General features: G+C 70.0%; 100 protein-coding genes, 1 tRNA gene and 1 pseudogene (2 of these 102 running past the window's edge). 50 read left to right on the plus strand and 52 right to left on the minus strand.

What is annotated here, in order from left to right:
- Nucleotides 1-122, minus strand: partial view of a GMC family oxidoreductase gene (locus M3U25_RS07320; protein WP_242160453.1) — the 5' portion only. It extends 1,402 nt beyond the left edge of the window; the window shows 122 of its 1,524 coding nt (coding positions 1-122); the start codon lies at nt 120-122; its stop codon lies off the left edge, out of view.
- Nucleotides 119-1,477: an alpha/beta hydrolase gene (locus tag M3U25_RS07325; protein ID WP_242160454.1), complete on the minus strand. Its 1,359-nt coding sequence runs from the start codon at nt 1,475-1,477 to the stop codon at nt 119-121. Before M3U25_RS07325 ends, M3U25_RS07320 begins: the two co-directional genes overlap by 4 nt.
- Before the next feature lie 221 nt (nt 1,478-1,698).
- Between M3U25_RS07325 and M3U25_RS07330 the strand changes: the two genes are divergently transcribed.
- The 5 genes from M3U25_RS07330 (at nt 1,699) to M3U25_RS07350 (ending at nt 7,462) form a co-directional block, all read left to right on the plus strand.
- Nucleotides 1,699-3,552 carry a glycoside hydrolase family 15 protein gene (locus M3U25_RS07330; protein ID WP_355496824.1) on the plus strand — a complete coding sequence of 618 codons (1,854 nt, stop codon included), beginning with the start codon at nt 1,699-1,701 and terminating at the stop codon, nt 3,550-3,552.
- Complete coding sequence (locus M3U25_RS07335; RefSeq protein ID WP_355496821.1) at nt 3,549-4,442, plus strand: SDR family oxidoreductase; 894 nt, start codon at nt 3,549-3,551, stop codon at nt 4,440-4,442. The genes M3U25_RS07330 and M3U25_RS07335 overlap by 4 nt, the downstream gene beginning before the upstream one ends.
- A gap of 435 nt (nt 4,443-4,877) precedes the next feature.
- Nucleotides 4,878-5,261, plus strand: coding sequence for a VOC family protein (locus tag M3U25_RS07340; protein WP_355497722.1), 384 nt, complete (start codon nt 4,878-4,880; stop codon nt 5,259-5,261).
- A 522-nt stretch (nt 5,262-5,783) separates the two neighbouring features.
- Entirely contained in the window at nt 5,784-5,957 is a 174-nt protein-coding gene (locus tag M3U25_RS07345; RefSeq protein ID WP_355496818.1) for a hypothetical protein, read from the plus strand.
- A 512-nt stretch (nt 5,958-6,469) separates the two neighbouring features.
- Nucleotides 6,470-7,462, plus strand: a complete 993-nt coding sequence (locus M3U25_RS07350; protein WP_242160458.1) for a GGDEF domain-containing protein — start codon at nt 6,470-6,472, stop codon at nt 7,460-7,462.
- A 233-nt stretch (nt 7,463-7,695) separates the two neighbouring features.
- Here M3U25_RS07350 and M3U25_RS07355 read toward each other — a convergent pair whose 3' ends face one another.
- The 6 genes from M3U25_RS07355 to M3U25_RS07380 form a co-directional block, all read right to left on the minus strand.
- On the minus strand, nt 7,696-9,153 hold the full coding sequence (locus M3U25_RS07355) for an efflux transporter outer membrane subunit (protein WP_355496814.1): 1,458 nt from the start codon (nt 9,151-9,153) through the stop codon (nt 7,696-7,698).
- Nucleotides 9,147-9,881: an SDR family oxidoreductase gene (locus tag M3U25_RS07360; protein ID WP_355496811.1), complete on the minus strand. Its 735-nt coding sequence runs from the start codon at nt 9,879-9,881 to the stop codon at nt 9,147-9,149. Before M3U25_RS07360 ends, M3U25_RS07355 begins: the two co-directional genes overlap by 7 nt.
- 31 nt (nt 9,882-9,912) lie before the next feature.
- Complete coding sequence (locus tag M3U25_RS07365; RefSeq protein ID WP_242160461.1) at nt 9,913-13,083, minus strand: multidrug efflux RND transporter permease subunit; 3,171 nt, start codon at nt 13,081-13,083, stop codon at nt 9,913-9,915.
- Between the two features lie 135 nt (nt 13,084-13,218).
- The gene (locus M3U25_RS07370; protein WP_355496807.1) at nt 13,219-14,424 is read right to left on the minus strand and encodes an efflux RND transporter periplasmic adaptor subunit; all 1,206 of its coding nucleotides are present in this window, start codon (nt 14,422-14,424) and stop codon (nt 13,219-13,221) included.
- A complete protein-coding gene (locus tag M3U25_RS07375; protein ID WP_355496804.1) occupies nt 14,421-15,194 on the minus strand; it encodes an SDR family oxidoreductase in 774 nt (257 codons plus the stop codon). Before M3U25_RS07375 ends, M3U25_RS07370 begins: the two co-directional genes overlap by 4 nt.
- Nucleotides 15,191-15,415 (minus strand): hypothetical protein, encoded by a 225-nt coding sequence (locus tag M3U25_RS07380; RefSeq protein ID WP_355496801.1) that lies wholly within the window; start codon nt 15,413-15,415, stop codon nt 15,191-15,193. Before M3U25_RS07380 ends, M3U25_RS07375 begins: the two co-directional genes overlap by 4 nt.
- A gap of 126 nt (nt 15,416-15,541) precedes the next feature.
- On the opposite strand from M3U25_RS07380, the gene M3U25_RS07385 reads away from it, so the two are divergent.
- Nucleotides 15,542-16,645, plus strand: a complete 1,104-nt coding sequence (locus M3U25_RS07385; RefSeq protein ID WP_355496798.1) for a LysR substrate-binding domain-containing protein — start codon at nt 15,542-15,544, stop codon at nt 16,643-16,645.
- Nucleotides 16,646-16,735: 90 nt separating this feature from the next.
- On the opposite strand, the gene M3U25_RS07390 is transcribed toward M3U25_RS07385, so the two are convergent.
- The 3 genes from M3U25_RS07390 to M3U25_RS07400 all read right to left on the minus strand — a co-directional run bounded on the left by M3U25_RS07390 (nt 16,736) and on the right by M3U25_RS07400 (nt 20,509).
- The gene (locus tag M3U25_RS07390; protein ID WP_198526544.1) at nt 16,736-17,443 is read right to left on the minus strand and encodes an OmpA family protein; all 708 of its coding nucleotides are present in this window, start codon (nt 17,441-17,443) and stop codon (nt 16,736-16,738) included.
- A 91-nt stretch (nt 17,444-17,534) separates the two neighbouring features.
- Nucleotides 17,535-18,989, minus strand: a complete 1,455-nt coding sequence (locus M3U25_RS07395; RefSeq protein ID WP_355496795.1) for a wax ester/triacylglycerol synthase family O-acyltransferase — start codon at nt 18,987-18,989, stop codon at nt 17,535-17,537.
- Nucleotides 18,990-19,087: 98 nt separating this feature from the next.
- Complete coding sequence (locus M3U25_RS07400; protein ID WP_355496792.1) at nt 19,088-20,509, minus strand: deoxyribodipyrimidine photo-lyase; 1,422 nt, start codon at nt 20,507-20,509, stop codon at nt 19,088-19,090.
- Between the two features lie 499 nt (nt 20,510-21,008).
- On the opposite strand from M3U25_RS07400, the gene M3U25_RS07405 reads away from it, so the two are divergent.
- A complete protein-coding gene (locus M3U25_RS07405; RefSeq protein ID WP_355496789.1) occupies nt 21,009-21,521 on the plus strand; it encodes a hypothetical protein in 513 nt (170 codons plus the stop codon).
- 82 nt (nt 21,522-21,603) lie between these two features.
- Here the strand turns inward: M3U25_RS07405 and M3U25_RS07410 are convergent, their stop codons facing one another.
- The 6 genes from M3U25_RS07410 to M3U25_RS07435 form a co-directional block, all read right to left on the minus strand.
- Complete coding sequence (locus M3U25_RS07410; protein WP_019798147.1) at nt 21,604-23,022, minus strand: replicative DNA helicase; 1,419 nt, start codon at nt 23,020-23,022, stop codon at nt 21,604-21,606.
- A gap of 240 nt (nt 23,023-23,262) precedes the next feature.
- Nucleotides 23,263-23,817 (minus strand): NADPH-dependent FMN reductase, encoded by a 555-nt coding sequence (locus tag M3U25_RS07415; RefSeq protein WP_355496786.1) that lies wholly within the window; start codon nt 23,815-23,817, stop codon nt 23,263-23,265.
- Between the two features lie 52 nt (nt 23,818-23,869).
- Nucleotides 23,870-24,547, minus strand: coding sequence for a glutathione S-transferase family protein (locus tag M3U25_RS07420; RefSeq protein WP_242160469.1), 678 nt, complete (start codon nt 24,545-24,547; stop codon nt 23,870-23,872).
- A 103-nt stretch (nt 24,548-24,650) separates the two neighbouring features.
- On the minus strand, nt 24,651-25,190 hold the full coding sequence (locus M3U25_RS07425) for a GNAT family N-acetyltransferase (protein WP_242160470.1): 540 nt from the start codon (nt 25,188-25,190) through the stop codon (nt 24,651-24,653).
- 48 nt (nt 25,191-25,238) lie between these two features.
- A complete protein-coding gene (locus M3U25_RS07430) occupies nt 25,239-26,414 on the minus strand; it encodes an acyl-CoA dehydrogenase family protein (protein WP_355496781.1) in 1,176 nt (391 codons plus the stop codon).
- 100 nt (nt 26,415-26,514) lie between these two features.
- Nucleotides 26,515-27,330, minus strand: coding sequence for a glycine zipper 2TM domain-containing protein (locus M3U25_RS07435; RefSeq protein ID WP_355496778.1), 816 nt, complete (start codon nt 27,328-27,330; stop codon nt 26,515-26,517).
- A 173-nt stretch (nt 27,331-27,503) separates the two neighbouring features.
- Here M3U25_RS07435 and M3U25_RS07440 point away from each other — a divergent pair, with 173 nt between their 5' ends.
- From M3U25_RS07440 to M3U25_RS07450, 3 genes are all read left to right on the plus strand, one after another.
- Entirely contained in the window at nt 27,504-27,740 is a 237-nt protein-coding gene (locus M3U25_RS07440) for a DUF6116 family protein (protein WP_160946014.1), read from the plus strand.
- Nucleotides 27,741-27,746: 6 nt separating this feature from the next.
- Entirely contained in the window at nt 27,747-28,541 is a 795-nt protein-coding gene (locus M3U25_RS07445; protein WP_355496773.1) for a TatD family hydrolase, read from the plus strand.
- A 473-nt stretch (nt 28,542-29,014) separates the two neighbouring features.
- Nucleotides 29,015-30,430 (plus strand): EAL domain-containing protein, encoded by a 1,416-nt coding sequence (locus M3U25_RS07450; RefSeq protein WP_355496770.1) that lies wholly within the window; start codon nt 29,015-29,017, stop codon nt 30,428-30,430.
- Here the strand turns inward: M3U25_RS07450 and M3U25_RS07455 are convergent.
- Nucleotides 30,427-31,239, minus strand: coding sequence for a tRNA threonylcarbamoyladenosine dehydratase (locus M3U25_RS07455; protein WP_355496767.1), 813 nt, complete (start codon nt 31,237-31,239; stop codon nt 30,427-30,429). The two genes, M3U25_RS07450 and M3U25_RS07455, sit on opposite strands and share 4 nt — an antisense overlap.
- Before the next feature lie 138 nt (nt 31,240-31,377).
- Here M3U25_RS07455 and M3U25_RS07460 point away from each other — a divergent pair, with 138 nt between their 5' ends.
- Together M3U25_RS07460 and M3U25_RS07465 are read left to right on the plus strand one after the other, a co-directional pair.
- Complete coding sequence (locus M3U25_RS07460) at nt 31,378-31,806, plus strand: hypothetical protein (protein ID WP_355496764.1); 429 nt, start codon at nt 31,378-31,380, stop codon at nt 31,804-31,806.
- A gap of 299 nt (nt 31,807-32,105) precedes the next feature.
- Nucleotides 32,106-32,588 carry a glycine zipper 2TM domain-containing protein gene (locus tag M3U25_RS07465; protein WP_017912805.1) on the plus strand — a complete coding sequence of 161 codons (483 nt, stop codon included), beginning with the start codon at nt 32,106-32,108 and terminating at the stop codon, nt 32,586-32,588.
- Between the two features lie 90 nt (nt 32,589-32,678).
- Here M3U25_RS07465 and M3U25_RS07470 read toward each other — a convergent pair whose 3' ends face one another.
- A complete protein-coding gene (locus M3U25_RS07470) occupies nt 32,679-32,897 on the minus strand; it encodes a cold-shock protein (protein WP_242160477.1) in 219 nt (72 codons plus the stop codon).
- A gap of 238 nt (nt 32,898-33,135) precedes the next feature.
- Here M3U25_RS07470 and M3U25_RS07475 point away from each other — a divergent pair, with 238 nt between their 5' ends.
- Nucleotides 33,136-33,621 (plus strand): DUF456 domain-containing protein, encoded by a 486-nt coding sequence (locus M3U25_RS07475; protein WP_355496760.1) that lies wholly within the window; start codon nt 33,136-33,138, stop codon nt 33,619-33,621.
- 142 nt (nt 33,622-33,763) lie between these two features.
- Nucleotides 33,764-34,915, plus strand: a complete 1,152-nt coding sequence (locus tag M3U25_RS07480) for a phospholipase A (RefSeq protein ID WP_355496757.1) — start codon at nt 33,764-33,766, stop codon at nt 34,913-34,915.
- A 248-nt stretch (nt 34,916-35,163) separates the two neighbouring features.
- Here the strand turns inward: M3U25_RS07480 and M3U25_RS07485 are convergent.
- The 4 genes and pseudogenes from M3U25_RS07485 to M3U25_RS07500 all read right to left on the minus strand — a co-directional run bounded on the left by M3U25_RS07485 (nt 35,164) and on the right by M3U25_RS07500 (nt 40,287).
- Nucleotides 35,164-37,216: pseudogene (locus M3U25_RS07485) on the minus strand (TonB-dependent copper receptor).
- A gap of 35 nt (nt 37,217-37,251) precedes the next feature.
- A complete protein-coding gene (locus M3U25_RS07490; RefSeq protein WP_355496754.1) occupies nt 37,252-37,641 on the minus strand; it encodes a DUF2946 family protein in 390 nt (129 codons plus the stop codon).
- Nucleotides 37,642-38,021: 380 nt separating this feature from the next.
- Nucleotides 38,022-38,657, minus strand: coding sequence for a glutathione S-transferase family protein (locus tag M3U25_RS07495; RefSeq protein ID WP_242160482.1), 636 nt, complete (start codon nt 38,655-38,657; stop codon nt 38,022-38,024).
- A gap of 109 nt (nt 38,658-38,766) precedes the next feature.
- Nucleotides 38,767-40,287 (minus strand): fumarate hydratase, encoded by a 1,521-nt coding sequence (locus M3U25_RS07500; protein ID WP_019799126.1) that lies wholly within the window; start codon nt 40,285-40,287, stop codon nt 38,767-38,769.
- 101 nt (nt 40,288-40,388) lie between these two features.
- Between M3U25_RS07500 and M3U25_RS07505 the strand changes: the two genes are divergently transcribed.
- From M3U25_RS07505 to M3U25_RS07515, 3 genes are all read left to right on the plus strand, one after another.
- Nucleotides 40,389-41,267, plus strand: coding sequence for an RNA polymerase sigma-70 factor (locus M3U25_RS07505; protein ID WP_355496750.1), 879 nt, complete (start codon nt 40,389-40,391; stop codon nt 41,265-41,267).
- An 84-nt stretch (nt 41,268-41,351) separates the two neighbouring features.
- Nucleotides 41,352-41,792, plus strand: coding sequence for a carboxymuconolactone decarboxylase family protein (locus M3U25_RS07510; RefSeq protein ID WP_355496747.1), 441 nt, complete (start codon nt 41,352-41,354; stop codon nt 41,790-41,792).
- A gap of 361 nt (nt 41,793-42,153) precedes the next feature.
- Nucleotides 42,154-43,056: an arginine deiminase-related protein gene (locus tag M3U25_RS07515; protein WP_355496744.1), complete on the plus strand. Its 903-nt coding sequence runs from the start codon at nt 42,154-42,156 to the stop codon at nt 43,054-43,056.
- 128 nt (nt 43,057-43,184) lie between these two features.
- Here the strand turns inward: M3U25_RS07515 and M3U25_RS07520 are convergent, their stop codons facing one another.
- Complete coding sequence (locus M3U25_RS07520) at nt 43,185-43,445, minus strand: hypothetical protein (RefSeq protein WP_355496742.1); 261 nt, start codon at nt 43,443-43,445, stop codon at nt 43,185-43,187.
- A gap of 149 nt (nt 43,446-43,594) precedes the next feature.
- Here M3U25_RS07520 and M3U25_RS07525 point away from each other — a divergent pair, with 149 nt between their 5' ends.
- The 3 genes from M3U25_RS07525 (at nt 43,595) to M3U25_RS07535 (ending at nt 46,789) form a co-directional block, all read left to right on the plus strand.
- Nucleotides 43,595-45,478: an ABC transporter ATP-binding protein gene (locus M3U25_RS07525; RefSeq protein WP_355496739.1), complete on the plus strand. Its 1,884-nt coding sequence runs from the start codon at nt 43,595-43,597 to the stop codon at nt 45,476-45,478.
- Between the two features lie 28 nt (nt 45,479-45,506).
- Nucleotides 45,507-45,905, plus strand: a complete 399-nt coding sequence (locus M3U25_RS07530) for a hypothetical protein (RefSeq protein WP_355496736.1) — start codon at nt 45,507-45,509, stop codon at nt 45,903-45,905.
- A gap of 104 nt (nt 45,906-46,009) precedes the next feature.
- Complete coding sequence (locus tag M3U25_RS07535) at nt 46,010-46,789, plus strand: ferredoxin--NADP reductase (RefSeq protein WP_026143480.1); 780 nt, start codon at nt 46,010-46,012, stop codon at nt 46,787-46,789.
- Nucleotides 46,790-47,039: 250 nt separating this feature from the next.
- On the opposite strand, the gene M3U25_RS07540 is transcribed toward M3U25_RS07535, so the two are convergent.
- A complete protein-coding gene (locus M3U25_RS07540) occupies nt 47,040-47,531 on the minus strand; it encodes a glutathione peroxidase (protein WP_242160489.1) in 492 nt (163 codons plus the stop codon).
- Between the two features lie 326 nt (nt 47,532-47,857).
- On the opposite strand from M3U25_RS07540, the gene M3U25_RS07545 reads away from it, so the two are divergent.
- A complete protein-coding gene (locus M3U25_RS07545; protein WP_355496732.1) occupies nt 47,858-50,044 on the plus strand; it encodes a M3 family metallopeptidase in 2,187 nt (728 codons plus the stop codon).
- A 180-nt stretch (nt 50,045-50,224) separates the two neighbouring features.
- Here M3U25_RS07545 and M3U25_RS07550 read toward each other — a convergent pair whose 3' ends face one another.
- Nucleotides 50,225-51,010, minus strand: coding sequence for a hypothetical protein (locus tag M3U25_RS07550; RefSeq protein ID WP_355496729.1), 786 nt, complete (start codon nt 51,008-51,010; stop codon nt 50,225-50,227).
- A 104-nt stretch (nt 51,011-51,114) separates the two neighbouring features.
- A complete protein-coding gene (locus M3U25_RS07555; RefSeq protein WP_355496726.1) occupies nt 51,115-52,389 on the minus strand; it encodes a S8 family serine peptidase in 1,275 nt (424 codons plus the stop codon).
- 108 nt (nt 52,390-52,497) lie between these two features.
- On the opposite strand from M3U25_RS07555, the gene M3U25_RS07560 reads away from it, so the two are divergent.
- Both M3U25_RS07560 and M3U25_RS07565 read left to right on the plus strand, forming a co-directional pair.
- Nucleotides 52,498-53,031 (plus strand): RNA polymerase sigma factor, encoded by a 534-nt coding sequence (locus tag M3U25_RS07560; protein WP_355496722.1) that lies wholly within the window; start codon nt 52,498-52,500, stop codon nt 53,029-53,031.
- The gene (locus tag M3U25_RS07565; protein WP_355496719.1) at nt 53,028-53,810 is read left to right on the plus strand and encodes a hypothetical protein; all 783 of its coding nucleotides are present in this window, start codon (nt 53,028-53,030) and stop codon (nt 53,808-53,810) included. The genes M3U25_RS07560 and M3U25_RS07565 overlap by 4 nt, the downstream gene beginning before the upstream one ends.
- Before the next feature lie 152 nt (nt 53,811-53,962).
- Here M3U25_RS07565 and M3U25_RS07570 read toward each other — a convergent pair whose 3' ends face one another.
- The 3 genes from M3U25_RS07570 to M3U25_RS07580 form a co-directional block, all read right to left on the minus strand.
- On the minus strand, nt 53,963-54,493 hold the full coding sequence (locus M3U25_RS07570) for a MarR family transcriptional regulator (protein ID WP_355496716.1): 531 nt from the start codon (nt 54,491-54,493) through the stop codon (nt 53,963-53,965).
- A 142-nt stretch (nt 54,494-54,635) separates the two neighbouring features.
- The gene (locus tag M3U25_RS07575) at nt 54,636-55,469 is read right to left on the minus strand and encodes a DUF4163 domain-containing protein (RefSeq protein ID WP_355496713.1); all 834 of its coding nucleotides are present in this window, start codon (nt 55,467-55,469) and stop codon (nt 54,636-54,638) included.
- Nucleotides 55,470-55,572: 103 nt separating this feature from the next.
- Nucleotides 55,573-55,857, minus strand: coding sequence for a GNAT family N-acetyltransferase (locus M3U25_RS07580; RefSeq protein ID WP_355496710.1), 285 nt, complete (start codon nt 55,855-55,857; stop codon nt 55,573-55,575).
- Nucleotides 55,858-56,073: 216 nt separating this feature from the next.
- Between M3U25_RS07580 and M3U25_RS07585 the strand changes: the two genes are divergently transcribed.
- Nucleotides 56,074-56,280 carry a hypothetical protein gene (locus tag M3U25_RS07585; protein ID WP_242160497.1) on the plus strand — a complete coding sequence of 69 codons (207 nt, stop codon included), beginning with the start codon at nt 56,074-56,076 and terminating at the stop codon, nt 56,278-56,280.
- A gap of 145 nt (nt 56,281-56,425) precedes the next feature.
- Here the strand turns inward: M3U25_RS07585 and M3U25_RS07590 are convergent, their stop codons facing one another.
- Nucleotides 56,426-57,061, minus strand: coding sequence for a rhomboid family intramembrane serine protease (locus M3U25_RS07590; protein WP_017909504.1), 636 nt, complete (start codon nt 57,059-57,061; stop codon nt 56,426-56,428).
- An 8-nt stretch (nt 57,062-57,069) separates the two neighbouring features.
- The gene (locus tag M3U25_RS07595; protein ID WP_160945994.1) at nt 57,070-58,626 is read right to left on the minus strand and encodes an oligopeptide:H+ symporter; all 1,557 of its coding nucleotides are present in this window, start codon (nt 58,624-58,626) and stop codon (nt 57,070-57,072) included.
- Between the two features lie 422 nt (nt 58,627-59,048).
- On the opposite strand from M3U25_RS07595, the gene M3U25_RS07600 reads away from it, so the two are divergent.
- From M3U25_RS07600 to M3U25_RS07610, 3 genes are all read left to right on the plus strand, one after another.
- Nucleotides 59,049-60,821 (plus strand): M14 family metallopeptidase, encoded by a 1,773-nt coding sequence (locus M3U25_RS07600; RefSeq protein WP_355496705.1) that lies wholly within the window; start codon nt 59,049-59,051, stop codon nt 60,819-60,821.
- Between the two features lie 76 nt (nt 60,822-60,897).
- A complete protein-coding gene (locus M3U25_RS07605; RefSeq protein ID WP_355496702.1) occupies nt 60,898-63,150 on the plus strand; it encodes a glycoside hydrolase family 3 C-terminal domain-containing protein in 2,253 nt (750 codons plus the stop codon).
- Between the two features lie 157 nt (nt 63,151-63,307).
- Nucleotides 63,308-64,195, plus strand: a complete 888-nt coding sequence (locus M3U25_RS07610) for an endonuclease/exonuclease/phosphatase family protein (RefSeq protein ID WP_355496699.1) — start codon at nt 63,308-63,310, stop codon at nt 64,193-64,195.
- A 453-nt stretch (nt 64,196-64,648) separates the two neighbouring features.
- On the opposite strand, the gene M3U25_RS07615 is transcribed toward M3U25_RS07610, so the two are convergent.
- Entirely contained in the window at nt 64,649-65,260 is a 612-nt protein-coding gene (locus M3U25_RS07615) for a superoxide dismutase (protein ID WP_242160743.1), read from the minus strand.
- A 295-nt stretch (nt 65,261-65,555) separates the two neighbouring features.
- On the opposite strand from M3U25_RS07615, the gene M3U25_RS07620 reads away from it, so the two are divergent.
- Nucleotides 65,556-66,026, plus strand: coding sequence for a ribonuclease domain-containing protein (locus M3U25_RS07620; protein ID WP_355496695.1), 471 nt, complete (start codon nt 65,556-65,558; stop codon nt 66,024-66,026).
- Nucleotides 66,023-66,466, plus strand: coding sequence for a barstar family protein (locus M3U25_RS07625; protein ID WP_355496692.1), 444 nt, complete (start codon nt 66,023-66,025; stop codon nt 66,464-66,466). The genes M3U25_RS07620 and M3U25_RS07625 overlap by 4 nt, the downstream gene beginning before the upstream one ends.
- Before the next feature lie 185 nt (nt 66,467-66,651).
- On the opposite strand, the gene M3U25_RS07630 is transcribed toward M3U25_RS07625, so the two are convergent.
- Entirely contained in the window at nt 66,652-68,547 is a 1,896-nt protein-coding gene (locus tag M3U25_RS07630) for an ATP-binding cassette domain-containing protein (RefSeq protein WP_355496689.1), read from the minus strand.
- Between the two features lie 327 nt (nt 68,548-68,874).
- Here M3U25_RS07630 and dbpA point away from each other — a divergent pair, with 327 nt between their 5' ends.
- Together dbpA and M3U25_RS07640 are read left to right on the plus strand one after the other, a co-directional pair.
- Nucleotides 68,875-70,251, plus strand: a complete 1,377-nt coding sequence (dbpA, locus tag M3U25_RS07635) for an ATP-dependent RNA helicase DbpA (protein ID WP_355496686.1) — start codon at nt 68,875-68,877, stop codon at nt 70,249-70,251.
- On the plus strand, nt 70,248-70,766 hold the full coding sequence (locus tag M3U25_RS07640; protein WP_355496683.1) for a hypothetical protein: 519 nt from the start codon (nt 70,248-70,250) through the stop codon (nt 70,764-70,766). The genes dbpA and M3U25_RS07640 overlap by 4 nt, the downstream gene beginning before the upstream one ends.
- Nucleotides 70,767-70,829: 63 nt before the next feature.
- On the opposite strand, the gene M3U25_RS07645 is transcribed toward M3U25_RS07640, so the two are convergent.
- The 3 genes from M3U25_RS07645 to M3U25_RS07655 form a co-directional block, all read right to left on the minus strand.
- Nucleotides 70,830-71,387 (minus strand): adenine phosphoribosyltransferase, encoded by a 558-nt coding sequence (locus M3U25_RS07645; protein WP_010340234.1) that lies wholly within the window; start codon nt 71,385-71,387, stop codon nt 70,830-70,832.
- Between the two features lie 83 nt (nt 71,388-71,470).
- Complete coding sequence (locus M3U25_RS07650; protein WP_355496678.1) at nt 71,471-74,593, minus strand: efflux RND transporter permease subunit; 3,123 nt, start codon at nt 74,591-74,593, stop codon at nt 71,471-71,473.
- Between the two features lie 6 nt (nt 74,594-74,599).
- On the minus strand, nt 74,600-75,760 hold the full coding sequence (locus M3U25_RS07655) for an efflux RND transporter periplasmic adaptor subunit (RefSeq protein WP_355496675.1): 1,161 nt from the start codon (nt 75,758-75,760) through the stop codon (nt 74,600-74,602).
- A 62-nt stretch (nt 75,761-75,822) separates the two neighbouring features.
- Between M3U25_RS07655 and M3U25_RS07660 the strand changes: the two genes are divergently transcribed.
- Entirely contained in the window at nt 75,823-76,527 is a 705-nt protein-coding gene (locus M3U25_RS07660) for a TetR/AcrR family transcriptional regulator (RefSeq protein ID WP_355496672.1), read from the plus strand.
- A gap of 19 nt (nt 76,528-76,546) precedes the next feature.
- Here the strand turns inward: M3U25_RS07660 and M3U25_RS07665 are convergent, their stop codons facing one another.
- Complete coding sequence (locus M3U25_RS07665) at nt 76,547-78,118, minus strand: protein adenylyltransferase SelO (protein WP_355496669.1); 1,572 nt, start codon at nt 78,116-78,118, stop codon at nt 76,547-76,549.
- Nucleotides 78,119-78,408: 290 nt separating this feature from the next.
- Between M3U25_RS07665 and M3U25_RS07670 the strand changes: the two genes are divergently transcribed.
- Nucleotides 78,409-79,302 (plus strand): alpha/beta hydrolase, encoded by an 894-nt coding sequence (locus tag M3U25_RS07670; protein WP_355496666.1) that lies wholly within the window; start codon nt 78,409-78,411, stop codon nt 79,300-79,302.
- 38 nt (nt 79,303-79,340) lie between these two features.
- On the opposite strand, the gene M3U25_RS07675 is transcribed toward M3U25_RS07670, so the two are convergent.
- Together M3U25_RS07675 and M3U25_RS07680 are read right to left on the minus strand one after the other, a co-directional pair.
- Nucleotides 79,341-80,030 (minus strand): glutathione S-transferase, encoded by a 690-nt coding sequence (locus tag M3U25_RS07675; RefSeq protein ID WP_160945979.1) that lies wholly within the window; start codon nt 80,028-80,030, stop codon nt 79,341-79,343.
- Nucleotides 80,031-80,237: 207 nt separating this feature from the next.
- Nucleotides 80,238-80,447, minus strand: a complete 210-nt coding sequence (locus M3U25_RS07680; protein ID WP_242160754.1) for a cold-shock protein — start codon at nt 80,445-80,447, stop codon at nt 80,238-80,240.
- A 503-nt stretch (nt 80,448-80,950) separates the two neighbouring features.
- Between M3U25_RS07680 and M3U25_RS07685 the strand changes: the two genes are divergently transcribed.
- From M3U25_RS07685 to M3U25_RS07695, 3 genes are all read left to right on the plus strand, one after another.
- Nucleotides 80,951-81,496, plus strand: coding sequence for a YaeQ family protein (locus tag M3U25_RS07685; protein WP_242160755.1), 546 nt, complete (start codon nt 80,951-80,953; stop codon nt 81,494-81,496).
- Nucleotides 81,493-82,689, plus strand: a complete 1,197-nt coding sequence (locus M3U25_RS07690; RefSeq protein ID WP_355496660.1) for an NAD(P)/FAD-dependent oxidoreductase — start codon at nt 81,493-81,495, stop codon at nt 82,687-82,689. The genes M3U25_RS07685 and M3U25_RS07690 overlap by 4 nt, the downstream gene beginning before the upstream one ends.
- A gap of 187 nt (nt 82,690-82,876) precedes the next feature.
- Nucleotides 82,877-84,949, plus strand: coding sequence for a GGDEF domain-containing response regulator (locus tag M3U25_RS07695; protein ID WP_355496657.1), 2,073 nt, complete (start codon nt 82,877-82,879; stop codon nt 84,947-84,949).
- Nucleotides 84,950-85,032: 83 nt separating this feature from the next.
- Here the strand turns inward: M3U25_RS07695 and htpX are convergent, their stop codons facing one another.
- On the minus strand, nt 85,033-85,917 hold the full coding sequence (gene htpX, locus M3U25_RS07700; RefSeq protein ID WP_355496654.1) for a protease HtpX: 885 nt from the start codon (nt 85,915-85,917) through the stop codon (nt 85,033-85,035).
- 104 nt (nt 85,918-86,021) lie between these two features.
- Here htpX and gluQRS point away from each other — a divergent pair, with 104 nt between their 5' ends.
- The 3 genes from gluQRS to phaR all read left to right on the plus strand — a co-directional run bounded on the left by gluQRS (nt 86,022) and on the right by phaR (nt 88,470).
- Nucleotides 86,022-86,948, plus strand: coding sequence for a tRNA glutamyl-Q(34) synthetase GluQRS (gene gluQRS, locus M3U25_RS07705; RefSeq protein ID WP_355496651.1), 927 nt, complete (start codon nt 86,022-86,024; stop codon nt 86,946-86,948).
- 61 nt (nt 86,949-87,009) lie between these two features.
- Nucleotides 87,010-87,750, plus strand: coding sequence for a beta-ketoacyl-ACP reductase (locus tag M3U25_RS07710; protein ID WP_160945973.1), 741 nt, complete (start codon nt 87,010-87,012; stop codon nt 87,748-87,750).
- A 207-nt stretch (nt 87,751-87,957) separates the two neighbouring features.
- A complete protein-coding gene (gene phaR / locus M3U25_RS07715) occupies nt 87,958-88,470 on the plus strand; it encodes a polyhydroxyalkanoate synthesis repressor PhaR (RefSeq protein ID WP_355496647.1) in 513 nt (170 codons plus the stop codon).
- A 443-nt stretch (nt 88,471-88,913) separates the two neighbouring features.
- Here the strand turns inward: phaR and M3U25_RS07720 are convergent, their stop codons facing one another.
- From M3U25_RS07720 to M3U25_RS07745, 6 genes are all read right to left on the minus strand, one after another.
- Entirely contained in the window at nt 88,914-89,894 is a 981-nt protein-coding gene (locus M3U25_RS07720; RefSeq protein ID WP_355496644.1) for a TraB/GumN family protein, read from the minus strand.
- A gap of 13 nt (nt 89,895-89,907) precedes the next feature.
- Nucleotides 89,908-90,837 (minus strand): DUF1684 domain-containing protein, encoded by a 930-nt coding sequence (locus M3U25_RS07725; protein ID WP_355496641.1) that lies wholly within the window; start codon nt 90,835-90,837, stop codon nt 89,908-89,910.
- Nucleotides 90,837-92,717 carry a DNA mismatch repair endonuclease MutL gene (mutL, locus tag M3U25_RS07730; protein ID WP_355496638.1) on the minus strand — a complete coding sequence of 627 codons (1,881 nt, stop codon included), beginning with the start codon at nt 92,715-92,717 and terminating at the stop codon, nt 90,837-90,839. The genes M3U25_RS07725 and mutL overlap by 1 nt, the downstream gene beginning before the upstream one ends.
- Nucleotides 92,718-92,851: 134 nt before the next feature.
- A complete protein-coding gene (locus M3U25_RS07735) occupies nt 92,852-94,432 on the minus strand; it encodes an N-acetylmuramoyl-L-alanine amidase (protein ID WP_355496635.1) in 1,581 nt (526 codons plus the stop codon).
- Between the two features lie 80 nt (nt 94,433-94,512).
- On the minus strand, nt 94,513-94,995 hold the full coding sequence (tsaE, locus tag M3U25_RS07740; RefSeq protein ID WP_355496632.1) for a tRNA (adenosine(37)-N6)-threonylcarbamoyltransferase complex ATPase subunit type 1 TsaE: 483 nt from the start codon (nt 94,993-94,995) through the stop codon (nt 94,513-94,515).
- Complete coding sequence (locus tag M3U25_RS07745) at nt 94,992-96,479, minus strand: NAD(P)H-hydrate dehydratase (protein ID WP_355496629.1); 1,488 nt, start codon at nt 96,477-96,479, stop codon at nt 94,992-94,994. The genes tsaE and M3U25_RS07745 overlap by 4 nt, the downstream gene beginning before the upstream one ends.
- A gap of 23 nt (nt 96,480-96,502) precedes the next feature.
- On the opposite strand from M3U25_RS07745, the gene queG reads away from it, so the two are divergent.
- From queG to M3U25_RS07760, 3 genes are read left to right on the plus strand one after another with little or no spacing between them, the layout of a single operon-like run.
- Nucleotides 96,503-97,630 carry a tRNA epoxyqueuosine(34) reductase QueG gene (queG, locus tag M3U25_RS07750; protein ID WP_355496627.1) on the plus strand — a complete coding sequence of 376 codons (1,128 nt, stop codon included), beginning with the start codon at nt 96,503-96,505 and terminating at the stop codon, nt 97,628-97,630.
- A 26-nt stretch (nt 97,631-97,656) separates the two neighbouring features.
- The gene (xseA, locus tag M3U25_RS07755; RefSeq protein WP_355496625.1) at nt 97,657-98,997 is read left to right on the plus strand and encodes an exodeoxyribonuclease VII large subunit; all 1,341 of its coding nucleotides are present in this window, start codon (nt 97,657-97,659) and stop codon (nt 98,995-98,997) included.
- A gap of 28 nt (nt 98,998-99,025) precedes the next feature.
- Nucleotides 99,026-99,412 (plus strand): hypothetical protein, encoded by a 387-nt coding sequence (locus tag M3U25_RS07760; RefSeq protein WP_242160765.1) that lies wholly within the window; start codon nt 99,026-99,028, stop codon nt 99,410-99,412.
- Nucleotides 99,413-99,666: 254 nt separating this feature from the next.
- On the opposite strand, the gene M3U25_RS07765 is transcribed toward M3U25_RS07760, so the two are convergent.
- The 3 genes from M3U25_RS07765 to M3U25_RS07775 form a co-directional block, all read right to left on the minus strand.
- The gene (locus M3U25_RS07765) at nt 99,667-100,212 is read right to left on the minus strand and encodes a lipocalin family protein (RefSeq protein WP_160945964.1); all 546 of its coding nucleotides are present in this window, start codon (nt 100,210-100,212) and stop codon (nt 99,667-99,669) included.
- Between the two features lie 91 nt (nt 100,213-100,303).
- The gene (locus M3U25_RS07770) at nt 100,304-100,549 is read right to left on the minus strand and encodes a hypothetical protein (RefSeq protein WP_242160767.1); all 246 of its coding nucleotides are present in this window, start codon (nt 100,547-100,549) and stop codon (nt 100,304-100,306) included.
- A gap of 346 nt (nt 100,550-100,895) precedes the next feature.
- Nucleotides 100,896-100,971 (minus strand) — tRNA-Phe (locus M3U25_RS07775).
- Between the two features lie 614 nt (nt 100,972-101,585).
- Between M3U25_RS07775 and M3U25_RS07780 the strand changes: the two genes are divergently transcribed.
- The 5 genes from M3U25_RS07780 to M3U25_RS07800 all read left to right on the plus strand — a co-directional run bounded on the left by M3U25_RS07780 (nt 101,586) and on the right by M3U25_RS07800 (nt 106,200).
- Nucleotides 101,586-102,062: an LEA type 2 family protein gene (locus tag M3U25_RS07780; RefSeq protein ID WP_355496620.1), complete on the plus strand. Its 477-nt coding sequence runs from the start codon at nt 101,586-101,588 to the stop codon at nt 102,060-102,062.
- A gap of 272 nt (nt 102,063-102,334) precedes the next feature.
- Entirely contained in the window at nt 102,335-102,832 is a 498-nt protein-coding gene (locus M3U25_RS07785) for a MarR family transcriptional regulator (protein ID WP_019797268.1), read from the plus strand.
- Nucleotides 102,829-105,003, plus strand: a complete 2,175-nt coding sequence (locus tag M3U25_RS07790; RefSeq protein ID WP_355496616.1) for an FUSC family protein — start codon at nt 102,829-102,831, stop codon at nt 105,001-105,003. Before M3U25_RS07785 ends, M3U25_RS07790 begins: the two co-directional genes overlap by 4 nt.
- Nucleotides 104,987-105,193, plus strand: coding sequence for a DUF1656 domain-containing protein (locus M3U25_RS07795; RefSeq protein ID WP_017916033.1), 207 nt, complete (start codon nt 104,987-104,989; stop codon nt 105,191-105,193). Before M3U25_RS07790 ends, M3U25_RS07795 begins: the two co-directional genes overlap by 17 nt.
- Nucleotides 105,194-105,201: 8 nt before the next feature.
- Nucleotides 105,202-106,200 carry an HlyD family secretion protein gene (locus M3U25_RS07800; RefSeq protein ID WP_355496612.1) on the plus strand — a complete coding sequence of 333 codons (999 nt, stop codon included), beginning with the start codon at nt 105,202-105,204 and terminating at the stop codon, nt 106,198-106,200.
- A 214-nt stretch (nt 106,201-106,414) separates the two neighbouring features.
- Here the strand turns inward: M3U25_RS07800 and M3U25_RS07805 are convergent, their stop codons facing one another.
- Both M3U25_RS07805 and M3U25_RS07810 read right to left on the minus strand, forming a co-directional pair.
- A complete protein-coding gene (locus M3U25_RS07805) occupies nt 106,415-108,895 on the minus strand; it encodes a S8 family serine peptidase (protein WP_355496609.1) in 2,481 nt (826 codons plus the stop codon).
- Nucleotides 108,896-109,527: 632 nt separating this feature from the next.
- Nucleotides 109,528-110,931, minus strand: a complete 1,404-nt coding sequence (locus tag M3U25_RS07810; protein ID WP_355496606.1) for a S8 family serine peptidase — start codon at nt 110,929-110,931, stop codon at nt 109,528-109,530.
- Between the two features lie 246 nt (nt 110,932-111,177).
- Here M3U25_RS07810 and M3U25_RS07815 point away from each other — a divergent pair, with 246 nt between their 5' ends.
- The 3 genes in view from M3U25_RS07815 to M3U25_RS07825 are tightly spaced (at most 46 nt apart) and all read left to right on the plus strand, a layout consistent with a single transcriptional unit that may run on beyond the window.
- Nucleotides 111,178-112,005 carry a DUF6689 family protein gene (locus tag M3U25_RS07815; protein ID WP_355496603.1) on the plus strand — a complete coding sequence of 276 codons (828 nt, stop codon included), beginning with the start codon at nt 111,178-111,180 and terminating at the stop codon, nt 112,003-112,005.
- A 46-nt stretch (nt 112,006-112,051) separates the two neighbouring features.
- A complete protein-coding gene (locus M3U25_RS07820) occupies nt 112,052-112,897 on the plus strand; it encodes an FHA domain-containing protein (RefSeq protein ID WP_355496600.1) in 846 nt (281 codons plus the stop codon).
- On the plus strand, nt 112,894-113,237 hold the 5' end (the start) of the coding sequence (locus M3U25_RS07825) for a protein kinase (protein WP_355496597.1). Its footprint extends 2,893 nt past the window's final position; only the first 344 of its 3,237 coding nucleotides appear in the window; the start codon lies at nt 112,894-112,896; its stop codon lies off the right edge, out of view. The genes M3U25_RS07820 and M3U25_RS07825 overlap by 4 nt, the downstream gene beginning before the upstream one ends.

A 113,237-nucleotide genomic window follows, 5' to 3' on the forward strand; every position in this document is an offset into this window, starting at 1 on the left:
GCGCCGGCTTCCAGCACCACCACCGAGACGCCGGCCTGCGCCAGTCGCGCGGCCAGCGGACCGCCGCCGGCGCCGCTGCCGACCACGACCGCATCCACCGCCGCAGTCGATACGACGCTCATGGATGCGCCTTGGGCAGCAGCTGCCAGGCCTCGCGGCGATCGGCGACGGTTTCCTGGTAACCGGGGCTGCCCGCGCCCAAGCCGCCCACGGCGAACCCGTCGTAGCCCAAGGCGGCCATGGTGACCGGAAGGCTTGTCCAGATACGCACCGTCTCGGCACGCACGTCTTCGAACCAGGCGGCGAGTTGCGCCGCGCTCCATCCGCACGCGGGACAGTCGCCTGCCTCGCTCAGGAAGATGGCGCGCAGCCAGCCGTCCTGTTCCTGTGCAGGCAAGGCGGCGAAGCCGCCGGACAACGCGTCCAGCGCATCCAGCCCCATCGGCCAGGCGAGACGGTCGGGCGGCAGGTCGGCAAACCGCCACCCGTCCCCTACCTCCTTGGCGAGATCGACGTCGATGCGGCGCGCGATATCGCGGGCGTCGCCCGCACCATCCAGAACGCGCTCGACCACGGCGGCCAGCGTGCCTGACTGGCGCTCGCTCAATATGCCTTTTGCCGCACGCGACGGCCCGGCATGGCGATGCAGCAGCGCCTTGCGCATCGTCGGGGCGACGCGCTCGGCATTGAGCAACGCCACGAAGTCGTCGGGCAGCCGGCGTGCCGCGGTACCGTCGACGTGCGCGGCGATCAACGCCGCGAGCGCCTGCGGTCGTTCGTAGGGAATCAGGTGTGCTGCCTGCGCCACCACGGTGAGGTGCGCATCGCGGTAATGCGGCAGGTTCCAGCGCCGCTGCGCCGTCTCGTCGAGATCGCCGTCCTCGCTGCCCGCGACCACGAGCGCGGGCACGTCGATGCAGCCGGCCTGCGCCGCGCAGTCCTCGCGGCTGCCATGGGTGAGCCAGGCGTTCCATGCGCGCGCGCTGCTGCGCAGGACATCGTCGACAGCGCCGCCACGCGGCGATGTCGGCAACGGCGCCGCGCAGTTGTCGTCGATGAACTGTTCGGCCTGCTGCCGCGTGGGGCCGGCACCGTCGAACCAGGACAACATGGTCTGCCGCCGGGATTCGTCCATCGGCTCAGGCGCGGGCGGCGATGCGGCCACTAGGACGACCCCGGCCAGGCCAGCGAGCCCGGCCATGCCATCGCGCGCGCGCGCGGCGGCCAGGGTGGCGATCTTCCCACCCATGCTGTGGCCAACCACATACCAGCAATTCGGCCTGTCGCGCGCAACTGCGCCTGCGAACCAGTCCACCAGCGCGGTCACATCGGGGCGATCCAACGCCGGCGCAGTGCCGAAGCCTGGAACATCCAGTGCGATGCAGTCGAAGCGCGGTTGCAAAACATCGATCACCGAAGACCACTCGCGCCCGCTCGAGCCGAGGGCGTGCAGGAAATACAGGACCGGTTTTCCCATGGTGCACCTCGATGACGGTGACGCACGATGGACCAGCCTTCGTCCACGCCACGTGGAGGCCCACACAGGCAGATGCCGTCCTCACCGGGCCTCGGCAGAGAGGCCACTACCGTCGGGCTGCCCTCCCCTTCGCAGCATCTCCATGCTTCATCGACACGTCACGCTGGAATCGAAGACGCCCCAGCGCGGCCCTGACGCGCCCTGGCGTGGAGCCTGAGCACGTGCCCACGACAGCCCGGCCACGCCGCTCGACCTCAAGCGCCGGCCGCACCGAGGGTGCGCTACCGATCGAACAGTACGGCGCACTCGGCGAAGGACGCTCGGTCGCCCTGACCGGATCGGACGGATCGATCGATTGGTGGTGCGCGCCCAACATGGACAGCCCGCCGCTGTTCGACCGGCTCCTGGACGCCGAGCAAGGCGGCTACTTCGTGCTGGCCCCGGACGCGCCCTTCCGCACCGAGCGGCGCTATCGGAAAGACAGCAATGTCCTGGTCACCACGTTCACCACCGCATCCGGCCAGGCGACGCTGACCGAGTCGCTCAACAGCGGGCATGCGGGACGGCTGCCCTGGTGCGAACTCGCACGACGCATCGAGTGCCAGCGCGGAACCATGCGCTTCCGGCTGGAGCTGAAATTCAGCTTGCGGGCGCAGAACGCCAGCCCGTACTGCGCGGCGATCGGCCCGCACACCGTATTTCATGTCGACCGCCTGCTTGGCGTCATGATCCACGACGACAAGCTGAGCTGCGTGTGGTCGGATCACGGCGTTCGCGGCGAGATCACCGTGGCCAAGGGACAACGCGCGACGATCGCCCTGGTCGTCGGCGAGGACGAGCCACTGGTCGCGCCCACCATCGGGGAGATCGACAGCCGCATCGACCTGACCGACAAGGAATGGCGGGCATGGTCGAAGAACGTGACCTTCCCGCACGAGGGGCGGGATTTTTTCGTCCGCAGCGCGCTCGCGCTCAAATTGCTGCTCTATTCGCCCTCCGGCGCCATCGCCGCTGCCGCGACGACGTCGCTGCCCGAACGCATCGGCGGCGACAAGAACTTCGATTATCGCTATGCCTGGATCCGCGATGCCGGCTACACCATCCAGGCGTTTCTCGCCGCCGGCCTGGAAGCGGAATCGAAGGCTGCCTTCACCTGGCTGATCCGGCAACTGCGCCAGCACGGGCCGAAAGTCGTGTTCACCCTGGACGGCGGACTGGTTCCCGACGTCATCGAACTGGAGGCCGCCGGCTACCGCAACACGTTGCCGGTCGTGCGCGGCAATCTCGCCGGTGGGCAACACCAGCACGGCATCTACGGCGACATCTTCGAGACCGCCTATTGCTTCGTGAGCCGCGGCAACATCCTGGACGCATCCAGCGCCGAATTGCTGTCCCGGCTTGCCGACCAGTGCGCCGATCACTGGCGCAAGGCCGACTCGGGGATCTGGGAGTTGCCCGAACTGCAGCACTACACCATGTCCAAGGTCAGCTGCTGGCAGGCGCTGGCCAGGGCCGTCGAACTGGCCGACCAGGGCCAACTGCCGACGACGTGTCGCGATCGCTGGGAACGGGAGCGCGACAGGATCAAGGACTGGATCGAAGTCCACTGCTGGTCGGACGCGCAGCAGGCCTTCGTGATGTATCCGGGCAGCGACAAGCTGGATGCGTCGGTGGCGCTGGCCGCACGGTTCCGCTTCGACGGCAAGGATCGGCTGTTGGCGACGCTGGACGCGATCGACCGCGTGTTGGGCGCCGGCGCGTTCCATTACCGCTACTCCGGCATGGCGCAGGAAGAAGGCTGCTTCGTCGCGTGCTCCTACTGGATCGCCGAGGCCTATGCCCGCCTGGGACAGAAAGCCAAGGCCAGGAAACGGCTGGCCCGACTCAATGCCGCGCTCGATCGCTGCAACGGCCTGTTGAGCGAGATGGTCGATCCGCACACCGGCGCGTTCCTGGGAAATTTCCCCCAAGGACTCAGCCATCTCGCGCAGATCATGGCGATGTCGACCATCGAGAACACCACAACCAATCCGGTAAAACTCCGTCCACACGCCAAGAAGAGGAAGACACGATGAACGATCGACTGAAGATGCAGGACCCGCGCGAACAGTATCCCAAGCCGCCATTTCCGCGGCAGCCGCAGCCGGTTCCGGGGAAGGCCTCGGACATGGACCCGGTTCCCGATCACGGCGAGACGAGCTATCGCGGCGCGGGCAAGCTGACCGGCCGCCGCGCCCTGGTCACCGGCGGCGACAGCGGCATCGGCCGCGCCGCGGCCATCGCGTTCGCGCGCGAAGGCGCCGATGTGGCGATCTCCTTCCTGGAGGAGGAAGCGTCGGACGCGCAGGAGGTCATCGCCCTCATCGAGGCCGAAGGACGCAAGGCGATCAGCCTGCCGGGCGACATCACCGATCGGCAATGGTGCGCGGAGCTGGTCGAGAAAGCCGTTGCGGGCCTGGGCGGCCTGGACATCCTGGTGATCAACGCGGGCCGGCAGCAGTATCGGGAAGAGATCGGCGACGTCAGCGACGAGGATTTCGACAAGACGCTGAAGACCAACCTCTACGCGATGCACTGGATCTGCCGCGCCGCGGTGCCGCACCTTCCGCCGGGCGCCGCGGTGATCACCACCGCGTCGATCCAGGCGTACGACCCGTCGGCGATCCTGCTCGACTACGCGACCACCAAGGCCGGCATCGTCGCCTACACCAAGGCATTGGCGGCACAGTTGAGCGAAAAGGGCATCCGGGCAAACGTGGTGGCACCCGGTCCGTTCTGGACCGCGCTGCAGTCGTCTGGCGGCCAGCCGATGGAGGCGGTCACCCAGTTCGGCTCAAAGACGCACTTCAAGCGCCCTGGCCAGCCGGTCGAAATCGCACCGCTTTATGTGCTCCTCGCCAGCCAGGAAGGCAGCTACCTGACCGGCGAAGTGTTCGGCGCGACCGGTGGTGCCGGCGTCGCCTGACGCGTCGTGGGACAGGTGCACGCCCAGGCGTGCACCTGCCTGCATAGCCATCGCGTCATGTTTCCCATGTGTCGCCATGCGCGGGCGACCCCAGCGGTCCATGTCCATCTGCATGACGCCGCACAGTGCTGCTGCGCGGCCTCCCGACGCGCGGCCGCCGTGGCTGACCCAGCGTGCTCCCGGAGAGCGCGCAGCAAGCACTGCTTTGGGCATGCGGCGCAATCGGCGATACTGCCGACGAAGCCCACACTCGCCGTCCGGACGCTCAGGGAACATCGTCCACGCATCTGGACAACTGCCACCCGTCCAATCGCTACCTGCGAACGGCGCCGGCTGGACCGGCCGACAGCGAACCCGTCGGTCGCAGGCGTGTGCGACCTTCCATCGCGCTGCGCCAGCGTCCCGACCTTCGCCATTCTTCATGCAGGTAGCCTGATGCTCCACCATGTTTCGTTCGGCGTTCGCGACCTTGCCGTCGCAGGCGCGTTCTACGATGCGGCGCTGCGGGCGTTGGGCTACCTGCGCGTGTTCGCAGATGAGACCGCGATCGGGTATGGCATGGCCGAGGGCAGCGACGATCTGTTCTGCCTGAAACTGCATGACCGCGCCACGGCGCCGGGACCCGGTTTCCATCTGGCGTTCGCCGCGACAACGCAGTTGCAGGTGGACGCGTTCCACCGTGCCGCACTGCAGGCCGGCGGTCGCGACAATGGCGCGCCCGGCCTGCGTCCCGACTATGGGGACGCCTACTACGCCGCGTTCGTCATCGACCCGGATGGGCATCGCATCGAGGCCGTCTTCAATCCACTGGGCAGCTAGATCTGCAACACAGGTCCGGGTCCATTGTCGGGGAGCCATGGGTTCGTAGACGGCAGCATCCAAATCCGTTGCGGCAAAGTCGGCGGCAAATGGACCTCACCAGCGCGGGGACGCACATCAGATCGGCGATGCTGCCCGTACGCTGTCTGAGTTGGCGGCGAGCCGCGCATCGCTAAACGCTGCCCGGAAACGCAAAACGCACCGGCAGGTGGATGCCTGCCGGTGCGTGAAAAGTGGTCCAGCCGCGGATGCCTGCATCCTTGAAGCAGCCCCAGGCATCGCCCCGGCCGCACAGCTGGTACGCGCATCATGCGTGGGCACCCGTTACGCCAGCGTCCTCGAGGCGTTGCGAAATGATGTCGGCCGTGTCGTGGCCGTGCGACGAGAGGGCGTGGCGCCGCTCTTCCCCCGCGACGATCACGTGTACCGGCGTCGGCAATCGAAGAGCCTGGCAACGCGCCGACATCTCCGTCACCAGCGGCCTGTAGGGTGGAATGCTCTTTCCGATCGAGACTGCCCGCCATGCCCTTGACCCAGGAACAGCTGCGCATCCTGCAGGACATCCACGCCACCACGCCGGTCAGCGAGGCAGAGGCGGCCTGGGCGGTGCGCGAGAACTATGCGGCGCAAGGCGAGGATGGCGATCTCGCGCTGAGCCAGAAAGGGCTGCAGGCCATCGACGGTAACGACGCCTAGCCCGTCCCTGGCGGGCGCGCCACGCGGATCCTGCCCGCGCCGGTCACGCTGGCGGGCGAGCATGACGCGTCGGGGCGGCGGCTTCACTGAGCGCGATACGCGCAACGCCGGTTTGACGCCACCGCGGGGCCGCCAGGCGCAACGCGCCTGACCTCGCCCGCACCCTCAGCCGGCGCCGCGCGCCACCTTTTCCGGGAGGGAGGAGAACCAGCTGCGCGTGTCCTCCCGTGGCCCTCCCCTGCCGGCCGCGACCAGACACGGCCTGCCGCGTGGCGCAGGCGATCGGTGCGACGCCGGTCGCTGCGTCAATGCGACGCTGTCGCGGCGCGCACGGTGTCGGCAATTCCACTACGCCGCGTTCAGCATCGGGATACGCACCACAAAAGAATCTTGGGCATGGAACTTGCCTCTTCCACCGCAACACTCTTCCGCCATCCTGACGTCGCCATGTTCGTCGCCCGCCCCCGTTCAACCGCCCGCCATGACCATGCGCCGTGCCGGAGCGCCTCTCCGTGAGCGCGGGCTTGACCCTGCGCCGGCATTTCCGGCTTGGCATCATCAAGGTTCTCGGTCCCTCCACGGCCGGGGTGCTGCTGCTGTTCGCCCTCTACCAGATCGCGATCGGCGCGCCGTTGACCGCGCTGGCCGGCGCCGCCCTGGCCGGCTTGGCTGCGTTGGCGACCTGGCTGGCCCTGCATCGCGGCGACGGCCGCATGGATCCGTTGCTGTCGCTGAGTTGGCTGCTGGGCAGCGCCCTGGCCTGCCATGCGCTGCGCCATGCCGCGGTGCCGTGGCTGTACCTGGTGATGATGAGCAACTTCTTCGCGGTCACGCGCAATGTCGCCCTGGCCTGCAACGCGACCCTGATCGCGGTGCTGCTGGTGGTCACCCCGAGCACGCTGGGTGCCGAGCATTTCTTCTCCATGCTGGCGGTGTCGCTGCTGATCACCGGACTGGGCTACATGCTGGCGTTGCGGGTGGAAGGCGATCGCCTGCAACTGGAGCAACTGGCCTCGCACGACTCGCTGACCGGGCTGCCGAACCGCCGCATGCTCGAGCGCAGCCTGTCGCAACGAGTGGCCGATCCACGCCGGGCGACCCGCCGGCATGGCTTGATCGTGCTCGACATCGATCACTTCAAGGAGGTCAACGACCTCTACGGCCATGCCGAGGGCGATCGGGTGCTGGTCGAGCTGGCCACGTTGCTGCGTGCGCAGGTGCGCGCGCCGGACGAGGTGTTCCGGTTCGGTGGCGAGGAGTTCGTGGTGGTGGCACGGCTGCAGTCCGCGACCGAACTGTCCGCCTTCGCCAGGCGGCTGCACGACGCCGCGCGCACGGCGCTGCGCGGCCCCAACGGCACCATCACCGTGTCGCTGGGCGCGGCGATGCTGTGCGACGAGGTGCAGTGGCACGACTGGTTCTCGCGTGCCGACACCGCGCTGTACCAGGCCAAGAACAACGGACGCGACCGCTACGTGATCGCCGAGGACGTGGCGCAGGACTGAGCGGCCGGCACCGGCGGCAGACGCGGCGCCATCCGGTCCGGCAGCCGTCACCAGCCTCCGCAGGAGCGGCTTTCAGCCGCGACGGGCCTCACCGGGAACGCCCGTCGCGGCTGAAGCCGCTCCTACAGGAAACCCGCACCGGCCTGATGCTGACAAAAAGCAGATGAAGTGAGGCGCCGAGAAGGCCACGGTGCGTGCAGTCGGCCTGCACCGCGGCCTTCGCAGCACCCCGCTCAGCGCGCCTGCAGCGCGGACGCCGCCACCGCGGTGGTCGCGACGTCCCTGCCGGCCTCCGTGCCTGCATCCTGGCCCCAGCCGCCGAGCGCCTTGTACACCCGCACCACGCCGATGTTCACCGCCGCTTCGGCGTCGGCCAGGTCCGCCTCGGCGGTGAGTTGCGTGCGCTGCGCATCGAGCAGGGTCAGAAAATCCTCCGAGCCTTCGCGGTAACGGATCTGCGCCAGCGCCTCGGCGCGCTGCGCGGCCTGCGTCTGTTCGGCCACGATCGCCAGCCGCGCCTGCTCGTGGGCATAGGCAGTCAGGGCGTTCTCGGTGTCCTCCAGCGCGCCGAGCACGGCCTTCTCGTAGTCGGCGGCGGCACCGTCGGCCTGCGCCTCGCTCGCGCGCAGGCGCGCCCGCACGCTGCCCATGTCGAACGCCGCCCACTGGATCGACGGAGTCAGCGACCAGGCCTTGCTGCGTCCGTGCAACAGGGCGCCGGCATCGCCGGACAGGAAGCCGACGAAGCCGGACAGGCTGATCCGCGGGAACAGGTCGGCAGTGGCCACGCCGACCCGTGCGGTCGCTGCCGCCAGGCGGCTTTCGGCGCTGCGCACGTCGGGACGCCGACGCAGCAACTGCGTGGTGTCGCCCAGCGGCAAGGCCCGCGCATAGGCCGGGGTCGGCTGGGGCGCCAGCAGCGCATCGAGCGCGCCTGGCGGCTTGCCCAGCAGCACCGCCAACCGGTGCCGCGCCTGCGCGGCGTCGACTTCCAGCAACGGGATATCGGCCTCGATCGCCTTCAGCCGCGCGCGGCTGCTCTGCACGTCCAGCTCGCTGCCCGCGCCCAGCCGCCAGCGGGTCTCGGTCAGCCGCTGGGTATCGCGCAGGTTGTCCAGCGTGGTGCGCGCCAGGGCGATGCGCTTCTGCGTGCCGCGCAGGGCGAAGTAGTTGCGCGCCACCTCCGCGGCCACGGTGACCTGGGCGTCGGCCAGGCCGGCCTGTTCGGCCTCAAGATCTGCGCGCGCGGCCTCGCTGGCACGGCGCTGGCGCCCGAACAGGTCCAGCTCCCAGCCGGCATCGAAGCCGAGCCGGTAGCTCTCGGTGAGCACGCGCGCGCCGCCGGCATCGGCGTCCGGCGCCTTGCCGCGGGTGTAGTCGCCGCCGGCGGTCACGTGCGGCGCCTGGTCCAGGCGCTGCTCGGCGAAGACGGCGCGTGCCTCGTGCACGCGCGCCAGGGCGATGCGCAGGTCCAGGTTGGCGACCAGACCGTCGTGCACCAGTTGCTCCAGCACCGGATCGTCGAACTGCGCCCACCAGGACGCGACCGGCGAATCGGTCGCGAACACCGGCGACGCCGCGCCCTGCAGCGTCACCGTCGGCTGCACCGGTGCGTGGTAGTCGGGGCCGACGCTGGCGCAGGCGCTGAGCAGCGCCAGCGCCAGCGCGCCGAGTGCGGGACGGATCACCATGGCAGCACCTGTCCGACATGGGTGTAGCTGCCGGTGGGGCCGTCCGCGTCGAGCAGCGCCATCATCACGCTGCTGCGCGCGCCGTCGGCCACTTCCAGCTCGCCCTCGCCGGAATTCATGTCGGTCTTCACGTAGCCAGGGTGGATGGTGTTGACCTTGATCGGGGTGTCGCGCAGTTCGTAGGCCAACTGGATGGTCCAGGCATTCACCGCGCTCTTGGACACGTTGTAGGCCGGCACCTTGAAGTCGTAGATCGGCGAGCCCGGCTGGCTGTGCAGCGTCAGCGAGCCGAGCAGGCTGGAGACGTTGACGATGCGCGCGGCCGTCGCTTCCCGCAGCAGCGGCAGGAACGCCTGGGTGACCGCGATCAGGCCGAACAGGTTGGTGTCGAAGGTCTCGCGCCAGGTCTCCAGGGTCTGCTGCGAGACGCTCAGGCGCAGGTCGTCGCGCAGGATGCCGGCGTTGTTGACCAGGATGTCCAGCCGTCCGTGGCGTGCGCGCACCGTGTCCACCGCCGCGGCGATGCTGGCGGCGTCGGTGACGTCCAGGGTCAGCGGCTCCACCGGCAGGCCCTCGCCCTGCAGTTCCAGCGCCGCGGCGCTGGCGCGGGTGGCATCGCGCCCGGCCAGCAGGGTGCGCACGCCGGCCTCGGCCAGTTGCCGCACGGTATGCAGGCCGATGCCGCGGGTGGCGCCGGTGACCAGGGCGATCTTGTGTGCTACGTTCATTGCGAAACTCCTGAGAAGAATGGGAAAAGGATCAGCCGTGTGCCGGCGCGTCGGCGTGGGCCGGCGCATGCGAGACCAGCGGCCGCCCGGCCAGCTTGCGCAGGGCGACATAGAACACGGGGGTGAGGAACAGGCCGAACAGGGTCACGCCCAGCATGCCGGCGAACACGGTGATGCCGGTGGCCGAGCGCACTTCCGCGCCGGCGCCATGCGAAAACACCAGCGGCACCGTGCCGGCGATGAAGGCGATGGAGGTCATCACGATCGGGCGCAGGCGCAGGCGGCAGGCCTGCAGCGCCGATTCGACGATGCCCTTGCCCTGCAGCTCCAGTTCGCGGGCGAACTCGACGATCAGGATCGCGTTCTTGCACGCCAGGCCCATCAGCACCACCAGGCCCACCTGTACGAACACGTTGTTGTCGCCGCCGCTCAACCACACCCCGAACAACGCCGACAGCAGGGTCATCGGCACGATCAGGATCACCGCCAGCGGCAGCGTCCAGCTTTCGTACAGCGCGGCCAGCACCAGGAACGCCAGCAGCACCGCCAGCGGGAACACCACCAGCGCCGCATTGCCCTGGGTCGCCTGCTGGTAGCTCAGGTCGGTCCACTCGATCTCCATGCCGTTGGGCAGCACCTGCTTGGCGATCTGGGTGATCTTGGCCATCGCCTCGGCCGAGGACAGCGATCGCGCATCCGCCTCGCCGGCCAGGTCGGCGGCCGGATAGCCGTTGTAGCGCAGCACCGGGTCCGGACCGTAGGTCTGCTTGATCGTCACCATCGAGCCGATCGGCACCATCTCGCCCTGGGCGTTGCGGGTGCGCAGCCGGGCGATGTCCTCCACGCTCTCGCGGAACGGCGCATCGGCCTGGGCGATCACCTGCCAGGTGCGGCCGAACTGGTTGAAGTCGTTGACGTAGGTCGAGCCCAGGTAGGTCTGCAGGGTATCGAACAGATCGGTCAGGGCCACGCCCTGGGCCTTGGCCTTGACCCGGTCGACCTCGGCATCGAGCTGCGGCACGTTGGCCTGGTAAGTACCGATCGGGAAGCTCATGCCCGGGGTCTGCGCCACCGCGCCCTGCATGGCGCTGACCGCGTTCTGCAGCGCACCGTAGCCGAGGTTGGCGCGGTCCTCGATGAACAACTGATAGCCGTTGCCGTTGCCCAAGCCGAGGATCGGCGGCGGCATGAAGGCGAACGACATGCCCTCGCCCAGTTGCGCGATGCGCTGGTTGATCTCGGCATTGATCTCCAGCGCGCTGCGGTGGCGCTGCGCGAACGGCTTCAGCGGCAGGAACACCACGCCGGTATTGGGCGTGTTGGTGAACTGCAGCGCGTTGAGGCCCGGGAACGAGATCGCATGGGCCACGCCGTCGGTCTGCATGGCGATGGTGGCCACCTTGCGCAGCATCGCGTCGGTGCGCTCGATCGAGGCGCCTTCCGGCAGCTTCACACCGGCGATCAGGTACATCTTGTCCTGGGTCGGGATGAAGCCGCCCGGCACCGCCTTGAACATCAGCCCGGTGACCAGCAGCAGCGCCACGTACACCGCGAACACCGCACCGCGGCGACCGAGGATGCGCGACACCGCGCCCTGGTAGCGGTCGGAACTGCGGTGGAAAAAGCGGTTGAACGGACGGAACAGCCAGCCGCCGAACAGCCGCTCCATGCCGCGCGACAGGCGGTCCTTGGGCGCGTCGTGGCCTTGCAGCAGGCGCGCGGCCAGCGCCGGCGACAGGGTCAGCGAGTTGATCGCCGAGATCACCGTGGAGATGGCGATGGTCACCGCGAACTGCTTGTAGAACTGCCCGGTCACCCCGGACAGGAACGCCATCGGCACGAACACCGCGCACAGCACCAGCGCGATCGCGATGATCGGGCCGGACACCTCGCGCATCGCCTGGTGCGCGGCCGCCAGCGGGGTCAGCCCCTCCTCGATGTTGCGCTCCACGTTCTCCACCACCACGATCGCATCGTCGACCACGATGCCGATCGCCAGCACCAGCCCGAACAGGGTCAGCGTGTTGATCGAGAAGCCCAGCAGGTACAGCGCGGCGAAGGTGCCGACCACCGACACCGGCACCGCGATCAGCGGAATGATCGAGGCGCGCCAGGTCTGCAGGAACAGGATCACCACCAGCACCACCAGCAGCACCGCCTCCAGCAGGGTGTGGACCACCGCGCTGATCGAGTCGCGCACGAAGATGGTGGTGTCGTACACCGCCTCGTACTTCACGTCGTCGGGGAACTGCTTGGTCAGCTCGTCCATCTTGGCGATGACCTGGTCGCGGATCCGCAGCGCATTGGCGCCCGGCGCCTGGAAGATGCCGATGCCGACTGCGTTCTTGCCGTCCAGCTGCGCGCGCAGGGTGTAGTCGCCGGCACCCAGCTGCAGGCGGGCGACGTCGGACAGGCGCACGGTCTGGCCGTCGGCACCGACCTTGAGCACGATGTCGCCGAACTCCTGTTCGGTGCGCAGGCGGCCTTGCGCGTTGATCAGGGTCAGGAACTTGCTCTCGGGCATCGGCTCGGCGCCGAGCTGGCCGGCGGAGACCTGCACGTTCTGCTCGCGCATCGCCGCGACCACGTCGCTGGCGGTGAGCCCGCGCGCGGCCACCCGCTCCGGGTCCAGCCAGGCGCGCATCGCGTAGTCGCCGCCGCCGAACACCTGCGCATCGCCCACGCCCTGGATCCGCGCCAGCGCGTCCTTGACGTGCAGGCGCGCGTAGTTGCGCAGGTACAGGCTGTCGTACTTGCCCTTGGGCGAGGTCAGGTGCACCACCATCAGGAAGGTGGGCGACTGCTTCTGCGTGGTCACGCCCTGCCGGCGTACGTCCTCCGGCAGGCGCGCCTGCGCTTGCGCGACGCGGTTCTGCACCTTCACCGCGGCATCGTCCGGATCGGTGCCCGGGCGGAAGGTCACGGTCATCTGCAGCACGCCGTCGGAGCCGGCGACCGACTTGATGTACATCATGTTCTCCACGCCGTTGATCGCTTCCTCCAGCGGCGTGGCGACGGTCTCGGCGATGACCTTGGGGTTGGCGCCCGGATACACCGTGCGCACCACCACCGAAGGCGGTACCACGTCCGGGTATTCGCCGATGGGCAGCAGCGGGATGGCGATCAGGCCCGCGGCGAAGATGACGATCGACAGCACGGCGGCGAAGATCGGCCGGTCGATGAAGAATCTGGAAAAGTCCATGGGTGGTGGTCCTGGAAACGGTTGAAACGGGGGGCCGGGCGCGGACGCGGGCATGCCGGTGGCGGCGCCGGGCCATTGCGGGCCCGGCGGGTACGGCCGGCGGTGGCCGGCCGGTGCTGCGTCGACGCCCGCGACTCAGTCGAGGGCGACGGCCTGGCGCGGTGCGGCCGGGGACGTGGTCTGCGCGATGGGCTTGGCCTGCACCGGCATGCCGGGCATGAACACCTTCTGCACGCCGTCGACGATGACCTTGTCGCCGGCGGACAGGCCGCTGCGCACGATGCGCAGGCCCTCGGCGCTGCGGCCGAGCTGCACGTCGCGCCGCTGCGCCTTGCCGTCCTTGTCGACCACGTAGACGTACTTGCGGTCCTGGTCGGTGAGCACCGCGCGGTCGTCGATCAGCACCGCGTCGAAGCGGCCGCTGCCGAGCAGCCGCACCCGCGCGAACAGGCCGGGCGTGAAGCGGCGATCGGCGTTGTCCAGCAGCGCGCGCACGTGGATGGTGCCGGTGCTGCGCACCAGTTGGTTGTCGAGGAAATCGACCTTGCCGGCATGCGGATAGCCGTCCTCGCCGACCAGGCCGACCTGCACCGGCAGGCTGCCGTCGCGCTCGCTCGGGCGCTGGCCGTCGCGCGCCATCTGCGCATAGCGCAGGAAGGTGCCCTCATCGGCGTCGAAGTACACGTGCACCTTGTCCAGCGACACCAGCGTGGTCAGCACGCTGGCGCTGTCGCCGGCAGTGACCAGGTTGCCGGCGGTGACCATCGCGCGGCCAGCGCGGCCGTCGATCGGCGCGCGCACCTGGGTCCATTCCAGGTTCAAGCGCGCGGTGTCCACCGCCGCCTGCGCGGCCAGCACGTCGGCCTGTGCCTGCTCGGCGGCGGCGCGCCGCTGTTCCCAGCTCTCGGTGGAGATGGCCTGCTGTTCGGACAGGGTCTTGGCGCGCGCGGCCTCGCTTGCGCTGAGCTTGGCCTGGGTGCGCGCGCGCGCCAGGTCGGCCTCGGCACGCGCCAGGTCGGCGCGGTAGCTGCGCGCGTCGATGGTGAACAGCACCTGGCCCTTCTTCACTTCCTGGCCTTCGACGTAGGCGACCTTGTCGATGTAGCCGGACACGCGCGGGCGCAGGTCGACGTGCTCGACCGCTTCGACGCGGCCGCTGAACTCGTCCCACTGGCTGATCTGCTTCTGCAGTGCGGGCGCCACGCCCACGCTCGGCGGCGGCGGCGCGCCCTGTTCGTTGGCCTGGCTGCCGCAGGCGGCGAGCGTGGCGACCAGCAGCGCCACCGCCAGCGGGCGCAGGGCGCCCGGCAGCAGGCGCGACGGCATCGGAATCGGATTCATGGAGAGACCTCGTGGGTGGAGAAGGAAAACGGCAAGGCGTTGAGCAGCGCGCTGCGCGGACGCGCGACATGGCGGCGGTCGATCTCGACCAGGGCGCGATCCGGCCGCTGCGGATCGGCCAGCAGGTGGACCACGGCGCGGCCAACGCCGAGGGTGGTGAACCAGTCGGGGCAATCGCCGATGGCGTCGTCGCTGCGACACACCGGCTCGGACAGCGACAGCAGGTGCACGTGCACGCCCAGCGGCTTGGCTTCCTCGTGCAGCACCTGGGCGAGCATGCGGATCGCCGCCGCCGCCACCGAACTGTCGCCATGCCCGGACCAGGCGCGCAGCGCACAGGGGCTGCCCAACAGGACGTAGCGGCCGCCACGCGGATGCTCGGCCAGCAACGGCAGCAGATGCCGGGCGGCGGCCAGTTGCGGCAGCAGGTCGGCATCCAGGCGCTTGCGCAGCGCGCTCAGCGGCCGCTCCAGCAGGCGTCCGGGGCGCAGCGGACTGCCGAGGGCGGCGACCACCGCGGCCAACGGCCGCGGCCGCTGCGCAACCTCGGCCACCAGGGCCGCGGCGGCCGCGTCGGTGGCGACCGAGCCGCACAGCACGTCCAGGCCGGGTTCGTCGCGGTGGCGATCGCGCAGCGCCGCAAGGCGGGCACGGTCGCGCGCCACCGCCAGCACCGGGCTGCCCGCCTCCAGCAGCGCCTGCACCACGCCCTGCCCGACGGTGCCGCTGCCGCCGAGGACCAGGACCTCGGGGGCCAACATCCCGCTCACGGGACTTTTCCTCCCGCCGACGGGACAATCGCAATGCGACCCAATCGGTCGTTGCCGGACGCGCCCAGGCGCAAACTGCTGCCGCCCTGGCGCCGCGGCGGCGGCGTGAACTCGCGAAACGCTTTCGGATAAGGGGATTGCGCCGTCGCCACGGGCGCGGAACGGCGCCGCAGCTGGCGATCGGGGCAGGCGAAAAACTGGAACAGGGTGCGCATCGACATGGGCAAAGACCGTCGGTGATGGCGAATGCGGACAAATTAGGCGCCAAAGCCGCACTTGATTAGTCCGAATTAAGGGGAATAATCGTCCCGCTACCGGTCCAATCGTCTCCACCTCAAGGAACCGCCATGAGCCACGATCTGAACGACACCCTGATCTTCGTCAAGGTGGTCGAGCAAGGCAGCTTCATCGCCGCGGCCAATGCCCTCGGCCTGCCCAAGACCACCGTCAGCCGCAAGGTCCAGGACCTGGAGGCGCGGCTGGGCGCGCGCCTGCTGCACCGGACCACGCGCCGGCTGGGGCTGACCGAGGCCGGCGCGGTCTACCACGAGCATTGCCAGCGCATCGCCCGCGAACTGGAGGAAGCCGAGAGCGCGGTGGGCCAGTTGCAGGCCGGCCCGCGCGGCTGGCTGCGTTTCAGCGTGCCCTACTCGGCCGGCATCTCCTGGGTGGCGCCGATCCTGGGCGAGTTCCACCGCCAGCACCCGGAAGTGCGGCTGGAGATGATCATGACCAGCGACAAGGTCGATCCGATCGCCGAAGGCGTGGACGTGGCCCTGCACATGGGCACGCTGCCGGATTCGACCATGGTCGCGCGCAAGCTCGCCACCTTCCGCACCCAGGTCTTCGCCAGCCCCTACTACATCGAACGCCACGGCGAACCGCTGCACCCGGACGACCTGCAGCACCACCGCACGCTGGCGCTGAGCACCGGCCGCAATGGCGGCAACCGGCTGTGCTGGCCGCTGCGCAACGGCAAGCAGAGCGGCGAGTTCCTGGTCCAGCCGATCCTGCTGGCCAACGACTCGGCGGCGCTGATCGGCGGCCTGGTCTGCGGCGAAGGCCTGGTGCTGGCCAGCGATGCGACGATCAAGCCGCTGATCGAGGCCGGCAAGGCGCGGCGCGTGCTCGGCGGCTGGGTCGGGCCGGACCTGGACTTCAACGCGGTGTTCCCGGGCGGGCGCATGCTCTCGCCGAAGGTGCGCGCCTTCGTCGACTTCCTGGTCGACAAGCTCAACTTCGACGTCAGCTACATGATGGCGCAGTGCCCGGCCAAGCTGGCCACGCAGCAGGCCGAGGACGGCGCCGAGTTCACCCTGTGCAGCGGCGTGGCGATGAACACGCAGTCGCTGGGCAACGTGCCGCGCATCGCCACCTCCCCCGCACCAATTCCTGCGGACGCGGCACTGGACGCGGAAGCCGAGGACGAAGAGGACGCCGCGCTGGTCTGAGCCGCGTCGCGCACGGCGCGTCGCATCGGCACGCCAGAAACGCGCACGGGCCGCAGTGCGGCCCGTGCGTCGTTGCGGTCGGCGGATCGGTCAGCCGGCCGAGGCGCGCAGCGGCACCACGCGGATCTCGACGCGACGGTTCTGCGCGCGGCCGGCCTCGGTGCTGTTGTCGGCAATCGGATACTTCTTGCCGGCGCCCAGGGTCTGGATGCGCTCGGGCTGCACGCCCTGCGCGGTCAGGTACGCGGCCACCGAGGACGCGCGCTGTTCGGACAGGCGCTGGTTGACCGCATCGCTGCCGATGCTGTCGGTGTGGCCGACCACTTCGATCATGGTCTGGTTGTATTCGCCCAGGGTCTGGGCCACGCCGTTGAGCGCCGAATAGAACTGCGGCTTGAGCGTGGACTGGTTGAAGTCGAAGGTGATGCCATCGGGCAGGTTGAGGGTGATGTTGTCGCCGTCGCGGCGTACGTCGATGCCGGTGTTGGCGGTGCGCTCGCGCAGCGCGCGCTCCTGCCGATCCTGATAGTTGCCAATCGCCGCGCCGCTGAGCGCGCCGATGCCGGCGCCGATCATCGCGTGCTGGCGGCGCTCGGTGGCGCTGCTGCCGCTGAGCAGGCCGGCGGCCACGCCGACTGCGGTGCCGATCAGCGCGCCGCGGCCGGTGCGGTTCTGCTGCTCGGTGGGATTGCCGTACTGGTCGCGCTGCACATAGGAGCCGCCGGTGGCGCAGGCGGACAACACCAGCGCACTGGCCAGGGCCACGGACACGCCGCGAAGGGTGGTCGTTTTCATCATGTTCTCTCCGAACCTGGTTTGACGTGGCCGCAGCATAAACAGCGCCACGCGAGGCGCGGATGAACGCAGCCCGGCGCGCGATGCGCCCGGTTCAGGAAGACGGCAGCAGGCCCTCGGCCTCGGCGGCGCGCAGCGGCTGTTCCCAATCGCTCATCAGCGCCAGGTACAGCAGCTTCTCGAATTCGGCGCCGACCCGCCGCATCACCGCGTCCGGATCGGGAATCAGCCGCGCATCGCCGATCAAACCGAAATGCACGCGATGGTTGTAGCTCATGATCGACACGCCGACGCCGATCGACCCGGTCTGCGGCACCCAGAACATCATCTCGCGCACGCGGCTGCCGGCCAGGTACAGCGGTTGCTGCGGCCCCGGCACGTTGGTCGCCACGGTGGTGGCCTTGCGACTGAACAGGTCCAGCGCCGCCGACTGCAGCGCCGCCGGCGCCATGCCGACCGCCGCCAGCAGGCCGAACACCACCATCGCCTGGCGCGACTGCTTGAGCTGCTGCATCGATGCGGCCACGCACTGCAGGCGCCGCACCGGATTGGCCTCGCCCACCGGCAGGTCCAGGAACACCAGGCCGAAGTGGTTGCCGAGCTTGCGTGCATGCTCCAGCGGGCGCAGGTTGACCGGCACGGTGGCACGCAGGGTCACCCCGTCCAGGCGTTCGCCGCGTTCGAGCATGTAGTCGCGCAAGGCACCGGCCATGGTCGCCATCAGCACGTCGTTGACCGTGCAGTCGCAGGCGCGGCCGACCGCCTTGACCTCGTCCAGGTCCAGCGGCTCGGCCCAGGCCACGCGCTTGCTGACGCCGAGGCGGCCGCGCAGCAATGTCGGCGGATCGTCGGCCAGCAGCAAGGCATTGACCAATTCGCGGCCGATCAGCCCGCCTTCGCGCGCCAGCATCTGCGGCAGGTTCGGGTCCTGCGCCATCGCCCGGCCCTTGTCGAGCATGCGCCCGCCGAGCTTGAGGTAGCGGTCCACCGCGCCAACCCGGCGCACCACCTCCTTGCCGTCGTCCTTGAGCCAGGCGCGGCCGAGCTGCGCCGACGGCTCCGGCGTGCGCTGGGTATCGGTCAGCGACAGCAGCACCTGCACCAGGGCGATGCCGTCGGCGTAGCTGTGGTGGATCCGCGCCACCAGCGCCGAGCCGCCTTCGTAGCGTTCGATCAGGTGGAACTGCCACAGCGGCTTGGTCTTGTCCAAGGGCGTGGACGCCATCTGCCCGGCGAAGCGCTCCAGCGCCTTCTTCTGCCCGCGCCCGGGCAAGGCCGACAGGCGCACGTGCCAGTCCAGATCGAAATCGTCGTCGCGCTGCCAGTACGCGCCGGTGGCGGTCTCCACCGGCTTCTGCAGGAACCGCGGAAAGGCCAGGAAGCGCTTGCGCACCAGGTGCTTGAGCGCCGGCAAGGTCAGCGGCTCGTCGAACATCAGCACGCCGGTGATCATCATCGGATTGGTCGGCCGGTCCATCCGCAACCAGGCGGTGTCCACGCGCGACATCGGTTCGCGCTGCGGCTTGCGGCGAGCTGAGCTGGTGGCCATGCGGGCTCCTGTCCGAGCCCGGAGTGAATCATGCGCCGGCGAAGGGCGTCAATCGCGCGCCCAGGCCACTTGCGCACGCCGCCGTGGTGGCGCGGCGCTCAGCCGGCGGCGGTCTCGCGGTAGGCGGCCAGCGCCGCATCGCGGCCCGCCGCCAGGTCCACGATCGGCTGCCGCGGATACTGCGGTGCAGCGCGCGCCAGCCGCTGCGGCGCCTGCCACGGGGCGAAGCGGTCGGCCACCGGCAGCGCCGCCAGTTCCGGCACCCAGCGCGCGATGTACTCGCCCTTCGGATCGAACTTCTGCGCCTGGGTCACCGGATTGAACACCCGGAAATACGGCGCGGCATCGGCACCGGTGCCGGCTACCCACTGCCAGCCCAGGGTGTTGTTGGCCAGGTCGGCATCGACCAGGGTGTCCCAGAACCAGCGCGCGCCTTCTGACCAGTGCACGCGCAGGTGCTTGCACAGGTAGCTGGCGACGATCATGCGCACGCGGTTGTGCATCCAGCCGGTGTGCCACAGCTCGCGCAGGCCGGCATCGACGATCGGCACGCCGCTGCGGCCGCGCTGCCAGGCGTGCAATTTCTCGGCATCGGGTTTGGCCCAGCGGAAGCGATCGAAGCGCGGATTGAGGTTGCGCTCGGGGGTGTCGGGGAAATGGTGCAGCAGGTGGTGGGCGAAGTCGCGCCAGCCGAGCTGGCGGATATAGCCGTCGATGGCCGCAGCGGTGGCAGCGCGGCGATGGCGTTCGAGCGTGGCGACGATGCGCCACGGTGCGATCTCGCCGAAATGCAGGTGCGGCGACAGCCGCGAGGTGCCGACCTGGTCCGGGCGGTCGCGGCCATCGAGGTAGTCGCGCAGCGCGCCGTCGACGAACACGTCCAGCGCCTCGTGCGCGCCCGCCTCGCCCGGCTGCCAGACATCCCAGAAACCGCGGTCCCAGTCCAGCACCGGCGCCAGGCCGAGCTGCTCCAGCGGCAGGCTGTCCAGCTTCGCGGGCGGCGGCGGCAACGTCTTCGGCGCAGGCTGCAGCGCCGGCACCTGCCAGTGGCTCAGCGCACTGCGCCAGAACGGGGTGAACACCTTGTACGGGCCGCCCTGCTGCGTCGCCAGTTGCCAGGGTTCGAACAGCAGCGCGCTGTTGTGGCTGTGCACTTCCAGGCCCTGCTCGCGCAACGCGCGCTTGAGCCGCGCATCGCGCGCTTGCGTGGCCGGCTCGTAACGGCGATTCCAGTACACCGCCTCCGCGCCGCAGTCGGCGATCACCTGGCGCAACGCGGTCTCGGCCGGGCCCTGGCGCAGGATCAGGCGCGAACCGCATTCGCGCAGTTGCGCGTCCAGCGCCGCCAGCGAGCGCTGCAGCCAGCTGCACGAGGCCGCGCCCGCGGCCCACGCGCCCTCGTCCTCCGGGCTGTGCAGGTACACCGGCACCGGCGTATGCCCGGCGTCCAGGGCGGCCTGCAGGGCGGGTTGATCGTGCAGGCGCAGGTCGCGCCGGAACCAGACGATGGCGTAGCTCATGCGCGAAGGGACGCAGCGAAGGACGCGCCATGATACGGATCGGGTGCAGTGGCCAGGTGAGCATGCGGCGACGCGCACCGCACGCGCCTGGCGATGCGTGTCGTATGCCGCGCGTGCAGCCCCGGACTGATTTCGTAGACATCGCCGCGCGCCACGCACGTGCGCCTCGCCGGCCCTGCTATAACGCCGAGGCGGGCGCCGTCATGTCGAAACGGCGCCGCGACCGCTGCTGTTGGATGACGTTCCGGGGAAGGACGTCATCCGTGCTTTCGCTGCACCGCGTACGACACGGCCACGGCCGTCTCGCGCGCATGGGGACATCCGCCATCGCCTCTGCGACCTCACGGCCACCACGGCCGGCGAGCGCGGCTGCGTGCGGCCCGAACCGCCCGCGCCCGGATCTGCATCTGCAGGGCCGCGACGCGCTGCGGGCAGCGAATGGCGCAGCGCGCTCACGCCCATCGCCGACATCCGCAAGACCTTCAGGAGAGCAAGACCCATGGACAAGCGCATCGCAAAAGCCGCCCTCACCCTCGCACTGAGCCTCGCCGCCCCGCTGGCGATGGCCTGCACCACCGAGCCGGGCGAATTCCAGAACGAAGTCGGCGTCGACAATGGCGTCGAATGTGGCGGCGGCGGCGGTGGTGGCGGCAGCACGCCGGTCTACACGCTGCAGGGCGTGATCCAGAACCAGGGCTACGAGTCCGACAATCGCCCGGCCGGCGGCAAGCGCCTGAAGATCCGCGCCTACTCGCGCTTCGCCAACGCCAACAACGACCGCGTCGACGCCCGCTACATCAACGTGCGCTGCAACGCCTACGACCCGTACGGCAACGGCTACACCACCGACTACGACGAGGAAGGCAATGGCGCCTTGGTCGACGTGCACTTCACGTCGAACTTCGTCTATGGGATCTACCGCAAGGTCACCGTGGTCTGCACCCACCACGCCGAGTACGGCGCCAACACCTACGACGCCACCAGCAACGCCGAGATCGAGATTCCGTACTGATCGTCGCGCCGCGCGGCCGGGGTTCGCAGCGTTGCGGACGCCTCGCCGGTCACCGCCGTTGCCCGCGCATGCGGGCGGCGGCTTACTCGAACGCGCCCACCGAATCGTGGGCGAGATTGTCGAAGCGGGTGTATTCGCCAAAGAACTTGAGCTTGCACGACCCGGTCGGGCCGCCGCGGTGCTTGCCGATGATGATTTCGGCCAGGCCCTTGTCCGGCGAATTTTCCTTGTTGTAATAGTCGTCGCGGTAGATGAACACGATCATGTCCGCGTCCTGCTCGATCGCGCCGGATTCGCGCAGGTCGGCCATCACCGGGCGCTTGTCGGTCCGCGTTTCCAGCGAGCGGTTGAGCTGCGACAGCGCGATCACCGGCACTCCCAACTCCTTGGCCAGGCCCTTGAGCGAGCGCGAGATCTCCGAGATCTCGGTGGCGCGGTTCTCGCTGTTGCCGGGCACCGACATCAGCTGCAGGTAGTCGATCACGATCAGGCCCAGGTCGTGCTCGCGCTTGAGCCGGCGCGCCTTGGAGCGCAGCACTTCCGGCGACACGCCCGGCGTGTCGTCGATGAAGATCTTGGTCTCCTTGAGCATCTTGATCGCGCCGGTGACGCGCGCCCAGTCCTCGTCCTCGAGCTGGCCGGTACGCAGGCGTTGCGCGTTGATGCGGCCGTTGGAGGAGATCAGGCGCATCGCCAGCTGCGAAGCCGACATTTCCATCGAGAACACCGCCACCGCCTTCTTCGACTTGATCGCCGCGTACTCGGCGATGTTCAGCGCGAAGGTGGTCTTGCCCATCGCCGGACGCGCGGCGAGGATGATCAGGTCGGTCGGCTGCAGGCCGGCGGTCATCGCGTCGAAGTCGTTGTAGCCGGTCGGCAGGCCGGTGATGTTGCCGCCGTTCTCGAAGCGGTTGCGCAGCTCCTCGAACGCGTCCTTCAATGCGCCGGGCATCGCCACGAAGTCGCTGCGCCCGCGCGCGCCGGCCTCGGCGATCTGGAACACGGCTTTTTCCGCCGACGCCAGCAACTCGGCGCTCTCGCGCCCTTCCGGCTGGAAGCCGTCGTTGACGATGGTGGTGCCGACCTCGATCAGCTGCCGCAGCACCGCCTTGTCGCGGACGATTTCCGCGTAGGCGGCGATGTTGGCGGCCGAGGGCGTGGTGCTGGCCAGTTCGATCAGGTAGGCGCCGTCGCCGACCATCTCCAGCTTGCCCTGCGACTCGAACCACTCGCCCAGGGTCACCGCGTCGAACGGGCGCCCTTTCTCGGCCAGCTCGCGGATCGCGCGGTAGATCAACTGGTGATCGCGCCGGTAGAAATCCTTGTCGGTGAGCTGGTCGTTGACCCGGTCGTAGGCCTCCGGCGCCAGCATCAGGCCGCCGAGCACGGCCTGTTCGGCCTCGATCGAGTGCGGTGGCACGCGCAACTGGTCGAGACGCGGCTCGCTGCGTTCGCTGCGCTCGCTCTTGCGATCGCCGCGGTAGCCGGGACGGGCGGACATAGGCTGGGTCTTCTCTGTGGGCGCGGACGCCGGGCGCGGCCTCACCGCGGCCCGGGCATCGATTTTAGTCGCCGCGCCCGGCTGCGGCTAGGGCGAGGCGCCGGCCGGGCGCCGCGCACATCAGCGTAGTCGCCCACGCTGGGGACAAGTCTGGGGACAAGCGGTGGAGAACCTCGCCGACGCACCGCCAAGCAAGGCCGCTGCTCCCTACGCGCTACCGCCAGCGCGCCCCGGCACTGCTCAGGCCTGCAGTTCGTCGATCCAGGCGATGAACTTGTCCACGAAACCGGCGAGGAACTTGCGGGTGCGCTCGTCGTCGATGGCGCCGTCCTCGGCGATCAGGCCCTCCTTGAACTGCAAAAAGATCTCCGGCTGGCCCAGCACCGGCATGTCCAGGTAGGCCAGCACGTTGCGCAGGTGCTGCTGCGCCAGGGCGCTGCCGATCGCCCCGGGCGAGGTCCCGCACACCGCCGCCGGCTTGCCGGCGAAGGCGCTCTCGCCGTACGGCCGCGAGCCCAGGTCGATGGCGTTCTTGAGCACGCCGGGGATGGAGCGGTTGTACTCGGGGGTGACGAACAGCACCGCATCGGCGCTGCTGACCTGCGTCTTCAGGCGCCGGCCCTGCGCCGGATAGTCGTGGTCCTGGTCCTGGTTGTACAGCGGCAGGTCGCCGATCTCCACGTACTCGAAACGGGCGCGGTCGCCGGCGAGTCGCTCCAGCGCGTGCGCCAGGCGCCGGTTGAACGATTCCTTGCGCAGGCTGCCGACGAACACGGCGATGCGGTACTGGCTCATGGCGTAGCTCCTGACTGAATGAATCTTCAGGCTAGCCGCCGGCGCGCGGCAGTCAGGTGAACGCCGTGGCCGTCCCCGCCAGCGCCAGGCGCGCGCGCACCTCGTCCGGCAGCGGCGGCAGCGCCACGAAGCCCGGCGTGGCGCGGACCCGCTGCAGCCAGTCGCACAGCGCCGGATAGTGCGCCAGCACGATGCCCGCGTCGCCGGCGCAGTGGGTGTAGGCGAACAGCGCGATGTCGGCAATGCCGTAGGCCGGGCCGGTGAACCAGGCCTGCGTCTGCAGGTGCTGTTCCATCACCGCCAGCGCCCGCGTCGCCCCCTCGCGCAGGCGCGGCAGTTCGGCGCGGCGCGGCGAGTCGGGCGGCGTCCAACCGCAGACGAAGCGCGCCACCGCAACGTAGGGTTCGTGGCTGTACTGCTCGAAGAACAGCCAGCTCAGCGCCTGCGCCCGCTGCCAGGGATCGGCGGGCAGATGGCCGGTGCCCTCGGCCAGCCAGCACAGGATGGCGTTGGATTCGGCGAGCACGCGCCCGTCCTCGCGCTCCAGCAGCGGCACCTTGCCGTTGGGATTCTTGGCCAGGAACGCCGGGGTGCGGGTCTGGCCGTTGGCGCTGTCAATCTCGACCCAGCGGTAGGCGCAGCCCAGTTGCTCCAGCAACAGCCGCACCTTGTAGCAATTGCCGGACAGCGCCATGCCGTACACGGTCAGGGGGACACGTTCGGCTGCCATGCATCGCTCCTTGCTTGCTGAAGGGTCGGGATTGGGGAGTCGGGAATGGGGAAGCGCAAGAGCGGTGCCTCGCCCCCCGACGACGCTCCGCCGCGGCCGCGGGTCAGCGCCGCGCCTGCCATTGCGCGCGCGACTGTCCCCAGACCTCGATCGGCTCCTGCGGCAGCGGCTCCGGCAATTGTCCGGGACGCAGATAGCGCGATCCGAGCTTGCCCGCCACCGCCTTGGAGTTGGCGTTGTCCGGCGCGATCACGTGGATCACCTCGCTCCAACCCAACTGCGCGAACGCCCAGTCGATCGACGCCGCGGCCGCCTCCGGCGCATAGCCATGGCCCCAGTACGCACGCGCGATACCCCAACCGACCTCCGTGCCCGGCCAGCCGTGCGGCTGCCAGGGGCCGACCCGGCCGATCCACTGCCCGCTGCGCTTCTCGATCACCGAGAACATCGCAAATCCCTGCAACTGCCAACTGCCGACCATCGTCGCCAGGCCGCGCCAGACGGCCGACGGCGCCTGCACCCCGCCGAGGTGATGCATGGTCTCGACATCGGCGGAAAATGCGCAGAACGCCGCGAAATCCTCGGCGGTCGGCGGGCGCAGCAACAGGCGCTCGGTTTCCACGCGCACATCGAAGACGCTCATCGTCGGTTCTCCTGCAAAACGGGCCCGCGCCGCGCGCGGGACATGGATTCAAAACGCATTGATGCCGGTCAGCTCGCGGCCGACCACCAGTTGGTGCACGGTCTCGGTGCCCTCGTAGGTGATCACCGATTCCAGGTTCAGCGCATGGCGGATCGCGCCGTAGTCGGTGGTGATGCCGGCGCCGCCGAGCAGGTCGCGACATTCGCGGGCGATGTCCAGGGCCATGCGCACGTTGTTCCACTTGGCCAGCGACACCTGCGCCGGCTGCAGCGTGCCGGCGTCCTTGAGCCGGCCCAGTTGCAGCGCGAGCAACTGCGCGGCGGCGATGCGCCGCGCCATGTCGGCCAGCTTGATCTGCGCGCTCTGCGTCGCCGCCAGCGGCCGTCCGAACAGCATGCGTTCGCCGGCATAGGCCAGCGCCTCGCGCAGGCAGGCGATGGCCGCGCCGATCGCGCCCCAACTGATGCCGTAGCGGGCCTGGGTCAGGCAGCCCAGCGGCCCCTTCAGCCCGCGCACGCCGGGCAGGCGCTGGCTGTCGGGCAGGCGTACGTCGTCGAAGAACAGCGCCGAGGTCACCGAGGCGCGCAGGCTCATCTTGTGGGCGATGTCCTGGGTGCCGAAGCCCGGGGTGCCGGCCTCGACCAGGAAGCCCTGGATGCCGTCCTCGGTCTGCGCCCACACGATCGCCACGTCGGCGATGCTGCCGTTGGTGATCCACATCTTGCTGCCGCTCAAGCGCCAGCCATCGCCGTCGCGCACCGCGCGGGTCTGCATCGCCGCCGGGTCGGAGCCGCCCTGCGACTCGGTCAGGCCGAAGCAGCCGATCGCGGTGCCGGCGGCCATCGCCGGCAGCCAGCGCTGGCGTTGCGCGTCGCTGCCGTAGGCGTGGATCGGGTACATGGACAGCGAGGACTGCACGCTGACGAAGCTGCGCAGGCCGCTGTCGCCGCGCTCCAGTTCCTGGCAGATCAGGCCGTAGCAGACCGCGTTGAGGCCGCCACCGCCCTGCCCGGCCGGCAGGCTGGCGCCGAGCAATCCCAACTGCGCCAGTTCCGGCACCAGTTCGCGCGGGAACCGCGCCTGGTCGAAGGCGTCGCCGATCACCGCCAGCACCCTGGCATCGACGAAGCGCGCCACCGCCTGCTGGATCGCGCGTTCCTCCTCGGTCAGCAGCGCGGCTACGTTGAACAGGTCGTCGCAAGGCAGGGGCATGGCGGTGTCCACGGCGAAAGCCGCATTGTATCGGCCCCGCCCGTGCCGCCGCCCGCAGACAGACGAAGGCCGGCGCAAGCGCCGGCCTTCGGAGATGCAGCCTGGGTGCGCCTCAGCGCTGGCTGACGGCGCTGTCGCCGGCCGAAGCGGTCTGGGTGACCAGGCGGCCGTCCAGCACCGGCAGGCGGTCGCTGTTCGGGCGGTCGTCCATGCGCACGGTCTTTTCCTGGCCGTCGTAGCGGTAGGTCACGTCGTAGCCCTTGACCACGTCCTGCGTGCCCATGGCGATGCGGCTGCCCGGCTTGCTGTCCATGCGCATGGTGCCGGTGGTGCCGTCGTCGTTGCGGTAGGTGACGTTGTAGCCGGTGATGGTCGAGGACTGCGCAGTGCTGTTCTCGGTGTGGCACTGGCGCTCGGTGCGGTCGACCACGCGGCCGCCGACGTGGTTCTGGTCGATGCGGTTGCCGATGAAGCCGCCGGCCACCGCGCCGGCCGCGGTCGCGGCCTTGCGGCCATTGCCGTGACCCACCTGGTTGCCGAGCAGGCCGCCGACCAGCGCACCGACCACGGTGCCGCCGACGTTGCCGTCGCGCTCGGGCAGGCGCTCCTGCACCACCACGTCGTTGCAGACCTGACGCGGGGTGGTGGTGGTGGAGGTCTCGCGCAGCGGTTCGGTACCGATCACCTCGGCATAGCGCTGCTGCTTCTGGGTGATCGGATAGACCCGCACCACGTCGGCGTAGTCCAGCTTGCCGCCGACGCTGTTGTCCAGCGCACTGTCGCCACGCGTATTGTCCAGGGCCGGACGCACGTCGCTGTTGGCGACGTCCACCGGTTTGTCGCGATTGTTCATGAAGGCCGCGGTGGCGACGCCGCCGACCAGCAAGGCGCCAGCCGCGACCAGAACGGTTGTCGTAGTGCTTTTCATGTGTGCTCTCCTGCGGGCTGACCGCGTTGTCTACGGTGCTGTGATTACCATGCGGAAGCTGAACCAATCCGCTCCCTATTCAGCAATGCGTCGGCGCCGCGACTGGTAACGCCGCCAGAACGTCGCCATATCGAGGCTGTTAGCGTTTCCACCGCTCCTCCGGAGGACGTGCCGTGCCCAATCCGATCGTGTATCCGCTGCTGCGCTGGGCGGGCAAATTGCGCTACCCGACGCTGTTCAAGATCACCGCCGGGCTGTTCGTGCTGAGCGTGCTGCTGCCCGACCCGGTGCCCTTCATCGACGAGATCGTGTTCGGCCTGGGCACCTTGCTGCTGGCCAACTGGAAGAGCCGCACGCCGGCGCCGGCCACCGAGCCGCTGGCCTCCACCGCCCGGCGCGTGCGCCGCTGAGCGCCGATGCCGTTGATCGACAGCCACTGCCACCTGGATGCGGAGGAGTTCGATCCGGACCGCGCCGCGGTGGTGGCGCGCGCGCAGGCGGCCGGTGTGCAGGCGCAGGTGGTGCCGGCGGTCACTGCGGCCTCCTGGCCCAAACTGCGCGCGGTGTGCGCAGCCGAGCCCGGCCTGTATCCGGCATATGGCCTGCATCCGCTGTTCCTGGACCAGCACCGCCCCGAGCACTTGCCCTTGCTCGGCGAATGGATCGAACGTGAGCGCCCCTGCGCCATCGGCGAGTGCGGCCTGGACTTCTTCGTCGAAGGGTTGGACGAAGCCGAACAGCAGCGGTATTTCGTCGGGCAACTGCAACTGGCACGCACGTTCGACCTGCCGGTGATCGTGCATGCGCGGCGTGCGGTGGACGCGGTGATCCTGGCGATCCGCAAGGTCGGCGGCGTGCGTGGCGTGGTGCACAGTTTCGCCGGTAGCGCCGAGCAGGCCGCGCAGTTGCGCTCGCTGGAGTTCCTGATCGGCCTCGGCGGGCCGGTCACCTACGAACGGGCGCAGCGCCTGCGCCGGCTCGCCGCCACGGTGCCCCTGGAGCAATTGCTGCTGGAAACCGATGCGCCCGACCAGCCCGATGCGGCGATCCGCGGGCAGCGCAACGAACCGGCGCGGCTGCGCACGGTGCTGGACACCATCGCCGCGCTGCGCGATGTGCCTGCCGCGGCCATCGCCGTGCAGACCACGGCCAATGCGCGGCGGCTGTTCGGCCTGCCCGACGCGAGCGCCGGCACGCCCGTCGCCCCCTGACCCGGCACGTCGCTGCGAACAGCACACTTCGACACTGCGCGTCGCTTACTGACGCGTTGGCACAGGAAGCGACGCCAGCCGTCGGCCGCGTATGGCATGGCTGCAAGCGCCTGGTGTGGCGCCTCGCCTGGCGAGGCAGCTTTCGTCCGAAACTGTGAACTGAGCAGCCTGATCGCCGTGCTTTCGCGAGGTTTCGGCATGCTCGCTTCTGCTACTGTGCACCGCGCTGAAACGGCGAGCGGCTCCTTTGTCCGCCAGGCACCGGAGTGTGAATCCGTTCGCTTTCAGCAAAGGCTTGGCGGCCGGCTCGATGGCACGCGTTCTGGCAGATCGGATCCTCCTGGCGTGAAACAACCGGCAAGCCGCATCCCCTACCCGCTTCTCCACGGCGCGCGGCGCACGCACGCGATCGTGTCGTCCTGCGCTGCCGCTCCGGCGCGAACGACGATGGCGCGCACCCGGGCGCTGCGACGATGAAGAGCGGCACGAGTTCGGAAAAACCCGCCTCCAACGGCGAAAGCTGGGTCTCCCTGAAATTCCGCGACAGCAATCGCAGCCGCAAGATGCGCAGCACCCTGACCCTGGCCGGGGTCTCGTGCACCACGCTCGGCGCCCTGTGGACGGTGTGCTACCTGTATTACGGCCGGCCGGAGTTGGCGTTCGCCTTCGTCGGACTGACCGCCGTGGGCCTGCTGGCGCTGGGCCGCCGCCGCCATTGCGACGAGGCCTCGCTGTCGCTTGTGGCGCACGGCATCTTCGTCGTGGTGCTGGTGATCTCGATCATCGACGCGCCGATCGGCACGGTGCCGCGCTCGGTGCATACCTTCTTCCTGCCGCTGGCGGCCGGCGCGCTGTTCGTGTTCGACCGCAGCCGCCGCTACCGCGCGCTGGTGTTCCCGCTGGCCTGCCTGGGTGCCTTCGTCGCGTTCGGCTCGGGCGAACTGGACTGGCTGGCGCCGGCGTCCTCGCCACCGCTGGGGATGCGCCGGCTCGGCGCGATCTCCAACATGGCGTGCGCGGCCGGCTTGCTGGCGGCGATCCTGCACATCTACCGCAACGACGTGAACGCGCGCATTTCGCTGGAGCGGGAATTGGCGCGTGCGGTCGGCAACAACGAGATCGAGGTGTTGTACCAGCCGCAGGTCAACGCGAACGGCCACATGCTCGGGGCCGAGGCGCTGGTGCGCTGGCGGCACCCCAGCGGCAAGCTGCTGACCCCGGACAAGTTCATCCCGCTGGCCGAAGAGAGCCAATTGATTCGCGAAGTGGGACTGGAAGTGCTGCGCCAGGTCTGCCGCACGCTGCGGCGGTGGTCGCTGGAACCGGACCTGCGTGCGCTGGTGGTGGCGGTGAACGTCAGCCCGGTGCAGTTGCTCGATCCCAACTTCGTGGCCTCGGTGAAGCAGGTGATCACCAGCGAGGGCGTGGCGCCGGCATCGCTGGAATTCGAGCTGACCGAGTCGGCGCTGTACGTGGACACCGCCGGGGTGCGCGCCAAGATGCACGAACTCAAGACCTTCGGCATCGGCTGGGCACTGGACGACTTCGGCACCGGCTTCTCGTCGCTGGCGATGCTCAGGACGCTCCCCGTCACCAAGCTCAAGATCGACCGGCAGTTCGTCAACGACGCCAAGGCCGACGAATCCTCGCGGCGCCTGCTGGCCAAGATCGTGGAGATCTCCGAGGTGATGGGCATGGTCGCGCTCGCCGAAGGCATCGAGGATGCGCAGCAGTGCGAGATGCTCTCGGCGATGGGCTGCAGGCACTTCCAGGGCTTCCTGTTCGGCCGGCCGCAGCCGGCGCAGGACCTGGAACGGCTGGCCACGCTGCAGGCCTGCACCGAGCGCAACCTGGCGAACGCTGCGCCGCCGCCAGCCGCCACGCGCTAGGCGGCCGCGGCCTCGCGCGCCGCGGCGCGCTTCAACAGCATCTCCAGGGCCTTGCCGACTGCGGCGAAGGCGAACGCACCGGTGATGTGGGTGGCCGCGCCCAGGCCGGCACCGCAGTCCAGGTTCAAGGCCGCATCCGACCCAAGCGCCGGGCGCAGTCCGCAGACGCTGCCGTCGGCCTGCGGGTAGCGCACGTTCTCCAGCGAGTACACCGCCGGCACGCCGAAATAGCGCTGCGGGTTCTTGGGGAAGTTGAATTCGCTGCGCAGCTTCTTGCGGATCAGCGCCAGCATCGCGTCGTGCTCGGTCCGCGACACATCGCGGATCCGCACCAGGGTCGAATCGGTGCGTCCGCCGGCCGAGCCCACCGTCAGCAGCGGCAGCTTGCGCCGCCGGCACCAGGCGATGGTCTCGACCTTGACCCGGAAGCTGTCGCAGGCGTCGATCACCAGGTCGAAGCCGGCATCGAGCAGTTCGGCGATGTTGGTCGGGGTCAGGAAGGCCTCGACCGCGACCGCCTCGATCTGCGGATTGATCGCCACGCAGCGCTCGGCCATGGCCACCGCCTTGTTGCGACCGTATTGCCCGGCCAGCGCCGGCAACTGCCGGTTGGTGTTGGACACGCAGATGTCGTCGGCGTCGATCAGGGTCAGATGGCCGACCGCCGAGCGCGCCAGCGCCTCCACCACCCACGAGCCGACCCCGCCCATGCCCACCACCGCCACCCGGCACTGCGCCAGCCGCCCGATCGTGCCTTGCCCGTAGAGCCGGTCGATGCCGGCGAAACGCTCGCGCCATTGTTCGTTCATCCGTGCATTTTAGGGGATCGCTGGGTGGAGCCGGGATTCGGGATTGGGGATTGGGGATTCCCGCGGCGGTCCGGTCGCTGTGCGCGACGCGTTGCCGCAGGCGTACCATCGGGACTCCATCCCGCTGCGCCTGCTCCGATGGCCAAACCGCCTGCACCCGCCTCCGCCTCCCGCTATCTGTTCGTGTTGCTGGCCGGACTGCTGCTCGGCCTGGTGCTGACGGTGATGGCGCTGCGCGCGGTGCAGGCGCGGCAGGATCCATTCCCGCGCAGCCTGATGCAGGTCATGGGCAAGCAACTGGCGTTGCTCGAACGCGACACCGCGCACCGGCAATGCAGCGGCGCCGGTCCGCAGGCGCGCCTGCGCACGTTGCGCCTGCTCGGCGACGAATTGGACACGGCCTTCCCCGACCTGGCCGACGACAGTCGCTTTCGCGAGCACGCCGATGCCTTGCGTGCCGGCGTCGACGCGGCGCTGGCGCAGCCACCGGCCGACTGCGCCACGCTGGCGCAGGCCCGCCAGCAGATCGACGAACGCTGCGACGCCTGCCACCGCGATTTCCGCTGAGCGTGCGGCGAGCTGGGACGAACGTCCTGCGCCCGTCTGGCGGCATGCAATCCGCGCAGATCGATGTCGATACGGTCCGCGTTTCCGCCGCCGTGCCATCGCGCAGATTGCGGAGCTGCGACGCGCTGTGTGCCGACCGCGCCCTCGCACGCTTGCATGAATTGCCGCTGACGCCGGCCGCGGCGAGGCTGAACGGCACCTGCCAGGGTTGGCGTTGCATTCACGCAGGGGTGGACAGGATGCGTGCGAACGCGGCGCTGCCGCCGCGCTCCACACACTGTCTGTCGAGGAGAGCACCCATGAAGATTCAACTGATGGCCACCGCTGCCGTGGCGACCCTGGCGCTGGCAGGCTGCGCCACGTCCCCCGGCTATGGCGGCGGTTACGGCGGCGGCTACAGCCAGCCGGCGCGCGGCGGTTACACCCAGACCCGCTGCGCCGACTGCGGCATCGTCACCCGCATCGACACCGTGCCCTCGGGCCGCACCGCGCCGTCGGCCACCGGCGCGATCCTGGGAGGCATCGTCGGCGCGGTTGCCGGCCACGAGATTTCGGATCACACCGGCGGCAGCAAGGGCAACCAGAACGTGTCGGCGGTGGCCGGCGCGGCGGCGGGCGCGCTGGCCGGCAACCAGATCCAGAAGAACGTCACCAGCGACACCTACGACGTGCACGTGCAGATGGACGACGGGCGGGTGATCGTGGTCAACCAGCGCGACCTGGCCGGCGTGCGCGAGAACACCTACGTGCGCGTGGTCAACGGGCGCGTGGTGCCGCGCTGATTCGCGCCGGCGGCATTGCCTGAAACGCAAAAAGGCCCGCAATGCGGGCCTTTTTGCTGCGCGTGGCGCGACGCGGCGCGCGACGGCGACTCAGAGCGGCTGCACCGCGTCGGCCTGCAGGCCCTTCTGGCCCTGCACCACGGTGAAGCTGACCTTCTGGCCTTCCTTCAGGCTCTTGAAGCCCTGGGTCTGGATGGCGCGGAAGTGCACGAACACGTCTTCGCCGTTCTCGCGGCTGATGAAACCGAAACCCTTGGCATCGTTGAACCACTTCACGATGCCGTTTTCGCGATTGCCAGTACCGTTCATGATCGACTTACTCCTTGGAACACGTCTCAGGGGTGGGTACGCCGGGGGTGCGGCGGCTGGTTGCAAGGAGGAAGCGAGGTATAACGATGTAGCGGATCGATGGATCTACCGCATCAGGCCACGATTCACGGTGACCTTTGCAAACGCAGCGGCTGCAACTTACCCCGGCCAAAATGAAAATGCAATCAGCAAAAAGACCCCATCTGTCAACCCCCAAACTGCCCCCGCGGTGAGTCACATGGACCCTGCGTTCATCTATTACCTGTGTGCCGGGCTGCTGGTGTTGGTCGGGCTGGCGGGAGTGGTGCTGCCGGCCCTGCCGGGCACTCCGCTGATGTTCGCCGGGTTGCTGCTGGCGGCCTGGGCCGACGGCTTCCAGCGCGTGGGCTGGCCGACGCTGACGGTGCTGGGCGTGCTCACCGCGCTGTCGCTGCTGGTCGACCTGCTGGCCACCGCCTTCGGCGCGCAGCGCGTCGGCGCCAGCCGCAAGGCGCTGTGGGGGTCGGTGCTGGGCGGGATCGCCGGCATGTTCTTCATGCCGATCGGGCTGTTCGTCGGCCCCTTCGTCGGCGCCCTGGTCGGGGAATACTGGCACGGCCGCGAACTGCGGCAGGCGACCCGGGTCGGGGTCGGCACCTGGCTGGGGATCGTGCTGGGCACCGCCGCCAAGCTCGGCCTGGCGCTGGCGATGCTCGCGCTGTTCGCGGTGGCCTGGCTGCTCTGAAGCAGCACGCCTGAAGGCGGCGTCGCGGCGACAGCATGAACGTGTGATGACCCTGTTGTCGTCACTTCCTGTATTTTCGCTGCCGGCCATTTACCCCGGCAGCGCACCACCCGCCCGCGCCGCCCGTTGCAGCGAGAACCGCATGTCCCACCGCCAGGTCCGTCCCCTGTTACTGCTGTCGATCGCGGCCGTGCCGCTTGCGCACGCGCAGGAAGTCCTGCCCACCCCCGCCTCGCCGGAAGCCTGCGTGGCCATCTCCAGCGATGCCGCCCGCCTGGCCTGCTACGACCAGGCACTGTCGCGCCGGACCGCCGACCCGCAGGCCGCCGACGCCGCGGCGCAGGCCGCCAGCGAACGCCAGAAGCAGAAACTGGACGCGACCCTGCCGGAGGACGCCGGCGCCGCCGAACGCGCCCGCCAGCGGGCCGCGGCGATCTTCAAGGAGGATCGCTACGACAGCACCATCGCCAATGCCGGCAAGGGCTCGCTGCTGGACAGCCGCTGGGAACTGGCCAAGGACTCCAAGCTGGGCACCTTCCAGTTGCGCGCCTACAAGCCGGTGTACCTGCTGCCGGCGTTCTGGACCAGCAAGAAGAACGAACTGCCGTCCTCGCCGAACCCGGCCAACACGGTGACCACCGCCGAGCCGCTGGACAGCGTGGAGGCGAAGTTCCAGCTGAGCTTCAAGACCAAGATCGTGGAGAACATCTTCGGCGACAACGGCGACCTGTGGGGCGGCTACACCCAGAGCTCGCGTTGGCAGGTCTACAACGCGGAGCAGTCGCGGCCGTTCCGCGAGACCAACTACGAGCCGGAACTGATGCTGGTGTTCCGCAACAACTACAGCCTGTTCGGCTGGAAGGGGCGGATGACCGGCATCCAGCTGACCCACCAGTCCAACGGCCGCAGCGATCCGCTGTCGCGCAGCTGGAACCGGGCGATGCTCAACATCGGCCTGGACCGCGACAACTGGGCGCTGGTGCTGCGCCCCTGGTACCGCATCCCGGAGAGCCGCAAGCAGGACAACAACCCGGACATCGAGGACTACATGGGCCGCGGCGACGCGACCCTCATCTACAACCGCAACGGCCACGAGGTGGCGCTGATGGCGCGGCACTCGCTGCGCGGCGGCGACCGCTCGCACGGCGCGGTGCAACTGGACTGGGGCTTCCCGATCAGCAACCTGCTGCGCGGCCATGTGCAGGTGTTCGACGGCTACGGCGAAAGCATGATCGACTACAACCACCGCGCCACCTACGTCGGCGTCGGCATCTCGCTGCTGGAGTGGTTCTGAGCCGCCACGGCTGAGCGACGCGCGCGCCGCCCAGATGGGCGTCGCGCGCGCTGGCCATGCGTCCGTCGCGCACGGCAGCGCGAAGTGCCGCGTTGCTGCGGCCACGGCATGCGCAAGCTGACTTCCTAGTTTTTCGCGCACGCGCGGTCGCGATGCGCGCTGCACATGGGCCCTCTTCGAGGGCGCGTCGCCGCCCCACTCCGACGGCGGCGCAGCCGCCACGCGACCGCGCCGCGCTCGCCGATCGCTCAGAACCGGTAGTTGCCCTTCAGCCACAGGTTGCGGCCCGGTTCGGCGATGCGCACCGGGTCGGCCGGGAAGCCGAAATCGGCGCTGCCGGCCAGGTTGAGATGTTCGCTGTAGCGCCGGTCGAACACGTTGTCGATGCCGGCGCTCAGCCGCAGCCCCTCGCTGACCCGGTAGCCGCCGCTCAGCCCCAGCGTGGCGAAACCGGCGCTGCGGCCGAGGTCGCGGCCGACCACGTTGCCCTGGTCCAACGCCACCCGACCCTGCCGCGCGACCGCGCGCAGCAGTGCCCCAGCCGACCAGCGCTGCCCTTCCCACTGCACCTGCAGCCGCGATTCCAGCGGCGGCATCTGCGGCAATGGCGTGCCGTCGCTGCGGTTCTCGCCCCAGGCATAGGCCAGCGTGCCGCCGAGGGTCAGGCCCGGCAGCGGCTGCCAGTCCAGTCCCGCCTCGGCGCCGGCGATGCGCGCATCGACGTTGTCGACGCGAGTGGTGGTGCCCATCATCCCGCCCTCGGCATAGGTGAACAGGATGAAGTCCTGCACCCGCCCGGCGTAGGCGGAGACCCAGCCTTGCACGGTCGCGCCGCGGTACTGCAGGCCGAGATCGAGCTGGGTGGTGCGCTCGGGGCGCAGCCCGGCGAAGGCGTTGGCCGCGCCGCTCGGGCCCATGTCGGCGGAAAACAATTCCCAGTAGTCCGGCATGCGTGCGCTGCGGCCGAGGCCGGCATACCAGACCGTGTCGGCCGAGAGGGTGCGCTCCACGCGCAGGAAGCCGCTGCCCAGGTCTTCGCGGCGCGTCTGTCCGGCGGTGGGATTGGGCATGCCCATCATGCCGACGCTGCGGCGGGTGTCCTCGACCTGCGCGCGGTCCAGGCGCAGGCCGGCGATCCAGCGTTGCGCCGTGCCGGCGCCGAAGGTGGCTTCAGTGAAGGCGCCCAGGGTGTCGAACCGCGCATCGGTCCGCCACGGCACGCTCCGGTACATGCCCTCGCCGCTGGCGCTGCGGTCGCGGTGGCGGCTTTGCTGGGTGTCGAGGCCGGCCTGGACCACGACCTGGTTCCAGCGCCACTCCGATTCCACGCGCCCGCCGCGGGTACGCCGGTCCACGTTGGAGGCCATCGGCATCGGCATCGCCGACTGCGGATTGGGCCGGCGCAACGTGTAGTTGTCCATGACGTGGTCGGCATCGTTGACATAGGCATTGGCGCGCAACGCCTCCCAGGCGCCGGGCAGATCGGTGCGCTCGAAGCGCGCGGCATAGCTGGTGCGGCGGAACTGGCTGCCGTCCATGCTGCGCCCGGCATAGCGCGCCAGGCCATCGCCGCTGCCGGCGGAGAACTCCAGCACGGTGTCCGGGTCCGGGGTCCAGCCGACCGCGGCATCGGCATTCCATTTGCGCCAGCGCGAGGGCACCACCGCGCCATCGCCGTCGCGGTAGTCGCCGGACTCGGAGCGGTTGGCGTCCACGCGCGCATAGCCGCTGCGGTTGCCCCCACGCAGGTCGAGGTTCTGGTCGTTGCGGTTCCAGGAGCCGACCAGCGCACTGGCCTCGCCTTGCAACGTCGGCGGCGTAATGCGGGGTGTCGCGCTCGAAGCGCACGGTGCCGGCGGAGGCGCCGGGCCCCCAGCGCACGGTCTGCGGGCCCTTGACGATGGTGAGCCGGTCGAAGGTTTCCGGGGCGATGTAGGACAAGGCGTTGTCCATCCGCGCCGGGCACGCCCCGACCAGGGTGCCGTCGTTGCTGAGCACGTTGAGCCGCGAGCCGAACATCCCGCGCAGCACCGGATCGCCATTGGTGCCGCCGTTGCGGATCGCGGCGAAGCCGGGCACGGTCTTCAGGTAGTCGGCGCCATCGCTGGCCGGCACCGGCTGCCGCGGCAGCTTCGGATCGACCGTCCAGGTCAGCGGTGCGACCGGGGCGGTGGCGGTCACCTGCATCCGGTCGAGGGTGGTGGCGTCGGGCGCCTCGGCATGGCCGGACGCGGGAAACAGACTGGCGAAGATGCAGCACGACAACGCCGCCCGCGCGGGCGACGGCAGGAACTGGGACATGGATTGGACTCCAGAAAAGAACGGCGCCGGCGCGCCTAGCGCACCGGAAGCAGGAGGGCGTTCTGGAGATTGAGTGGCGGTCCGCGCGCGGCGTGCGCGCGCCAGCGCACGGCGGCGTGGATGCGATGACGCAATGGCGTCGCGGTTGCAGGCGCGGGCAGCGCAGCGGCTAGCAGCAGGACGATCGCCAGCCACGGCAACAGCCGTGCGGCGAGCAGGCAGTAGTCGCAGGCGGCGTGCGCCGAGCCATGGTCGCGCTGCACGCCCGACGCGTCTTCGTGGCCGGCATGGACGGCGCCATGCTGCGGCGGCACGTCCGCGTCGGCCTGCAATCCGATCGAGGTGCACAACGGCACCGGCAGCGCCGCCGTCTCGAGCAGGCGGCTGGCCACCGGCGCGACCACCAGCAACAGCGCGGCCAGCAAGGCGGGCCAGCGCATCAGGCGGCGCAGTCGGGCGGGAGCACGGAGGACGGACACCAGGCCATTCTAGGCGGCAGAGCCGGCGGCGGGCCGACTGTGGTGGCGGGTGCGACAACGTGACGCAGGACGGCGACGCCGTGCGTCGCTCAGCGCTACCCGGCGCTTCCATGCGCGAGGCACACCACGCGAACGGTCAGCGTGCCTGCCTTCGATCCATGCGTCACTGGTTCGTTCCCAGGTCGCAGGCCAGGAAAAAGCACGCGTTAGTGCAGCGTCCGCGAGCGCCTGCGCGTTGTCCTGGACGAGGACAGGGAAAACACGGTCACCGACGCCAGACAACGCTGCGGCCGCTGACGTCCGACGCGGCGCCTGTGCGCCGCCACTCACATCCAGTCGGTAATGCCTTCCCGCCGATAGGCTTCGTGGAACGCCGGGCGCGCCTTCATCCTGTCGGCCAGCGCCTTCAGCGCCGGCCAGGTGTCGGTGGGCCGCGGCATGTTGCGCGACCAGCGCATCAGCATGACCAGCACGAAGTCGGCGGCGCTGCAGTGTTCGCCGAGCAGATAGGGGCCGCCCTGCTCCAGCTGGGTCGCCACCTCGTCCCAGGCCTTTTCCAGGAACGCGCGGGCGTTGGCGCGCACGTGCTCGGCGTTGTCGGCGCCGGCCGGTTCGTCGGCGTAGAACCAGGCGCGGTAGGCCGGCATCAGGGTGTAGGCGCCGAACAGCATCCAGCGGTAGTAGGCCGCACGCTCGGGCGTGCCCGGCGGCGGCGCCAGGCCGGCATGCGGATAGAGGTCGGCCAGATGCATGGCGATGGCGACCGATTCGGTCAGCACCTGCCCGTCCAGCACCAGGGTCGGCACCCGCCCCTGCGGGTTGATCGCCAGATACTCGGGACTTTTTTGCTCCTGGCGCTCGAAATCGAGCATGCGCAGTTCGAAATCGACCTGCAGTTCGATCAGCAACCAGTGCACGACGAACGAGGCGGTACTGGGCGAACCATAAAGCACGATGGACACGACGCTTTCCCCGGAGGTGGAACCAGCGCCGATTATTGCCGCGACGCCGGCGCGCCGCCAGCGCCGCGCGGAACGCCGGCATCCTCGCCGGCGTTCGCGCTGCCGCCGATCAGGCCTCGACCACCACCGGGATCTTGCCGATGCGGGCCTGCCACTCGCGCGGGCCGGTCTTGTGCACCGACTCGCCGCTGGCATCGACCGCCACGGTCACCGGCATGTCCTTGACCTCAAACTCGTAGATCGCCTCCATGCCCAGGTCTTCGAACGCCAGCACCTTGCTGGCCTTGATCGCCTTGGACACCAGGTAGGCCGAGCCGCCGACTGCCATCAGGTACACCGCCTTGTTGTCGCGGATCGCGGCGATCGCCGCATCGCCGCGCTCGGACTTGCCGACCATGCCCAGCAGGCCGGTCTGCTCCAGCATCTGCCGGGTGAACTTGTCCATGCGCGTGGCGGTGGTGGGGCCGGCCGGGCCAACCACTTCGTCGCGCACCGGATCGACCGGGCCGACGTAGTAGATGAAGCGGTTGGTGAAGTCCACCGGCAGCGTCTCGCCGCGGTTGAGCATGTCGATCATGCGCTTGTGCGCGGCGTCGCGGCCGGTCAGCAGCTTGCCGTTGAGCAGGATGGTCTCGCCCGGCTTGAAGCTGGCAACTTCCTCGCGGGTGATGGTGTCCAGATTCACCCGGCGCGCATTGGTCGGGTTATAGGTGAGCGTGGGCCAGTCTTCCAGCGAGGGCGGATCCAGCATCACCGCGCCGCTGCCGTCCAGGGTGAAGTGCGCATGGCGGGTGGCCGCGCAGTTGGGGATCAGCGCCACCGGCAGGTTGGCGGCGTGGGTCGGGTAGTCCTTGACCTTGATGTCCAGCACCGTGGTCAGGCCGCCCAGGCCCTGCGCGCCGATGCCCAGCGCGTTGACCTTCTCGTACAGCTCCAGGCGCAGTTCCTCGGCACGGTTGGAGGCGCCGCGGGCCTGCAGGTCGACGATGTCGATCGGCTCCATCAGCGCTTCCTTGGCCAGCAGCATCGCCTTCTCGGCGGTGCCGCCGATGCCGATGCCGAGCATGCCCGGCGGGCACCAGCCGGCGCCCATGGTCGGCACGGTCTTGAGTACCCAGTCGACGATGGAGTCGGAGGGATTGAGCATGGCGAACTTGCTCTTGGCCTCCGAGCCGCCGCCCTTGGCCGCGACGATGACGTCCACGGTGTCGCCGGGGACGACCTTCACGTTGACCACGGCCGGAGTGTTGTCCTTGGTGTTCTGGCGCTTGCCGGCCGGGTCGGCCAGCACCGAAGCGCGCAGCTTGTTGTCCGGATGGTTGTAGGCGCGGCGCACGCCCTCGTTGACCATGTCCTCCACGCCCATGGTGGCGTCGTCCCAGCGCACGTTCATGCCGATCTCGAGGAACACGGTGACGATGCCGGTGTCCTGGCAGATCGGCCGGTGGCCCTCGGCGCACATGCGCGAATTGATCAGGATCTGCGCGATGGCGTCCTTGGCCGCCGGCGACTGCTCGCGCTCGTAGGCCGCGGACAGGTTCTTGATGTAGTCGACCGGGTGGTAGTAGCTGATGTACTGCAGCGCGTCGGCGACGGACTGGATGAGGTCTTCCTGCTTGATCGAGGTCACGGCTGGCTCTGCGGCTGGCGGGGGGAAACCCGCCCATTTTAGGGCAAAGTGGCGGCCCCGCCCGCTGTCACGCCGGTACGCCCTGTTCCGTCCTGGTCGTCATGACCCACGATCCGACCTTCGAATCCCACCGCCCCCGGCTGTTCGGCCTGGCCTACCGCCTGCTCGGCAGCCGCGCCGACGCCGAGGACACCGTGCAGGACGCCTGGCTGCGCTGGCAGGCCAGCGACCGCGGCGCGATCCGCGACCCCGAAGCCTGGCTGGTGACCGCTACTACCCGGCTCGGCCTGGACCGCCTGCGCGCGGCGCGCAGCGCCCGCGTCCACTACGTCGGTCCGTGGCTGCCCGAGCCGCTGGAGATCGCCGACGCCGCCGACCCGGCCGAGCGCCATGACCGTATCGAACAGGTGTCGCTGGCGTTCCTGGCGCTGCTGGAGCGGCTCGGCCCGCACGAGCGCGCCGCGTTCCTGCTGAAGGAGGCGTTCGACTACGACTACGCGCAGATCGGCCGCACCCTGGAGCGCAGCGAGGCCGGCTGCCGGCAACTGGTGCACCGGGCGCGCGAGCGGCTCGGCCAGGGCCAGGCGCGCTTCGCGGTCACGCCCGAGCGCCACCGCGAGTTGCTGGAGCGCTTCCTGCACGCCTCGCAGCGCGGCGACCGCACCGCCATCACCGCCCTGCTGCATGCCGACGCGCAGTTGCGCTCCGACGGCGGCGGCAAGGTCACCGCCAGCCTGCGCCCCTTGCGCGGCGCCGAGCGCATCGGCCGGCTGTACTGGGCCGTGGCGCGGCGCAGCCTGGGCCTGCAGGCGCGGATCGGCACGGTCAACGGCGAACCGGCGATCCTGCGCTTCCTGGGGCCACGGCTGCACTCGGCGACCGTGCTGGTGATCGACGGCGAGCGCATCGCCGAGGTGCTGACCCTGATGAACCCGGACAAGCTGCCGGTACCGGTGGCGCCGCCTGCCGCCGACGACTGACCTGCGCCGGCGCTGTCACGCCGGCGCGCGCCACCGCGTCCTGGAGGGGAAGGCGGCCATGGTGGCCGCCATGAGCGAACCGCCATGCACTTCCACCGTATCGACTACACCCGCCACGAACCCGAGGCGTACCGCGCCCTGCTCGGCGCCAGCCAGCAGGTCCATGGCGGCACGCTCGGCAGCGCCCTCACCGAACTGGTGTTCCTGCGCGTCTCCCAACTCAACGGCTGCGCCTACTGCATCGACATGCATGCCACCGCCCTGCGCCGCGCCGGGACCGAGCCGCGCAAGCTCGACACCCTCGCCGCCTGGCGCGACAGCCGCTTCTTCGATGCCCGCGAGCGCGCCGCGCTGGACTGGGCCGAGGCGCTGACCACGCTGCCCGCCGGCGCGCCGCCGCAGGCCGTGTACGACGCACTCGCAGCGCAGTTCGACCCGGCCGGGATCAGCGCACTGACCATGGCGGTGGCGGTGATCAACGCCTGGAACCGGCTGGGCGTGGGACTGCAGCCGGCACTGCCGTAAAGGCGCTGCGCGCCGGGATTGGGGATTGGGGATTGGGGATTGGGGATTGGGGATTGGGGATTGGGGATTGGGGATTCGGATTCGGATTCGGATTCGGATTCGGATTCGGAGGCAGGATCGCGTAGTCGGCAAAGATGCCTGCCGCATCAAAACTCCCGGATGCTCGCCGCTGGACGCACGACCACGCGCGCCAATGCAGGCAGACCCACAGAGCGCGCGGTTCTGCTTGCACGAATCCCCAGTCCCGAATCCCCGGCTTTTCAGCAGCCGAATGGCTGATCATCCCGCAACACGCCCACCGACATGTCCCCGCAACACGCCGCCGCTAGCGTGGCGCGCATCCCCGACGCGGAGCGCGCGCATGATCGAGAACGTCCTTGCTGGCGGCCTGGCCGAGGAGACCGACCTGGCCCTCGCGTCCCCCGAGCCGCAGTCCCGCACCGGCGCCGGCCATCGCCACCGCCTGCTGATGTGCGCGCCGCAGCACTTCGCGGTGGACTACGTGATCAACCCCTGGATGGAAGGCAACGTCCACGCCGCCAGCCGCGAGCGCGCGCAGGCGCAGTGGAACGCACTGGTGGCCGCCGCCGAGGCGGCAGGTGCCCGCGTCGACTGCATCGCCGCGGCGCCAGGCCTGCCGGACATGGTATTCAGCGCCAACGCCGGCCTGGTGCTCGGCGACCGCTTCGTGCCCAGCCGCTTCCGCCACGCCGAGCGCCGCGGCGAGGAAGCCTTGTTCACCGCCTGGTGCCGCCAGGCCGGCCTGCGCATCCGCGAACTGCCGGAACAGGTGTATTTCGAAGGCGCCGGCGATGCGCTGCTGGACCGCGGCGCGCGCCGGCTGTGGATGGGCCACGGCCACCGCAGCGACCTGGCCGCCGCGCACGAACTGACCGACCTGCTGGACATCGAGGTGGTGCCGCTGCGCCTGGTCGACGCGCGCTTCTATCACCTGGACACCTGCTTCTGCCCGCTGCGCGACGGCTACCTGCTGTACTACCCGGCCGCGTTCGATGCCGACGCGCAGCAGGCGATCGCCCAGCACATCCCCGCATCGCGGCGCATCGTCGTCGGCGAGGCCGACGCCCTCGCCTTCGCCTGCAATGCGGTGGACCTGGACGACACCCTGCTGCTCAACCGCGCCTCGCCCGAACTGTGCGCCGCCCTGGCCGCGATCGGCTACCGCGTGGTGCAGACCCCGCTGGACGAATTCCTCAAGGCCGGCGGCGCCGCCAAGTGCCTGACACTGCGGCTGGACGAATAACCCGAAAGAGGCCCCCGCAAGACGCCGCGATCAGCCCCTCTCCCACCGGGAGAGGGGTTGGGGTGAGGGTGCGGGACAACGCATGCCAAGGCCGTCGCGCCAAGCAGAGCGACCGCAGCAACACACGATCAGCCCAGACTGAGCACCGCATCGAGCACATCGCGCCATAGCTGACCGAGGTCGATGCTGCCGCGACCGCCGAACAGGCGAAACAGGCTGTAGCCGATCGCGAAGACGACATACGACAGCATCAACACCACCAGGGTCGCGTCGCCCCACCGCAGCAGCGCGGCGGCGACCAGGACAAACGCCGCGCAACCGAGCAGTTCGCGCCACGACCGCAGGTGCGCGCGCAGTCGGGCGACGGCACGCGCGACAGGATCGAACATGGCAAGGGCCTCGGCTGGACGTCGACAAGGCTACCCCATGCCCCGCCCTCAGAAAGCGCGCGCCAGCCACCCGGGTCAGCGACGGTGCAACCTTCGTCGCGGCGCGGCCCACACTCCCCGCCCACACCCGCCCCCGGCACAATGCGCCGATGGCATCTTCTTCCCCTTCTCATGGCGGCGCCCGCACCGCGCCCCGCACCGGCCCGAGCCTGCGCGAGCGCTTCGACGCGATGCGCAACCTGCCGCCGTTCCTGCGCCAGATCTGGCAGACCAGCCGCTGGCTGACGCTCAGCAGCATCGGCTTGCGCGTGATCCGCGCGCTGCTGCCGGTGGCCTCGCTGTACGTCGGCAAGCTGATCATCGACGAGGCGATCCACCTGGTCGGGCAATCGCCCGGCTTCGACGCGCTGGGCCAGGCCCTGGCCAGCGGCCGCCTGAACCGGCTGCTGGAACTGCTGGCCCTGGAACTGGCGCTGGCGATCGCCTCGGACCTGCTCGGGCGGCTGGTCAGCTATGCCGACACGCTGCTGTCGGAGCTGTTCAACAACACCACCAGCGTGCAGTTGATGGAGCACGCCGCGCAACTGGACCTGGAGGATTTCGAGGATCCGGAACAACAGGACCGGCTGGACCGCGCGCGGCGCCAGACCATGGGCCGCATGAACCTGATGAGCCAGTTGTTCGGCCAGGTGCAGGACGCGATCACCGTGGTCAGCTTCGCGGTCGGCCTGCTGGTCTACGCGCCCTGGCTCATCGCCCTGCTGGCGGTGGCGCTGGTGCCGGCCTTCATCGGCGAGGCGCACTTCAACGCACTGGGCTACTCGCTCAACTTCCAGTGGACGGCCGAACGCCGCCAGCTCGACTACCTGCGCCAGCTCGGCGCCAGCGTCGAGACCGCCAAGGAAGTGAAGATCTTCAACCTGCACAACTTCCTGATCGCGCGCTACCGCGCCCTGGCCGATCGCTACTTCCAGGCCAACCGCGCGCTGGCACGCAAGCGCATGCTGTGGGGCACGCTGCTGGCGGCGCTGGGCACGCTGGGCTACTACGGCGCCTACGGCTACATCGCCTGGCGCACCGTGCGCGGCGACTTCAGCATCGGCGACCTGACCTTCCTGGCCGGCAGCTTCCTGCGCCTGCGGCAGTTGCTGGAGGGGCTGCTGATCGGCTTCTCGCAGGTGGCCGGGCAGGCGCTGTACCTGGACGACCTGTACTCGTTCTTCCGCATCGTCCCGGAGATCCGCACCCGCCCCGGCGCGGTGCCGGTCCCGCGGCCGATCGTGCAGGGCTTCGTGTTCGAGAACGTCGGCTTCCGCTACCCGGACGCCGAGCAATGGGCGGTGCGGCACCTGGACTTCGCCCTGCGCGCCGGCGAAGTGCTGGCCCTGGTCGGCGAGAACGGCGCCGGCAAGACCACCCTGGTCAAGCTGCTGGCGCGGCTGTACGACCCGGACGAGGGCCGCATCCTGCTCGACGGGCGCGACCTGCGCGACTACGACCTGGACGACCTGCGCGCCAACCTCGGGGTGATCTTCCAGGATTTCGTGCGCTATCACTTCAGCGCCGGCGAGAACATCGGCGTCGGCCAGGTCGACGCGCTGGACGACGCGCCGCGGATCCGCGCCGCCGCGCAACGGGCGATGGCTGCAGAGCTGATCGACGGCCTGCCGCAGGGCTACGCGCAGGTGATCGGGCGCCGCTTCAAGACCGGCGTGGACCTGTCCGGCGGGCAGTGGCAGAAGATCGCCATCGCCCGGGCCTACATGCGCGACGCGCAGGTGATGATCCTCGACGAGCCGACCGCCGCGCTGGACGCGCGCAGCGAGTTCGAGGTGTTCCAGCGCTTCAAGGAGCTGTCCGACAACCGTACCGCGGTGCTGATCTCGCACCGCTTCTCCAGCGTGCGCATGGCCGACCGCATCCTGGTCCTGGCCGACGGCCGGATCGAGGCCAGCGGCACCCACGACGAACTGATGGCGCAGGGCGGCCGCTACGCGGAACTGTTCGAATTGCAGGCCGCTGGGTATCGTTGAGCCTGGTCCGCCCCCTCCCGACGCCGCCATGCTCCGCACCCTGCCCTGTCTGTTCGCCGCCGCCCTCGCCGTCCCGGCCGTTGCCGCTCCCGCCGCGGACACGCCGGCGCCCTCCGACTACGCCGCGGCCAAGGCCCTGGCCGACCGCGACGAGGCCGGCCTGCCGGCGGCGATGGAGGAACGCCTGCAGACCCTGCAGCGCGCGGCGCTGGACGAGGGCGTGGCCAGTTGCGCCACGCCGCGCCCGGACACCTCGCCGTTCACCGTGGTGGTGCAGGTGCAGGCCGACGGCAGCGTCGGCGCCAGTTGGCGCAACGGCACCACCCCGCTCGCGCTGTGCCTGGAGCGCTTCCTGCGCCAACGTCCGCTGCTGGCGCCGCCGCAGGCACCGCTGTACCTGTCCTACGAGGTCTCGTTCGAGAAGTGAGCCGCTTCGCCAGGATCGGCACGGCACCACAAATGAGAGTTGATCTCATTTGAACCCGCATGGGGTAGAATGGCCGCCGTTCCTTCCCCATCACGATCAACGGCATGTCTTCCGCTTTTGGCCCCGAAACGGTGCTCGATGTCCGCCACTGGACCGAGGACTACTTCAGCTTCACCACCACCCGCAACGACGGCTTCCGTTTCGACAACGGCCAGTTCGTGATGATCGGCCTGGAGACGGAGACGCGGCCGCTGCTGCGCGCCTATTCCATCGCCAGCGCCAACTGGGAAGAGCAACTGGAGTTCTTCAGCATCAAGGTGCCGGACGGCCCGCTGACCTCGCGCCTGCAGCACATCAAGCCCGGCGACTCGGTGCTGGTCGGCAAGAAGCCCACCGGCACCCTGCTGATCAGCGACCTGCACCCGGGCCGCCACCTGTACCTGCTGGGTACCGGCACCGGCCTGGCGCCGTGGCTGTCGGTGATCAAGGATCCGGAAACCTACGAGCGCTTCGACAAGGTGATCCTCACCCATGGCGTGCGCTTCGAGAAGGACCTGGCCTACCGCGACTATTTCGAGAAGGAACTGCCGCAGCACGAGTTCCTGGGCGAGACCATCCGCGAGAAGCTGCTGTACTACCCGGCGGTGACCCGCGAGGACTTCCGCAACCGCGGCCGCCTCACCGAATTGCTCGAGAGCGGCGAGATGCAGCGCACCCTGGGCCTGCCGCCGCTGAATCCGGAACATGACCGCGCGATGATCTGCGGCAGTCCGCAGATGCTGGCCGACCTGCGCCACACCCTGGACGCCCGCGGCTTCGTCGCCTCGCCGCGCATCGGTTCGCCGGGACACTACGTGTTCGAGCGCGCGTTCGTCGAGAAGTGACGGGGCTGCACTTCTCCCGTCGTAGGAACGGCTTCAGCCGCGACGGGCGTTACCGGTAAAGCGTCGCGGCTGAAGCCGCTCCTACCGGCATAAGCGACACGACGGCAGGTCAAAGCGAATAGTGGCGAAATACTGTGGGAGGGACTTCAGTCCCGACGCTTTTCAGCTAAACGCGTCGGGACTGAAGTCCCTCCCACAAAAGCAAGCATCCCAGCATTCGAGACCACGCCGAGCGTCCTCGGCCGAATCGTTAGCCCAGCGCCCGCTCGATAGCGTCGGCCAGCGCTTCCGGCTTGTCGGTCGGCGCATAACGCGCCAGCACCTGGCCATCGCGACCGACCAGGAACTTGCTGAAATTCCACTTGATCGCGGCGATGCCGAGCAGCCCGGATTTCTGCTGCTTGAGCCAGCGCCACAGCGGATGCGCGCCGTCGCCGTTGACCTGCACCTTGGCGAACATCGGGAAATCGATGTCGTAACTGAGCGAACAGAACTGGCGGATTTCCGCGGCATCGCCCGGTTCCTGATGGCCGAACTGATCGCAGGGAAAGCCCAGCACCACCAAGCCGCGATCGCGATAGCGCTGCCACAGCGCCTGCAACCCGGCGTACTGCGGGGTGAAGCCACACTTGGAGGCGACGTTGACGATCAGCAGCACCTTGCCGGCGTACTCGGCGAGCGGCTGCGCCTGTCCATCCAGCGTGGTCGCGGTGAAGGCGTAGGCGGTGGTCGGCGTATCCATGTGGATCCTTGAGGCGCGGCGCGCCGCTGCGGCGCGGGTTCGGCGCGATGCTACGCGGTGGCCGCAGGCATCGCCAACTGCCGGCCCTACGCGCGCGTCCGTGTCGCCCGCACGGACGAACACAACACGCTGCCAGCTCCCCCCATACGCGCCTGCACCGACTCATAGCGGTGCCGGAGAGCGCACTGCATCAACGTTCACGCCAGATGCCGCAAAGCCTCGAGTAACACGCGCGGATGCTGCAACGCTCCCATGGCTTTCGTCACGGGTCACGCCTGCCGGCCTGGGGTAGCCTGCCGGATCACCACGATTGCGGATACCGCTTGATGACCTCTCGCCTCGCCCTTGCCCTCGCCGCCACGCTCGGACTCGCCATGCCCGCCTACGCCGCTCCGGCCACCACGCCCACCGCCACCACCGCGGCCACGCAGGCCAACCCGTTCTTCGCCGAAAGCCCGCTGCCGCTGCACTACCCGCAGTTCGACAAGATCAAGGACAGCGATTTCGCGCCTGCGTTCGACGCCGGCATGGCGCAGCAGCTGCAGGAAATGCAGGCCATCGCCGATCAGACCGCCAAGCCGACCTTCGACAACACCATCGTGGCGATGGAGAAGAGCGGGCAGGTGCTGGATCGCGCCACCACCGTGTTCTTCAACCTGGTCGGTGCCGACACCAACGACACGCGCAAGACACTGCAGGCCGAGTACGCCGGCAAGCTGGCCGCGCACCGCGATGCGATCGCGCTCAATCCCAAGCTGTTCGCGCGCATCCAGACGCTGTACGACACCCGCAACCAGCTCGGCCTGGACGCGGAAGGCGTGCGCCTGATCGAGAAGTACCACAGCGACTTCGTCCGCGACGGCGCCAAGCTCGGCGACGCCGACAAGGCCAAGCTCAAGGCGATGAACGCCGAACTGGCCGAGCTGGGCACCAAGTTCAGCCAGAACGTGCTGGCCGAAGTGAACGCCGCGGCGGTGGTGGTGGACGACGTCAAGCAGCTCGACGGCCTGTCCGACGCGCAGATCGCCGCAGCCGCCGAAGCGGCCAAGGCGCGCAAGCTCGACGGCAAGTACGTGATCGCCCTGCTCAACACCACCGGCCAGCCGCCGCTGGCACAGCTCAAGGACCGCGCGCTGCGGCAGAAGATCTACGAAGCCTCGGTGTCGCGCGGCAGCCACGGCGGCCCGTACGACAACACCGCGCTGGTGTCGCGGATCATGACCCTGCGCGCCGACCGCGCCAAGCTGCTCGGCTACCCGAACCACGCCACCTACTCGCTGGAAACCCAGACCGCCAAGACCCCTGAAGCGGTCAACGCCATGCTCGGCAAGCTGGCGCCGGCCGCGGTGGCCAACGCCAAGCGCGAGGCCGCCGACCTGCAGGCGATGATCGACCAGGAGCAAAAGGCCGCCGGCAAGCCGAGCTTCAAGCTCGAAGCCTGGGACTGGGCCTACTACACCGAGAAGGTGCGCCAGGCCAAGTACGACTTCGACGAGGCCCAGCTCAAGCCCTACTTCGAACTGAAGAACGTGCTGGAAAACGGCGTGTTCTACGCCGCCAACCAGGAGTACGGGCTGACCTTCAAGCAGCGCACCGACCTGCCGACCTACCGCGACGACGTGCTGGTCTACGACGTGTTCGACGCCGACGGCAGCCAGTTGGCGATCTTCATCGCCGACATGTACGCGCGCGAGTCCAAGCGCGGCGGTGCCTGGATGAGCTCCTACGTGTCGCAGTCGGCGCTGACCGGCGACAAGCCGGTGGTCGCCAACCACCTCAACATCCCCAAGCCGCCGGCCGGGCAACCGACCCTGCTGACCTGGGACGAGGTCACCACCGCGTTCCACGAGTTCGGCCATGCGCTGCACGGCATGTTCTCGAACGTGAAGTACCCCTACTTCTCCGGCACCAGCGTGCCGCGCGACTTCGTCGAGTTCCCCTCGCAGGTCAACGAGATGTGGGCCGACGATCCGGCCATCCTCAAGCACTACGCCAAGCACTATCAGAGCGGCGCGCCGATGCCGCAGGCGCTGCTGGACAAGGTGGTGGCCACCGCCAAGTTCAACCAGGGCTTCGCCACCACCGAGTACCTGGGCGCGGCCATGCTGGATCAGCGCTGGCACCAGCTCAGCCCCGGTCAGGTGCCGCCGGCCTCGGGCGTGATGGACTTCGAGGCCAAGGCGCTGGCCGCCGACGGCATCGCCTACGCGCCGGTGCCGCCGCGCTACCGCACGCCGTACTTCAGCCACATCATGGGCGGCTACGCGGCCGGCTATTACGCCTACATCTGGTCCGAGGTGCTGGACGCCAACACCCAGCAGTGGTTCAAGCAGCACGGCGGGCTGAGCCGCGCCAACGGCGACCGCTTCCGCAAGACGCTGCTTTCGCGCGGCGGCAGCGTGGATGCGATGCAGTTGTTCCAGGACTTCGCCGGGCACGCCCCGCAGATCGAGCCCTTGCTGGAGAAGCGCGGCCTCAACGCCGCGCCGGCCACCACGCCCAGCGCCCGCTGAGGCGCGCCGCGGCACGGCCCATGCGGCCGTGCCGCCCGGTCGCGGCAACAGCGCAGCACCTCCACCCGCGACCAACCGCATCACCCGATACGCACGACGCCCGGCTCAGCCGGGCGTCGTGTTTTTCAGCCTGCCGTCGCGATGGCGACGCGTGTTGCGTCGCGCGCGGCCGTCGGCGGCTTACTGGCTGTCGCTGGAGGCGTTGATGCTGGCACCCACCGACGCATTGCCGCTGGCCTGCCCCTGCGCCTGACCATGGCCGGCCTGCGCGCCGCCCTGGCCGCCCGCACCCGCCTGACCCGACACCGACCCGCCGTGCGTGCCCGCGCTGTGCGACGCGCTACCACTGGCCGCACCGCTGGCACTGCCGCTGCCGGACAGGGCCGGCACCGTCGGCAGGCTGCCGCCGCTGGCGGCGCCGTTGCCGCTGCCGCTGCCGGCCGCGCTCGCCGCACCCGCAGCGTTACCGGTCACGCCATCGACTGCACCGGCGACACTGCCGGCGGTCGACACCGCCGTCGCGGGGTTGGCCGCGCTGGTCGCCGCGCCGAGCGCGCCGTCGGCCTGGCCCATCGCGCCGGCGGCAGCGCTGCGTGCCGCCGCACTGCCGCTGGCGGCCGTATTCCCGGCCAGCGTGCGGCCCTCGTTCACCGCGGAGCCGGCAGTTTGCGCCGCGCCATCCGCAGTGGCGGCGCCACGTGCCGCCGCCCGCTGCGCCGCCATGCGCGCACGCTGCGACTGTTGCTCGATCCCGCTGCGCGCGCGGTCCAGCGGGACTCCGGCGTCCAGGCGGCCGGCGCCCATGCCGTTGCCCCCGAGGCTGCCGCCGCCCAAGCCGCCCAGGCTGCCGTTGACCGCACCGCCCACGCTGCCCGCACCGCCCAGCACCTGCGCGCCGGCCACACCCGGGGTCAACGCCACCGACGCCACCAGCATCGCGCTCGCCAACAGAGTCTTGCCGTTCATCGCGTTCTCCTCGTGTCGCCGCAGGCCATCTGCGGCTCTCATCTGGTCCTACGCATCGAACGGCGCAGAACATCCCCGCCGCCACGGGCGCAGACAGAATGCGTTCAGCCGCCCGGCGCGCGCTGCAGCGCCAGGTCCGCGCCGAGCAGGCCGGCGCCATACACCGGATCGGTGCCGGGCGCACCGAGGTCGCGCGCCTGCGCCTGCAACTGCGTGCGCACCTGCGCGGCCGCCTGCGGATCCGGCTGCGGCAACGCCTGTGCCGCCAGCCGCGCCACCAGCGGCGCGGCGAAAGACGTGCCGCGCTGCTTCTGCCAACGGCCCTGCGGCGCCGCCGCGATCAATTCGCCGACCGCGGCGAAAGCCACCTGCGGCCCACGCCCGGCCTCCGGCAACACGCGTGCCCGTGCATCCACCGCGGTGACGCCAATGACGCCAGGATAGGCCGCGGGATACAGCGGCGGTGCCGCCGGGCCGTCGTTGCCGACCGCCGCGACCAGCACGTGCCCGCGCGCGAGCATGCGTTGCACGGCGAGCTGCAGGGCGCGGTTGGCGCCGCCGATCAGGCTGATGTTGATGACCGGGACCTGGTGCTGCGCCATCCAGGCCAACGCCCCGACCAACTCGACCACGGTGCCGCCGTCGGCCTGCCCGCAGTAGATGTCGGCCGCGTACAGCGTGCGCGCGAACGGCCCGTGCGCCACCGCGCGTCCGGCCAGCAACGAAGCGACCGCCGTGCCGTGCGGCTGCGCGCGGACCTGCCCGTCGCAGCCCCAGGCCTGTACCTGCACGCCGGCCAGCGCCGGATGCGCCGCGTCCACGCCGCTGTCGATCAGGCCGACCACGAAGTTGCCTGGCGCGGCAGCCGCGGCCGCTGGACCAGCGGATGCGCCGGCCGGTGCCGGCGCAGGCGACGTCGCCGCCGATCCGCTGTAGACGTGGTTGTAGTCGTAATCGCCCTGCGGATCGCGCTCGCGCAATTGCAGCAGGGCGCGGCGCGTGGACAGGCCCGACGGCACCTGCAGCACCACCAGGCGCAGGCCGAATTCGCCGAAGCTGCGCTGCTCCAGCACCGCGAAGCCGGCCGCCTGTGCCGCCTGCAGCGCGGCCGCGTCCGGTTCCAGCGCCACCACCTGCCCGCGCATCACCACGGCGCCGCCCTCGTCGCGCTCCAGCCCGCGCGGATCGCTGCGCAGCAACGCCTGCAGGCGCTTCAGGCGCAGCCGTTCGAGGTCGCCGCGCGCGTCCTGCATCGATTGCCCCAGCCGATCCATGCCGCTGTGCATGCCCTGGGTGACGTCCTGCACCAGGCCGCCGGCCGATGGCAGCGCCAGCTGCGCCAGCGCCGGTGTCGCCACCGCCAGCCATGCCACGGCCATCCAGCGCATTCGCCTACCCGTCGCCATGCCCCGCTCCGTTGTCCGCCCCTGTTGGCGTGCCACACTAATCCTGCCATCCCGACCCGCCGTGAACGCCGCGCCGCGCCCATGGAAGAAAACGCCTCCGCCGAACGTACCCCCCACATGCAAGGCGATCCCACGGCCGCCGTCGGCGACGGCATCTGCACCCTGCTGCCGCAACTGCGGCGCTTTGCGCGTGCCGTTGCCGGCCAGCGCGAGGATGCCGACGACCTGCTGCAGATCGCGATCGAACGCGCGCTGCGCCGTGCCGCGCAATGGCGGCCGGAGACGCCGCTGCAGTACTGGCTGTACGGCATCATCCGCCACGCCTGGATCGACGAAGTGCGGGCGCAGCGGCGACGGCGACACGTGTTCGTCGATGCCGCCGAGGGCGAACACGTCGGCGACACGCCGCTGGAGCGGCAGCAGGACTGGATGGCGGTGCAGACCGCGATGGCCGCCCTGCCCGAGGAACAGCGCCTGGCGATCGCGCTGGTGCTGATCGAAGGCCTGTCCTACAAGGATGCCGCAGCGGTGCTGGAGATTCCGCTGGGCACACTCACCAGCCGGCTCGCGCGCGGGCGCGAGGCCCTGCAGGCGTCACTGGAGGCGACCGCATGAACACCAGCATCGACACACTCACCCTGCAGGCCTACGCCGACGGCGAACTGGAGCCGGCGCAGGCCGCGCAAGTGGAAGCGGCGCTGCGCACCGACCCGCAGCTGGCGCAGGCGCTGGAGCGGCTGCGCAGCCTGCAGGCACGGCTGCGCGCCGGCTTCGCCCCGGTGCTGGACGAAGCCGTGCCCGCGCGCCTGCTCGCCGCTGCGCGCGCACGGCCGACCGACACGCCCAGCCAGGACGCCGCTGTCGCGGCACTGCCGCCCTCACCCATCCATGCGACGGCGCAGGCGAGCCGGCCGACGCCGCTGCGGCCGCGGGCGCGCCGCCGCTGGGCGCTGCCGGCGGCGTTGGCGGCGGCACTGCTGCTGGGGCTGTGGATCACGCAGCGGCAATTGCCGCAGGGTGCCGCGCCCGGCCCGATGGTCGCGGCAACCCAGGGCGGTGTTGCCGAAGGCGCGCTGGCGCGGGCGCTCACGCAGCAACTATCCGGCCAGCCCCAGGGCAGCGTGCGCATCGGCCTGAGCTTCCGCGATCGCGACGGCCATTACTGCCGCACCTTCACCGTGCCGCGCGCCAGCGCCGGCCTGGCCTGCCAGCGCAACAGCGCATGGCGGGTGGAACTGCTGGTGCCCGCCGACGAGGGCGGCGGTGGCGGCGGCATGCGCATGGCGGCCAGCCCGATGCCGGCCGCGGTGCTGCAGGCGGTGGATGCGCGCATCGCGGGCGAGGCGCTGGATGCAGACGGCGAGCAGCGCGCACGTGCGCACGGCTGGCGCTAGCAACAGCCCGACGCCCTGACTGCTCGGCCGGACAACGCGCCTTCGTATCTCTGGATCATGCCGGAACGCGTCCCGTAGGAGCGGCTTCAGCCGCGACAGGCGCAGATCGCATCCCGCTCGATTGCCGCGGACGCGATGTCTTCGAGGTGCCCTCAGGGCAGCGCCGGCGTCTTTGCGCCGTCGGCAGCGTCGAGGCCATCGATGCCGGCCAGCATCTTCTTCAGCAGCGCCTCCAACTGCTGCTGCTCGCCCGCATCCAGTGCCGCGGTTTCCGTATCGAGGAACGCGCACACATCCGGTAGCAGCCGCTCGATCAGGGCGAGGCCGGCCGGCTGCAGGGTCAGCGCGACCTTGCGCCGGTCGTCCGGACTGGCGGTGCGCGACAGCAGCCCCTTGCTGCACAGGCTGTCGGTGAGACGGGTGATGTTGGCCGGCTTCTCGCCCGCGGCCTCGGCCACCTCGGTGGGGGTGATGCGCTGCTCGGGCGTGCCGTACAGCATCATCAGGATCTCGTACTCCGGCGGGCTGATGCCGTAGTCCTTGAGCACGCCGCTGGCGTTGGCATGCACGCGCTTGTACAGATGCTTGACCAGCCGGACCAGCACAGCGGGCTCGCGCGGGAAGGCCGGATAGCGCGCGCAGGTATGCGCCACACGTCGCTCGGTCTGATCGAAACTGCCCATGAGACATCGATTGCAAGTGGGGTAGCCGTCAATCCTACCCATTGCGCCTCGCCACGACGAGGGCATGGGTTGCGTTCCCGCGCGCTGTCGACGCCATGCACCGGAGGCACACGCCGACGCGCAGCCGCGCGCCGGCGAACGCTCAGGCGGCGAACAGCGGTGCGTACTCCGGCGCCACCAGTTCGCGCAGCACGCTGGCCGGCACGTCCACGGTCTGCGTGCCATCGGCGTATGGCCCGACCTGGTACGGCGGGAACACGAAGCGCAGCGCGGTGATCTTGCCCGCCGCATCGACCAGCGGCTGGAACTGGCTGAAGTTGCTGGCCTGCGGCTCGGTGCCTTCGGCGATCATCTTGCTGGCGCTGCGCACCTGCTCCTCCTGATCCTCCGGCGGTACCTGCTCGGCATCGACCCGCGTCTGCACGGCCTGGCGCAGTTGCGAGGCGACATAGCCGGCCACCTGCTTCCAGTGCGACGCATCCGGGATCAGCGTCTCGGCGGTGAGCATGCGCTGCTGCTGCGGCAGCCACACCCAGCGGGCCACCAGCGGCTCGCCGTGCGCACCGCCGGTGTAGCGGCTGCCATCGGCGCTCAACGCCACCAGGTCCGGACGCTCCAGCAGCATCTCGAACTGCAGCGAGAGTTCGTAGGGCGCGCGCGGGCGATCGTTGCCGAGTCCGTCGACCGCTTCCATCAGTTCGCTGCGCGCGCTCTGGGCATAGCGGTTGGCCGCGTCGGCCAGTCCCGGATAACGATTGATCGACGGTGGGAAAGTGATGCCGACCACATAGCTGGGGCTGTGTTCGACGATGTCCTTGAGTTCCGGCGGCGCGGCCTGCGCCTGCTCCGATGCCGCCGGCGCGGTGGCCTCGCTCTGCGCCGGTGCCGCGGCGGGCGCCGGTGCGGCGGCCGGTTCCTCGCGCTTGCAGCCGGCCACTGCCAGCGCCGCCGCGACCGCCAGTGCCGTCCATGCCATCCGCCCATTACCCATCGTCTTTGCCCTGCTCACGTCGACTGCCCCTGTTCCTGCGATGTTTGTGGAAGTGCGCGCATTATCGCGCCGTTGCGATGCCGCTCGCTCAACCGAGCAGCGCGGCGTAGCGCGGATGCCGCTGGATGAACACCGCCGCGTACGAACACGCCGGCACCACCTTCCAGCCTTGTGCCTGCGCGTGGTCCAGCGCGGCGGTGACCAGCTGCGCCGCCAGGCCGCGCCCGCCGATCGGCGTCGGCACCCCGGTGTGGGTGATGACCATGCGCCCCTGCTCCAGCACGTAGTCGAGTTCGGCGCGATGGCCGTCGACCTCCAGGGTGAAGCGGCGCTGTTGCGGATCGTGCGCGATCGGGACGTTGGCTGCGGACATGCGGAAATGGACGGGGCGCGGAGCACGCAGTGTCCGCTGCCGCTTGCCGCGGCCATGTGAAGCACCTGCCCCAATGCGTCACGCCGCCGACACGGCGCGTCAGCCGCCCGCCGCTCAAGTCGTGCCGCGCGCGGCCGATACCGCCAGGACAGTCCGAAAACCTGGCATGGGAGTTGCACTTCCCATCACGCAGCGATCCAACAGGGAGCCACGCGCATGAGCGAGAACGAGAGCAAATACGACCAGGGCGACCACAACGCCTCCCTGCTCGAAGGGCTGTTCCAACTGTCGGTCAGCGGCGACCACCAGGGCGGCGAGTTCCAGCAGCTCGACGATGAGGTCTACCAGCGCCTCAAGCGCACCTACGAGAACGCCAGCATCGGCAGCGCCAAGGTGCAGCTGCGCGGGCAGCAGACCCGCTGAGCGCTGCCGGCGGCCATACGGCCGCCGCAGCCACCCCATGCGCAATGGCGGTCGTGCACGGCCGCACCCACGCGCCCGGCGTCTCCCTCAACGTCTCAAAATCGCGCGGCGCCACGCTCCCACGTAGCTGCCGCCGCGCCGCGCATCACCCGCGGCCGAAGCGCGGGTTGGCCAGCTCGCCCAGGAAGTGCTGCAGCACCGACGGCTCCATGATCAGCAGGAACATCACGCCGAACGCCGCGCCGGCCAGGTGTGCGCTGTGGTTGACGTTGTCGCCGCCGCGGCGGTCCATCCAGATGCTGTAGCCGACGTAGAACACGGCATACAGGATCGCCGGGATGGGGATCGGGATGAAGAAGAAGAAGATCCCGGTCCACGGCGCCATCAGGATGAAGGCGAACAGCACCGCCGAGACCGCGCCGGACGCACCCAGGCTCATGTAGTTGGGGTTCTTCTGGTTCTTCAGGTAGCTGGGCAGGATCGAGACCACCAGCGCCGACAGGTAGAACAGCGGGTACACCAGCATGTTGCCGGTCATCCGCTCCATCAGCACCTCGATCGGTCCGCCGAAGAAGTACAGCGTGACCATGTTGAACAGCAGGTGCGGGAAATCGGCGTGGATGAAGCCGTAGGTCACCAGCCGGTCGTACTGCTTGTGGCGGTCGATCGCCGGCGGCCACAGGATCAGCCGGTCGAGCAGCCGGCGGTTGTTGAACGCCGCCCACGACACCAGCACGGTGAGGACGATCAGGATCAGGTTGACGGGGGTGACGGAGGGCATGCGGGGTCTCAGGCGGGGCGGTAGTGGTCGACCATGCGATAGCGGCGCGCGTACAGCCCGAACAGCAGTGCGGCGACGAACGCGAAGGCGGCGAAGAAGAACATCAGGAACGCGGTCTCGCTGAGCCCGGTGCTGCCGATGTGGGCGGTGACGCGGTCATTGCGTACCGCCGCGTTGGACAGCAGTACCCACAGGTTGCCGACGGTGGTGGTGAGGTTCCAGAAACTCATCACCACACCCTTCATCGACTGCGGCGCCTGGCTGTAGGCGAACTCCAGGCCGGTCGCCGAGACCAGCACTTCGCCGAAGGTCAGCAGCGCATACGGCAGGATCTGCCAGGCGATGGACAAGGCGTCGCCGCCGTCCATCATCACCTGCAGGCTGCCGACCACGATCCAGGCCAGGCCGCTGAAGGCGATGCCGGCGGTCATCCGCCGCAGCGCGGTCGGCTCGTAGCCGCGCCGGCGCAGCAGCGGGTACAGCACTAGGTTGTTGAACGGGATCAGCAGCATCACCAGCGCCGGATTCAGCGCCTGCATCTGCGAGGCGCTGAACCAGTCGGGCATCTGCATCTGCTGGCCCTGCAGCACCCAGGTCGAGGCCTTCTGGTCGAACAGCGAGAAGAACGGGGTGACCAGCGCGAACACCACCAGCACCCGCAGCACCGCGCGCACGCCGTCCACCGCCGCATCCGGGTGCACCGCGCGGGCGCGTTCCAGTTGCCACCAGGTGCCGCCGCCGATGCCGGCCAGCAGCAGCACCAGCGCCAGGCACAGGCAGATCACCAGGCCCAGCGTCGGCACCAGCGCGAACGTGCCCAGCGCCAGCAGCACCGCCACGCCGGCCAGGGCCAGCCCGGGGCGCCCCTGCCCCGGCGCCTGCCGCAGCAACGCGGTGCGTACCACCTGGGCGAAGCCGTGCGGATCCTTGGGCGGCAGCGGCACGCGCACGTAGCGGTGGCGGCCAGCCCAGAACACCAGGGTCGCCACCAGCATCAGGATGCCGGGAATGCCGAACGCCCACGCCGGCCCCAGGTTCTTCAGCGCCAGCGGAATCAGCAGCGAGGCGAACAGCGAGCCGAAGTTGATGATCCAGTAGAAGGCGTCGAACACCACCTTGGCCAGGTGCTTGTTGCCCTGGTCGAACTGGTCGCCCATGAACGAGGCCACCAGCGGCTTGATCCCGCCGGCCCCCAGCGCGATCAGGCCCAGGCCGAGGAAGAAGCCGGTGCGATGGCCTTCGAACAGCGCCAGGCACAGGTGCCCCGCGCAGTAGATGAGGCTGAACCAGAGGATGGTGCTGTACTTGCCGAAGAAGCGGTCGGCCAACCAGCCGCCGAGCAGCGGGAAGAAGTACACGCCGATCATGAAGCTGTGCATGATGTGCTTGGCCTCGGCCTCGCGGCCGGGCGCGGTCACTTCCTGCAGCAGCAGCGAGGTGATCAGGAACTGCACCAGGATGTTGCGCATCCCGTAGAAGCTGAAGCGCTCGCAGGCCTCGTTGCCGATGATGTACGGAATCTGCCGCGGCATGCGCGCAGTGGCGCGCTCTTGCGCCGCGCTCATGCGGCGTGTCTCGTGGTGGCTTGGCTGCTCACGGGCCCTCGTCCAGGCAAAATTTTCAGAAGGTTACCCGATCGTTCCGGCGAATCGAACCGCTAGGGCGTGTCACGCATTCCCGAGGATGCCGCGTTGGCTCTGGCAGGCGCGCGGCCGGCGTTGCGTGGCGCAGCGCCCGACTGGCCGTCAGGTCAAGCCGCGCGGCGCCGGCCGCGCGCCTGCCAGGCCCAACCCGAAGGGCCGCGGTTGCGCGCCCGTGGCCGCGTCATCGCGCGGGCGTGGACGCACATCCACGTCCTCGCGCTTCCTTGCCACAGGCACGCGCAATTGCGGCGCGGCATGCTCGGGAATGGGTGACACGCCCCAGGGTGCTTTCGCAATCGGCGCGCTGCCCGCATCATGGGGGTCTGTCCCGAGACGGTGCCGAGATGATCCGAGCCAGGCTGGCCACCCTGCTGTTACCGATGCTGCTGTGCAGCATGCCATCGCTGGCCAGCGAGGCGGGCCTGTCCACCGAAGCCGAGCGCAGCGGATTCGTGCGCACCGGTCGCTATGCCGAGACCATCGCCCTGTGCGATGCGTTCGCACAGCGCTATCCGCACGCGGTGCGCTGCTTCGACTTCGGCACCACGCCGGAAGGCCGGCCGATGAAGGCGCTGGCGGTGTCCACCTCCGGCGCGCTGGATCCGGCGGCCGCACAGGCGCGCATGCTGCCGGTGGTGCTGATCCAGGGCGGCATCCACGCTGGCGAGATCGATGGCAAGGACGCCGGCTTCCTGGCACTGCGCCAGTTGCTCGACGGCCAGGCCGCACGCGGCGCGCTGGACAAGCAGGTGTGGCTGTTCGTGCCGGTGTTCAACGTCGACGGGCACGAGCGCTTCGGCGCCTGGAACCGGCCCAACCAGCGCGGCCCCGAGCAGATGGGCTGGCGCACCACCGCGCAGAACCTCAACCTCAACCGCGACTACGTCAAGGCCGATGCGCCGGAGATGCAGGCGATGCTGCGCCTGGTCGGGCAGTGGGATCCGCTGCTGTACGTGGACCTGCACGTCACCGACGGCGCGCAGTTCGAGCACGACGTGTCGATCCAGGTGGAACCGCTGCACGCCGGCGACACCGCGCTGCGCGGCGATGGCCTGCGCCTGCGCGACGGCGTGCTCGCCGACCTGAAGCGGCAGGGCTCGCTGCCATTGCCCTACTACCCCTCGTTCGTGGTCAACGACGACCCGGCCTCCGGCTTCGAGGACGGCGTGCCGACGCCGCGCTTCTCGCACGGCTACTTCCAGCTGCGCAACCGCTTCGGCATGCTGGTCGAGACGCACTCGTGGAAGCGCTACCCCGAGCGCGTGCGCATCACCCGCAACACCATCGTCTCGGTACTGCAGCAGGTGGCGCGGCACGGCGCGCAATGGCGCGCCGACGCGCTGGCCGCCGACGCGCGCGCGCAAGCGCTGGGCGGGCAGACCGTGGCGCTGGACTACCGCACCACCGACGCCTCGCACCTGGTGGACTTCCGCGGCTACGCCTACACGCGCACGCCCTCGCCGGTCTCCGGCGCGCTGATGACCCGCTACGACGAACGCACCCCGCAAGTCTGGCGGGTGCCGCTGCGCGACCAGATCGTACCCAGCATCGAAGTCGCCGCGCCGCGCGCCGGTTACGTGGTGCCGGCGGCGCAGGCCGCCCTGGTCGGCGCCAAGCTGCGCCAGCACGGCATCGCCTTCCGCACCCTGGAGCATGACGCCACCCTGCCGGTGCAGACCTTCCGCGCCGACACCGCCAGCTTCGCCGCACGCTCCTCCGAAGGCCACCAGCGACTCAGCGTCACCGGCGCCTGGAAAGCGGAGACCCGCGCGGTCGGCGCCGGTGCGCTGTTCGTGCCGGTCGCCCAGCCCAAGGCGCGGCTGCTGATGGCGCTGCTGGAACCGCAGGCGCCGGACTCGCTGCTGCAATGGGGCGAGTTCAACAGCGCGTTCGAGCGTGCCGAATACATGGAAGACTACGTCGCCGAGGACGTGGCCCGGCAGATGCTGGCCAGCGACCCGGCGCTCAAGGCGGAGTTCGAGGACAAGCTCGAACACGACGCGGCCTTCGCCAAGGATCCGCAGGCGCGGCTGGAGTTCTTCTACCGCCGCCACAGTTCCTGGGACGAGCGCTACCGCCTGTACCCGGTCATGCGCAGCGACGAAGCCCCGTCCTGACGCGCGGTTCCGCCCTCCCCCGACTCCCCCCGATGCGCCTTCCCTTCATCTGCTTAGAGAGGCTGTTCGCCCCGATATGAAAACGTTTACAGGATCCCTTTGCCTGACCCTCGCGCTGGCCGCGCCCGCCTCCGCCGCGCCGCCGGCGACGGCCGCCCGCGCAGCCTCCGCGCCGAACGCCAGCGCCGCTGCGCAGCGCCCGTGGAACGATCGCAGCCTGTCGCCGGACCGTCGCGCCACGTTGCTGGTGCAGGCGATGACCCAGGACGAGAAGTTCCAGATGCTGCACAGCTACTTCGGCCTGGGCAAGGACGGCGGCCCGAAGCCGGCCGGTGCGCTGGGCTCGGCCGGCTACGTGCCGGCGATCGAACGCCTGGGCATCCCGTCGCAGCAACTGGCCGATGCCGGCCTCGGCGTGACCAATCCCGGCAACATCCGCCCCGGCGACCACGCCACCGCGATGCCGTCCGGCCCCGCCACCGCCGCCACCTGGAACCGCCAGCTGGCCTTCGCCGGCGGCGCGACCATGGGCCGCGAGTCCTGGCAGCAGGGCTTCAACGTGCTGCTGGCCGGCAGCGTCAACCTGCAGCGCGACCCGCGCAACGGCCGCAACTTCGAGTACGCCGGCGAGGATCCGCTGCTGGCCGGCACCATGGTCGGCGAATCGATCCGCGGCGTGCAGAGCCAGCACGTGGTCTCGACCATGAAGCACTTCGCGATGAACGACCTGGAGACCGGGCGCAACACCCACAGCGCCGACATCGGCGAGCAGGCCATGCACGAGTCGGACCTGCTGGCCTTCGAGCTGGCGCTGAAGATCGGCCAGCCCGGCTCGGTGATGTGCTCCTACAACCGCATCAACGGCGTGTACGGCTGCGAAAACGACTACCTGCTCAACCAGGTGCTGAAGCAGGAATGGAAGTTTCCCGGCTACGTGATGTCCGACTGGGGCGGCGTGCACAGCGGCTCCAAGGCCGCGCTGGCCGGCCTGGACCAGCAGTCGGCCGGCGAAGTGTTCGACAAGGCGGTGTACTTCGACCAGCCGCTGCGCATGGCGGTGGCCGCCGGCACCGTGCCGCAGGCGCGCCTGGACGACATGGTCAAGCGCATCATGCGCGCGTTCATCGCCACCGGCAGCTTCGACAACCCGCCGCAGCACCAGCCGATCGACGACGCGGCCGGCGGCCTGGCCGCGCAGCGCGTGGTCGAGGAAGGCACGGTGCTGTTGCGCAACGAGGGCAAGCTGCTGCCGCTGTCGCGCAACGTGCGCCGCATCGCGGTGATCGGCGGCCATGCCGACAAGGGCGCGATCGGCGGCGGCGGCTCGTCGATGGTCGGCGTCACTGTCAACGGCGGCAACGCGGTGCCGGGCATCGCCCCGACCACCTGGCCGGGCCCGGTGATGTTCCATCCGTCCTCGCCGCTGCAGGCCTTGCGCAAGGCCCTGCCCGACGCCCAGATCGACTACGCGAGTGGCGACGATCCCGCGGCGGCGGCCAAGCTCGCGCGCGCGGCCGACGTGGCCATCGTGTTCGCTACGCAGTGGTCGGCCGAGTCGGTGGACCTGCCGGATATCGCGCTGCCTGACAAGCAGGACGCGCTGATCGCCGGCGTGGCCAAGGCCAACCCGAAGACGGTGGTGGTGCTGGAGACCAACGGCCCGGTGGCGATGCCGTGGCTGCAGCAGGTGCCGGCGGTGCTGGAGGCCTGGTACCCGGGCATCCGCGGCGGCGAAGGCCTGGCGCGGCTGCTGCTGGGCGAGGTCAACCCGTCCGGGCGCCTGCCGGTGACCTGGCTGCGCGACGTGTCGCAACTGCCGCGGCCGTCGATTCCCGGCCTGGGCTTCAAGCCGGCGCAACCGGCCGGCAGCAACGTCGACTACAGCATCGAAGGCGCCAACGTCGGCTACCGCTGGTTCGCCGCGCGCGGCCTGGAGCCGGTGTATCCGTTCGGCTACGGCCTGTCCTACACCACGTTCGCCTACGCCAACTTCAAGGTGCAGGCCGACGGTCACCATGTCGTCGCCAGCTTCGACGTGCGCAACACCGGCGATCGCGAAGGTGCCGACGTGCCGCAGCTGTACCTGCGCCTGCCGCAGGGCCACCACACCCCGATCCGCCTGGTCGGCTGGGACAAGGTGATGCTCAAGCCGGGCGAGAGCCGCCACGTCAGCATCGTCGCCGAGCCCAAGACCCTGGCCGACTACGATCCGAAGAAGCGCCACTGGCATATCGCCGCCGGCGACTACGAGGTGCTGCTCGGCCGTTCGGCGACGCAGGTGGAGGCGCGCGCGCCGCTGCACCTGAAGGACGGCGTGCTGCAGCCCTGAGCGAGGACACCACGTCCAGGTCCCGCCCCGCCTCCGCGCGCCGGAGGCGGGGCGTTGTGCGCGAGTGCCACCTGCGCCGCAGCGATTGTGTGGCGGTTGCCGCAGCACCGCTGGCTGTATACGCAACCCTGAGACCCTGCGCCGTAGCATCGCCCGCATGACTCCCCGCGTCTTCCGATGGCATCGCACCGGCTGGCTGTTGCTGGCCGTGGCCGCATTGGCACACGCGCACGTGGCGGCGGACGCGGTGCCGACGGTCTCGGCAACGCCGGACAGCCCGATCACCGTGGTCACCCTCACCCTCGCCGGCGATCCACGCCAAGCGCAGGACGGCGACGACTGGAACGCGCGCCGCGAGCGGATCGTCGAGGCCCTGCAGCGCCTGCATCCCGACGCCATCGCGCTGCAGGAAGTGCTGCAGACGCCGGAGCTGCCGAACCAGGCGCAATGGCTGGCCGCGCGCCTGGGCTACCACTGCCATTTCATCAGCCCCGATCCGCCGAGCCGGCCGCAACGCCGCGGCAACGCGCTGCTGACCCGCCTGCCGGTGCTGGAGGAAGCCGAAACCCTGCTGCATCCGCTGGAGGACTACAGCGTGGCCGGCCTGGTGCGGGTGGATCTGCATGGGCAGCCGGTGAACCTGTACTTCACCCGCCTGCATGCTGCGCGCGACGGTGGCGCCAGCCGCCGCGAGCAGGCCGAGGATCTGATGGCATGGATCGATGCCACCGCCGAGGACGTGCCGTCGTTGCTGGCGGGCGGCTTCTTTGCCGCAGCGCGCGCGCCGGAGTTGGCGCCGCTGGCAGTGCGCTTCGAGGACGGCAGCGTAAGCGGCGAATCGGCGCGCAACCGGATCGCCGTGCGTGCGCCCGGCACGGCGGCGGCCGCCGACCACGTGTTCTTCGAACGCGGCCACTTCCGCCCCGTGCACGGCGCACGCCTGTTCGCGCCGGCGCCGGAGCCGCCCGCAGCCGGTACGCGCGGCCTGCTGATGGCGCTGCAGCCGCTCGACCCGCTGCCGGTCTCGCTGCCGCCGGTGCCGTAGCGGACGGCAGGCTGGACGCGTTCATGCGCCGTGCGATCACGGCCGTGCGATGCGGCGGATGGGGTGGACCTGCATCGACATGCCATCGGCCCGGAGCGATTGGGCACCACTAATGCCATGCTTTCGTCACGCATCGCGGCATCTGTTGTAGGAGCGGCTTCAGCCGCGACGGGCATCCCCGGTAACGCCCGTCGCGGCTGAAGCCGCTCCTACAAGTGGCCTTTTGTCGTCGTTTGCGCTGCCCTGGCGACGCAGCAACACAAGCGGTCACCGATGCGGCGCAGACCGCCATCGCTGCGAAGCACCCTGCGCACGCGCTCGAAGGCAACGCACCAAGCTGCCTCTCTTTACCTCGCAGCCACACCCCGTCCGCACCTCCAGCGCATCTGTCTGGCACCCACAAAAAAAGGCCGGGCGAACCCGGCCTTTTCCCAGTGCGATGCTGGCGCGCGATCAGCCGATCGCGGCGTGGTAGCGGCGCTCCACTTCCTTCCAGTCGACCACGTTGAAGAACGCACCGATGTAGTCCGGACGGCGGTTCTGGTACTTCAGGTAGTAGGCGTGTTCCCACACGTCCAGGCCCAGGATCGGGGTGTTGCCCTCGAACAGCGGGCTGTCCTGGTTGGCGGTGCTCTCGACCACCAGCTTCTTGTCGGGGGTGACGCTGAGCCAGGCCCAGCCGCTGCCGAAGCGGGTCAGCGCGGCCTTGGTGAAGGCGTCCTTGAACTTGTCGAAGCCGCCCAGTTCGCTATCGATCGCCTTGGCGACGTCGCCGCTGGGGGTGCCGCCGGCGTTGGGCGCCATCACCGTCCAGAACAGCGAGTGGTTGGCATGGCCGCCGCCGTTGTTGCGCACCGGGCCCTGCAGGTTCTCCGGCAGCGACTTCAGCTTGGACACCAGCGCCTCGATCGGCAGATCGGCGTACTCGGTGCCTTCCAGCGCGGCATTGACGTTGTTGATGTAGGTCTGGTGATGCTTGGTGTGATGGATCTCCATCGTCTGCGCATCGATGTGCGGTTCCAGCGCGTCGTAGGCGTAGGGCAACTTGGGGAGGGTGTAGGCCATGCGGTTCTCCTGGACTTTCGCCGTCGAAAGGACGAGCGTTGCGTGAGCAATGGTAGGGACGGTCGGCGGCCTTACCAAGGGCGCGGCCGGGGAAACATCGTCCCATCCCGCGGCGGCGGTGCCGGCCGGCCTTGCGAATCGGCGCCTACCATGCCCCACGCCCCGGTTAGTCGGATGTGAATCGCCCGCGGAAAGGTCATGGCAGGCGGCGTTTAGAGCCGGAACAGGCAGGCCGGCCCATACTGTGAGCGATGGCGCCATGCCGCGCGCCGCTGCCGTTCCTGCAGGAGAGTCCATGCGCAAGCCCGTGCTGTTGATCGCCGCCATCGTGTTGCTGGTGGGCGGGCTGTGGGGCATCCGCGGGCTGCAGCATCCGCCGCACCAGCAGTTCGCGCCCTCGCTCGACGCGTCCGCACAGGCGCCCTACACCGCGCCCGGCAGATCCGCGCCCGCAGCCGACGCGGCATCGCCGGACCTGCCGGCGTTCCTGCCGCCCGAGGCGCGCGCCACGGTGGCGCTGATCCTGCGCGGCGGGCCGTTCCCGCATCGCCAGGACGGCAGCGTGTTCGGCAACCGCGAGAACCGGCTCCCGCCGCAACCGCGCGGCTACTACCGCGAATACACCGTCGATACCCCGGGCCTGTCGCATCGCGGCGCGCGCCGCATCGTCACCGGCGGCACGCCACCGCAGGTCTGGTACTACAGCGACGATCACTACGACAGCTTCCGCAGCTTCCAGGTGGGCAGTGCGAGGCCGGCGCCGTGAGCGGCTTCCCGTTCGCACTGAATTTGGCCGAACCTGCCGCCTCCGGCGTCTACCGCGTGGCCAACCGCGACCTGGACAGCGTCGCCGCGCTGGCCCGCGATGCTGGCCTGCGGCTGTGCCGGATCGACCTGCACGGCTGCACCGGCAAGGCCATGCTGCTGATGCGGCTGGCCGCGCAACTGGACTTTCCGCCCGGCTTCGGCCGCAACTGGGACGCGCTCACCGACGGCCTGCGCGACCTGTCCTGGCTGCCCTCGCCGCGCGGCTATGCCTTGCTGCTGGAGGACGCCGGACAGTTGCAGAGCGTGGCGCAGCCGGCATTCGACGTGCTGCTGGAGATCCTCGACGACGTGGCCCGCGAGTGGGCGCAGGACGGCGTCAGCTTCGTCGCGTTCGTGGGTGGCAGCGAGGAAGCGGAAGCGCCTGCGGAGCAGGATTGACCTGACCGCGCTGCGTCGAACCGCTCGCACAAACAGGGCCGCCGCACGTACCCCCTTGTGGGAGGGGCTTCAGCCCCGACGCGATACACCCCAACGCCCACGCATCCGGTCTTTGATCTCGGCAAAGCGGCCGCCGTGCTCGTTACCGCTACAGGCCCAGGGTGTTTGTCCCGAGCCCCGGCGCTTCAACCGTCCAGCTCGCTCCATCGCGCATACGCCGCATCCAGGTCCGCCTGCGCCTGGCTCAGCGCCTGCGTGTGCGCGTTCACCGCCGCCGCGTCGCGCTGGTAGAACGCCGGGTCGGCCATCGCCTCGGTCAGCGCCGCGACCTGCTGTTCCAGCGCTTCGATCCGCGCCGGCAGCTGCTCCAGTTCGCGCGCGTCCTTGTAGCTGAGCTTGCGCTTGGCCGGTGCGGACGCGGGCGCCGCAGCCGCCGCCACCGGCGTGGTCGCCGCGGCGGTGGCCGAGGCCTTGGCCACCGCCATCGCGCTGGCCGGCGCCGCCGGACGCTGGCGCACCCAGTCGCTGTAGCCACCGACGTATTCGCCGATGCGGCCGTCGCCTTCCATGACCATGGTCGAGGTCACCACGTTGTCGATGAAGTCGCGGTCGTGGCTGACCAGCAACAAGGTGCCGCTGTAGTCGCCGAGCAACTCTTCCAGCAGTTCCAGGGTTTCCACGTCCAGGTCGTTGGTCGGTTCGTCCATCACCAGCAGGTTGGACGGCTGCGCGAACAACCGCGCCAGCAGCAGGCGATTGCGCTCGCCGCCGGACAGGCGGGTGATCGGCGCGCGCGCGCGTTCCGGGGTGAACAGGAAATCCTGCAGGTAGGCATGCACGTGCTTGCGCTTGCCGTTGACCTCGATGAAGTCGCGGCCCTCGGCCACGTTCTCGATCGCGCTCCAGTCCTCGCGCAGGGTGGCGCGGTACTGGTCGAAGTACGCCACCTGCAGGTTGGTGCCGGCGCGCACTTCGCCCTGGTCCGGGGTCAGTTCGCCCAGCAGCAGCTTCAGCAGCGTGGTCTTGCCGCTGCCGTTGGGGCCGATCAGGCCGATACGGTCGCCGCGCAGGATGGTGGTGGAAAAATCGCGCACCATGCTGCGCGCGCCGAAGGCGAAACTCAGGTCCTTGGCCTCGATCACCTTCTTGCCGGAGGACTCGCCCTGCGCGGCCTCCATGCGCACGTTGCCGCCGAGTTCGCGGCGCTGGGTACGCTCGCGGCGCATCGCTTCCAGGCGTCGCACCCGGCCCTCGTCGCGGGTACGCCGCGCCTTGATGCCCTGGCGGATCCACACTTCTTCCTGCGCCAGCAGCTTGTCGAAGCGCGCGTTCTCCTGCGCCTGCGCGTTGAGCCGCTCCTCGCGACGGCGCTCGTAGTTGGCCCAGTCGCCCGGCCAGCTGCTGACCTGGCCGCGATCGATCTCGACGATGCGCGTGGCCAGGGCACGCAGGAAGCGCCGGTCGTGGGTCACGAACACCACGCTGCCGTTCCAGCCCTTGAGGAAGCCTTCCAGCCAGTCGATGGCCTCGATGTCGAGGTGGTTGGTCGGTTCGTCCAGCAACAGCAGGTCCGGCGCCGACACCAGTGCCCGCGCCAGCAGCACCCGGCGCTTCATGCCGCCGGACAGCCGCGCGAACTCGGCATCGCCGTCCAGTTCCAGGCGGGTCAGGGTCTCGTTGACCCGCTGGTCCAGCGCCCAGCCATTGGCGCCATCGATCTTGGACTGCACCGCGCCCAGCGCATCGCCGTCGAACTCGGCGGCATGGCTGAGCCGATGGAACTCGGCCAGCCAATGGCCGAGCTCGCCCAGGCCGTCGGCGACCACGTCGAACACGCTGCCGGCGGCGCCGTGCGGCACCTCCTGCTCGAGCCGGGCGATGCGCACGCCCTGCTGCACGCGGACCTCGCCGTCGTCGGGCTTGAGCTCGCCGGCGATCAGTTTCATCAGGGTGGATTTGCCGGCGCCGTTGCGGCCGATCAGGGCGATGCGTTCGCCCGGCTCGATCGACAGGTCGGTCTTTTCCAGCAACAAGGGGCCGCCGACGCTGTAGTCGAGGTTCTGCAGAGTGATAAGAGGCATCGCACCATTGTACGTGGATGCGCCCTTCGCCGAAGCCGAGCGTCGCGTCGCCTCCCTGCGCAGCGGCCATCGCCGCCGAATTGCGCGCATCGCAGTGGAGCGGCGCGGGGTACGGTTCGGCGCCGACGCCTGCGACGCGCCGATCGCAACCCTGGTAAAAGCGCGCATCGCGCCACAATTGCGACAAGCTTTGCCGGGCACGCCCGTCGCGGCTGAAGCCGCTCCTACGACGCGCAACGGGCATAACGCGATGCTCAGCGCTCGCCGGACCACCCAATCCCGAATCCCCACTCCCGAATCCCGGCCTCTCACCGGCTAAAATGCCGCATGACCGATTTCGCCACCCTCTCCCTTTCCCCGGCGCTCGCGCCCGGCATCGACGCGCTCGGTTACACCGGCATGACCCCGGTGCAGGCGCAGAGCCTGCCGCCGATCCTGGCCGGCCAGGACGTCATCGTGCAGGCGCCCACCGGCAGCGGCAAGACCGCGGCGTTCGGCCTGGGCCTGCTGCACAAGCTGGATCCGGCGCTGAGCCGCGCGCAGGCGCTGGTGCTGTGCCCGACCCGCGAACTGGCCGACCAGGTCGGCAAGCAGTTGCGCAAGCTGGCCACCGGCATTCCCAACATGAAACTGGTGGTGCTGACCGGCGGCATGCCGCTGGCGCCGCAGCTGGCCTCGCTGGAGGCACACGACCCGCAGGTAGTGGTCGGCACGCCCGGCCGCATCCAGGAGCTGGCGCGCAAGCGGGCACTGCATCTTGGCGGGGTGCGCACGCTGGTGCTGGACGAGGCCGACCGCATGCTCGACATGGGCTTCGAGGAGCCGATCCGCGAGATCGCCAGCCGCTGCGACAAGCACCGGCAGAGCCTGCTGTTCTCGGCCACCTTCCCCGAGGAAATCCGGGCATTGGCGCGCGACCTGCTGAAGGAACCGGCGGAAATCACCGTCGAGGGCGCCGACAGCGCCCCGGAGATCGACCAGCAGTTCTTCGAGGTCGACCCCACCTACCGGCAGAAGGCGGTGGCCGGCCTACTGCTGCGCTTCACCCCCGAATCCAGCGTGGTGTTCTGCAATACCCGCAAGGAGGTCGACGAGGTCGCCGGGTCGCTGCAGCAGTTCGGCTTCTCGGCGCTGGCGCTGCATGGCGACATGGAGCAGCGCGACCGCGACGAGGTGCTGGTGCGCTTCGTCAACCGCAGTTGCAACGTGCTGGTGGCCAGCGACGTGGCCGCGCGCGGGCTGGACGTGGAAGACCTGGCGGCGGTGATCAACTACGAACTGCCGACCGACAGCGAGACCTACCGCCACCGCATCGGCCGCACCGCGCGCGCCGGCAAGCACGGCCTGGCCCTGAGCCTGGTGGCGCCGCGCGAGACCGCGCGCGCGCAGGCGCTGGAAACCGAACAGGGCCAGCCGCTGCGCTGGTCGCGCGCGCCGCTGGCGACCGCGCGGCCGGCGCAGTTGCCGCAGGCGGCGATGGTGACCCTGCGCATCGACGGCGGCAAGACCGACAAGCTGCGTCCCGGCGACATCCTCGGCGCGCTGACCGGCGATGCCGGGCTGTCCGGCGCGGCGATCGGCAAGATCGCCATCTACCCCACCCGCTCCTACGTCGCCATCGCCCGCGCCCACGCCGGCAAGGCGCTGGCGCAGCTGCAGGCCGGCAAGATCAAGGGCCGCCGGTTCCGGGTCGCCAAGCTGTGAACACGACGCAGCGGATCCTGGCGTCGCTGCAGCCGGACGAGGACGGCAACCTGTGGAGCGAGGCGGTGCCGGTGCCGTGGATGCCCGCCACCTGCTGCTTCGTGCTGGTGGGCTGCGACGCCGGCGACGTCCCGGCCGACGCAGCGCCCGCCATCGAGACCTTCCTGCAGCTCGACGCCGCGGTGTTTGCCGCGGCCGCGCCGCACGTGTTCGCCTACTACCGGCACACGCAGGCGCTGTGCGCCAAGTACGGATGGCCTTCGCCGGAGATCGCCGGCCCCGCCGAGGTGTGGGCGCACGTGCAGTTCGGCAACGAGGCGTATGTCGACCGCCACCGCGACGGCCGCCTGCGCATCAGCCTGGAATGCAACTGCGACTGGGAACAGGAACACGGCCTGCAGCTGGTGTTCGCCGACGACGGGCGGATCTGCAAGGTCGGTCCGTTCGATGGCCAGCTGAGCCATGCCGCCGCGCATGCCGACCCGGCGCTGGAGGACGTGATCTACCCGCATTGAACCGGCTGCCGGCGCGGGCGCGACCGCTTGCGGCCTCGCCCATGCGCGGCGCCAGCGTCGGCGTCAGTAGCGCAGCGGCGCGGTGAGCGGGATGTCCGCGGGCCAGCGCGCCCGCGCGCCGAGCCCGGCCAGTTCCACCAGCACCGTCGCCGCGACCACCTCGGCGCCCATCCGCTGCGCCAGCGCCAGCGCGGCCAGCAGGGTGCCGCCGGTGGCAAGGACGTCGTCGACCAGCAGCACGCGCATGCCCGGCTGCAGTGCATCGGCATGGATCTCGATGCGATCGCGGCCGTACTCCAGGCCATAGTCCTGGGCCAGGGTCTGCGCCGGCAACTTGCCGGGCTTGCGCACCGGCACGAACCCGGTGCGCAGTTCGTGCGCCAGCGGCGCGCCGAGGATGAAGCCGCGCGCCTCGATGCCCAGCACCGCGTCCAGCGGGGTGCCGCGCCAGGGCTGGGCCAGCGCATCCACGGCAGAGGCGAAATCCGGCCCGTCGGCCAGCAGCGGGGTGATGTCCTTGAACACGATGCCCGGTTTCGGGAAATCGGCGATATCGCGGATGCGGTCGGACCAGTGGGCCGGTGCGTCGCTGGGCGCGCCGCAACAGGAGGAATCGTTCATCGCGCGGTCGTATGGCGTGGGGAACCGCAAAGTCTAGTCGCAAGGCGGCACCGCGTCGCGGGGCCGCCTCGCCGGTCTACGGCTTACGCCGCCGCAGCGCTCGCGTCCTGCCGCGCCGGACCGTGGAACAGACGGCGCACCAATACGAAGAACAGCGGCACCAGCAGCACCGCCAGCGCGGTGCCGGTGATCATGCCGCCGATCACGCACACGCCGATCTCGCGGCGGCTGGAGGCACCGGCGCCGGTGGACAGCGCCAGCGGCAGCACGCCGGCCACGAACGCCAGCGAGGTCATCACGATCGGCCGCAGGCGCAGCCGCGCACCTTCCAGCGTCGCCTCGAGCAACGGCATGCCGGCGCGCTGCCGCGCTTCGGCGAACTCGACGATCAGGATCGCGTTCTTCGCCGACAGGCCGATCGTGGTCAGCAGGCCGACCTGGAAATAGATGTCGTTGACGAAGCCGGCCAGCGTGGTCGCCAGCACCGTGCCGACCACGCCCAGCGGGATCACCAGCAGCACCGCCACCGGGATCGACCAACTCTCGTACAACGCCGCCAGGCACAGGAAAATGAACAGGATCGAGGCCGTGTACAGCCACAGCGTCTGGTTGCTGGACAACTGCTCCTGGTAGGACAGCCCGCTCCACTGCAGGTCGAAGCCCTCCTGCTTGGCCACCAGCGCCTGCATCCGCTGCATCGCCTCGCCGGAACTGCTGCCGGCCGCCGCGCCGCCCTGGATCTGCGCCGCCGGCAGCCCATTGAAGCGCTGCTGCAGCTGCGGGCCGCGGGTCCAGTGGGTGCTGGCGAAACTGGCGAACGGCGCCATCTGCCCGCTGCTGCCGCGCACGTACCACTGCGCGATGTCCTCCGGCAGCGCGCGGTACGGCGCATCGCCCTGCACGTACACGCGCTTGACCCGGCCGCGGTCGATGAAGTCGTTGACGTAGCTGCCGCCCCAGGCGGTGGCCAGGGTCGCGTTGATGTCGCTCTGCGCCAGCCCCAGCGCGCTGGCCTGCGCATGGTCGATGTCCACCTGCAGCTGGGCCTTGTCGCCCAGGCCGTTGAGCCGCACCGCGGTCAGCTGCGGATCGTCGCCGGCGGCCTTGAGCACCTGCTGCTGCGCCTTCAGCAGCGCCGCGCGGCCGGCGCCGTCGCTGTCGCGGATCCACAGCTCGAAGCCGCTGGACTGGCCCAGGCCGCGCACCGCCGGCGGCGACAGCACGCTGATCTTGGCATCGCCGACGTCGCGGAAATGCGCGTTGGCGCGGTCGATGATGGCCTGCGCGGTGTTGTCGCGGTTGCGCTCGCCCCACGGCGTGAGCGCCACGAACGCCTGGCCGGCGTTCTGCCCGGTGCCGGCGTTGTTGCGGCCCACCACCATGAAGATCGCGGTCAGGTTCGCCTTCTCGTGGGTCATGAAATAGTCGCTGATGCGCTTGCCCAGGGCCTGGGTCTTGGCCAACGGCGTGCCTTCCGGGGTGGTGAACTGGATCTGCACCTGGCCCTGGTCCTCCACCGGCAGGAAGCCGGTGGGCATGCGCATGTACAGCACGACCATCGCCAGCACCACCAGCGCGTACAGCGCCAGCCAGCGCCGCGGCCGCTGCAGCACGGTGCCGAGGCGACGCTGGTAGGCCTGCTGGCCACGCTCGACGCTGCGGTTGAACCATTGGAAGAACCGGCCGAGCTTGCGCTCCTGCTCCACCGGCTTGAGCAGGGTCGCGCACAGCGCCGGGGTCAGCGTCAGCGCGACCAGCGCCGACAGCGCCATGGCCGAGGCGATGGTGATGGAGAACTGCCGGTAGATGATGCCGGTGGAGCCGCCGAAGAACGCCATCGGCAGGAACACCGCGCCCAGCACCACGGTGATGCCGATCAGCGCGCCGGTGATCTCGCCCATCGAGCGCTCGGTGGCCTCGCGTGGCGGCAGATGCTCCTCGTGCATGATCCGCTCGACGTTCTCCACCACCACGATGGCGTCGTCGACCAGCAGGCCGATCGCCAGCACCATCGCGAACAGGGTCAGCGTGTTGATGGTGAAACCGGCCGCGGCGAGGATGCCGAAGGTGCCCAGCAGCACCACCGGCACGGTGATCGCCGGGATCAGCGTGGCGCGGGCGTTCTGCAGGAACAGGAACATCACCACCACCACCAGCACGATCGCCTCGGCCAGGGTGTGCACCACGTTCTCGATCGAGATCCGCACGAACGGCGTGCTATCGCGCGGATAGGCCACGTCCAGGCCCGGCGGGAAGGTAGGCTTGAGCCGTTCGATGGTGGCGTGGATCGCGTCGGAGGTGGCGATCGCATTGGCGCCGGCCGACAGCGTCACCGAGAAGCCGGACGCCGGGTGGCCGTTGAGCGTGGCGTTGTTCTGGTAGTTCTCCGCGCCGATCTCCACCCGCGCCACGTCGCCTAGGCGTACGCTGGAACCGTCCGCGCGCGTGGCCAGGATGATCTGCCGGAACTGCTCAGGGGTCTGCAGCCGCGACTGCGCGGTGACCGTGGCATTGAGCTCCTGCTCGGCGCCGGTGGGCAGCGCGCCGAGTTCGCCGGCGGTGACCTGGGTGTTCTGCGCCAGGATCGCGCTGCGCACGTCGCCCGGCATGAGCTGGTAGGCAGTGAGCTTGTGCGGGTCCAGCCACACCCGCATCGCGTACTGCGCGCCGAACACGTTGATCTCGCCAACGCCGTTGATGCGGCTGATCGGGTCCTGCAGGGTGCTGACCAGGTAGTCGGAGATGTCGACGTTGTCCATGCGGTCGGTGCGGTCGTAGATCGCCACCGCCATCAGGCTGTCGCCCTGCGACTTGGCCACGGTCACGCCCTGCTGCTGCACTTCCTGCGGCAGGCGGTTGAGCGCCTGGTTGACCGCGTTCTGCACCTGCACCTGGGCGATGTCGGGATTGGCCGCCTGGTCGAAGGTGATGCTGATCCGCGCCTGGCCGGACGAGGAACTGGTCGAGGAGAAGTACAGCAGGTGGTCGATGCCCTTGATCTGCTGTTCGATCACCTGGGTGACGCTGTCCTCCACGGTCTGCGCCGAGGCGCCGTTGTAGGTCGCGGTGACGTTGACCGAGGGCGGCGCGATGTCGGGGTACTGCTCGATCGGCAAGGTGAACACGGCGATGGCGCCGGCGGCCATGATGCAGATCGCCAGGACCCAGGCGAAGATCGGGCGGTGGATGAAGAAACGCGGCAGCATGCCGGCTCAGCCCTGGCTGGCGGCAGGCGCGGCCGCGGCGGCGGTCTTCACCGTCACCTTGGCGCCGTCGCTGAGGCCTTGCCGGCCCGCGACCACCACCCGCTCGCCGGGCTTCAGGCCAGTGCCGACCAGCCAGCGGTCGCCGACCGCGCGCAACGTGGTGAATTCGCGCTGGCGCACCACGTTGTCGGCGCCCACCACCCAGGCCACCGCCTCGCCGCGCGGGGTGCGGTCCACCGCGGCCTGCGGCACCAGCAAGGCCTGCTGGCGCACGCCCTGCCCGACCAGCGCGCGCACGTACATACCCGGCAGCAGTTGCGCATCGGGATTGGGGAAACGCGCGCGCAGGGTCACCGCGCCGGTGGTCTCCTCCACGTCGAGGTCGGCGAATTCCAGCGTGCCCGGCAGCGGGTATTCGGTGCCGTCGGACAGGGTCAGTCGCACCTGCGTGCTGGCCGGCTGCACGCCGCCGGCGGCGATCGCCCGGCGCAGCGCCAGGAACTGGTTGCCGGACTGGGTGATGTCCACGTTCATCGGATCCAGTTGCTGGATCTTGGCGATGGCGTCGGTCTGGTTGGCGGTGACCAGCGCGCCCGGCGTCACCCGCGCGCGGCCGATGCGCCCGCCGATCGGCGCCAGCACCGTGGCGAAGCGCAGCTGCGTGCGGGCGGTGTCCAACGCCGCGCGTTGCGCGTCGCGGCTGGCCAGCGCCTGCTTGTAGGCGGCCTGCGCATCGTCCACGTCCTGCTGTGCGGCCAGTTGGGTCTTGCCGAGGGTGCGGTAGCGCTCGGCACGCAACGTGGCGGCGGCAAGCGTGGCCTCGGCGGTGGCCAGATTGGCCTGCGCCTGGTTGGCCGCGGCCTGGTACAGGGTCGGCTCGATCTGGAACAGCGGCTGCCCGGCGCGCACCGTGGCGCCTTCTTCGAACAGCCGCTGGCGCAGGATGCCGCTGACCTGCGGCCGCACCTCCGATTCTTCCGACGCGACGGTGCGCCCGGCCAGCTCCACGCTCAACGGCACGCGCTGCGGCTGCAGGGTCACCACCTCCACCGTCTTCGTGGCCGGCGCGGGGGCCTTGCCTCCGCCCTTGCAGCCGGCGAAGGCGAGCACGACGACGGACAGCAGCAACGGCAACGCGCAGCGGCGCTGGACGAGAGGCGCGGGCATGCGCTTGATCCTGGGGACGACGAGGAGGATCATTTAATTTACTCAAAGACAAAAAAACAAACATGAAGGGAGGCACAACCCTTCGCGGCAAGAATAAGCAGGCAGCGACCGCGACGCCCGCGTCGTCGGCATCGGGCACTCCCGCGCGGCCGCGCGGCCGGCCGGCGCTGGCGCGACCGCGCCTGCTGGCGGCGGCGCGCACCCTGCTGCTGGAGCATGGGCTGGAGGTGTCGCTGGAACAGATCGCCGGCCAGGCCGGGCTGACCCGGCAGAGCCTGTACAACCATTTTTCCAGCAAGGCCGAGCTGTTGATGCAGGTGTTCGAGGCCTTGAACGAGGAACTGCAGGCGCGCTTCGAGAACATCGGCAGCGCCACCGCGCAGGATCTGCCGGCGACCCTGCGGCAGATCGCGGTGACCGTGCCGGCGCACCTGTACGCGCCCGACGCCCTGCGCCTGCATCGCCTGCTGGTGCAGGCCAGCGCGCAGATGCCGGACCTGTTGCAGTCGCTGCACCAACGCCGCGCCGGCCGCCTGCGCGAGCGCCTGAGCGCCCTACTGCAATCCCTGCACGCGCGCGGCGACGTGCAGGTCGACACACCCTTCCTCGCCGCCACCGCCTTCATCGGTGCCACCTTCGGCTACGCGTACCCCGGCGCGATGCTCAACGGGCAGGCGCCGGACGCGGCCACCCAGCAGGCATTGGCGGAGGAAGTGGTGGCGACCTTCCTGGCCGCCTGGCGCTACCGCGGCGCGACGCCGCCCTGAGCGCACGCGCCGGTCCCGCTCAGGAGCTGCACGACAGCATCGAACAGCCGGCCCGGGTGCGCGCCCAGTCCGGACGCTTCGCCGCGAAGGCCTCGCGCCCTGGCTGCTCGTCGTAGGGATGCCGCATCACCTCGAGCAGGTCGTCGATGCCGCCGGTGTCGCCCTGTTCGGCCCGATCGATCGCCTGCTGCGCCAGGTAGTTGCGCAGCACGTAGCGCGGATTGGCCGCGCGCATCTTCTCCACGCGCACGGCGGCAGGCAACGGATCCTGCTGCAGCCGCTGCGCATAGCGCGCCAGCCAGCACTCGAACGCCGGCGCCTGCAGCGCCCGCTTGGCGGGGTCGTAGAACGCCTCGCCCAGCGCCGCCAGCGCCTGCGCCGGCGTCCACGGCTGCAGCGGCAACGCGCTCAGCCCGCGGAACCACAGGGTCATGTCGACCTCGCCCTGCTGCAGCAGGTCCAGCAGGTCGCGCATCAGCGCCAGGTCGGCGTCGCCGCAGTCCTGCAGGCCGAGCTTGGCCGCGATGTTGTCGCGCTCGGCCTGCGCGTAATCGGCGCGGAAGCGCTCCAGCCCGTCGTGCAGCGGCGCGACGTCGTCGAACAGCGGCGCCAGCGCCTGCGCCAGCCGGCCCAGGTTCCAGTAGGCGACCTGCGGCTGGGTGCCGAAGCGGTAGCGGCGCCCGTGCGCATCGGTGGTGTTGGGGGTCCACTCCGGATCGTAGTCGTCGATCCAGCCGTAGGGGCCGTAGTCGATGGTCAGCCCCAGGATCGACATGTTGTCGGTGTTCATAACCCCGTGCACGAAGCCGACCCGCATCCAGTGCGCAACCATGCGTGCGGTGCGCGCGCAGATCTCGGCGAACCAGGCCGCGTCGCGCGCACCGCCGGCGCCCTGAAGGTGCGGGAAATCGCGTGCGATCACCAGGTCGGCCAGGCGCCGCAGCAAGGCGATGTCGCCGCGCGCGGCCGGCAGTTCGAAACTGCCGAAGCGCACGAACGACGGCGCCACCCGGCACACCACCGCGCCCGGCTCGGCGCGCGGGTGGCCGTCGTAGAACATGTCGCGCACCACCGTCTCGCCGGTGCCGACCAGGCTCAGCGCACGCGTGGTCGGCACACCCAAGTGGTGCATGGCCTCGCTGCACAGGAACTCGCGGATCGAGGAACGCAACACCGCACGGCCATCGGCACCGCGCGAATACGGCGTGGGCCCGGCGCCCTTGAGCTGCAGTTCCCAACGCCGCCCGTCCACGCCCAGGACCTCGCCCAGCGAGATCGCGCGGCCGTCGCCAAGCTGCCCGGCCCAGTGCCCGAACTGGTGGCCGCCGTAGTTGGCCGCATAGGGCTGCATGCCCGGATAGCGCGCATTGCCGGCGAACACCGCGGCGAACTGCGGCGACCGCACTTCCTGCTCGGACAGCCCGAGCGAGGCCGCCACCTCCGGCGAATACGCCAGCAACCGCGGCGCCGCCACCGGCGTCGGCTCGACCGGCGACCACAGCGCCCCCAGCACCTCGCGGCGCCGCGGACCGGTTTCCGGGTCGCCAGGCAGTTCGGCGACGAAGCGATTGTCGAAATGCAAGGCGGACATGGGGCACAGCCTAGAAGTCGCAGGCTTCATTGGAAAGACCACAAGGTGAGCATACGGTGCACGCCCTGCGGCGCACCGGCCTCAAGAGCCCATCTTCCCTGGTATGCCGAGCCCCTCTCCCCCCGGGAGAGGGGTTGGGGTGAGGGTCAGTCGGCCACCAAGGCACAGCGCACGCGCGGGAAGCCACTCTTCTGCCAATCCCCACTCCCGAATCCCCACTCCCCGCCCCACCTCCACTCGCCGCCGACATCCCCATCGGGCATGCTCCGCGCTCCTCTCCGGGATCGCCCATGTCCGACCGTCCGTCTCCGCCCCGCTGGCCCCGCAACGCCCTGATCGCCCTGTCCTCGCTGCTGGTGTCGGCCTGCAGCAGCCTGTTCTTCGGTGGCCTCAACGCCAGTTCCTCCCGCCATGGCCTCAGCGAGCAGCGCGGGATCGTCTACGACGCCGCGCACGGCCTGGCGCTGGACGTATACCGCCCCACGGGGGTGCAGCACGCACCGGTGGTGGTGTTCTTTCACGGCGGCACCTGGAAGACCGGCAACCGCCAGAGCTACCGCTGGGCCGGCGAAGCGCTGGCGCGGCACGGCGTGGTCGCGATCGTGCCGGACTACCGCAAGTATCCGCAGGTGACCCTGGACGGCTTCATGCGCGACGCCGCCACCGCGGTGGCCTGGAGCCAGCGGCATGCCGCCGACTATGGCGGCGACCCGCAACGGCTGGTGCTGATGGGCCACTCCGCCGGCGCGCACATCGCCGCACTGCTGGCCACCGATGGCCACTGGCTGCAGGCGCAAGGCCTGTCGCCGCGGCAGCTGTGCGGCCTGGTCGGGCTGGCCGGCCCCTACGACTTCCTGCCGCTGACCGACCCGGACCTGATCGGCATGTTCGGCCAGGACCCGGCGCAGCAGCGGCGCTCGCAGCCGGTGAACTTCGTCGACGGCGACGAGCCGCCGGCGCTGCTGCTGCACGGCGATGCGGACACGGTGGTGGAGCCGCACAACAGCCAGTCGCTGCAGGCGGCGCTGCGACACGTCGGGGTGCCGGCGCAGCTGAAGACCTATCCCGGCGTCGGCCATATGCGCCTGGTGCTGGCGCTGCGCAAGGACGACCCGGCGCTGCCGGTCATGGGCGACAGCATCGCCTTCGTGCGCGCCTGCCCGGCGCGTCCCGCCACGCCCTGACCCGGCCAGCGCCGCGACCGACGCACGCCTGGCTCAGCTCAGTCCGCGCTGCCGAGCAACTCGAACGGGCCGCCCTGCTGCAGCGCGCGCTGGTAGGCGGGACGCTGCTCGATCCGCTGCACGAACCCGGCCAGGTTCGGGTGCGTCTGCAGGCCGATCCGCGCCGCCGCGGCCTGCACCGGGAAGCTCATCTGCACGTCCGCGGCGGTGAAGCGGTCGCCGGCGAACCAGCCGGTCTCGGCCAGCTCGCGCTCCATCCAGTCCAGGTGCAGGCGCACCTGCGGCCCGACGAAGCCACGCATCGCCTTGTCGACGATGGCCTTGGCGATCGGCCGGGCGAAGAACGGCATCTTCGCCGAGCGGATCCGCCCGAACACCAGGCTCATCAGCAGCGGCGGCATCGCCGAGCCCTCGGCATAGTGCATCCAGTAGCGGTAGCGCAGGCGCTCGGGTGAATCCAGCGGTTGCGGCGCCGGCGACAGCGTGCAGCCGGTGTCGTAGCGATCCACCAGATAGTCGAGGATGGCGCCGGACTCGGCCAGCACATGGCCGTCGTCCACCAGCACCGGCGATTTGCCGAGCGGATGGATGGCGCGCAGTTCCGGCGGCGCCAGCATGGTCTTGGGATCGCGCTGGTACTTGACCACCTGGTACGGCAGCGCCAGTTCCTCCAGCAACCACAGCACGCGCTGCGACCTGGACTGGTTGAGGTGATGCACGGTGATCATGGCGACGGCTCCGGAACTCGGGGGCGGCCATGGTAGCCGGATGCAGGTGTGAACCCGCGCATGCAGGCGCATCGCCGCTGCGCCCGCGACATGGCCACGGTGCCGCCGCAGGCGACGCGACCGACGCCCGAGACAACCGATCGCCCAAACAAAAACGCCGGAAGCTTGCGCTTCCGGCGTCTGGCAACCTTGCGGTGGCGGACGTCCTTAGACGGCCTGCACCTGGTCAGCCTGCATACCCTTCTGGCCCTGCACGGCGACGAAGGTCACCTTCTGGCCTTCCTGCAGCGACTTGAAGCCGGTGCCCTGGATGGCACGGAAGTGCACGAACAGGTCCGGGCCGCTTTCCGGGGTGATGAAGCCAAAACCCTTGGCATCGTTGAACCACTTCACGGTACCGTTCTGACGCTCAGCCATTTGCTAACTCCTGAAACATTAAATTGAAGAAATCGCAGCCATCGGAAATCGAGGCCGAGACTGAGTTGCAGGCGTTAGTAAAGCGAGCGGAACGATGAAGTGGATCGCGAGATCTACTGCACCAAGCCACGATTCACAGTGACTCTAGCAAACACAGTGGGGCCACCATACGCGGGTCGCGATCAAAAAGCGACATGTTTGTGTAGACAAACCGGGATCCACCACAAGGAAGCTGAACCTCACCCTAAAGTTAGCGCTAGCGCGGCCGATCCCCATGCCGATCCGCGAAAACTGCGCAAAGACGGCACTGTGCCGGGCAACGACGACTGACCCGCCGGGGACTGCCGATGCCTCGCACCGCGCTCCGCCCCCTCGCCCGCGGGGCCGCTTGCTCGCCGCCGCCACGTCCGCCTGCGGGCCTCCATGCACGCATCCATCCGGGATCCGGGCCGTCAGCGCCGCCGCACGCCGTATCCTATGCGCCCTTCGATCCCGGTAGCCGCATGGCCCTCACCGCCACCCTCCGCAAGGCGGAGCTGCAGATTTCCGATATGGACCGCGGCTACTACGCCGCCCATTCCCTGACCCTGGCGCAACACCCGTCCGAAACCGACCAGCGGCTGATGGCCCGCCTGCTGACCTTCGCCCTGTATGCCGAGGAGCGCCTGCTGTTCGGCAAGGGCCTGAGCAGCGACGATGAACCCGACCTGTGGCGGATGGACTACACCGGCGCGATCGAGCAATGGATCGAGGTCGGCCAGCCCGACGAATCGCGGGTGCGCAAGGCCTGCGGTCGGGCGCGCTCGGTGGTGGTCGCCAACTACGGCGGCCGCGCCGCCGACATCTGGTGGGACAAGAATGCCTCCGCGCTGGGCAAGCTCAAGCAGGTGCAGGTGATCGACCTGCCGGGCGAGGCTGTCGCCGCCGCGGCCGAGCTGATCCAGCGCAGCATGCGCTTCGACGTGATGATCCAGGACGGCGAAGTGCAATGGCTGGGCGACAACGGCAGCGTCGTGTTCGTGCCCACGGTGCGCAAAGCCGCGACATGAACGCCGGGACCGCCCCCCTCCGCACCGACGTCGTGGTGATCGGTGCCGGCGCCGCCGGGCTGATGTGCGCGATCGCCGCCGGCCAGCGCGGCCGCCTGGTGCGGGTGATCGACCATGCCAACAAGGTCGGCAAGAAGATCCTGATGTCCGGCGGCGGCCGCTGCAACTTCACCAACACCGGCACCGGGCCGGGCAACTTCCTGTCGGCCAATCCGCACTTCTGCAAGTCGGCGCTGGCCCGCTACCGCCCCACCGACTTCATCGACCTGGTCGAGCGCCACGGCATCGCCTATCACGAGAAGGAACTGGGGCAGTTGTTCTGCGACATCTCCTCCAAGCAGATCGTGCGCATGCTGGTGGACGAATGCGCCGCGGCCGGAGTCACGGTGCGCACCGGCTGCGGCGTGCGCGCGGTGGAACGCGGCAGCGAAGGCTTCCGTCTGGACACCGACGATGGCCCGGTGCATACAGAGTCGCTGGTGGTGGCGACCGGTGGCCTCTCGATCCCCAGCCTCGGCGCCAGCGGCTTCGGCTACGGGCTGGCGCGGCAGTTCGGCCACGCGGTGCTGCCGACACGCGCCGGCCTGGTGCCGCTGACCCTGAGCGGCAAGCACCAGGAACGCCTGCACGACCTGTCGGGCCTGGCGGTGCCGGTGGAGGCCAGATGCAACGGCGCGTATTTCCGCAACTTCATGCTGATCACCCACCGCGGGGTCAGCGGCCCGGCGATCCTGCAGATCTCCTCGTACTGGCAACCTGGCGACGACCTGCGCCTGGACCTGCTGCCGGGGCAGGACGCGGCGGCCTGGCTGCGCGAACAGAAACGCCTGCGCGGAGCCGCCGAACTGCGCACGGTGCTGGGCGAGGCGCTGCCGCGCCGCTTCGCGCAGCGGCTGTGCGAGGTGTGGCTGCCGGACAAGCCGGTACGCCAACTGGACGAGCCGCAACTGCGCGCCGCCGCCGAACTGCTCGCCGCCTGGCCGCTGGTGGCCAGCGGCACCGAGGGCTACCGCACCGCCGAAGTCACCCTGGGCGGCGTGGACACCGATCAAGTGTCGTCCTCGAGCATGGAATCGCGGTGCGTGCCCGGCCTGTACTTCGTCGGCGAAGTGCTCGACGTCACCGGCTGGCTGGGCGGCTACAACTTCCAGTGGGCCTGGGCCTCGGGCCATGCGGCTGGTTTGGCGGCCTAGCGGTCGGGAATGGGGAATAGGAAATGGGGACTCGAAACACGCTCATTGCGCGCGCGTCTCGGTCCACCCGCGAACGTTCAGACACGACAGCCCGCTCTTGCGACTCCCAATTCCCTATTCCCCATTCCCGAACAACATGGACGCGACAGCGGCCATCGTGTATTAAACCCCGTCCCCGGGAGGCTTCATGCACACAGGCAAAGACATCACCCTCCGCCTGATGATCGTCGACGACAGCGGCGAAGACGCCGAGGCGATCGTCAGCAGCCTGCGCAACAGCGGCATCGCCGTGCGCCCGTCGCGGCCGCAGCACGCCGAGGAGTTGGGGGCGATGCTGGCCGCCCAGCCGATCGACCTGGTGCTCAGCGCGCAGGCCCAGTCGATCCCCTTGCCGCAGGTGCTGCAGCGGGTCGCGGCCAGCGGCAAGGACATCCCGGTCATCGTGCTGGCCGAACGCATCGACGAGGAAGAATGGCTGGAGGCCGTGGCCGGCGGCGCGCGCGCGATCGCGCTGCGGCAGCGCCCCGAGCACCTGCTGGCGGTGGTCCGCACCACCTGGGCCGATCTGCAGGCGCGGCGCGGGCTGCGCCGGATCGAGGCGCAGATGCGCGAGACCGAGCGCCGCTGCGACGCGCTGATCGCCTCCTCGCGCGATCCGATCGCCTACATCCACGAAGGCATGCATATCCGCGCCAACGACGCCTACCTGGAGATGTTCGGGTTCGACACGTTCGACGACGTGGAAGGCGTGTCGCTGCTGGACATGGTCGCCCCGCAACACGTGGAAGGCTTCAAGCAACTGTTGAAGTCGCTCAGCAAGGGCGAGCCACCGCCGGCGCAGTACCAGGTGGATGCACGCACCCTGGAAGGCGACAGCTTTCCGGCGACGATGGAATTCGCCACCGCCAGCTACGAGGGCGAGGCCTGCGTGCAGGTGGTGTTCCGCCGCCGCGAGGAGTTCGACCCGGAGCTGGCGCGCGAGGTCGAGGACCTGCGCCAGCGCGACCAGGTCACCGGCCTGCTCAACCGCCCGACCTTCATGCTGGCGCTGGAAACCGCGGTGGCCCAGGTCGGCCGCGGCGAGGGGCAGTACGGCTTCCTGCTGGTCGAGCCGGATCATTACGCGCGGCTGCTGGCCGACATCGGCCTGGATTCGGCCGACACGCTGGTCGCGGCACTGGCCCAGCACCTGGCCGCGGCCATCGACGGCGACGTGCAGGCGGCGCGCTTCGGCGAGCACAACTTCGCGCTGCTGCTGGAAGGCGACTACGCGCGCACCGCGGCGCTGGCCGAGCGCCTGCTGCAGGCCTACGCCAGCCACGTGTTCAGCGTCGGCGAGCGCTCGGCCACGGTCACCGTCAGCATCGGCGGCGTGCAGATCGGCGAGAAGATCGCCAGCGTCGGCCAGGTCCTGGCCCGCGCCAGCGAGAACGTGCAGGCCACCGTCGAACTCGGCGGCAATGCCTGCAAGATCTTCGATCCCGGCGCGGCCGACCGGCTCGAGGAAGAGCGCGTGCAGCGCTGGGTGCAGCACCTGCGCGAGGCGCTGGCCGGCGATGGCTTCCTGCTGCACTACCAGCCGGTGCTGAACCTGCAGGGCGACCAGCACGAGTTGTACGAGGCCTACCTGCGCCTGGAGCGCAACGACGAGTTGATCGGCCCGTCGACCTTCCTCGGCATCGCCGCCGAGCATGGCCTGACCGCCGAGATCGACCGCTGGGTGGTCGCCCGCGCGATCGCCGTGATCGGCGAACGCCAACGCGCCGGCCACGCCACCAGCCTGCTGGTCAAGGTCAGCCCAGAGGCCTTCGCCGACACGCAGATGGTCGACCTGATCCGGCGCGAACTGGCGACGCACGGCGTGCCCGGCGACCGCCTGTGGCTGCAGACGCCGGAAGCCAAGGTGTTCACCCACCTGCGCAACGCACAGCAGTTCCTGGCCGACGCGACCGCATTGGGCTGCAAGGTCGGGCTGGAACAGTTCGGCTCCGGCCTGGACTCGTTCCAGCTGCTGGCGCACTTCCAGCCCTCGTTCCTGAAACTGGACCGCGGCTTCACCCAGGACCTGACCCAGACCCGCGAACACCAGGACAAGATCCGCGAGATCACCGCACGCGCGCAGTCGGCAAGCATCCGCACCATCGCCGAGTTCGTCTCCGACGCGACCTCGATGAGCCTGCTGTTCAGTGCCGGCGTCGATTACGTGCAGGGCGAGTTCGTCGGCCTGGCCGGGCCGGGGATGAATTTCGATTTTGCCTGAAGGGCCGGGATTCGGGATTGGGGAGTGGGGATTCGCAAAGCGCCGACCGGCTTCGCCGGTCGGCGTCTCGATCCCACGGTGGATCAGCTCACAGTTGCGTTGACCTGCGCGGCGCGCAGGGTGGCGATGCGCTCGGCCAACGGCGGGTGACTCATGAACAACTTGCGCAGGCCCTGCCCCAGGCCGCCGGCGATGCCGAACGCCTGCACCTGCGCCGGCAAGGTGCTCTGCCCGTGGTTGAGCTCCAGGCGCTGCAGCGCGGCGATCATCTTGGCGCGGCCGGCCAGGCTGGCGCCGCCGGCGTCGGCGCGGAACTCGCGGTAGCGCGAGAACCACATCGCGATCATGGTCGCGAACAGGCCGAACACCAGTTCCAGCACCATCACGATCGCGTAGTAGGCCAGGCCGCGGCGGCCGTCGCGGCTGCCCGACAGATAGCTGTCGACCACGCCGCCGACCACACGCGCCAGCACGATCACGAAGGTGTTGAGCACACCCTGCAGCAACGCCATGGTCACCATGTCGCCGTTGGCGATATGGCTGATCTCGTGGCCCAGCACCGCCTCGGCCTCGTCCTCGGTCATGTTCTGCAGCAAACCCGTGGAGACCGCGACCAGGGCGTTGTTGCGGTTGGCGCCCGTGGCGAAAGCGTTGATCTCCGGGCCGTCATACACGGCGACCTCGGGCATGCCGATGCCGGCGGCCTGCGCCTGGCGCTGGACGGTCTGCAGCAACCAGCGCTCGGTGTGGTTGCGCGGCTCGGTGATGACCTGCGCGCCGGTGGCGCGCTTGGCCATGAACTTGGACAGCAGCAGCGAGACCAGCGAGCCGCCGAAGCCGAAGATCGCGGCCATCACCAGCAGGCCGCCCATCTGGTTCGGGTTGACCCCGAACACGGACATGACAATGCCGGCCAGGACCAGCACCGCCAGGTTGGTGATGAGGAACAGGACGATGCGATTGAACATGTGAGCGTGGGCTCCGCACTGATTAAATGGTCGGGATTGGCTCGAATCTGCGGTGTCGGCCGCTTGAATTCAAGCGCGTACCTGACCGAGGATTCAGCTTGTCCATGTCCCCACCCCCCTACCGCGGCCGCTTTGCGCCCTCGCCCACCGGCCCGCTGCACCTGGGATCCCTGCTCGCCGCCTTCGGCAGCTGGCTGCTCGCGCGTCACGCCGGTGGCGAATGGCTGCTGCGCATCGAGGACGTGGACCGCCCGCGCAGCGTGCCCGGCGCCGCCGCGCGGCAACTGGCCAGCCTGCGCGCCTGCGGCCTGGAGGCCGACGGGCCGGTGCTGCGGCAGAGCGAGCGCGACCCGGTGTACCGCGACGCGGCGCAGCGACTGCTGCAGGCTGGCCTCGCCTTCCCCTGCAGTTGCAGCCGCAGCGACCTGGCGGCGCAAGGCGGCGTGCACCATGCCTGCGTCGCCAGCGCGCCGCGCGCGCAGCCGGCCATCCGCCTGCGCGTGCCGCCCGGCGCGGCCAGCGTGGTCGCCTTCGACGACGCCCTGCGCGGCCGGCTGACCCAGGACGTCCATGCCGAGGTCGGCGATGTGGTGCTGCTGCGCGCCGACGGCTGCTGGGCCTACCAGTTGGCGGTGGTGGTCGACGATGCCGCGCAAGGCGTCACCGACGTGGTGCGCGGCGCCGACCTGCTCGACTCCACACCGCGGCAGATCCTGCTGCAGCGCGCACTGGGCCTGCCGACGCCGCGCTACCTGCACCTGCCGCTGCTGCTCGGCGCCGACGGCCGCAAGCTGTCGAAATCGCACGCGGCGCTGCCGCTGGACGATGCCGACCCGCTGCCGGCGCTGCGCCTGGCCTGGGCGACGCTGGGCCAGCCGCCGGCGGCGTTGGCGTGCGCCGGTTCGGTGCCGGCGCTGTTGGCCGCGGCGCTGCGCGCCTTCGACCCGGCGCGCCTGTCCGTGCAGGACCGAGGGGTGGACGATGCGGCGCAGGTGGCGGCTGCTATCCCCAGCGACACTGAGGCTGACTAGAATCGGACCCTCGGCCGCGGTGCGGCCCCCACTTTCCTTTTCTTCATCCGGAGCGACATCCATGACATCACGCGTTGCGCTGGTCACCGGCGGCACCGGCGGCATCGGAACCGCGATCTGCGAGCGGCTGGCCGCGCAGGGCCACCGTGTGGCCAGCAACTACCGCGACCAGGCCAAGGCCCTGGCCTGGCAGCAACGCATGCGCGAGCGCGGCCATGACGTGGCCATCGTTCCCGGCGACGTCGCCTCGCCCGAACATGCGCAGGCCCTGGTCCGCGAGGTCGAACGCCAGCTCGGCCCGGTCGAGATCCTGGTCAACAACGCCGGCATCACCCGCGACACCACCTTCCACAAGATGACCGCCGAGCAATGGCACGAGGTCATCAACACCAACCTCAACTCGGTGTTCAACGTCACCCGCCCGGTGATCGAGGGCATGCGCCAGCAGCGCTGGGGCCGGGTCATCCAGATCAGTTCGATCAACGGCCTCAAGGGCCAGTACGGCCAGGCCAACTACGCCGCGGCCAAGGCCGGCATGCACGGCTTCACCATTTCGCTGGCACGCGAGAACGCCAGCTACGGCATCACCGTCAACACGGTCTCGCCGGGCTACGTCGCCACCGACATGGTGATGGCGGTGCCGGAGGAAGTCCGCGCCAAGATCGCCGCCGACATTCCCACCGGGCGCCTCGGCAAGCCGGAGGAGATCGCCTACGCGGTGGCCTTCCTGGTCGCCGAGGAAGCGGCATGGATCACCGGCTCGAACCTGGACATCAACGGCGGCCACCACATGGGGTGGTGAGCGGCTGAACCGGTCAGCCGGCGGTCCTGGGCGCGAGGTAACGCTACCGTCCATCTGCAGCCGGCGCAGCGGCGCGGCCCTCGCTGGCTGTAAATGCTGCGCAGCATGATTTTTATGCTGCACCCGCGTGTTCAGGCAGGAACGGCGGTTGCAAGCCCTGCTGCGCTGCGCCATGCTGCGCGTCTACCGTCACAGAGCGACCGCTTCATGGCTGAGATTCGCATCATCAAGAAGTATCCCAATCGCCGCCTCTACGACACCGAGATCTCCAGTTACATCACCATCGAAGACGTCCGCCAGCTGATCATCGACGGCGAAGAATTCGAAGTCCGCGACGCCAAGACTGGCGAAGACCTCAGCCGCGCGGTGCTGCTGCAGATCATCGCCGACCAGGAACAGGACGGCGAACCGATGCTGTCCACGCAGTTGCTGAGCCAGATCATCCGCTTCTACGGCGACTCGCTGCAGGGCTTCATGGGCAACTACCTGGAGCGCAGCATGCAGGTGTTCCTCGACCAGCAGCAGCAGTTCCGCCAGCAGATGGGCAATCTGCTGGGGCAGACCCCGTGGACCATGATGAACCAGCTCACCGAGCGGAATCTGGAACTGTGGCAGGAGTTCCAGCGCAACCTCGGCGCCGGCTTCGGCCGCCCGTCCGCCGGCACCAGCAAGCCCGGCGAACCGCCGGCCGGCGCCGCCCCGAAGTCGCGCCCTCGCTGAGGTCTGCGAGCGGGGGCGGGGTTCAGCGGAGCGCTTCGCGCCCTACCCTCACCCCAACCCCTCTCCCAGTGGGAGAGGGGCGTGCTCTCCCTTCTCCCATCGGGAGAAGGTGCCCCGCAGGGGCGGATGAGGGTCGGGCGGAGCCTGCGGATTCGGTTCGGCGGGGCGCTTCGCGCCCTACCCTCACCCCAACCCCTCTCCCGGTGGGAGAGGGGCGTGCTCTCCCTTCTCCCATCGGGAGAAGGTGCCCCGCAGGGGCGGATGAGGGTCGGGCGAAGCCTGCGGATTCGGTTCGGCGAGGCGCTTCGCGCCGGACCCTCACCCCAACCCCTCTCCCGGTGGGAGAGGGGCTTGCTCTCCCTTCTCCCGTCGGGAGAAGGTGCCCCGCAGGGGCGGATGAGGGTACGGCCGCACCGCTGATAGACGTGGGACGCGCGTTTGACTCAGCGCGACCTCGCCGGCTTGCAGCTCGCGCAGATCCGCTCGACCTTGTAGCCACGCGCGCGCAGGCCCTCGACCACGCCGTCCGGCCCCAGCAGGTGCAGCGCACCGACCACCACCAGGGTGTCGCCGCCGCCGTCCTTCAGGCGCTGCTCCAGGCGCGGCAGCCAGGCCTGGTTGCGCTCCACGTCGATGCGCTGGTACAGCCGCGGGTAGTCGCGCTTCATCTGCGCGCCGATCTCCTGCCACAGCTGGCGTTCGTCGCCGCGGCGCCAGGCATCGTGCAGGCGCAGGGTCTGCGCCGCGCCCTGCTCGGCGTCGCCCAGCGCCTCGATCAGCATCTGCTTCTGCTCCACCGGGTCCATGCCGTCGAGCAGGTCGATCTGCGCCTGTGCGGTCTCCAGGCCCTCGGCGGTCTTGCCGTCCTGCAGGGCCAGGGTCATGAAGTGGCGGTCCAGCCCGGCATCGGCCTGCAGGCCCTGCGCCTTCATGTCGGCGATGCTGATGCTGAGGCCGACGAACCACGGTTCGAAGCCGCTCATCTGCGCCAGCGGCAGGCCGTGGCCGGCGGCGTAGCGGCGCAGCCGCTCCCACGTCGCCGGGTCCAGGTCGTCCTGCAGCCGCTTGCCGTCGTGGCGCTGCGCGGCCTGCAGCATCTGCGCGCCCAGTTGCGGCGCGTCCACGTCCTTCGGCGCCAGTTCGAACAGCAACCGCGGCGACGCCGCATAGGCCGCATCGACCTCGCGCGCCAGCGGATAGTCCTCCGCCTTGAGCATGTGGAACGAGCCCAGCAGGTACAGCGTGCCGCGCGGGCCGCTGACCTTCCACAACAACGGCGTGGGCGGCGCCACGGCGGGCGCAGCGGCGGCGGGTGCGACAGGCGTCGCGGCCACCGGCGGCGGCGTGCGGGCCAGTGCCGGCAGCGCCAGGCACAACGACAGCCCCAGCAGCAGGCGGCGCAACGGGCGCGGGAATGGGGTCATCGGCATCCTCGGTTCAATGGGCGACGGCGTAGGCCTTCTCGCCGGCGTCCACCGCCAGGTCGAGGCGGTTCTCCGGCGGCGGCAGCGGACAGGTGGCGAATGGGGTGAACGCGCATGGCGGGTCGTAGGCGCGGTTGAAATCCAGCACCACGCTGCCATCGGCCGCGGGCGGGTCCACGTCCAGGAAGCGCCCGGCCGGGTAGCTGCCGTGGCCGCTGGTGCGGTCGGCGAACACCACGAACAGCGGCTGGCCGGGTTCGCCGATCGCCTGCAGGCGGTAGCGCTTGCCGCCACGCTCGAATTCCAGCGCGCCGGGATTGGGCGACGGCGTGGTGACGCCGATGATGTCGACGATGGGCAGGGTCGTGCCCGGCGGATTGGGTACGAAGCGCCCATGCACCCGCCAGGATTCGGCCAGCGGCCAGTACGGCACGCCAGTGAAACTGAGCCGGGTCGGCGCATCGGCGTGCTTGACCCGCAGCGCGTAGCGGCCGCCGCGCTCGATCAGGCTGAGCTTGCCCTTGCCGTCGTCGAAGTCGACCACCGTCGGCTGCGGATCGTGGTCGCTGTACAGACGAATCCGCCCCTGCACCGGCGCACCGGCGACGCTGAGGCCGGCGCCACGCTCCGGGGTCAGGTACACCGCGCGTTGCACTTGCGACACCAGCGCCATCCGCGCCGGCCCCACCGCCAGGCAGATACCACTGTCCGGGCCGCTGCCGATGTAGTGGTCTTTCAATTCCAGCCAGTGCAGGCCGACCAGGCTGGTCCAGCCGTCCGGCGCCTGCAGCTCGCGCTGGCGTTGCGCGCGCCAGGCCTGTTCTTCAGACACGAACTGCGCGTCCATCGCGTTCGGCGCGGCCGGCGCCGGCGCCTGCTTGCCGCACCCACTCAAGGCGACCAGCGCTGCCAGCAGCGCCGTCGTCCACACCCGCTTGTCCATCATCGCCCCCGCAAGAACCAACGATCGATCTCGCCCAGGGTGAACCGCGCCCAGGTCGGACGCCCATGATTGCACTGTCCGGAGCGCTCGGTGGCTTCCATGTCGCGCAGCAAGGCGTTCATTTCCGGCACGGTGAGGCGGCGGTTGGCGCGTACCGCGCCGTGGCAGGCCATGGTCGACAGCAGCGCGTCGCGCGCGCCGGCGACGCGGCCGCTGTGGCCGTGTTCGCGCAGGTCGGTGAGCACGTCGCGCAGCAAGGCCTCGGGCTCGGCCTGTGCCAGCAAGGCCGGAATGCTGCGCACGTGCAGCGATTGCGGCCCACTGCGGGTGACCTCGAAGCCGAGCGCGGCCAGCGTCTCCGCCTCGCGTTCGGCGGTATCGGCATCGCGCTCGCCGACCGCCAGGGTGATCGGCACCAGCAGCGGCTGCGCGTGCAGGCCGATGCCGTCGTGTGCGGTCTTCAAGCGCTCGTAGCCGATGCGTTCGTGCGCGGCGTGCATGTCGACCACGATCAGGCCGTCGGCGTTCTCGGCCAGGATGTAGATGCCGTGCAACTGCGCGATGGCGTAGCCGAGCGGCGGCACGCCGCTGTCGGCGGCGGTCGGCGGCAGGCCGCCGGCCGGGTCCTGGGTCTGCCGCGGCAGGCCGGCGGCGCTTCCCGCCTCCGCGGCGGGTGCGTACAGCGCCGCATACGCGGCCGGCGCCTCTTCCACGCGCAAGCCCAGCGGCGATTGCGCCGGACGCCACTGCGCGCCGTAGCCATAGCCCTGCGCGCCGCCGCTCGCGCCACCGCCGCCACTCGGCATGTCTGTGGGCGCCCAGCCAGCCATGCCCGCGGCCGGCACGGCTGCCGCCGCGTCAGCGCCGAGCGTGCCGGGCAGGCTGCCGGCGCGGGTCTGCGCCAGCGCATCCTGCAGCGTGCGGTAGACGAAATCGTGGATCAGCCGTGCGTCGCGGAAGCGCACCTCGTGCTTGGCCGGATGCACGTTGACGTCGACCCGCGCGGGTTCCAGCTCCAGGAACAGCACATAGGCCGGCTGGCGGCCATGGAACAGCACGTCGCCGTAGGCCATCTTCACCGCGTGGGCGACGCTGCGATCGCGTACCGAGCGGCCATTGACGTAGAGGTACTGCTGGTCGGCACTGGCACGCGAGTAATGCGGCTGCGCGATCCAGCCATGCAGACGCAGGCCGGCGCCACTGTGATCCACCCGCAGCGCCTGCTTCGCGAAGTCCTCGCCCAGGGTCTCGCCCAGGCGCGCATCCGAATACAGATCGCCGGGCTTGTAGCGCCGCGACGGCTTGCCGTTGTGCGAGACGCGCAGCTCCACGTCCGGGCGCGCCAGCGCCAGCGAACGCAGCCACTCCTCGATGTGGCCCAGTTCGGTGCGCTCGGCGCGCAGGAACTTGCGCCGCGCCGGCACGTTGTAGAACAGCTCGCGCACCTCGACCAGCGTACCCGGCGGCAACGCGCGCGGCTGCACCTCGCCGACCTTGCCGCCGTCGACCTGCAGGGCGGCGCCGTGTTCGTCGCCGGCACGCCGGGAGGCCAGGGTGAAGCGGCTGACCGAGGCGATTGACGGCAGCGCCTCGCCGCGAAACCCGAGCGTGCCCACCGATTCCAGGTCGTCCAGCGAGGCGATCTTGCTGGTCGCATGCCGCGACACCGCCAGCGGCAGTTCCTCGGGCGCAATGCCGCCGCCGTCGTCGCGGATGCGGATCAGGCGCACGCCGCCCTCTTCCAGGTCGATGTCGACGCGGTGCGCGCCCGCGTCCAGCGCGTTCTCCACCAGTTCCTTGACCACCGAGGCCGGACGCTCGACGACTTCGCCGGCGGCGATCTGATTGATCAGGATCTCGGGCAGCTGACGGATGCTCATGCTGTCGTCGCGCTCAGCACGCGCGGGCGCGCAGCGGTCTTGGCGACGGGACGAAAACGACAGCAGGGAAAGGACATCGGCACGGCTTGCGGCGCGGACGCCGTCATCGAGGATCAGCCGTGAATGATAGCGCCTCAGCGGCTCCCGCCGGCCACGGTGCTGGCCGCTTCCGCCTCGGCCTGCGCGCGCGCGGCGAACAGCGTGCCCGGCGGCGGCTGCCGGGTGAAGAAGGTGCTGACGCCATCGAGCACGGCGCCGGCGATGCGGCGCTGGTAGGCCGGATCGGTCAGCCGGCGTTCTTCGTCCGGGTTGGAGATGAAGGCGGTCTCGACCAGCATCGCCGGCATGTCCGAGGTGCGCAGCACCGCGAAGTTGGCGCGCTCGATCTCGGGCTTGTGGTTGTTGCCGATCCGCTTCAGCCCGCCGAGCACATGCCCGGCCGCGTCTTCGGAGGCCTTCATGTGGCCGCTCTGGGCCAGGTCCAGCAACACGTTGGCCAGGGTGCTGTCGGTCTTCTGCAGGCGCACGCCACCGATCAGGTCGGCGGCGTTTTCCTTGTCCGCCAGCCAGCGCGCGCGTTGCGACGACGCGCCCTTGGTCGACAGCACGTACACCGAGGAACCGGTCGCGCTGCGGTTCTCTGCGGCGTCGGCGTGGATCGAGATGAAGATGTCGGCCTTTGCCGCTCGCGCCTTCTGCGCACGCATCGGCAAGGGAATGAACACGTCCGTGGTGCGGGTCATGTAGGCCTTCATGCCCGGCGTGGCATTGATCTGGCGCGCGAGTTCGCGGCCGATCGCCAGGGTCACGTCCTTCTCGTGCTTGCCGGTCGGGCCGCTGGCGCCCGGATCCTGGCCGCCGTGGCCGGGATCGATGGCCACGATCAGCGGACGCATGCCCGGCGCCATCTTCACCCGCGACGCCGCGCTCGGCATCACCGGGCGCGCCTCGGCGGCCGCGGCCACCGCTGCGTCGTCGTCCGCATCGTCCCGCTCGGAGGGTTCATTCGCCGGCGGCGCGACTGCCGTGGGGGCCGGCGGCGGCACGACGCCGGGCGTGGGACGGCCGGGCACCACCGCGACAGCGCTCGGCGCGGACGCCACCACCGTCGGCGCGGGCGTGCTCGTCACGGGCGGCGGCACCGGGGCCGGCGCGGGCTGGCTGGCACGCTGTACCACCGACGAGGTCAGCGCCGCGGTCGCGCGCGCCGCTTCGGCCCGCGCATCCACCGCCGGCTTGGGCGCCGGGACGGGAGCGGCTTGAGGCACCGGGGTCGCTGCTGCCGGCGCCTCGCCAGCCACCGCCCTGCCCGCTGGCGCCTCGCCCGGCCACTCGATCACCAGCACCGAACTGCCGCCGACGGTCTGCATCTGCGGCTTGAACGCCACTACCGAACTGCTCAGATCGAACACGATGCGCAAGGTACCCGGCACCGGATGCCCGGTACGCACCGCGCTCACCACACCGCCGCCGGCCGGCAGCTTCAGGCCCTTGGCGGCGGAGGAATCGGGAAGATCCACAACCAGACGGTTGGGATTGGCCAGCGACAGCGTGCTGAAGCCACCACTGCCCTGCAGGCGGATCTCGGCGCGGGTGCCGGTGGCACCGTTATCGAGCGAAACCGACTGCACCTGCCCGGCGAACGCCGTCTGCGCCGTCAGGCACCAGCCTGCGGCAGCGGCGAAACTGGCGAAAAAACGGGTCCCCGGGCGCATAACGCGATTCAAACATCGCCGGGAGCCAAAGGCAAGCGGTTTTCCCTTAATAATCCATAACCTGCCTTCACTTTCTAGCGTCAGCCGGCAAAAAGTCCCTGCAAGTCGGCCAGTTCGGCCACCCGTGCCAGCCAGGCGGCACCCGCGTCGGTACGCGCCTGCAGGGCCACACTGCGCCCCTCGCCACGCACCGCCAGCCGCACGTCCAGATCGGCAGGGGCCAGCACGTCGCCGCCGCGCTCGGGCCATTCCACCAGCCACAGCGTGGCCCCGCCCTCGTCCAGCCCCAGGAAATCCAGTTCGCCGGCCGCCCCGATGCGGTACAGATCCAGGTGCCAGGCCTCGCCATCGGCCAGCGGGTAGCGCTCGATCAGGGTGTAGGTGGGGCTGCGGATCGCGCCCTGCACGCCGAGCGCGCGCAGCAGCGCCCGCGCCAGGGTCGATTTGCCGGCGCCCAGATCCCCGTGCAGATGCACCGAGGCCTGCGCCGGGCGGGTGGCGGCCAACGCGCGGCCGAGGCGTTCGGTGGCCTCGCTGTCGGGCAGGAACAAGGTGAGGCTCATGGGGTGGATTCCGGATTGGACAGGCGCCGCAGCGCCGGCAACAGATCGGTGGGCAGCAGCCCGCGCTGGCCCGCGGCGGCCGCGTGGTCGCCGGCACCGGCATGCAGCAGGGCGCCGACGCTGGCCGCCTCGAACGCCGGCAGGCCTTGTGCGCGCAGCGCGGCGATCACCCCGGTCAACAGATCGCCCATGCCGCCGACCGCCATGCCGGGATTGCCGGCGGCGATCACCCGCGGCGTTTGCCCAGGCGCGGCGACCAGGCTGCCGGCCCCCTTCAGCACCACCGCGGCCTGGTAGCGCTCGGCCAATGCCGCGGCGGCCGCAAAGCGATCGCGCTGCACCTCGGCGGTCGCGAGGCCGAGCAGGCGCCCGGCCTCGCCCGGATGTGGGGTCAGCACCGCCTGCGGGACGGGGCGCGGCGCCTGCGCGAGCAGGTTCAATGCATCGGCGTCCAGCACCAGCGCACGGGCTTCGTCGGCCAGCACCGCTTGCCATAGCGCCTGTGCCCAGGCGTCCTGGCCGAGCCCGGGACCGAGCGCGACGACGCTGGCCTTGCGCAGCAACGGCGCCAAGGCCTTCGCATCGTCGACCGCATGCGCCATCGCCTCCGGACAGCGCGCCAGCAGCGGCGCCACGTGCGGGCTGCGGGTCGCCACGCTGACCAGGCCGGCGCCGCTGCGCAGGGCCGACTCGGCGCTGAGCATCACCGCACCACCGCTGCCGAGATTGCCGCCGACGCACAGCACATGGCCGGAATCGCCCTTGTGGCTGTCCTGCCGACGCGGCGCCAGACGGCTGCGCAGGGCGCCGACGGTCCAAGCCTGCGCACGCGGCGCGCAATCGGCGAACGCGGCGGCAGGCACCTCCAGGGTCGCCAGCGCGCGCTCGCCGACATGGTTCAGGGCCGCACCGGTATGCAAGCCGGCGTGGGCGACGATGAACTGCAACGTCAATGACGCCGACAACACCGCGCCGGGCACGCTGCCGATCTCGGCATCCACGCCGCTGGGCACATCCAGCGCCAGCACCGGCGCGCCGAGTCCGCCGAGCGCACCGAGCAACGCCGACAATTCAGCATCGGGGGCGCGATTGAGTCCGATGCCGAGCAGCGCATCCACCACCACGTCGGCCGGCGCCAATGCCGCGTCGAACTCCTCGATACGCCCGCCGACACCGATGTAGTCGGTGCAGGCGCGCTGCGCCAGTGGCGATTGCGGCCCGCGCCCAGGCAACTGCAGCACCCGCACCTGGCGCCCGGCGCGATGTGCCAGCCGCGCCAGCACGTAGCCATCGCCGCCATTGTTGCCGCTGCCGCAGGCCACCAGGATGCGCTGCGCCTGCGGCCAGCGCTGCAACAGCGTCTGCCACGCGGCCTGGCCGGCGCGCTGCATCAGCGTGTAGCCGTCGCCGCCGAGCAGCGCAGTGGCCTGCGCATCGGTGCGGCGCGCGGCCGCGGTGGCGTAGAGATCGAAGCAGTCGTACATGCACGGGATTCTATACTTGCGCGATGTCCGCCCGTCTCGACATCGCCGATCCCCACGCCGCCGCCGCGCGCATTCGCGCGCTGGCGCGGACGTTCGGCTTCCAGCGCTGCGGCATCGCCGGGATCGAGCTGCAGCAGGACGAGGCGCATCTGCGCGACTGGCTGCAACAGGGCCTGTACGGCACGATGCACTGGATGGCCCAGCACGGCGATAAGCGTTCGCGCCCGGCGGAGCTGATTCCGGGCACGCTGCGGGTGATCTCGGTGGGCCTGGACTATGGCCGCAACGACGACGACGCGGCCTGGGACACGCTGCGCGACGGCGAGCGCGCCTACGTCGCGCGCTATGCGCTGGGCCGCGACTACCACAAGCTGATGCGCAATCGCCTGCAGAAACTGGCCGAGCGCATCCAGGACGAGATCGGCCCGTTCGGCCACCGCGTGTTCGTCGACTCCGCGCCGGTGCTCGAACGCGCCCTGGCGCGCGACGCCGGCCTGGGCTGGATCGGCAAGCACACCTGCCTGATCGACCGCAACGGCGGCTCGTGGTTCTTCCTCGGCGAGATCTACGTCGATCTGCAGCTGCCGATCGACCCGCCGGCCAGCGCACACTGCGGCACCTGCACGCGCTGCATCGACGTCTGCCCGACCCAGGCGATCGTCGCGCCGTACCGGCTGGATGCGCGCCGCTGCATCGCCTACCTGACCATCGAGCACGACGGCGCGATTCCGGAAGACCTGCGCCCGGCGATCGGCAACCGCATCTTCGGCTGCGACGATTGCCAGTTGATCTGCCCCTGGAACAAGTTCGCCAAGCGCAGCGACGAGCCCGACTTCCGCGCGCGCAACGACCTGGACAAGGCCACGCTGGCGCAGCTGTTCGCCTGGGAGGAAGACGAGTTCCTGCGCCGTACCGAAGGCAGCGCGATCCGCCGCAGCGGCCATGAACGCTGGCTGCGCAATCTGGCGGTGGCGCTGGGTAATGCGCCGACCACCCCGCAGGTGCTGGCCGCGCTCGGTGCGCGCGCGCAGCATCCCTCGCCGCTGGTGCGCGAGCACGTGCAATGGGCACTGGCGCAACATGCGCAGGCGCCGACCCGTGGGGCGGCAGCGCCGGCATCACCGGCGCCGAAAGCGGACGTGCGAGGATAGGCGCCCGTACGCCCTGCATTGCCCGCATGCCCGACCGCGCCGACCAGATCCTCAGCCCCAGCCAGCTCAACACGCTGGCCCGCGACCTGCTGGAGAGCACGTTCCCGCTGGCCTGGGTGGAGGGCGAACTGGGCAACGTCACCCGGCCCTCGTCCGGCCATCTGTACTTCACCTTGAAGGACGCGCGCGCGCAGGTGCGCTGCGCGATGTTCAAGCCCAAGAGCCAGTGGTTGCGGTTCGTGCCGCGCGAAGGCCTGCGCGTGCTGGCGCGCGGCCGCTTGACCCTGTACGAGGCGCGTGGCGACTACCAGCTGGTGCTGGACCATCTGGAGGAAGCCGGCGAAGGCGCGCTGCGCCGCGCGTTCGAGGAGCTCAAGGCGCGGCTCGCCGCCGAAGGCCTGTTCGCCAGCGAACGCAAGCGCGCCCTGCCCGGCTTCGTGCGCCGCCTGGCGGTCATCACCTCGCCCAGCGGCGCCGCCGTGCGCGACGTGCTGAGCGTGCTGGGCCGGCGCATGCCGCTGCTGCAGGTGGACATCCTGCCGAGCCTAGTCCAGGGCGACAGCGCCGCGGCGCAGATCGCCGCCCTGCTGCGCCAGGCCGATGCCAGCGGCCGCTACGACGCGATCCTGCTGACCCGCGGCGGCGGCTCGCTGGAGGACCTGTGGGCGTTCAACGACGAACATCTGGCACGCACCATCGCCGCGGCGATCACCCCGGTGGTGTCGGCGGTCGGCCACGAAACCGACGTGACCCTGGCGGATTTCGCCGCCGACCTGCGTGCGCCGACGCCATCGGTGGCCGCCGAATTGCTGGTGCCCGACCAGCGCGATCTCGGCGCGCGCCTGCGTGCCCAGCACGCCGCGCTGCTGCGCTGGCAGCAGCACCGGCTGCGACAAGCGCAGCAACGCGCCGACCGCGCCCTGCTGCGCCTGCAGGCGCAGAGTCCGCAAGCGCGCCTGCACCTGCTGCAACGACGCCAGCACGACATCGGGCGCCGGCTGACGACGGTGTGGCGGCAGCAGCAGGAACGCCGCCACGCCCAGTTGCGCCATGCCGCCGCAGTGCTGCGCGCCTCGCAGCCGCAGCGTCGGCTGGCGATGCTGCGTGTGCGCCTGCTGGCGCTGGGCCGGCGCCCGCAGGCGGCGATGGCGCGGCAGCTGCAGGCCGATGCGCAGCGCTTGCGCGCGTTGGCGCGCGCCCTGGAGACGGTCAGCCCGTTGGCCACCGTGGCGCGCGGCTACAGCATCCTGACCCGCGCCGACGACGGCAGCGTGGTGCGCTCGGCGGCCCAGGTCGCGCCCGGCGATCGCCTGCGCGCACGCCTGGCCGACGGCGAACTGCAACTGCGTGCCGAGCGCGCAGAGTGATCCCTCCACGTCCACCGTCCTCGCCCCCATGACCGACAGCCTCCACGAAGACAGGATCAAGGCGATCCTGCAGGGCATGCGCCGCGCCGAACGGCGCCGGGCCGAGCGCCGCGCCGACAGCAGCGACCTGCTGTCGCTGATCGACGGCGCCGCCTATGGCGCGCCGGAGGACGCGCAGCGCGCGCTCGCCTGGCTGGCGCACGACGGCACCCTGGCGTACTTGAGCAATACCGACCTGCACAACGTCGGCGAAACCATCTGCGTGGCCTGGAACGGCTGCGGCAGCGACCTGGCGACGCTGTCGCAGTGGCTGCGGGAGGTGCGCCTCGCCGATGGTCGCAGCGCGCTGCAGACCCTGCGCGACGGCGACAGCGCGGCATTGCTGGCGGCGGCGCTGGCGGCGTTTCCCGGCTGACAAGCGGCGGCCGTAGCGCGGAGCGCAGGCAATGGCCCGTCAGGCGCTTCGTTGGCATGCGCACTGCTGTTGCCAAACAGGCCCCAACGCGTGGCTCCAGGACACCGCGTGTCGCCGGGGGAGAGATGCAGCCCTATTCGCTCCCGAGTTGCCGTGCCGCGTGCGGGATCGTCCTGCGAACATGTGTTCGTCAGCACCTGCTACCGCCCAAGCGGCACCGCCTGCACGTCAGGCACCACGCGGCGGCGCTGCACTCAATCCAGCGGCGCGACCACCAGCAGCGGGTCGAGGTCGTAGCCCATCGCCACCGCCTTGGCCTTGATCGCTTCGAACACGCTGCGCTGCATGCGCGGCGAGCGCGACAGCACCCACAGGTATTTGCGCCCCGGTTCGCCGATCAGCGCCCATTGGTAGTCCGGATCCAGCGCGATCACCCAGTAATCGGCCCATACAAACGGCACCCAGCCTAGCCAGTCCGGCGCGAAGCGCACCTGCAGCCGCCCGGGATGGCCCTCCACGCGCCGCGCCACGCCCTCGGCCGCCAGCAGGTCGCCACTGGCAGTGCGGCAGGCATTGCGCACGCCGATCTGGCCGTCGTCGCGCAGCACGTAGGCCGCAGTGACGTCGCCGACGCATTTCTTCTGGAAGGACACCGGCAGGTGCGCAATCTCATGCCATTGCCCGGCATAGCGGCCCAGATCGAACTCGGCAACCGAGCTCACCGGCTGCGCGGCGCGCAGCGGCGATGCGAGGCACAACAGGCACGCCAGCAACAGCAGCGCGATCGGCGAAAGGCGCATGCGCAGGTTCCGATGGACGGGAAGCAGCAGCTTATGCAGGAGCTGCGCAGCGATGTAAAGCACGGCGCCGAGCGCCGGCGGCGAGGCCGGATCAGTTGCGCAGGTCGACCATGGAGCGCTGGTCCGGCTGGCCGGCGCATTGCACCGGCTCGCGCAGCACCACGCGCTCGACCACGCCGTCGCGTCGCTGCAGGTAGGTGTTGACCATGACGCACTCGGAGCCGACCTGCTCGATATAGGGCGCCTCGGCGCCGGAACCGCCCTGTTCGCCCGCGTGCTCCGCCTGACCGGCGGGGGCCGCCATCGCAGCGCCAGCCATTGCCCACAGCAGCGCCATGCCGCCGCATTTCCGTCCGAATCCGCTGGTCATTGGCAGGTGCCCCCGATTGCCCGTGCCTATGATTACGACAGGCAACGCCTTCGATTGAGCGCAAGACCCCGAAAAGCCGTGACGCGGACGCATTTGTCTACAATATTGGACACACGTTCTTCACGCGCGAACGGTGCGCATGGACCCCGAACCTTGCGCACGCATGCGGAAGTCTGCATAGCCCGCGAGGTCGGCACGTCCCCAGGCACATGCGTACGTACCCGGCACGCCGACCCGCCACGCGTCGTGGTTCGACACCGGCGCAAGCCGGAAAAAAGAAAGGCCCTACATTGCTGTAGAGCCTTGATAGATATGGTGGCCGAGGACGGAATCGAACCGCCGACACGGGGATTTTCAATCCCCTGCTCTACCAACTGAGCTACTCGGCCATTGCGCAACGCGGCAGGACCGGTGCGAGGACGCGCATCATAGCGAGGTGATCGGGATTGGGCAAGCGCAATGTTGCAGAATTTTCCTACCGACCGCCGCGGCCTGCACCGACGGCGCCCGACCCGCGGCAGCGCGATGCTGGATGCGTCCGCGGCATCCGGCCTGCGTACGGCAGGGACGCCTCGATGATGGCCGCCGGCCGGATCGCCGTGGACACCTACCCGACACCGGATCATCGCGGGAGTGACGGCAGCGCACCCTGAACATTTTCAGGCCCACGCCGACCAACTCGGTCAGTTCGCGGGCTGGAACGCCCGGGTGACCGGCACAACTAGCGCTAACGCTGGCCGCCCGAGCAAAGCGCCCGCCTACACTCCCGGCGGGCCTCATACCGACGGAGGGAGCGCGCAACACGAGAGCGGGCGATGTGGGGCTCGTCCGATCCATCGGCCGCAACGTCGCCCATTGGTCTCGCCAACCCTGGCGCCGCCAGGCACCATCCCGCGGCGCCAGACGCCGGCGCCAGCGCTACGGGGTCCGCCGACACCGCGCCACCACGGCAGACAGGGGTGTGGTGTAGTCTTCGCCGATCTTCCTTCCGTGGATTCCGCTCATGCGTCACCCGCTCCGCCTCGGCTTGCTCGTGTTGTGCACTGCGCTGCTCGCCGCCTGCAGCGACGGGATGGTGCGGCGCGTGTCCGACCCGGCCGCCAGCGTGCAGCAGTTGACGGTCAACATGGACGGCAGTTGGAAGGTGGAACTGCGCCTGCAGAACTACAGCAGCATCCCGATGCGCTACGACACCCTGCACCTGGATCTGGGGGTCGGCGGCGAAGCCGCCGGCAGCCTGCAGGCCGCTCCCGGGATCTCGATCGGGCCGGAAACGGCGGATGTGGTGAGCGTCGCGCTGCGGCCCAGCTCGAGCGCGCGCATGGCCGTGGCCGACGCCCTGGCCGGCCGCCGCAGCCTGGAGTACACCCTCAAGGGCAGCATCGCCGCGACGCCGGAAGACAAGAAGCAGCGCAGCTTCGACATCGACACCCGCAACATGCTCTCGCCCGCGCCGGGCCTGGACGGCGTGCTGCGCTGACGCTGCGGTGGCGCTGTAGCGCCACCTCACGCCTGACTTCCTGAACGCGCCGCCTGGTATCCGGGCGCAGGCCACGCCTGCGCGTCGACCTGTGCTTCACCGGACACAGGCACCTCCTCGACCTGCCGCTCGGCACGCTAGGCATGCCCTTGCGCCGCACGCCCGTGCACGCGTTTTCCTACCTGCCCTACCCCAGCCACGTTCAGCCGGCATTACCGCAAAATTAGTACATAAATGTATTATATACATATGTACAAGAACCCGAGTCGGTCATGAGCCGTTTCGCCTCCACCGAGCAGCGCCTGGACGTGACCGCGCGCAAGCATCCGCCCTTTCCGCGCGAAGCGGCGCTGCTGCTGCGGCTGATCAAGCTGCTGCACAAGGTGAGCCTGGACCAGAGCAATGACCTGCTGCGGCCCTACGGCCTGAGCTACGCCGAATACAACGTCTTGATGATGATCGACGCCAGCCCGGACGGAACCTTGAACCCGTCCCAGCTCAGCGACGCCGCCGGCGAGAAGTCGGCCAACATCACCCGGCTCACCACGCAGTTGGTCGACAAGGGGCTGATCCAGCGCATGCCCAGCGCCGCGGACCGGCGCATGCTGCTGCTGCGCCTGACCGACGCGGGCGAGCGCCTGATCGAAGCGCTGATCCCGGCCCTGTGCGCCCAGCTCGACGCCTATGTCCAGCATCTGGATCCGGCGGCGATGGCGCAGTTGCAGACGCTGCTGAAGGCCTTGTTGCGCGGCGTCGAGGACGCGGCATGAGCGCGCCGCAGCCCAACGCTGCCGTCGCTGCCGACGCCGCGCCGGGCCTGCGCACCCTGCTGGCCGACGCCCTGCGCGGCGAAGGCGACGCCTGGCTGTTCGTGCTGCGTACCTTGCTGTCGATCTATCTGGCCGGCTGGATCGCGCTGCGCCTGGACCTGGCCTCGCCGATGACCGCGATGATCACCGTGGTGGTGGTGATGCACCGGCAGACCGGCATGGTCTTCGCGAAGGGCTTCTACCGGATACTGGGCACGCTGATCGGCAGCGTGGCCGCATTGACGATGGTGGCGCTGTTCCCGCAGGAGCCGGTGCTGTTCGTGCTGGTGCTGTCGCTGTGGATCGGCGCGTGCACCGGCGGCGCCCTGCTGTACCGCAACTTCAAGGCCTATGCCTTCGTGCTGTCCGGCTATACGGTGGCGCTGATCGCGCTGCCGGCGGTGAACCAGCCGCAGAACGTGTTCAACCTGGTGGTGGCGCGGGTGACCGAAGTGGTGCTGGGCCTGCTGGTGACCGGCATCGTCAGCGACGTGGTGTTTCCCAGCCGGCTGCGCCAGACCCTGCGCGACACCGTGCGCCGCGCCTCCGACGGCTTCCTGGACTTCGTCCGCGACGCCACCGGCGGCAAATTGCCGCGCGAGGCGATGGAACAGGCGCACCTGCGCTTCGTGCGCGACGCGGTGACCATCGAGGACCTGCGCAGCTCGGTGGTGTTCGAGGATCCGGAGGCGCGGGCACGCAGCGGCCGCCTACGCCTGCTCAACCAACGCTTCATGGCGGTATCGACCAGTTTCCAGGCGTTGCACCACTACATCAACCGGCTGCTGCGCAGCGGCGATGCCAACGTGGCCGAGGCGCTGATCGGCCTGTACCGGCCGCTGAAGGCCGCGCTCAGCGACCGCGGCGGGCGCGAGGGTGCTGCCGCGACGGCACGCAAGCTGGCCGCATGCCGCGATGCGCTGGCGACGCGTGCCGCCGAGGCACGCGCACCGCTGGCCGTCCGGCAACACGAGGCGTTCGACACCGGCGTCTCCCTGCTGCGACGCTTCTTCACCGACCTGCATGACTACGTGGCCACCGAGGCGACGCTGGTCGCACCGCAGCAGTGGCGCACGCCGCAGGACGGCAGCGGCGACACCGCGGTGTTCGTGCGCGGCAACGACTACGCCGCCGCCGCACTGACCGCGCTGCGTAGCGCGCTGCTGGTGGCGACGATGTGCTGGCTGTGGATCCAGGCCGGCTGGATCAGCGGCGCCACCGCGGTGTTCCAGGCGGTGGCGCTGAGCGCGATCCTGTCGTCCAGCGCCAATGCGCCGGCTGCCGCGCGCTCGCTGTTCAATGGATTCGTGTTCGGCATCGTGCTGGGGGTGATCTGCCAGTTGCTGGTGCTGCCGCAGATGGACGGCTATGGCCTGTTCGTCGCGGGCACCCTGCCGTTCCTGCTCGTGACCCTGTACCTGGCCTCGAAACCCGCGCTGTACGGCTTCGCCACCGGCGCCAACCTGGCGTTCGTCTCGATCCTGGCGGTCCAGCCGACCCCCAGCTTCAACGCCGCGGCCACCTTCAACAGCGTGGTGCCGTTGCTGCTGGGCACGCTGGCGGTGAGCGCGACGTTCGTGTTCGTGCCGCCGGTGATCGGCACACGCTGGCAGCGCCGGCGCCTGCTCGAGCGGCTGCGGCGGCAGACCACGCTGGCCGCGCGTGCACCGCTGCCGGGGCTGGCGCTGCGCCTGGAGAGCGTCAACCGCGACCTGTTCCAGCAGATCGTCGCGCACACCCCGCCCGGCAGCGACGAACTGCGCGACCTGCTCGGCTGGGCGCTGTCGGTGCACGAAACCGGGCGCACCCTGGTCGAGCTGCGCCGCGACGCCGCCGAAGGCACGCTGTCGCCGGCACTGGCCACCGCAGTGAATGACGCCGTGCAGGCGCTGGCCGACCTGTACCTGGATCCCGGCCCACAGCGGCACCGCCAGGCCCTGCAGCGGGTGGAGGCAGCCTTGGCCGCCAGCGAAGTGGAGGGCGCGGTACCGCTGCGCTGGAAGCCCACCCGCGAGCACCTGTTGTTGCTGCGCGGCGCACTGCTCGACGCCGATTCCGTTCTCGCCGCGCTGGCCGACACGCCGGCGCCGACCACCACTACGCCAGGAGCCGACGATGCTGCTGCCCGCTGAACTCTCGATCGCCGGGGTGTACGTGCCTGGCCTGCTGGTGCTGGGACTGGCTCTGCTGCTGGTCGCCTGGGCACTGGACGCGGTCGCCGGTCGCGCCGGCCTGTACCGCTACGCCTGGCACCCCTCTCTATTCCGTCTGGCCATCTACGTGGGCGCGTTCGCCGCACTCGGCCTGCTCCTTCTTCCTTGAGTCCCGCCATGAAGACCCCTGCCCTGATCCGTTTCGCCCTGACCGCCGTCGTGGTGCTGGTCGCCGCCCTGCTGGCGCATGCGCTGTGGCGCCATTACATGCTCTCGCCCTGGACCCGCGACGGTCGCGTCCGCGCCGAAGTGGTGCGCAGCGCGCCGGACGTTTCCGGCCTGGTCGATGCGGTGGCGGTACGCGACAACCAGCACGTCAAGCGTGGCGACCTGTTGTTCAGCGTGGACCGCAAGCGCTATGAGCTGGCCCTGGAAAAGGCCCGCGCCAACCTCGCGGTGGCGCAGGCGCAGGCGCGCGCGGCCGGCGCGAGCCTGTCGGCGGCGGCGGCCACCCAGGCCGCCAGCGAGGCCGAATTCCAGATGCGCCGCGCCCAGGCCGAACGGCGTGCACGCGCCGCCGCGGTGATCTCCGCCGAGGCGCGCTCGGACGCCGAAGCCACCGCGCGTTCGGCGCAGGCCGACGTGCACCGCAGCGCGGCGCTGCGCGGCCAGGCCACCGCGGCGCAGGCGCAGGCGGTGGCGTCGGTGGAACAGGCACAGGCCGCGCTCGATCTGGCCGAACTGGATCTGCAGCGCACCCAGGTGCGCGCCACCGCCGACGGCTACATCACCAACCTGGAGGTGCGCGTGGGCGACTACGCCCAGGCCGGCGGCGCCCGCCTGGCGCTGGTGCGCGACGACGCCATGTGGGTCTACGGCTACTTCGAGGAAACCAAGCTGCCGCGGGTGCACGTCGGCGACCGCGCCGACATCCGCCTGATGAGCGGCGGGCTGATGCTGCACGGCCAGGTCGAGGGCATCGCGCGCGGCATCGCCGACAGCGACAACCCCACCGGCACCTCGCTGCTGGCCGACGTCAGCCCCACCTTCAACTGGATCCGCCTGGCGCAGCGCGTGCCGGTGCGCATCCGTATCGATCCGGCCAGCGTGCCGCAGGGCACCCTGCTCGCGGCCGGCATGACCGCCACGGTCAGCGTGCATCCGCGGCAGGAGTGATGCGGCGTCCGTAGGAGCGGCTCCAGCCGCGACGGGCTTTTTCGGTGAAGCCCATCGCGGCTGAAGCCGCTCCTACCGCTGCCACGATGGATCCCGCGAAGCGGTGGCGACAACGCGTTGCCAGGATGCAGACACCGAGGATTCGCAGCAGCGGCATCAATGCACGGCGCAGGTCTTGCCCCTGCGCGCGTGCCGTCGTGACGGTGACCGGCCCTCAGTCCTTGGCCTGCCGATTGACGCCGAGGAAGCGTCCGGCGATCACCGCATAGCCGCTGCGCGAGACCGTGCTGCCAGGGTCGAAGTAGGCATGCAGGGTCGGCTGCAGATCCTGCGGCCCCTGGGTCACCGCGAAGCGCGCATTGAGGATGCCGGCATCCAGCGCCAACTGCACGTAGCCGCGCAGGTTGCTGGGGATCGCCGCCACGTCCTCGATCGGCAGCCGCTGGTTGTTGTAGCTCACCGACAGCGTGCCGTCGAAGGCCAGCGCCTGCGTCTGCAGTCCCAGTGCCTGCACCAGCGAATACGCCAACTGCAGCTTGCTGATGGCATCGTTGGGACGGAAATCGCCGGCGACCAGCCCCAGCACCGCCGCCTGGTTCTGCTGCAGGTCGCGCAGCGCCCCGCCCTTGCCCACCGCCGCCTCGGCGAACGGATAGGCCGGGTCGTTGCGGCCGAGCCCGCTGAAGCTGGGCCTGGCCGGCAGTGCCTGGCGCACGCCGGCGCCCATCACCAGATAGCGCGCCAGTTCCGCGCGCTTGAGCGGATTCTGCGGGCGGAACAGCCCATCGGCGTAGCCGTCGATCAGGCGGTTGGCGACCGCGTACTCCACCGCGCCGCGATCGCGATCGCCGCTGGCGACGTCGTTGAGGCCGGTGTAGCCGCCGCTGAGCAGGAAATCCAGGGTGCCGCGCACCGTGCCCGGAGTCGCCAGGCCATTGCTGCCCTTCGGAGCAACCGGGACACCACTGATCGAGCCGATGCCGCGCACGCTGATGGTCCAGGTGCCCGGCTTGCCCGGCGCGCCGACGCTGACCGTGCTGCCCAGCAACGGCAGCGCCACCGGCGAGCCATGGCTGACGCCGTCCGGATCGGTCAGCACCAGTGCCTGGGTATTGGCGTCGATGGTGGCCTTGGCACTGACCCAGGCGACGTCCTTGCCGACGGTGAACGCCTGGGTCTGCGGCGTGCCCACCGGCGAGAACGCCACCTCGAACGGCTGGCTGCCGCCGGGCAGCACCAGCGCATTGCTGTAGAACGGATGCAGAGAATTGACCGTCTTGCCGAAGCCGTTGCGCTGCTTGCTCGCTTCCAGCAGCGCGGCATAGGCATTCACGTAACCGGCGCCCGCCTCCCAATAGGTGCGCCCGGGAATGTTGGTGGCGGTGCGTTCGAGCAGATCCTTGACCTGGTCCGGGGTCAGGTCCGGGTTGGCCTCCAGCAGCAACGCGACGATGCCGGCCACGTGCGGGGTGGCCATCGAGGTGCCGCTCATGGTGGTGTAGAACGGCAATTGCGCCGGCGCGATCAGCTTGCTGTCCTTGTCCGCGGCCAGTGGCGGCAGCGCGCCGGTGGAATCGCGGGTGGAGACGATGTCCACGCCGGGCGCGGTGATCGTCGGCTCGTTCAGATAGGTCCAGGTCTTGCCGTCGCCCATGGTGAAGCTGCCGCTCTCGCCGCGTTTGCCGCGCGAGGAGAAGTCGGCCAGCGTGCCGTCCTTCTCGCCAGCGGCGACCGAGATCACCCACGGCGCCTGCGCGTACGGATTGTGCGTGTCCTCGTTGGGGCCGTCGTTGCCGGCGGCGAACACGCTGACGATGCCGCGCTTGTACAGCTCGTAGGTGGCGACGTTGACCGGGTTCTGCGGATCGAACTTGCCCGACGAGCCCCAGGAATTGCTGGTGACGCGGATCGGATCCTTGAAGCTGAACTGGTGCGTGGCGGCATAGTCCAGGCCGCCGACCGCATCCAGGATCAGCAGCACCGCGCCGGAACCGTAGCCGACCAGGCTGGCGCCGGTCGCCACGCCGCGGTAGGCGCCGTTGGACTGCGCACCGGTGCCACCGACCGTACCGGCGCAATGCGTGCCGTGGCCGGAGCCGAGGTCGGTATTGGGCACGCCCTCCGCATAGGTGATCGGCAGCATCGCATCGACGTTGGCCAGGTTGGTGGTGCCCAGCACGTTCTGCACGACGCGGGTGCCGTAGGCGAGATCGCGATGGGTCGCGTCGATGCCGGAGTCGTTGATCATCACCCCGACGCCGCGGCCGCTGTACGGCAACGCACGACCGAAATCGCCGGGATTGCCCTGCGCGCGATCCACACCGGTCAGTTCGCGCGCTTCCTTGTTGAAGTAGCGCAGCGGGGCGTTGTAGTAGATCGAGGCGACGTCGTCGCGCTGCGCCAGCGCGCGGATCTCCGCCGGCGTGGCCAGCGCGCCGGCGATCGGCAGCGTGCGCATGGTGATCCCGCGGGTGATGCCCAGCGCATGCAGCGCGGTGAGTTGCGAGGCCGACACCGGCCCGGACTGATCGTAGGTGATCACGATCTGCAGCTCGTCTGCCGCAGGCGCCGCGGCGAGCTTGGCCTCCAGCAGTTGATCGAGATGCGCGGCGGCCAGCGCGTCGCCAACGGCGAACGTACCGCCGGCAAGGACGGCGCAGATGCCGATGGCAAGGACGGGACGGCGAATGGACATTGCAGAGTCTCCGGATCGTCGAAGCCCGGAACGGGCGGTCGCCGCAGCGTGCGGGGCGCGCCGATGCGCGGCCAATCCGGTATCGCACCCAGGCCGGCCAGGTGGAAACACTCAGCCGCGGCGCATGCAACCACCACGGGATGGAGGGTGCGCTCCCTGTCGCCGCTCGCGGCAGTCGGCGTCGCATGGCGACCCACACGCCGGGGCATGCCACCCGATCCAGCGAACACCGCGGCTGGAATGGCAACAGAGTGCATTGCGGGCAGAGGGTGCCGACATGCAGCAAAGACAGGATGCGGCAGCGGCGTGCCGGATCCGGCGCATTCGGCGCGTGGTGCGGCCGAAAGGAATGCGGGACGTGCGGGGCCCGTTCCGATTCCCGGACGCCATTCCGGGGAGCGGTGGAGCCCCGCACGTCCCAGCACGGGGAGTCGCGGAGGCTGCCGACCACGCTGTCGAACGGCGACAGCGTGATCGAAGGCAACCGCGAAAACGTCAACGACGTCAGGCAGCCCGGTGGCGCTTCACACCGTCGGGAAACGGCGGCGTCCTGACTGAATCGCAAGCGCCGACACCGTGGTCGACTGCGCCTGCGGCGTGTCGGGCGGACGCTGGGCGTCCGCCCCAGTCGGTTACTTCTTGCTGGCCTCGCGCAGCGCGGAGTACGCGTTGAGATAACCGGCGCCGACTTCCCAGGAGGCGCGCCCGGGCATCTTGGTGGCGGTGCGCTCGATCAGGTCCTTGACCTGGTCCGGGGTCAGGTTCGGATTGGCCTCCAGCACCAGCGCCACCACGCCGGCCACATGCGGCGTGGCCATCGAGGTGCCGCTCATGGTGGTGTAGAACGGCAACTGCGCCGGCGCGATCAGCTTCTCGTCCTTCTGTGCGGCCAGCGGCGGCAACAGGCCGGTGGAGGCGCGGGTGGAGATGATGTCCACGCCCGGCGCGGTGATGCTGGGCTCGTTGATGTGGGTCCAGCTCTTGCCGTCGGCGGTGGTGAAGGTATCGCGCTCGCCGGCCTTGCCGCGCGAGGAGAAGTCGGCCAGCGTGCCGTCGACGTTGCCGGCGGCGACCGAGATCACCCACGGCGCCTGCGCGTACGGATTGTGGGTGTCCTCCTTGGGACCATCGTTGCCGGCGGCGAACACGCTGACGATGCCGCGCTTGTACAGCTCGTAGGTGGCCACGTTGACCGGGTCGGCGGGGTCGAACTTGCCGGACGTGCCCCAGGAGTTGCTGACGACGCGGATCGGATCCTTGAAGCTGTTCTGGTGCGAGGCCGCATAGTCCAGCCCGCCGACCGCGTCCAGGATCAGCAGCACGCCGCTGGAACCGTAGCCGACCAGGCTGGCACCGGTGGCCACGCCGCGGTACTTGCCGCCGGACTGCGCGCCGCTGCCGCCGACCGTGCCGGCGCAGTGGGTGCCGTGGCCGGAGCCGGCGTCGGTGTTCGGCACGCCTTCCAGATAGGTGACCGGCAGCATCGAATCCAGATTGTGCAGGTTGGTGTTGGCCAGCACGTTCTGCACCACCCGGTCGCCATAGGCCAGGTCGCGATGGGTCGCGTCGATGCCCGAGTCGTTGATCAGCACGCCGACGCCGCGGCCGGTGTACGGCACGGTGCGGCCGAAATCGCCCGGATTGCTCTGCGCGCGGTCGACCCCGGTCGCCTGGCGCGCGTCCTGGTTGAAGTAGCGCAGCGGCGCGTTGTAGTAGATCGAGGCGACGTCGTCGCGCTCGGCCAGCGCCAGGATCTCTTCGGGCGTGGCCAGCGCGCCGGCGATCGGCAGGGTCTGCATGCTGACGCCACGGGTGATGCCCAGGTCGTGCAACACGGTCAGCTGCGCCGCCGAGACCGGCTTGGATTGCTTGTAGGTGATGACGATCTGCAGTTCGTCGGTCAGCGGCGTGCTGGCCAGCTTGGACTCGAGCAGGCTGTCCAGATGCGCGGCGGCTTCGGCCTTGCCGCCGGCGAAGACGCCGCTGGCAAGAACGGCGCAAATGCCGATGGCGAGTGCGGGACGACGAATGGGCATCTGGAATCTCCGGTTGGTGGCCCGGGACGGGCGGGTGACTGCAGCCTGCCGTGGCGGCACGGCGGCGCCTATCCGGGATCGCCCCTAGCGGACGTGAGTGGAAACACTCAGGGCCGCGTGCATCGCCCGTACGGAGCGGTATGATCGGGACGTAGGCCGCTGCCTCGCCGCGTCGTTGGGCGGAACGCGGGTGCGGTGCGCGGTACCGGCACATGCAACAGGGGGTTTCAGATGCAGATGCATACGATGTTCGCAAGGGTTTGCCTGCTGGTCTGCGCCGTCGCGGCGTCCGGCGGGCTCGCCGCGCAACCGCTACCGGTGCAGGTGGAGGTGAGCGGCAATATGGCGACGGCGGCGATCGGCGCCGGTCCGCATCCGCTGGCCGAGGTCACGCTGGAATTCGACAGCGCCAGCGACCTCAACCCGGGCAGCCTGGGTCTGAGCGCGGAATTGCTGACCCCGGCCCAGGTCACTGCCTTGCTGCCGCGACTGCCCAGCACGCAAGCCGGCCAGGTGCCATCGCAGTTGCCGCTGCTGATCACGGTGACGCCGCCGCCGAGCGCTGGCCTGTCGTTCCGGCGGGTGGTGCATGTGGAAGTGCACACGCATGCGCTGGCCTACACCGCCGACAGCACCCTGCGGCTGGTCAAGGCGCCGTTGGGGGGGGATTTCCGCGACATCACCGACGAGATCGCACCCGGCAGCGTCCGCGCCCGCGGCACCACCGGGGGCTTCTCGCAGTTCATCGTGATCCACGACCTGCGCCCGACCGCCACCGTGGTGGCCGCCAAGCTGAGCCGCCTGCAGACGCTGGTGGCGCAGTTGCCCGCCAGCGAGGCGGCGCCGCTGGCGACGCTGTTGAACAGCGTGCAGGGCGCGCTGGCCAACGCCGACTACAGCGCCGCCACGGTGGCGCTGGACGGGTTCCGCGAGCAGGTGTCGGCACGTGCTGGCCATGGCATCGCGCAGACCTGGACCGCCGGCATGAGCGAGGGCAACCCCGCCGGCGAACTGCTGGCCGGCGCGGCCACGCTGCGCTTCTCCATCGACTACCAACGTCTCTACGCGCCTTGAGCGTTGCAGGACCGGTCACGCGCACCGCGACGGAGGACATCCCGCGATGCCTGCGCGCCTGACCGCCTACCTGCCCGACGCCCCGGCGCCGACGCTGCTGCTCGCCGCCGGGCAGACGCTGGCGATCGGCCGCGCGGCCGACAACGCGCTGGCGCTGGAACACCCCTCGGTGTCGCGCTGGCACGCACGGCTGCAGCCGCAGGCCGACGGTCACTGGCAGTTGCACGACCTGGGCAGCAAGAACGGCAGCTTCCGCGACGGGGTGCGCGTGGCCGCACCGATCGCCCTGGACACGGCGACCTGGCTGCGCTTCGGCGACGTCTACGCCGAGTTCGCCCCGCTCAGCGCAGCCGATGCGGAACTGACCGAACGCCGCCAGCGCGCCCGCTGCGACCGCGCGACCGCGCTCACGCAGGGGCTGGCCCAGGTCGGCGGACTCGACGACCTGCTTGGCGCCAGCCTGGACGCGGTGGTCGAACTGGCCCAGGCCGAGCGCGGCGTGCTGGTCCTTGCCGACGCCCACGGCCAGCGTATCGCGGCCAGCCACGGCACCGGGCCGCTCCCGCTGCAGCGCGGGCTCGCCGGCAGCGAGGGTGCCCTGCAACGCGCCCTGCAGCACGGTCAGACCACCGTGGCCCACGACATCGGCGGCGTGCCCTGGCTGGCCGAACGTGCCTCGGTCTGCGCCGCCGGCCTGCGCACGATGCTGTGCCTGCCGCTGCGCGACGGCACGCGCGTGCTCGGCGCGATCTATGCCGACAGCCGCCGCGCCGGCAGCGCCATCGGCGCCCTGGACATGGAACTGCTCGAGGCGTTCTGCGAACGCGCCGCGCTGTGGATCGCCGCCCGCCAGGCGCTGCGCGAGACCGGCGCGGCGTCGGGGCCGGCATGAGCGACGCGGCCACCGCCACCGGCCTGTACGCGCAGGAAAGCCTGCCTCCTGGCGAGGTATTGGCCGGCCGCTTCCGGATCGAACGGCTGCTCGGCATCGGCGGCATGGGCCTGGTGTACCTGGCCCACGACCAGGCGCTGGGCATCGACGTGGCGGTCAAGCTGCTGCGCCCGGAACTGGCGCAGCGGCCGCAGGCCTTCGCCCGCTTCCGCCAGGAACTGCTGCTGGCGCGGCAGGTATCCAGCCCGCACGTGGTGCGCATCCACGACCTGGCCGAACACGCCGGGCGCTGGCTGATCAGCATGGACTATGTGGACGGCGAGTCGCTGGAAGCGCGGCT

It is taken from the genome of Xanthomonas sp. PPL134 (assembly GCF_040595915.1).
Classification (GTDB): domain Bacteria; phylum Pseudomonadota; class Gammaproteobacteria; order Xanthomonadales; family Xanthomonadaceae; genus Xanthomonas_A; species Xanthomonas_A indica.

Bases quoted from the DNA above. Each gene is read 5' to 3' on its own strand.
- tsaE (WP_355496632.1), bottom strand. From the start codon at position 94,995: ATGAGCCTCACCTTGTTCCTGCCCGACAGCGAGGCCACCGAACGCCTC.
- M3U25_RS07525 (WP_355496739.1), top strand. From the start codon at position 43,595: ATGGCATCTTCTTCCCCTTCTCATGGCGGCGCCCGCACCGCGCCCCGC.
- M3U25_RS07545 (WP_355496732.1), top strand. From the start codon at position 47,858: ATGACCTCTCGCCTCGCCCTTGCCCTCGCCGCCACGCTCGGACTCGCC.
- M3U25_RS07420 (WP_242160469.1), bottom strand. From the start codon at position 24,547: ATGGCAGCCGAACGTGTCCCCCTGACCGTGTACGGCATGGCGCTGTCC.
- M3U25_RS07535 (WP_026143480.1), top strand. From the start codon at position 46,010: ATGTCTTCCGCTTTTGGCCCCGAAACGGTGCTCGATGTCCGCCACTGG.
- queG (WP_355496627.1), top strand. From the start codon at position 96,503: ATGTCCGCCCGTCTCGACATCGCCGATCCCCACGCCGCCGCCGCGCGC.
- M3U25_RS07510 (WP_355496747.1), top strand. From the start codon at position 41,352: ATGCACTTCCACCGTATCGACTACACCCGCCACGAACCCGAGGCGTAC.
- M3U25_RS07820 (WP_355496600.1), top strand. From the start codon at position 112,052: ATGCCTGCGCGCCTGACCGCCTACCTGCCCGACGCCCCGGCGCCGACG.
- htpX (WP_355496654.1), bottom strand. From the start codon at position 85,917: ATGTTCAATCGCATCGTCCTGTTCCTCATCACCAACCTGGCGGTGCTG.
- M3U25_RS07355 (WP_355496814.1), bottom strand. From the start codon at position 9,153: ATGGTGATCCGTCCCGCACTCGGCGCGCTGGCGCTGGCGCTGCTCAGC.
- M3U25_RS07385 (WP_355496798.1), top strand. From the start codon at position 15,542: ATGAGCCACGATCTGAACGACACCCTGATCTTCGTCAAGGTGGTCGAG.
- M3U25_RS07560 (WP_355496722.1), top strand. From the start codon at position 52,498: ATGGAAGAAAACGCCTCCGCCGAACGTACCCCCCACATGCAAGGCGAT.
- M3U25_RS07725 (WP_355496641.1), bottom strand. From the start codon at position 90,837: ATGGACAAGCGGGTGTGGACGACGGCGCTGCTGGCAGCGCTGGTCGCC.
- M3U25_RS07660 (WP_355496672.1), top strand. From the start codon at position 75,823: ATGAAGGGAGGCACAACCCTTCGCGGCAAGAATAAGCAGGCAGCGACC.
- M3U25_RS07785 (WP_019797268.1), top strand. From the start codon at position 102,335: ATGAGCCGTTTCGCCTCCACCGAGCAGCGCCTGGACGTGACCGCGCGC.
- M3U25_RS07610 (WP_355496699.1), top strand. From the start codon at position 63,308: ATGACTCCCCGCGTCTTCCGATGGCATCGCACCGGCTGGCTGTTGCTG.
- M3U25_RS07680 (WP_242160754.1), bottom strand. From the start codon at position 80,447: ATGGCTGAGCGTCAGAACGGTACCGTGAAGTGGTTCAACGATGCCAAG.
- M3U25_RS07390 (WP_198526544.1), bottom strand. From the start codon at position 17,443: ATGATGAAAACGACCACCCTTCGCGGCGTGTCCGTGGCCCTGGCCAGT.
- M3U25_RS07595 (WP_160945994.1), bottom strand. From the start codon at position 58,626: ATGAGCGCGGCGCAAGAGCGCGCCACTGCGCGCATGCCGCGGCAGATT.
- M3U25_RS07615 (WP_242160743.1), bottom strand. From the start codon at position 65,260: ATGGCCTACACCCTCCCCAAGTTGCCCTACGCCTACGACGCGCTGGAA.
- M3U25_RS07790 (WP_355496616.1), top strand. From the start codon at position 102,829: ATGAGCGCGCCGCAGCCCAACGCTGCCGTCGCTGCCGACGCCGCGCCG.
- dbpA (WP_355496686.1), top strand. From the start codon at position 68,875: ATGACCGATTTCGCCACCCTCTCCCTTTCCCCGGCGCTCGCGCCCGGC.
- M3U25_RS07815 (WP_355496603.1), top strand. From the start codon at position 111,178: ATGTTCGCAAGGGTTTGCCTGCTGGTCTGCGCCGTCGCGGCGTCCGGC.
- M3U25_RS07380 (WP_355496801.1), bottom strand. From the start codon at position 15,415: ATGTCGATGCGCACCCTGTTCCAGTTTTTCGCCTGCCCCGATCGCCAG.
- M3U25_RS07695 (WP_355496657.1), top strand. From the start codon at position 82,877: ATGCACACAGGCAAAGACATCACCCTCCGCCTGATGATCGTCGACGAC.
- gluQRS (WP_355496651.1), top strand. From the start codon at position 86,022: ATGTCCCCACCCCCCTACCGCGGCCGCTTTGCGCCCTCGCCCACCGGC.
- M3U25_RS07520 (WP_355496742.1), bottom strand. From the start codon at position 43,445: ATGTTCGATCCTGTCGCGCGTGCCGTCGCCCGACTGCGCGCGCACCTG.
- M3U25_RS07685 (WP_242160755.1), top strand. From the start codon at position 80,951: ATGGCCCTCACCGCCACCCTCCGCAAGGCGGAGCTGCAGATTTCCGAT.
- M3U25_RS07480 (WP_355496757.1), top strand. From the start codon at position 33,764: ATGTCCCACCGCCAGGTCCGTCCCCTGTTACTGCTGTCGATCGCGGCC.
- M3U25_RS07475 (WP_355496760.1), top strand. From the start codon at position 33,136: ATGGACCCTGCGTTCATCTATTACCTGTGTGCCGGGCTGCTGGTGTTG.
- M3U25_RS07415 (WP_355496786.1), bottom strand. From the start codon at position 23,817: ATGAGCCAGTACCGCATCGCCGTGTTCGTCGGCAGCCTGCGCAAGGAA.
- M3U25_RS07670 (WP_355496666.1), top strand. From the start codon at position 78,409: ATGTCCGACCGTCCGTCTCCGCCCCGCTGGCCCCGCAACGCCCTGATC.
- M3U25_RS07515 (WP_355496744.1), top strand. From the start codon at position 42,154: ATGATCGAGAACGTCCTTGCTGGCGGCCTGGCCGAGGAGACCGACCTG.
- M3U25_RS07765 (WP_160945964.1), bottom strand. From the start codon at position 100,212: ATGCGCCTTTCGCCGATCGCGCTGCTGTTGCTGGCGTGCCTGTTGTGC.
- M3U25_RS07465 (WP_017912805.1), top strand. From the start codon at position 32,106: ATGAAGATTCAACTGATGGCCACCGCTGCCGTGGCGACCCTGGCGCTG.
- M3U25_RS07435 (WP_355496778.1), bottom strand. From the start codon at position 27,330: ATGAAAAGCACTACGACAACCGTTCTGGTCGCGGCTGGCGCCTTGCTG.
- M3U25_RS07675 (WP_160945979.1), bottom strand. From the start codon at position 80,030: ATGATCACCGTGCATCACCTCAACCAGTCCAGGTCGCAGCGCGTGCTG.
- mutL (WP_355496638.1), bottom strand. From the start codon at position 92,717: ATGAGCATCCGTCAGCTGCCCGAGATCCTGATCAATCAGATCGCCGCC.
- M3U25_RS07325 (WP_242160454.1), bottom strand. From the start codon at position 1,477: ATGGGAAAACCGGTCCTGTATTTCCTGCACGCCCTCGGCTCGAGCGGG.
- M3U25_RS07345 (WP_355496818.1), top strand. From the start codon at position 5,784: ATGCCCTTGACCCAGGAACAGCTGCGCATCCTGCAGGACATCCACGCC.
- M3U25_RS07395 (WP_355496795.1), bottom strand. From the start codon at position 18,989: ATGGCCACCAGCTCAGCTCGCCGCAAGCCGCAGCGCGAACCGATGTCG.
- M3U25_RS07655 (WP_355496675.1), bottom strand. From the start codon at position 75,760: ATGCCCGCGCCTCTCGTCCAGCGCCGCTGCGCGTTGCCGTTGCTGCTG.
- M3U25_RS07335 (WP_355496821.1), top strand. From the start codon at position 3,549: ATGAACGATCGACTGAAGATGCAGGACCCGCGCGAACAGTATCCCAAG.
- M3U25_RS07745 (WP_355496629.1), bottom strand. From the start codon at position 96,479: ATGTACGACTGCTTCGATCTCTACGCCACCGCGGCCGCGCGCCGCACC.
- M3U25_RS07770 (WP_242160767.1), bottom strand. From the start codon at position 100,549: ATGGCGCTGCTGTGGGCAATGGCTGGCGCTGCGATGGCGGCCCCCGCC.
- M3U25_RS07425 (WP_242160470.1), bottom strand. From the start codon at position 25,190: ATGAGCGTCTTCGATGTGCGCGTGGAAACCGAGCGCCTGTTGCTGCGC.
- M3U25_RS07370 (WP_355496807.1), bottom strand. From the start codon at position 14,424: ATGAATCCGATTCCGATGCCGTCGCGCCTGCTGCCGGGCGCCCTGCGC.
- M3U25_RS07565 (WP_355496719.1), top strand. From the start codon at position 53,028: ATGAACACCAGCATCGACACACTCACCCTGCAGGCCTACGCCGACGGC.
- M3U25_RS07505 (WP_355496750.1), top strand. From the start codon at position 40,389: ATGACCCACGATCCGACCTTCGAATCCCACCGCCCCCGGCTGTTCGGC.
- M3U25_RS07600 (WP_355496705.1), top strand. From the start codon at position 59,049: ATGATCCGAGCCAGGCTGGCCACCCTGCTGTTACCGATGCTGCTGTGC.
- M3U25_RS07580 (WP_355496710.1), bottom strand. From the start codon at position 55,857: ATGTCCGCAGCCAACGTCCCGATCGCGCACGATCCGCAACAGCGCCGC.
- M3U25_RS07665 (WP_355496669.1), bottom strand. From the start codon at position 78,118: ATGTCCGCCTTGCATTTCGACAATCGCTTCGTCGCCGAACTGCCTGGC.
- M3U25_RS07410 (WP_019798147.1), bottom strand. From the start codon at position 23,022: ATGTCCGCCCGTCCCGGCTACCGCGGCGATCGCAAGAGCGAGCGCAGC.
- M3U25_RS07720 (WP_355496644.1), bottom strand. From the start codon at position 89,894: ATGACCCCATTCCCGCGCCCGTTGCGCCGCCTGCTGCTGGGGCTGTCG.
- M3U25_RS07550 (WP_355496729.1), bottom strand. From the start codon at position 51,010: ATGAACGGCAAGACTCTGTTGGCGAGCGCGATGCTGGTGGCGTCGGTG.
- M3U25_RS07605 (WP_355496702.1), top strand. From the start codon at position 60,898: ATGAAAACGTTTACAGGATCCCTTTGCCTGACCCTCGCGCTGGCCGCG.
- phaR (WP_355496647.1), top strand. From the start codon at position 87,958: ATGGCTGAGATTCGCATCATCAAGAAGTATCCCAATCGCCGCCTCTAC.
- M3U25_RS07795 (WP_017916033.1), top strand. From the start codon at position 104,987: ATGCTGCTGCCCGCTGAACTCTCGATCGCCGGGGTGTACGTGCCTGGC.
- M3U25_RS07690 (WP_355496660.1), top strand. From the start codon at position 81,493: ATGAACGCCGGGACCGCCCCCCTCCGCACCGACGTCGTGGTGATCGGT.
- M3U25_RS07575 (WP_355496713.1), bottom strand. From the start codon at position 55,469: ATGGCATGGACGGCACTGGCGGTCGCGGCGGCGCTGGCAGTGGCCGGC.
- M3U25_RS07455 (WP_355496767.1), bottom strand. From the start codon at position 31,239: ATGAACGAACAATGGCGCGAGCGTTTCGCCGGCATCGACCGGCTCTAC.
- M3U25_RS07645 (WP_010340234.1), bottom strand. From the start codon at position 71,387: ATGAACGATTCCTCCTGTTGCGGCGCGCCCAGCGACGCACCGGCCCAC.
- M3U25_RS07710 (WP_160945973.1), top strand. From the start codon at position 87,010: ATGACATCACGCGTTGCGCTGGTCACCGGCGGCACCGGCGGCATCGGA.
- M3U25_RS07340 (WP_355497722.1), top strand. From the start codon at position 4,878: ATGCTCCACCATGTTTCGTTCGGCGTTCGCGACCTTGCCGTCGCAGGC.
- M3U25_RS07760 (WP_242160765.1), top strand. From the start codon at position 99,026: ATGACCGACAGCCTCCACGAAGACAGGATCAAGGCGATCCTGCAGGGC.
- M3U25_RS07555 (WP_355496726.1), bottom strand. From the start codon at position 52,389: ATGGCCGTGGCATGGCTGGCGGTGGCGACACCGGCGCTGGCGCAGCTG.
- M3U25_RS07530 (WP_355496736.1), top strand. From the start codon at position 45,507: ATGCTCCGCACCCTGCCCTGTCTGTTCGCCGCCGCCCTCGCCGTCCCG.
- M3U25_RS07620 (WP_355496695.1), top strand. From the start codon at position 65,556: ATGCGCAAGCCCGTGCTGTTGATCGCCGCCATCGTGTTGCTGGTGGGC.
- M3U25_RS07630 (WP_355496689.1), bottom strand. From the start codon at position 68,547: ATGCCTCTTATCACTCTGCAGAACCTCGACTACAGCGTCGGCGGCCCC.
- M3U25_RS07780 (WP_355496620.1), top strand. From the start codon at position 101,586: ATGCGTCACCCGCTCCGCCTCGGCTTGCTCGTGTTGTGCACTGCGCTG.
- M3U25_RS07800 (WP_355496612.1), top strand. From the start codon at position 105,202: ATGAAGACCCCTGCCCTGATCCGTTTCGCCCTGACCGCCGTCGTGGTG.
- M3U25_RS07585 (WP_242160497.1), top strand. From the start codon at position 56,074: ATGAGCGAGAACGAGAGCAAATACGACCAGGGCGACCACAACGCCTCC.
- M3U25_RS07805 (WP_355496609.1), bottom strand. From the start codon at position 108,895: ATGTCCATTCGCCGTCCCGTCCTTGCCATCGGCATCTGCGCCGTCCTT.
- M3U25_RS07735 (WP_355496635.1), bottom strand. From the start codon at position 94,432: ATGCGCCCGGGGACCCGTTTTTTCGCCAGTTTCGCCGCTGCCGCAGGC.
- M3U25_RS07540 (WP_242160489.1), bottom strand. From the start codon at position 47,531: ATGGATACGCCGACCACCGCCTACGCCTTCACCGCGACCACGCTGGAT.
- M3U25_RS07445 (WP_355496773.1), top strand. From the start codon at position 27,747: ATGCCGTTGATCGACAGCCACTGCCACCTGGATGCGGAGGAGTTCGAT.
- M3U25_RS07450 (WP_355496770.1), top strand. From the start codon at position 29,015: ATGAAGAGCGGCACGAGTTCGGAAAAACCCGCCTCCAACGGCGAAAGC.
- M3U25_RS07470 (WP_242160477.1), bottom strand. From the start codon at position 32,897: ATGAACGGTACTGGCAATCGCGAAAACGGCATCGTGAAGTGGTTCAAC.
- M3U25_RS07360 (WP_355496811.1), bottom strand. From the start codon at position 9,881: ATGAACGTAGCACACAAGATCGCCCTGGTCACCGGCGCCACCCGCGGC.
- M3U25_RS07400 (WP_355496792.1), bottom strand. From the start codon at position 20,509: ATGAGCTACGCCATCGTCTGGTTCCGGCGCGACCTGCGCCTGCACGAT.
- M3U25_RS07570 (WP_355496716.1), bottom strand. From the start codon at position 54,493: ATGGGCAGTTTCGATCAGACCGAGCGACGTGTGGCGCATACCTGCGCG.
- M3U25_RS07650 (WP_355496678.1), bottom strand. From the start codon at position 74,593: ATGCTGCCGCGTTTCTTCATCCACCGCCCGATCTTCGCCTGGGTCCTG.
- M3U25_RS07460 (WP_355496764.1), top strand. From the start codon at position 31,378: ATGGCCAAACCGCCTGCACCCGCCTCCGCCTCCCGCTATCTGTTCGTG.
- xseA (WP_355496625.1), top strand. From the start codon at position 97,657: ATGCCCGACCGCGCCGACCAGATCCTCAGCCCCAGCCAGCTCAACACG.
- M3U25_RS07810 (WP_355496606.1), bottom strand. From the start codon at position 110,931: ATGCCCATTCGTCGTCCCGCACTCGCCATCGGCATTTGCGCCGTTCTT.
- M3U25_RS07365 (WP_242160461.1), bottom strand. From the start codon at position 13,083: ATGGACTTTTCCAGATTCTTCATCGACCGGCCGATCTTCGCCGCCGTG.
- M3U25_RS07405 (WP_355496789.1), top strand. From the start codon at position 21,009: ATGGACAAGCGCATCGCAAAAGCCGCCCTCACCCTCGCACTGAGCCTC.
- M3U25_RS07590 (WP_017909504.1), bottom strand. From the start codon at position 57,061: ATGCCCTCCGTCACCCCCGTCAACCTGATCCTGATCGTCCTCACCGTG.